We start from the raw sequence: 114,420 nt of genomic DNA, 5'->3' as shown, positions 1-114,420 counted from the left end.
GGTGCCGATTCGCTGAAAATCACGTGGGGAGACAGCTCAACGCTCACAGTGACCGAATACGACACACTCACCGAGTAACACGCCGATCAAAACTCCATCCCATGTCAGGCGATGCCGAGTCCACCGAGTAGGAGTCGAATCCCGATGATCGTCAGTAGGCCAAACACCAGTCGACGACGAAGCCGACTGCTTACTCGATTCCGAAGTCGACTCCCCACTGCGACACCCCCGATTGCGGGCACCGTCGCCGCGACTGAGAGTCCGAGGACGGTCAGCGACGGATAGAGTCCCAAGAGGCCCGCCGCCCCGACGCGGAGGGCGTTGATGCCGACGAACACCATCGCCACCACGCCGACAAACAGCCCGTGGGAGAGATCCTGACTCCGGAGATAGGCAACCAGTTGGACCCCGACGTTGGTCGCACCGAACAGCAGTCCCGACACGCCGCCGATTGTGATCATCGCTGGAGCGCTCCCGAGCGTCGACCCACCCTCGATCCCGAGCGACGGGATCGCCACCGCCTGCTGTTGGCTGGCCACAAAGCCAAGTGTGATCAGGCCGAGGCCGACGCGCAGTGGCCCACCCGGCAGCGCGTCCAGCACGATCATGCCGATGATCGTGCCGAGAAGCGCTGAAACTACGAGCGGGCCGAACCGCTTGCCACAGCTCCGGAGTTCATCGGTCGACAGCTCACTGACGAGCGTCACGTTGGCCGCCAACATGGGGATGATCATCACCACGACTGCTGTGGCAGGGTCGACGACCGTCGCCAGCGCCATCGTCCCCACGACCGCAAACCCGAACCCGGCCAGTCCGTTGACCATCCCGGAAACAATGACGATCACGAACAGAACCCCGACGAATGCGGGCGTGAGTGCGACGACCATCCTACGACAGAATACCCGCCATTATTGATAAAAGACGCCCAGTAATGCGTGTCGACCGCACATCGCTTATAAACTCAGAAACTGCCAGCAGCGAGGAGCACCAGCGCGCCGAGCCACCACTGCCACCGCGTCCGTGGCGGGGACTGGGTGTCGGTGTGGCGTCGACCGCGTGCGATCAGCAGGCCTTCGTGGACGAACAGCCCGCCGAGGGCGAGGACTCCCCCGGCGAGAACGAGCGTGCCACCGGTGAGGACGGTCGACTCGCTGGCCAGCGTTTGAACCACTGACCAGACGACGAGACCACCACAGACGCTCATCGGAACCCCAAGCGCAGCGTGACGGAAGCGAACTGTGGCGGCTCCGACGAGGACCAGCCCACACAGTCCAGCAAAGATCACCGTATCGCTGACTGATCCGACAAACGGGCTGTAGGCAGGTCTGGTCGTCGACACCAACAGTAATCCAAGTGCGACGAACCAGACACCGTGCAGATAACCCGCGTCTCGATCACTGTACTGAAGATCCACCACGAACCGACAGTCGACCGCTCAGGGCCTAAAGCTCCGGAAAGACAGTGTTTCGGACCAATCAGCAACAATAGCAGTCCGTTCGCAGTGGACTACTCCCAGAAGGGGTATAGCTGATCGTCGCTGGCTTCGGTGATTCGCTCGCCATCCAAGACGAGCGCAGCTGAGACATCAGTGGCTGCTGACGATTCGACAGTCCCGATCACGGCGCTTGCGATGCCAGCTTCACCAAGTCTCGTTTCGGCCGCGTCGACCCCGTCGGCGGGCACTGTCGCAAGCAGGGCTCCCGAGCCGAAGATACGGAGCGGGTCGACTCCCATCGCCGTACAGACGGCCTCGGTTTCCGGGCGGATCGGCACCGCCTCACGGTCGACGACCATGTCGACATTCGCGGCCGTAGCGAGTTCGACAAGGCCGGTGATGACACCGCCCTCGGTTGGATCATGCATCGCGGTGGCCACATCTCGAAGCGCGCGGGAGTCTTCGAGGACGCTGATTTCGTCGAAATACGTCGCCGCCCGGTCGATAACCGCTTCGTCGACGCCCTCGTCGCGGAGTTTGTCGACGAAATCCGTCGCAATGATACCGGTGGCCTCGATGGCCGCCCCCTTGGTGAGCAGAATCTTGTCACCCGGCTCTGCGCCACCGGTCGGGATATGGCGGTCGGTGCGACCGAAGGCAGTCAGACTCAGCAGTGGGCGAGAAAGCGTCGGGACGTACTCCGTGTGGCCGCCGACGATTGTGACACCGATCTCGGTGGCGGCGGTATCCAACTGGCTCGTCAGCGTGGCGATTGTATCCGGATCGTCATCCGGGAGAAAAATCACGTTCGTCAGGAACTCGGGGTCAGCGCCGGCGGCCGCGATGTCGTTGCAGGCGACGTGGACGCCCAGCGTGCCGGCGGCTTCGGCGGCCAGCGAGATCGGATCGGAGCTCACGACCAGCGTTTCGCCATCGCCGAGGTCGATTGCCGCCGCATCCTCGCCGTAGGCTGCGCCGGTCAGCAGTGCCGGATTCGACGCGCCAGTCCGGTCGAGAACGGTTCGGAGGGTCTCGGGATCCAGCTTTCCGATCATTCGTCGACACCTCGGGCATGGCTGCCTTTGTACCTGCCGAGTCGGTGACTACTCGTCGACCAGCGTCACATCGAGTTCGTCTTCGAGCTCACGGATTACCGAGCCGCCGACGCCTGCACGGGCGGCCCGACCCTGCTCGACTGCGAGATACTCTTCATCGTCGATGTCCAGCTTGTCGGCCAGTTCCTCGACAGTGAGTCCGGCCTCTTGGCGGGCGTTTTCGACGCGCTCGTCGTAGTCCGAAACGAGGTACGGGAGTCGGTCGCGCTCGTAGTTCGTCCCCTCCTTTTCCCAGTGGGAGGAATCGCCCGTGTTGGCGTCGTAGATCTCGGCCTGCTTCTGGGCGGCGCGTTTCTTTCGGTCGGCTGGGCTGTCACTGCTACTGCTCCCGCTGCCACTGCCACTGCTGCCGCCCTGACTCGACTGGCCGCTGTGGCCGGAGTCACGTCGACTGTCGTCGTGGGGCGAGCAGTCGGCACAGACGAGCAGTTTGGCCCCGGCGACGTTGGCCGTGCTCAGTCTGCTAGAGGCTTTGCCGCAGAGTTCACAGGCATCGCCGTCGCCACCACCGCCACCGTCGCCCGTCGAATACTTTGCCATGTACCCACCTTGGGCCGAGGGGTGTTTAATATTGGCCGCTCAAACGTGGTCGCCAGCACCGACGCGGCGGGGCGTCGCTGCTGGAAACACAAACGGAATCGGTATGGCCGATGTCGGAGAGTTACGGCGACGGTCTGGGCTACGACACTACGACAGATCTTGTTCTTTGATCCGGGTTCGGATGTTCTCGGCGCGGTCTTGGACACGGGAGGCATACCGGATCACCTTCCCCGGCTGGACGCCCATGAACGAGCCGACCCACTGCTCGTCGACCGTCGACTGGGTGAGAAAGTACGCTGCAAGCGTATCGCGTCCGGCCTGAATAATCACCGGTGGGACACCCCGCTGGCCCGTTCCGACCTCATCGAACCCGTTAACGTCGAAGTAGATATCGGCGTACAGCTCTGCGGTCTCCGGATCGTCGAACGTACACCCCTCGTGGGTCGGTGCCTCGAACCGGTAAGTTGTCGACTCGTCGTCGGCCGATTCGACGATTCTGACATCCATGACGTATTCTCTGTGAACTGGGCTGCCGGGGACCGTTTCGGACTCTGTCATACAGTCGACGTCGCCGGTGAGTTATTTGAGTGTCAATATTGGTACTATATGGGGCTATTCCGGATATGTACCCATATATACAATTGAGTAGGCAACTCCCTACGAACATACCACTACATGACGGTATTGCGGGGTCGAAACTCTCCGTGGACGGATACTTATCTATTATAAGCGCTTTTTATCTAATATCGTGTCGAAATGTATACATGGATTTCCACAGACGAACCCTGATGAGAGCCTCAGTCGCGGCCGCCGTCGGTGCCGGTATCCCCGGTGTCGCCTCCGCACAGAAAGACCGCGATAGCCGGTCGACAGCAGTCGACGATACGGATACCGATGGTGCACCCAGTGTCGTCGGGGATCTCAAACGGTTCTCGACGACGGCGTTTGGGGCAGAGATGACGGGTCCGTTTGTATTTGATGACGGAACGTTGTTGCACAGTATCCAACACCCGAGCCGTGACAATTCGGCCCCGTGGAACAAAGCCGGCGTCGGCTACTACAGTGAGTTCGGGTTCGAGTTCGACGGCACCAACGACGATTTCGAGGAGCCCTCACCGCCGGAGGGAAGCGAACAGGACTACGCACGGGCGGCCGACACCGAGTTCACGTATCTGATTCAGGAAGGCGATGACATCAACGATGGCACCGAGCAGTGGGGAGTTACCCAAACACCCGACGGAGAACCCGTGACGACCGACAATTTCGCGGGGACTACCTACGGCGATGCCGGCTACAACCCCGACTGCAACCAGTTCGTCGCAACCACCGACGACGGAACCGAGGGATACCTGTTTACGAACGACGAAAACAGCCCTGGCAACGTGATGCGAACGCCGATCAGCCGGACCGACGATGGGGAGTGGGAAGCCGACCCCGACAACGCGATCAACACGGTCAACACCGAACAGTTCCGCGATATCGGCGGCACTCGCATCAACTGCTACGGCGACCTCTCGCCGTGGAACACGCCGATCTCCTCGGAGGAGAACTACGCCCATCCGCGAGTGAGTCTCGCTGCCACCGTCAGCGACGCCTCGGCGGCCGAAAGCGGCGAGGGAATCTACGGGGCAGCCCACTTCTGGAACAGACCCAACCCCGTAGAAATCAATACGGCAGTCAACGAGCAGTACGACGAGGTCGACGGCTGGTCCATTCAGGGCTACTGGAACATGACCGGGGTCGAACATCTCGCCTACTATCTGGGTGCCGACCCGGTCGAGGCCGATGGCGATGAGAATCCACTCGAACCCATCGCAGACGTGTATCCGAACCCCTATCGCTACGGCTACCACGTCGAGATCCGGGACCCAGCGGCCGAGCCCGACGAGATCACACCGGTCAAACATTACGTCATGGGCCGGGCCGCTTGGGAAGCGCCGGACCTTCTGCCCGACGAACGAACTGTCTACGGCTGTTCCGACGGCGATAGTAAGGGAATCTACAAGTTCGTCGCCGACGAGCCGATTCCGGAGTACGACGACCCGATGGCCATCGAAGGGACCCTGTATGCGCCCAAGATCACCAATGACGAGGCTGCATCCGGCGACTCTCCCGCAGACGTACCGCTGGAAATCGAGTGGCTAGAGCTTGGTCATGCAAGCAACGGGGAGGTCGACTCGTGGATCGCCGACTACGACGAGATTACGCAGGTCGACTATCTAGAGAGCCATGCTGACTGGGACGAGGGCGATGAGGTCACCGAAGGCGTCCTCAAAGAGGCCGATCTCGAAGTGATCGAGGCGGGCAATCAGGACTACATTTCCGACGCGGACATCCTTGCGTGGGCCGACCAGTACGAAGAACACGGTCCCGATGGCGTCGACGAGGAGCTTCGACGGATTCCGTTCTTAGAGACACGCGCGGCGGCCAAGGAGATCGGTGCCTCAATCGAGTTCAACAAGGCCGAAGGCGTCGACAGCGTCGACAACGCCCAGCCGGGCGACTACATCTACATCGGCGTCTCGGAGTTCAACGACGCGCTGGACAACCAGCCCACCAACGACGGCGGCGACATCGCCCTCGACCGAGTTGATGGCGGCGTCGTCTACCGTGCGGAACTCGGGTCCGACTACAACGTCTCACGGCTTGAACCGGTCATCATCGGCCCCGACTTCACCGAGGAGGAAGCAATGGCGGACGTCGACGACGCGCTCCGAAACGTCGACAACGTGTATGCAATGGGCGACGGTCGCGTGCTCTGTTGTGAGGACGGCTGGCGCGGCGGCAACCGGAGCTATCCGAACGACGGGCTCTACGTCTATCAGCCGCCGGAAAACGATTCGGCAGCCACCGAGCAGTCGAACAGTTCTGACGGGAGTGATCAACAGGGCGAAAACGGGAGTGAGAACGGCGAAAGCACCAACAGCGAAACCCCCGGATTCGGCATCGGAGCCGGTGCCGCAGGGCTTGCCGGTGCTGGCTATCTACTGAAACGCCAGTTCGAGCGTCCCGAACAGTAAGATCCATCCGACCGTAATCGAGCCGTTAGTCGAGCGTCTCAGTAATCACCGCACGCAGTTCGGTCACCGTCTCCGAATCGTAGTCGACCGTCTCGCCGTCGACTGTCAGCGAGAGCGTTCCATCGTCGGTCGCCGAGCCGAGTGAGTCGACCGGCGCGACACCGTCGAACGCCTCACGGACCGCTGCTGGGTCAGTCGTCTCAATGACGACCCGACCGGGCGTCTCGTCGAAAAGGTCGACAACGCCGTCGACCGAGACCTCGGCACCCGCATCCGCAGTAATCAGTTCCGCCAGCGCGACCGCGAGGCCGCCGTGGCTCACGTCGTGGCTGGCGAGCGTCGACTCTTGATTTGCGACCGTCGCAATCGTCTCGATGATCTCGCTGGCGTTTGCCGGAAGCGCCGGGAAGCCATCCGAGCCACCGACCTGCGCGAGATACTCGGAGCCACCGAGCGCGCCGCCCGCCGACCCGACGACGAGCAGTTCGCCCTCGCCGGAGAGCGCGGCTGGTGGCGCGTCGTAGCCCGCCTTCGAGCCGACCATCGCCAGCGTCGGCGTCGGTGGAATCGGCCCGGTTGTGGAGTCATTATATAAGGAAACGTTACCACCGACAACTGGTGTCGACAGATCCGAACACATCTCGGCGAGTCCGTCGACAATCGCTTTGAATCCACCGTACACATCAGGCTTCTCGGGGTTGCCGCCGTTGAGACAGTTGACTGCCGTCAGTGGCAGTGCGCCCTTGGCGGCGATGTTGGTCGCGTTTTCGAGGGCGACTGCTTGGGCTCCCTCGTACGGTGCGTTGGTCGTCCAGTTGGGGTTCGAGCCCGACGAGAAGGCGAGGCCGGTGCCCGCGCCGGTCGTGTCGTTGGCGTCGCCGCTGGTCTCGCGGATCGCCATGATCGCGGTGTCGTCGCCCGGTTTGAGGGCGGTTCGGACGCCGACCTCGTGGTCGTACTGGCGGTAGACCCAGCGTTTCGAGGCCGTGTTTGGTGCCGAGACGACCGCGTTGATCGCGTCTTCGAGGTCGACGTCGGGGAGCTCCCGACCGGGCTGTTCGGGCTCGATGGCCTCCAGATCGTTCATCGGTGCGCCCTCGGCGAGGAACTCGGGGTCGACGTCGACGACCGTTTCGCCGTCGAACGTACAGACGTAGTTGCCCTCCCGAACCTCGCCGATCACCGAACAGCCGAGATCGAACCGCTCGGCGATTTCGGCGACGCGGTCGGTGTCCTCCGGAGCGACCTCGTAACACATGCGCTCTTGGGACTCGGCGAGCAGAATTTCCAGCGCGTTCATGTTCGGCTCGCGCTGGTGGACCTTGTTAAGGTCGATCTCCGCGCCGAATCCGCCCTTGGCGACGAGTTCGGACGAGGCCCCCCCGAGACCGGCTGCGCCGAGGTCCCGTGCCGAAAGCAGGAGGTTCTCGTCGACCAGCATCTCGTTGGCCTCGATGAGGAGCTTTTCAGTGTATGGATCGCCCACTTGGACGGCGGGTCGGTCCTCGGTTTCGGCGTCCTCGGCGAGGTCTTCGCTGGCAAAGGAAGCCCCACCGAGCCCGTCGCGGCCAGTGCCGTTGCCGACCAACACGAGTTTGTTGCCCGCCGTCTGGGCTTCGGCGGTCACCAGTCGCTCCTCGTTGGTCAGGCCCACGCAGGCGACGTTGACGAGGGGATTGCCGACATAGCCTTCGTGGAAGTCGACGCTTCCCGTAACGGTGGGAACACCAATCGAGTTGCCGTAGTTCGAGATTCCTTCGACGACGCCTTCAAAGAGATACTGAGAGTGTTCGCGGTCGAAGGTGCCGAAATAGAGGCTGTCGGCCAGCGCGATTGGATACGCGCCCATCGACATCGTATCGCGGACAATGCCGCCGACGCCGGTGGCCGCGCCGTCGTAGGGATCGACGTAGCTCGGGTGGTTGTGGCTCTCGATGCCGAGGGTGATGTAGGTATCCGAGTAGTCGCTCGCCTCGCGGTCGTCGGCGGGCGTGTCGGCCGCGTCGGGTTCGGGGACGGCGACGACTGCGGCGTCGTCGCCCGGACCGATGACGACCCCCTCGCCCTCGCTGTCGAACGCCGACAGCAGCGGTCGGGATGATCGGTACGCACAGTGCTCGCTCCAGAGGTTTTCGAACAGTACCGCCTCGGCAGCCGTCGGCTCACGACCGAGTTCGTCGACAACCAGCTGGTGGTCGGAATCCGGGAGACTCATTCACTCTCCTGTTCAAAATCACCGGCTTAATCTCTTTCCATGTCCACGAACGTGCATCGGTTACGGTGACAGAGCGGCTGGCTGGATCAACTGGCTGGATCAACTGGTTGGAAACTGATGTCGAACCAGTGTGATCCGATAGCTCTTTGAAATACACCCAACATACCTCCGGGTATGAACGAGTATATCAAATGGGGCGGCGCAGGTATCGTCCTTGCGCTGGTCGGCGCAGTCGCAATCGCATCCGAGATTCAACACGGACTCGAAGTTGGTGATCCACTCCCGGTCATCTACGGCGGTGCAGTCGTCTTCGCCGCACTCGTGACGATCCTCATTGTCGCGCCGAGTTTCCGCACGTCGCCCGACCCTGACCACGACTGAGAGCCTTTATTAGGAACCTCTCATAGAAGTCGACAGTGCTAACGGTCGAGCTTCATTCCCACTCGGCGCTGTCTCACGACGGCCGCGATCCAGTCGAGCTACTGCTGGAACAGGCCGCAGCCGTGGGACTCGATGCGCTCGCAGTCACCGACCACGACGAGATCGACGCCTCCATCGCGGCCGCCGAACAGGCCGCAGACCACGGCCTGATCGGCATCGTCGGCATGGAGATCTCCAGCGCCGCGGGCCACATTCTCGCCTTCGGTATCAAGGAACTGATCCCGCCCGGCCTCTCCTACGACGAGACGCTCGAACGCATCCACGAACAGGGCGGGATTGCGGTCATCCCGCACCCCTTCCAGAAGTCGCGGCACGGCGTTGCGCCCCACATAACTGACGACCAGTTGGCGAGCGCCGACGGCCTCGAAGTGTACAACTCGCGGCTGTTCACCGGGCGGTCGAACCGCCAAGCCGAGCGGTTCGCCATCGAGCGCGGACTGCCGATGACCGCCGGCAGCGACGCCCACATCTCCGAGATGGTCGGCCAAGCGGTCACCGAGGTCGGGGCCAGCGACCGGTCGGCCGACGCGATCCTCGAAGCGATCCGCCACGGCCGCACCAGCGTCATCGGCCACCGAACGCCGTGGCATATCAGTCTCCGGCAGTTCGGCGGCGGTGCGAAACGACGAATCCAGCGCGCATTCAGCGATCTCTTTTAATTATGACTGACACACTCCGCGGGGCGACAGCCGATATCATCCAAGACGTACTCGACAACGTCGACCCACTCCCGGGCGCACACGGCCGCGGGCCGAGCGATATGGGTGGGTTCGGCGGCTGCGTCGACGGACAGGTCGTCCGCGACGTGCTGGGTCGACAGCCCGTCTACACCGAGGCCGAGGCTGTCGACCCGGCCGCTGACGAGGCGTGGGCGTTCGAGCCGACCACGCTCGGCGATCCGGCGGTCGTTCCACCCGGAGCCGTCCGAACTGTCGACGGCGACAGCCAGCGGCTCGACCTCCCGGAGCCACCGGTCGACGATCCCGAAACCGCCCAACAAGTGGTGAACGAGGCACTGGCGGCGGCGCTCGGACTCGACGACCGCGAAGCGAGCCAGCCGACCGATGTCGCGGTCGCCTTTTCAGGGGGCGTCGACTCCGCGCTCGTCGCTGCCGGACTCCTCGAGGCTCCACTGTACGTGATTGGGTTCGAAGGAAGCCACGATATCGCCGCCGCCCGCGAGGCCGCCGCCGCGATGGATCGTACTGCTGATCTCCAAGTGATCGAACTGGACCACGAGACGCTGCGGGAGGCGGTCCCGCGGGTAACGGAGGCTATCGGTCGAACGAACCCGATGGACGTCTCGATTGCGCTGCCGCTGTTGTTAGTCGCTGAGCGGGCCAGCGAAGACGGATATGACCGCCTCGCGCTGGGACAGGGGGCCGACGAGCTGTTCGGAGGGTATTCGAAAGTCGTCGACCCAGCCGAAGACCACCGTGTCGAGGCAGAGACGGTTCGCGGCGCGGTCCGAGAGACGATCACCACACTGCCCGAACAGCTCGAACGCGACGTCTGTGGGCTTCAGGCGGTCGGCATTGAGCCGGTGACTCCCTTCCTGCAGGATCGGGTTGTCGACGCCGCGCTCCGACTGCCCGGCGAACTGTTGGCGACCGGCGACCGCCGAAAGGTCGCGCTTCGGGAGTTCGCTCTGCGGGAGGGTGTACTGCCCGAGTCGGTGGCGTCGACCGATAAGAAGGCCGTCCAGTACGGGAGCTACGTAAGTCGTGAACTCGACCGACTCGCCCGGCAGGCCGGCTATAAACGGCGGATGGACGACCACGTCGGGCAGTATATTCGGTCCCTGTTGGCGTCCGATTCCGAAACAGCATAGCCACGTCTCGACCGATCCGGGCGAACCGCACCCTTATCCGTATCTGGCTCTTAAAAAGCGAGAATGAGTCCCTCTACTCTGCGTTCTCAGCAGCGTTCTCAGAAGGCGATGCTCTACTGTCCGAACTGCAACTACGCTAGCCGAATCAACGGCGACTGGGTCCTCCATCTCAACGCGACCTCGGTCGACTACGAATGCCCGAACTGTGAGACGACAATCGATTCTCGCCGCGACGGGTCGACACTAACAGCCCGAAGCGGCGGTGGACTGCAGTTCAGAAGCGCTGATTAACACTGGGCGGCATCGAGCGACGGCATGTCATTGGCTACGGTATCGGAGACGGACTGGTTCGATACACATACAGTACACGAAACCGTATCAACCCTCTATAGATAGGGGTGGAACTTTTCACTCTCAACCGCTTATGATTGAGTAGAGATACCGAACACGGCCCAACTTCCCCCTTGAGGCTGTGTGCCCCCTCTCGGCTACTGCGATGGCGTCTCCCCCCGCCGACCAGAGAGCCGAACTGTATCGGTATCTCGGATACTCTACATGCGGCTCCGGTCTTTTCGTGGCGACAGTGTGCATCCACTTTTGAGCCCTTACTGCCGGAGACGCCACCTACGCAGTCCACTCGTCGACTGCTTCGATTGCCTCACAGCCGATTGCGACCGTATCGGCGTCGATCTCACTGGCCCGCAGTTCCTCGGCAGTGTACCACTCCCAGACCGCAGCGTCGGCCTCGCCGTCGCCAGGGTCGATGGCACGGCTGTCGACCGCCGCAAAATAGACGTGGTCGATGTGTTGGTGGCCCACCGATCCATCGGGGTAGACATCGATATCGTACAGCATCATGTGAGCAGGCTGCGGGAGGACTTCGCCAGCCGGGGCGTCGATGGCTGCGGTCTCCCGAAGTAAGCGCGGTTCGAGGCCGGTCTCCTCGCGGACTTCGCGGCTGCCTGCCTCGTGTGGGAGTTCGTCGCGGTCGACGTGGCCGCCGGGCGGAATCCGAATCCCGAGTTTGTCGTGGTGGTGGAGCGCCGTCGCTCCATCGTTGACGATATAGACGGTCGAGGTAAAATGGCGGGTCGTCTCCATATGAGGGGCAAACGACCGGTCGGTATTCAAACCTGTTTGTCGGCACTGTTAGGCGCGCAGGTGGTCGGCAGCGAACTCCTCGCGGAGTTTGTCCTCGTCTTCGGACGAGAGGTTCGTCTCCAGAAGTCGGGGGTTGTACGGTTCGAGGTCCTCGATGACACGATCAGTCTGGACGTCGCTCACGAGCATGAACAGCGCGGACTCGCCGGGGTCGATCTCCTCGCCGACCTCCTTAATAAACGAGTCGTCGATCCCGATGTCGGCGAACTTCCCGCCGAGGGCTCCCGAGACGGCGCCGACGGCCATCCCCAGTACGGGAGCGAGGAAGATCAGGCCGATCAGCATTCCCCAGAACGCTCCACCGAGGGCACCCGACCCGACCAAGCTCTGGGCCTGTTTGACGTCGGTTTTGCCCTGCTCGTTGCGGACCACCACCGCAGCGTCTTCCATCGTGATCAGTTCCTGTTTCTGTAGCTCGAAGAGCTTGTCACGGACTTCGAGCGCGCCGGTTTCGTTGTCGAATGCGAGGACGATGAGTTTCTTCATATCGTAATTCTCCACCGCCATCTTCCACGGGTGTCACGAAGTGGTTTTTCGCGGGTGGCTGTGAGTGTCTACCGAGGTGTTCTGTCCAAACCGGATCACGGCCCTGACAAAGGTTTACCACGTGCTACGTGCAGTGTCTGTCTATCGCTCCAAGCCTGCTCGAAGTCCTGCCGCTGGTGGTCGTGATGGTCGCCGGGCCACAGATCCTGAGTGCGATCTTCCTGTCGACAAGCGACGAGTGGCGGCGCAACTCCGCGGCATTCGTCGCCGGGGCGGCCCTGTCGATCACGCTTATTATCAGCGTTACCTACGTCCTCGGCATCGGTGCGGTCGGACAGGGTACCTCGAATACGACCTTCAGCGCGATCATCCTCGTCGTGCTGCTGGTTGCGATGATCTACACCTACCGAACGAGAGCGACCGCAGAGCCGCCCACGTGGATGGGCAAACTCGGCACTGCCACTCCGCAGTTTTCGTTCCGGCTCGGCTTTCTCCTCCTCGGCTTTTTTCCGACCAACCTCCTCACCTCGGTCGCCGTCGGCTCCTACCTCGCCGCCACCGGGGCACGGTGGGTCGACGCCCTTCCCTTCGTCTTCGCCACGCTGCTGGTGCTCGGCACACCGGCGCTCGTCCTGCTGGCCTTCGGCGAGCGTGCGGAGGCGGCGCTCCCCAAAGCCCGCAACTGGATGGAAACGAACTCGTGGGTCGTCAACGAGGTCGTGATCGTCTTTTTTATTGGCCTCTCGCTCAGTAATCTGCTGGGCTGAGTTCCGTTCTCGGGACTCTCCGTCGACCGTGAGACGACAGTTAATACCGCTGACACCGTAGTACACTATTGATCATGAAGATTAACTGGTCGGCTGTCTTCACTGGCTTCGTAGTAACGCTCGCCCTCGGGCTCATTAGTGGCCTCATTTACGCAGGGTCGGAAACCGTTGGTATCCTCGGCTCCTGGGGTGTAATCGGAATCCTCGGTGGTCTCACCGCCGGATACGTTGTCGGTGGCAGGATCGGTTCGGGCGCGATCCACGGCGGTCTCGCGACCGTCCTCGGGTCGCTCGTCCTACTGGTCATCGCCGCGGTCACGACCCTGCTGTTCGGCGGGGTCGTCCTGTCGCTCGGCGTGCTTGGCTTCGGCGCCCTCATACTCGCGTTCCACGCCATCCCCGGCGCGCTCGGTGGTGCCCTCGGCTCGTGGCTGAAGGATCGCCGGACTGCCCCCGAACCGGTTGGCACGCAGGCGTAGATCTCAGCCTGTGGTCCCGTTTTTGTTCCTTCGGATAACTGTCGACACAGTCGCCAACTACCCACTTGTCGCTCCACACGCAATGTCGTCACATGATTGTCTTGTGTCGACCGCCGGGACGTATTGCCGCCGACGCAGTGGGTGCATTCGCTTTATCCAATAATGACCACTGACGCGACGCGTTCGCGGCGGTTCCTGCTTGTCGTCGGCCTGCTCGCAGGAGTGGTCTCGGCACTGATCGTCCTCCCGTTTCTCAACTGGATTCTCGTTGCGATGGTTCTCGCCTACGTGCTTGCGCCGCTGGATCGTCGACTGTCGCGGCGACTCCCACCCAGCCTCGCGGCAGGGATTTCGATCACCATTGGGCTGTTCGCTATCGTCCTCCCGGTGCTCGTGGTGCTCGGTGTCGCCGCCAACCAGACACGCCAGCTGGTCTCGGCGTTCGATCCCTCGATCATCACGGAGGTAGACGACATACTCGCCGCCCGGTTCGGGATAACGGTCGACGTAACAGCGCTTCAGGAGACGCTTACGGGAGCGATTACGTCGGGGGCACAAAGCGTGGTTGGCAACGTCTTCAGCATCGTCGGTGGGCTTCCCGAACTCTTCATCGGGATCACGGTCATGTTCTTCGTCGTCTACTATCTGCTCAAGGATAGCGACCGGGCGCTGGCGTGGCTCCGTACTGTGCTGCCGCTCGATCCCGAGATCCGCGAGGAACTGTTCGACGAGACCAGTCTGTTGCTCTACAACTCGCTTGTCGGGACGGTGGCTGTCGCCGGAGTGCAGGCGGTCCTGCTCGGGGTCGCGTTCATGATCCTCGGGATTCAGAACGTCGTCTTCTGGACGGTCGTGACGTTCGTCGCGGCCTTGTTGCCGCTCGTCGGGGCCTCGATCATCTGGCTTCCGGCCACGATCTATTTCCTCATCGTCGGTCAACCAGTCGCCGCGGTCGCATTGGCCGTTTTCGGCGCAGTCGTCATCAGTACGGTCGACAACATCCTCCGGCCGATGGTGATGCGACGCGGCGCACAACTCAGCCCCGTGTTGACGATCCTCGGTATCTTCGGCGGGATCGCGCTGTTTGGCTTTGTCGGCCTTTTTGTCGGACCCATCATCCTCGGCGTGACCAAACTCATTATCGAGATCTTCGTCCAAGAGTATTCTGGGTCGACTGGTGTCGATGAACGGCCACGGAAGGACAGCGACACGACGGACTCACAGGAAAATCGCCCGGTCGATGACGGCAGTGACGAGACCGATTCCACAGGTGTCTCTGGGTAGTGAGTTAGTCGGAAATAAAAAAGGGATCAGGCGACCGACTGGGTGCCTTGGTCGGCTTCGAGTAGTTCGTGGTAGCGGTTGCGGATCGTCACCTCGGAGATGTTGGCCACGTCGCTGACTTCGCTTTGGGTCACCTTCTGGTTGGTGAGCAACGAAGCGGCGTAGACGCCTGCGGCCGCGAGGCCGACCGGCGATTTGCCGCTGTGGACGCCCTGTGCTTTGGCCGTCGACAGGAGTTCACGGGCGCGGCGCTCGGCTTCGTCGGAGAGGCCGAGTTCGGAGGCAAACCGCGGGACGTACTGCTCGGGGTCGGCTGGCTTGATCTCCAAGGAGAGCTCGCGAGCGACATAACGGTAGGTGCGGGCGATTTCGTCCTTTTCGACCCGCGAGACACTCGTCACCTCGTCGAGACTTCGCGGGGTGCCTGCCTGCCGGGCCGCCGCGTACAGCGATGCCGTCGAGACACCCTCAATTGAACGACCCGGCAGGAGATCCTCGCTCAGTGCCCGACGATAGATGACCGAGGCGGTTTCCCTCACGTTGTCCGGCAGCCCCAGCGCACTGGCCATCCGGTCGACCTCGCCGAGTGCCTGTTTGAGGTTCCGCTCTTTGCTGTCGCGGGTTCGGAACCGCTCGTTCCACGTCCGAAGCCGCTGCATCTTTTGTCGCTGGCGTGAGGACAGCGACTTGCCGTAGGCGTCGCGGTCCTGCCAGCCGATATTCGTACTCAGGCCCTTGTCGTGCATCATGTTCGTCGTCGGCGCGCCGACACGCGATTTGTTGTCCTTCTCGTTACTGTCGAAGGCACGCCATTCGGGGCCGTGATCTATCTCGTCCTCCTCGACGACGAGCCCACAGTCTGCACATACCGTCTCACCGTGTTCGGTGTCGGTCGTAAGGTGACCCTCACATTCCGGACAGCGAACCGTCTCTTCGGACCCAGTCGACTCCGTGGTCGACTCGTCTCGCCGGCGGGTGCGCTCGTCGGTAAACGTACGGACGTTGTCAGTCATGATTTGATGAACTGTGGGACAGATGCGTCTCCCCCACTGTCGTTCGACATCTATACTCACACACGGAGTTTACTTAAATTCAGCCCATGAAATCAGCGTCTTAAGGTGAGAAAAATACATGACTGCGTCGGGGTAAAGATCGTTAACAATACCCCCCGACCTCTGCGTGCGGTTTTACGTTCGGACAAGGCAGTCAGCATATGATTGTTGTGTCATATTCATTGATAGATGGGTGATCTCCTCGTCGCCTGTCTGTCCCGCTGAATGGATCGAAACCCTTACTCAGGGGCCGCGGTTGGGGGTAGATATGAGCGATTCGCCCGTCGACCCCGAGGAGGTGCGGCACGTCGCCGACCTCGCACGGGTCGACCTCGCCGCCGAGGAAGTAGCGGAGTTCACCGAGCAGTTCGCCGACATTCTGGACTACTTCGAGGCCCTCGATGAGGTACCCGAAGTCGAGTCCGAACCGGAACTCGTCAACGTGATGCGTCCCGACGACGTCGAGGACGGACTCACACAGGACGAGGCCCTTCGTAACGCCCCCGAAACCGAGGACGGCTTTTTCAAAGGACCCAGCGTCTCATGAGCAGCGACGAGTTCAACGCCTTCATTACTGAGACGACCGCCGAAGGCGATACTGACGATGAGAGCGAGGGTCGACTCGCGGACAAAACCATCGCGATCAAGGACAACATCTCGACAAAGGATATCCGAACGACCTGCGGCTCTGCGATGCTTGCGGACTACGTCCCACCGTACAATGCAACCGTCGTCGACCGCGTGTTCGACGCTGGTGCAACTCTCGTGGGCAAAACCAACATGGACGAGTTCGGGATGGGTGGCACCACCGAAACCTCGGCGTTCGGCCCCACGAAGAACCCCGTCGACCCCGACCGCGCCCCCGGTGGCTCCTCGGGTGGCTCGGCCGCAGCCGTCGCCGCCGGAGACGCCGACATCGCCCTCGGCACCGACACCGGTGGCTCAGTGCGGAACCCCGCCGCGTTCTGTGGCGTCGTCGGCATCAAGCCGACCTACGGACTCGTCTCGCGGTACGGCATCGTCGCCTACGCCAACAGTCTCGAACAGGTTGGCCCGCTGGCCACCACGGTCGAAGATGCTGCACTCCTGCTTGATGTGATCTCGGGTCCCGACAGTCAGGATGCGACGACCAACGACGGCGGCGAAGGGTCGGACTACGCGGCCGCCGCGGATGGCAACGTCGACGGCCTCACAGTCGGTGTCATCACCGATCTGATCGAGGGAGCCGACGACGAGGTCGTCGACGCGTTCGAGGATTCCCTCGACGAACTCGAAGCCCAGGGCGCAGAAATTACTGAAATCTCGCTCGAATCGCTGGAACACGCGGTCCAAGCCTACTACGTGATCGCCATGTCGGAGGCTTCCTCGAACCTCGCGCGGTTCGACGGCGTTCGCTACGGTCCTGATACCGACACCGCAGATGGCAACTGGAACGATGACTTCGCGGCAGTCCGTGAGGACGGGTTTGGCCCGGAGGTCAAACGCCGCATCCTGCTGGGAACGTACGCGCTGTCTGCAGGGTACCACGACAAATACTACAAAAAGGCTCAGGACGCCCGGGCGTGGGTCAAACAGGACTTTGATGCCGCCTTCGAGGACGTCGACGTGCTGGCCTCGCCAACGATGCCGGTCGTCCCGCCACAACTTGGTGAGAGTCTGGATGATCCGCTCCAACTGTATCTGATGGATGCCAATACGGTCCCAGTCAACCTCGCCAATCTGCCAGCGATTTCGGTTCCGGCGGGCGAGGTCGACGGGCTGCCGGTCGGCCTCCAACTCATCGGCCCAAAGTTCGGCGAAGAAACGATCATTCGGGCCGCGAGTGCGGTCGAACAGTAGGTAGAAGCGATTACAGTTTTTTGGTGGTTTCGTCGATAGCCGCGGCGTCGACGAAGACGACGACGTGATCGCCGGGATGGATCTCGGTGTCACCACGCGGGGTGACGAACTCGCGGTCGCGTGTGATCGCACCGATGACAACGCCATCAGGGAGATCAGCGGTCGACTCGAGGATCGTTCGGTTGGCCAAAATGCTGTCTTCGGTGACTTCGATTTCGATGACTTCGGCCTTGTCAGTCTCGATGAGCGCAACGTTTTCGGTGACGCCGGACTGAGTTAGCTGGGTGATCTCCTCGGCGACGACCACACGTGGGTTGATGGCGACATCGATGCCGACCGTTTCGAACAGTTCGACGTAGGCCGGGGTATCAATGACTGCCACCGTGCGGTCGGTGCCGAGTCGTTCGGCCAACAACGAGACAAGCAAGTTCTTTTCGTCGCTTTCGAGCGCCGCAACGACGATATCCGCATCGCCGATATGTTCGCGTTCCAAGAATTCAATGTCAGTGGCGTCGGACTCCATTACCGTGGTCTGTGGTAACCCTTCGGCCAGCTCGCGGGCCCGCTCGGGGTCCTGTTCGATCAGCCGCGGTTTGAAGCCACGCTCACCCAGCAGTCGGGCGAGATGGTAGCCAATCTCGCTACCGCCGATGATCGCGACCTCCTCGTCGCTGCCGGTCGAATGGTCCGGCGACAGCGCATCGGCAAAGGTGGTGACACTGTCGGAACTCCCGATCACGACGACCCGATCTCCAGCCTCGATCAGGGTCGACCCGTCAGGGATAATCACATCGCCTGCACGGATCAGCGCCGCGAACGTCAGCGAGTCGTAACGGTCGGCCTCCTGAACGGTCTGGTCGGCAACCGGACACTCGTCGCTGATCTCGAATTCGGCCATCTGGACTTGGCCACCCGCGAAGGGGTCGACGTCGACGGCGGCAGGAAGCCCGACCACACGAACGATGGATTCGGCGGTCAACAGGTTCGTACACACCATATCGTCGATGCCGAACGCGCCGCTGGAGAGCTCCCAGGTGTTGAGATATTTGGTCTGTTTGATCCGCGCGATGGTGAACGCATCACCGAGTGCATCAGCGGTCGAACAGGCGACGATGTTGGTTTCGTCGTTGTCGGTGCTTGCGATCACCATATCGGCGGACTCGATGCCAGCCTCGGTGAGCGTCTCGGCTTCGGTCCCGTCGCCAGTGACAGTCAGTACATCGTAGGAAAACGCGAGTTCTTCGGCTCGGTCTGGGGACTGTTCGACAACCGTAACATCGTGGCTGTTATCCAGATCTCCCGCGATACTTTCGCCGACCTGACCGGCACCGATAATCAGGACCTTCATACCGCCATCCCTCTCATGGAAGTGGATAGCTGACCCCTCGGTATAGGGTTTCTCATCAGTTGTTTGGAACGCCGCGTGTGGCTACAGATAGTCGGATTCGGATTGCACGGTGAACTCGACGTCCCGCTGTCGACCCTCGACATCGGTTACGGCGCGCTGAATGACCTGTTCGGCCTCGCCTTTGATCAGTGGGATCACCTTCTTGAGAACCCACCCCATCGAGACGAGTCGCGGAAGGCTCACGGCATCGGAATCCGCCGAGTTGGGGTCGAAATCGATCCGCAGGGAGACATCACAGGCGACCGTGGCATCGTCGGGTGCGTTCGCCGGGAGCGACTCACGTCGGTCGACCCGCCACTGACCGTTGGCGTTGATATCCTTGATTACTCGCCAGTCGATTTGAGTGGGTGGCTCAACGTCGACGACCTCCGAGTGGGCCGTATAGTTCAACTTCCACCACGCGAAGTTGAGCGCGTACTGGGTGCCGACCGAGCCGTCGCCGCGAAGGGTGTCGACGCCGGTCAGATAGTCTGAATAGTTCGCATACCGAGGGAAATCGATCAGCACCTCGTAGATCGCCTCCGGCTCCTCGTAGACCACCGTACTGACGACGATTGTATCCACAGGCGGCTTTCGGACGGGGGGATCTTATAAGTTAGTTGAGGAGGGTGAGTGCGGTCGCGATTCCACAGTCACTTATGGCTGTGTGGCAAGCGAGAGGTATGGTCGACACAGAAACCTACACCATCGAAGGACCGAGCGGCGACACAGACAGCGTTGAACTCCCAGCCGGATTGGTCGACACACTCGCCGAGCAGGGCGAGGAGCCGACACAGGTCATCAGCGATATCGTCGTGCAGGCACTCGCCCAGCACTCACACGCGCTGGTCCACCACTCACAGGGCGAGACGCCACAGGATCTCGTCGACATCAACGAGACAATGGAAGAGCTCTTCGAGGACCGCTTCGGCATGCCGCTGGCGGATGCGATGGGCCACGACCACTAACGACATCGTATAAAATCAGCTGGACCCTCAGCGGGTCGACATCGCGGTCACGCCGTTTTTCGAGACCGTAATCGCAATCAAATAGATCCCGATTGCGGCCATTACAATCGAGCCGCCGGCGGGCAGGCTCATATAAATAGAGAACACGAAGCCGGCCAGCACTGCGGTCTCGCCGAACAGCACCGAGAGATACATCGTCTCCCGGAAGGAGACCGCGACCTGCGAGGCCGCCGCTACCGGAACGACGAGCATCGCGGCGACTAAAATCACGCCAAGCACCTGCATCGCACCGACGACGACAACCGCCGTCATCACGACCAACAGCGTGTTGTAGCGGTCGACCGGCAGTTGGGCGACACGGGCGGCCTGCTCGTCAAACGTGATGAACAGCAACTGCTTGTAGTTGAAGACCACTGCGCCGATGACACAGACACTTAAAAGCGCCATGAGCCGCGTCCCGTCGGGTGTCACAACTGCGATACTGCCGTACAGCAGGCTCTCGATACTGAAACTCGTCTGTCCGGGACCGTAGCTGATCAGCAGCGTCCCGAGGGCGAAACTGCCGCTGAGCATGATCGCAATCGGTACGTCGCCGTACGTCTGGGTCCGGTCGGCGAGCCACTGGACGATCAGTGCGCCGATGACGCCGACGATCAGCGCGCCGACCAGCAGCGAGCCATCCCAGCCCGTGAACGAATTAAACAGCAGGCTGATGGCGACACCCGCGAAAGCCGCGTGGGCCAGCGTTTCACCGATCAGTGCCATCTCACGGTGGACGAGAAACGCCCCGACGAGTGGGGCGACGATTCCGATCAGCACCCCGGTCGACAGCGACTGCCACATGAAGGGATGTTTGAAGATGTTCGTCCCGAGATACAGATCCAGCAGTCGACCGGCGATCCGGAACTGTTCGTAGGCTGTCGACAGCAGGGGGAGATCACGAAGCCAGTAGAGACCGACAAACGCGAGCATGAGCGTCGCGAGCAGGCCGACGATGCCGATGCCGACGAGTTCGACCGTCTCGCGGGTCGTCTGTCGGGTTCGGAGTCGACCGAGCGGCCCGGATGCGGTGCTGTCTGTGGGGTCGATGTCAGTACTCATTCAGTGATCGTGGTGGACGACGCGGCCCGAAACGCCGTAGGCTTCGGTGAGGGCGTTGCTTTCGACGAACGATTCGGTATCGCCGTGGTGGAACAGTTCAGTGTTGATACAGGCGATGCGGTTGGCCCGGTCGGTGACGACGCCGATATCGTGCTCGATGAGGATTATCGTGATCCCGTCGGCGTTGAGATCGTCGAGTAATTTATAAAAGGCGTCGCGGGATTCGGCGTCGACGCCCACTGTCGGCTCGTCGAGGGCCAGCAGGTCGGCCTCCGAAGCGAGCGCGCGGGCGATGTAGGCTCGCTGACGTTGACCACCCGAAAGCTCGTTCATCCGTCGCTCGGCGAGGTCGGTGATGCCAACGGTTTCGAGGGCCTCTTGGACCGTTTTGCGGTCGTGGTCGGTGAGCCGCGAGTGGCCGACGTGGGCAAAGCGACCCATGGTGACGTTTTCACGGACTGTGACCGGCATCGACCCCGACTGGCTCGTCGACTGCTGGGAGACGTAGCCGATGCGTTGGCCGTCGTCGAACTCACCCACTGGCTCGCCGAATAGCTCGACGTGCCCGCTGTCGGGTTCGTGAAGCCCCAACATGAGATGGAGGAGCGTCGTTTTGCCCGAGCCGTTTGGGCCGATCAGGCCCAGAAACTCCCCGGCTTCGACATCGAGAGTAATGTCTCTGACGGCGACCTTCTCGCCGTAGGTAAACGTTACATTGTCGAGACTAATGACCGGACTCACGGTTTGTTGTATAGACGGTGGTTGAGGGATGCGTTTAGTAGTTCCTTATTCCGCGCCGAGTGCCCGGCGGAACGCCGGAATCGTGACCTGTTCTAGCTGGTCGATGTAGCCCCAGCCGTCGTCGCTCCACTCTTGGGTCGTTCCGGCGGCCGCAGTGACCGGCATCGTCTCGGTTGCGGTGCTGTTTTCGACGATTGTGTTGGCGAGTCGGTCGGATTCGAACCGGTCGTACAGAATCACATCGATACCATTGCTGTCGACGAGCTCTACTGTCTCGGCAATCTGTGAGGAATCCGGCGTCGCATCCGGCGAGACCCCCGTCACGGTGTGGATATCGAAGCCGTACCGCGCTTCGACGTAGCCGAACGAGGAGTGGCTGGCGAGGACGACAGTCGACTGGTCGCCCTCTGTGACGACCTGCTGGAACTGCGAATCGAGGTCGGCCAGTCGCTCGTTGTAGGCGACCGCGTTGGCCTCGTAGGTTTCGGTGTTGTCCGGATCGATCTCGACGAATCCGTCACAGATCGTCGTCACGATCTCTTGGGCGAGCACCGGGTCGACCCAGACGTGGGGATCGAGTTGGCCGCGGTCTGTCTCTTCGTTGTGTTCGTCCTCGTGGTGTTCGCCATCCTCCTCGTGGTGGTCTTCTGTAGTTTCGTTGTGTTCGTCCTCGTGGTGTTCGCCATCCTCCTCGTGATAATCTTCTGTGGTTTCGTTGTGTTCGTCGTGAGTGTCCTCTGTAGTGGTCTCGTTGTGTTCGTCGTGATGCTCATCCTCGTGCTCTCCTTCTTCGCCGCCGTGGTCGTGATTGCTTTCGAGCATCTGCGATTCGAGTCCGGCGAGGCCGTCAATGGCCGCGACGGTCCCGTAGTCCGATTCGAGTGTCGCAGCGAGGTCTTGAGCCCACGAGAACTCCGGCGTGTCGAAATAGACGAAAGCACTCGTCGAGGCGACCTCCCGCGGCAGATCGCCATCCGGTTCCCAGCCGTGACCCAACTGGCCGAACTCGACGGGGTTCTCGATTGTCGCCTCCTCTCCGGCGACCGCTTGGGACCAGTCCCACAGCGCAAAAAAGGCCGCATACGCCGAGTCGAACTCCCCTTGGCTGGCGTCGACGTCGTCGAGACAGCCAGCCAGTCCACCGACTGTGAGTACTCCAGCACCACTCTTGAGCGCGTTCCGTCGAGTCAGGTTCATATCCACTGAAATAGCACCCGTACATAAAAATACTATTATCTTAATAAACTAAGTTATTAATTCGACCCAAATAGAGTGGTTCGATTATTAGAATAGTTCTCGGAACTCCGTGAATGACGGCTTTCGACGAGTTATTAAAAGTAGTATATTAGATCATAGCTTTTATTATAAACTTGGTATTGAGTAATAACTGTGAGAGGCCAAATCAGTCGACGAACGATTATCCGCGGGCTTGGTACAGCCGCAGTCGCGACTGCAGGCGTTGCTGGTTGTCTAGATCGGAGCAGTGGCTCGGTCGACTCGCTCACCATCGCTTATGTCCCGATCTTCCCGAACATGCAACACTACGTGATGGAACAACGAGGCTACTACGACGAACTCCCAGTGGAGGTCAGCGTTGAGCGGTTCAACGCCGGCCCAAGCGTCGTCAAAGCGTTTGCTAGCGGCGATGTCGACGTGGCGCTGTTCGGAATCACGCCCGCGATGGTGCTCATTGATAAAGGGACTGCGGCGGGCGTGTTGGCGGCCAACTCCCGTAACGGGTTCAAAATCATGGCGTCGACCGAGGTTGTCGACCGATTCGAGCAAGAAGGCCGGGGAGCCTTCGACTCCTTCGAGCGCGACACCGGCCGCAAACTCCGGGTCGGTGCCCCACCCGACGGGAGCGTCCCCGATATCGTGCTTCGGTACTGGATCGAACAGGATCTCGGTGTAGGCGAACTGGAGTCCGCGATCACGAAGTCGTCGGTACCACCCGCGAAGGCAGTCCAGACGATCCAGTCGGGCGACATCGACGCAACGATCATCCAAGAGCCGTTTGCGACGATCATCGACCACCAAGAGGGGTTCAGCGAGATCACGTGGTCCGGCAATATCCTCAAAAACCACCCGGTGACGGTACTGTTTGCCACCCAGCGAGTCATCGAGCACAGCGAGGTTTCACAGGCGCTTGTCGACCAACACGTGCGGGCGACCGAGTTCATTGCTGCGTCACCGGAGGCTGCTTCCGTTGAGGCTGCGTCGGTCATCGGCTCCGGCGTGAGCGAGAGCCTTGCCAGCGAGGCGATGGGTTCGCGTGCGTCGGATTTCGTCTCCGATCCGCATTCGATCACCGACCAAGCCTCGACGATGACCGACTTTGTCGCCGAGGTTGGCAACATCGCCGCGCCAGTGTCGACAGCTGACCTCTTTGCCTTCGACGCCTACGACGCCACGCAACAATGAGCGTTCAGACCGACACTGGAAACAGTACGGATTCCGTGTGGGCCAGTGACGCTCGGCGGTATCTCCGCGGCCTCGGAGGACTGGCCGTCTTCCTCGTCGTCTGGTGGGTTGGTGCCTTGCTCACCCAGCCGTCGTATCTAATTCCGACCCCGACCGAGTCGGCGGTGGCGTTCAGTGAGTTGTTCACAACGTCGACCGAAATCGTCGTCCCAGTTGTCGACACGAATCTTGTATTGCCAACTGGTGTGGCACATCTCACCGAAACACTGTTTCACTACGTTCCGGGGCTGCTCATCGGTGCGGTCTGTGGGATCGGCCTCGGATTGACCATGGGGTGGAGCGGCAGGCTCGACGACTGGCTACGACCGCTGATTCGGCTGCTCCGTCCGATTCCACCGCTTGCGTGGATCGTCTTCGCCATCGTCTGGTTCGGCATCCACCACACTGGCGCGGCATTTATCGTTTTCGTCGGTGCCTTCTGGATCAATTTCTATGGGGCCTACGGTGGCGTTGAGGGTGTGTCCAGTGAATTAACGGACGCCGCCTCGACGCTTGGCGTCGACAGAGATCTCTCGATGCTGAAACTCGTCGCCCTGCCGAGTGCAGCTCCACAGATCCTGACTGGGTTCCGGACTTCGATCGGTCGGTGTTGGATGATCGTGGTCGGCGCGGAGCTGTTCGGCGCGCCAGGCGTAGGGTACGAGATCATTAACGCCTCGAACAACCTCGCGATGGACACCAGCGTCGCGTATATGCTGCTGATCAGTCTCGCGTTTCTCTGTATGGACGTTGGGTTCCGGCTGTTCGAACGGAGGCTGCTGACGTGGCGCTGAACGACAGTCCATCTGCGGAATCGGATTCCACGGCGAAAATCACGGTCAAAAAAGTAAGCACTGCCTACGGCTCGGGCCAAGAGGCGGTACAGGCGCTTTCGGAGGTCTCCGTTTCGGTCGACGACGGCGAGTTCTGCTGTGTCGTCGGCCCCTCGGGCTGTGGCAAGACCACTCTCCTGCGAACAATCGCTGGATTGGAGACACCGGACTCCGGCTCAGTGCTGGTCGACGGTGAGCCAGTGACTGGCCCCGGGCTGGATCGCGGGATGGTGTTTCAGGAGTACGCCCTTTTTCCGTGGCGAACGGTCCGCGGCAACATTCGGTTCGGACTCGACCGCCCCGCCTGTGGCTGTTCGGACTGCGAGCGCCGGGTCCGGAAGCTAATCGATCTCGTCGGCCTCGATGGGTTTGCAGACAGCTACGAGGGTGTCATAGAAAGCGTCACACACGAAGACGCAGGATGTTGGAACTGTGTCTACGAGCGCCAGCATCCTGCAAGAGGAGACTTCTATCGACGAGTTCTTCAATGTAATGGCGACCGAGACGCTCGCGTTGTTCGAGCATCTTGAGTTCGACTTTCTCGAAGAATTCGATGTGTTCGCCCCCGCTCGCCGGGGGCGAACACGAGATCATCACCCACCAGCACTCTTCCGAGCGTTCCTGCACTGCTACTACAAGAACGTCTACGGCATCCGTCCAGTCACGCGAGAACTCCAGAACACGGTCGTCTGGCTCAGCTGTGGCTTCGATCGACCGCCGTCGAGAGACGCGGTCGATCGCTTCCTCACCGACCTCGAACACGTCGTCGACGAGGTCTTCGACCGCCTCGTCGAGCAGGCCGCCTGCCGCGGCCTGCTCGACTTGACCTACTCCATCGATTCCACCGACGTGAGGACGATGCCCGCCGACCAAGACGCGTCGAAAGGCTACGATCCAACCGCCGAAGAGTACTACCACGGCTACGGCTGTACGATCGTCTCGACCGGGCAAAAGATCCCGATTGCCGCGGAGTTCACCGAGAGCAAGCAAGCGCCAGAGGAGACGGCGATGCGCGTCACGTGTGACGCGCTCGCCGTCGAGAAACCGATCTGGATGCTTGGAGACAGCGCCTACGACACGCTCGGCTGGCACGACCACCTGCTGGCCGCAGGGGTCGTGCCAGTCGCTCCGTACAACGCACGAAACACCGACGATCCGAAAGACATCGAGTACAGGGTCGAAGCCCGCATCGACGAACACAGCGAGGACGTTCAGCTGAAGCAATCGACGCTAGACGAGACGTACAACCGCCGGAGTGGAGTCGAACGAACCAACGACGCCGTCAAGGACTGCGGCCTCGGGCACGTTCGCGCCCGAGGCCGCGTCCACGCACGAGCACAAGTGTTCCTCGCGCTGTGCCTTCGTCTCGTTATTGCGATCACCAACGACGAACGCGGAGACAATCCAGGAAGCACCGTCATCACGCTATGAGAACTATTCTATGACACCCTCGATCAGTGGGTTGGCGTCCTGCTGTCGCTGGGTGTGGTCGGCTTTGCGATCACCTTCGCACTCCAACAGCCACTGCTGTCGTTGCTTGGCTGGCTCTATATCATGGCCAAACGACCCTACGCAGTCGGCGACCGGGTCCGCATTGGCGAGACCAAAGGCGACGTGATCAAAGTCGACTTCCTCGTGACGACGATCTGGGAGGTCGGCGGCGAACTGGTGTCGACCAACCAACCCTCCGGGCGCGTGGTCACGGTCCCCAACAGCATGGTACTGGCCTCGGAGGTCACCAATTTCGGCGGCGGCGGCTCGGAGTACGTCTGGAACGAACTGGCGATCCAGGTCTCCTACGAGACCGATCTCGATGTGGCCTCAACGGTGATGATCGAGGAAGCCGAGGAGGTGATCGGCGAAGAGATGGTCGACCGCATCGCCGACTTCCGCGAGCGACTCGCCGAGACACCGGTCGAACTCGAAGTCACCGACCGCCCGACGGTGAACATCACGCAGGGCGAGTCGTGGGTCGAACTCCGGCTCCGGTACGTCGTTCACCCCCGACGCGGGACGCGTGTCAGAAACGAACTGTACGAGCGAATCCTCGACCGATTCAACGAGAACCCCACAGTGACGAGTTTCCCGGTGAGTCGGAACCGCTGAAAACAGGTTTAAATATCGGCTCGCTGAAACCAGAGCAGAGATGCGAGAGTACGCCGGGTCGATGCCACGGAGTCGGACAGCGCTCTACGAGCAGGTCGACACCCACTGGTTTCGGATACTGTTGCTCGGCTCGATGCTGCTGGTATCTGTGGCGACCATACTCAGGTTTGCGGACAACCCCTTTTATGTGAACAAGGATTCGGCGCTGTTCCAGCACGCGGGGTGGTCGATCCTCAACGGGGCTGATCTCTACATCGACATCTGGGACCTCAAACCGCCGTTGATCTACTTCGTGACGGTCGGTCTGGCGGCGCTCTCGTTCGGCAATATGGCGGTGCTGCACGTCCTCAGCGTTATCGTCGCGGTCGGAACAATTGTCGCCGGAATCACGCTCGTCGGCGTGTTGACCCACCGGCTGACCAACGATGGCTTTGCCAGCGTCGTTGCCGGCCTGACCATGTTTATACTGACCTCTGTGTACTCGTTTCCGTACGCCGGAATCCGGCCGAAGTATTTCGTCTTCCTCTGTGGCGTCGGGGCGCTCCTATTGGCGGTCGACGACCGACCGTTTCTCGCCGGTGCGGCGGGCGCGGCGGCCGCCGGCTTCTGGCAACTCGGCGCGCCCATCGCGCTGCTCGTCGTCGGGATGAGCCTTCAGCGCAACGGCCGGGACGGGATGTGGAGAGCAATCGGTGGCGGGCTGACCGTGACGGTGCTTACTGTCGCTCCATTCGTGCTACAGGGCCACACGACCGCATTGTTCGTCGAGGCCGTCCTCGCACCGATCTATGGCGTCGAGGGGTACACCGTAGTCGGTCGACTGCTCATGTTCGTGATTCAGATCGGTTACGGCGTGTTGATTGTCCCGTTTGCGATCTATGGCTGGGGACAAGCCATTGTCGACGACTACACCGAGTACTGGTGGGTGGCTGCTGGCGGCGTGATCTACAGCTACCAACTGTTCTTGGAGTTCCAGGGCGCTATCGAACTCATTTTGCTGTTCATGTTCCTTGCGTTGGGTGTCGGGCTGCTCGTCTCCTACAGCTCGACGCCCTCTCGCCGGTCGGTGATCGCCGGCTGTGTCGTCCTGCTGGTCGTGACAAGCGGCTACTGGAACCTCGCGTGGGCGATCTCGGGTTCCCCCGAACCACCGCTGCAGAACGCGGTCGAAGACGAACACGACCGGTGGGACGTACCGAAATACGACTCGCTGCCAGAGGACCCCGAGGGGTGGCCGTCGATGGAGACGATCTACTGGGAGAAACTCCAGCCCGACCAGTGTCACTACCGGTTAGGACTCAAACAGCAGTACTTCGAGCAGGAGACAGGGGGTACTCTTTATAAGTCGACCTGTGGACAGTGGCCCTTCGAGGAGCCACCCGCAGAGTGGCTCCTCGGCAGCCTCTCGCCGTTCTGACGCAGCACGTCTCCGTCCCACAGTCAGCCGTGTTTTTATTACTTCCTTTCACCAGAATTAAGACCCGGACCCGCGTCAAACGTGTATATGGATAGTCATTATTCTGTGTTTTTGAAACAACTGACCCGGCGATGCCTCACAAGACACCATGAGTGAGTCACTCGGCATCGTAGTTCCCGCCTACGATCCGGATATTGAGGCTCTTTTGGCGTATATCGAGGATATTCGAGCAATACTCGATCCGTCGACGGTTCGGGTTGAGCTCGACACCCCAAGCGACGCCGTCGCCTCTCGGATCGAGCCAGTCGTCGACGAGCTAAACGTCGCAACGCAGCGGCGTGGCAAGGGCGGCGCGGTCATGGACGGCTTCGACGGTCTTTCGACGGATATTCTTGCGTTCGCCGACGCCGATGGATCGGTGCCCGCCTCGTCGCTGGCCACCATCGTCGACCACGTCCGCGGGGAAACCGCCGACGTGAGTATCGGGTCGCGCCGCCATCCCGACTCGGAGATCGTCGACCACCAGACGGTCGGCCGGCGGTTCCTCGGCGACGTCTTCGCTTTCACCGCACGGCAACTGCTCCCGACGAAATGCTACGACTACCAGTGTGGCGCGAAGGCACTGCGGGCCGAGGCCTGGGACGAAATCGGCCACCACTGCTACGAGTCTGGGTTCGCCTGGGATCTGGAGTTCGTCTCGGTGGCGGGCTCGCTGGGCTACGGGATCACTGAAGTCCCCGTCGAGTGGGAAGACCACCCCGACTCGACGGTCGACCCGGTGTGGACCACAGTCGAACTCGGACGGGCGCTCCTAGACGTTCGGCGGCGGGCAAACGCCATTTCGGACAGCCCCCGGTATCGGGACATCCAGCCGACCCCCCGGTCGAAGCTCACCTACACCGGGAACAATGGCGACTGAGTCGCCGCTGGCGGCGCTGGCCCATCGCGCCCGGATCGGGAAGTTCGTCTCGGTTGGCGCCCTCGGGGCGACCATCGAGACCGCTATCGTCGCCCTGCTGACCACGACCGCGGGCTTCGGACCGCTGGCCGCGAAAGCCGTCGGCGCGGAGGTCTCGATCTCGACGATGTTCGTCGTCAACGACCAGTGGACCTTTGCCGAGAGCGGCAAACTCGGAGTGGGTGCGTTCGCTCGACGCTGGGTGAGATCTCACCTCGTTCGGGCGGTTGGGCTCGGCGTCGGCTTCGCCGTCCTCTACGTGCTGACGAGCGTCGTCGAGTTCTCGCTGCCGGTGGCTGGCCTCGAACTGTGGCCGACAGTCGCGAACGTGATCGGGATCGGCGTCGGAATGGTGTTCAACTACGTCGCCGAGAGCCTCTTTACGTGGCGCGTCGACTGACGGTCACACCGAAACGGAAAAACAGCCACACGCCTGAAAAACGGTAATGGAACAGGGCGTTATTCGGCTCGACGATCTCGATGGGAGGTTCGATCTGCAGTCGACGGTCGAAAGTGGCCAGAGCTATCTGTGGGACCGCGCCGACGGCGAGATGTACGAGACGACGGCCGCCTACGGTGGGTCGGCGTGGTACGAGACGGTCGTCGCCCCGATACCAGGCGTCTCCGACGAACAGGCCGTCGTTCGCGTTCGACAGGACGGCGAGGAACTTCAGTGGGAGTCGACCACGGATGCCGTCCCGATTCTCACACACCTGCTGCGACTTGACGACGACCTCGATGCCATCGAAGACGCCACACCCGACGACCCACTGCTTGACCGGGCGTTTGAACAGTATTCGGGGATGCGACTCGTGCGTGATCCCGTCTTTCCCTGTCTGATCTCGTTTATCTGTTCGGCCCAGATGCGGGTGGCACGGATTCACGGGATGCAGCGTCGACTGGCTCGGGAGTACGGCGACGAGATCGAGTTCGACGGCCGAACGTACCACGCGTTTCCGACCCCGGCCCAACTGGCCGAGCGAACCGAAGCCGAACTCCGGGAGCTGAGTCTCGGCTACCGCGCGCCATACGTCCAGCGCACCGCCGAGATGATCGCCACCGGCGAGGTCGACCCACTCGATGCGATTGATCTCGACTACGAGGATGCCCGCGACCACATGAGTCAGTTCGTGGGTGTCGGTAACAAGGTCGCCGACTGCGTGTTGCTGTTTTCGCTTGGGTTCACCGAGGCAGTGCCACTGGACACGTGGATTCAGACAGCGATTGCAGATCACTATCCCGACTGCGACCGTGGGGGGTATGTGTCGACCTCACGGGCCATCCGCGAGCAGTTCGGCGGGCAGTATGCGGGCTATGCCCAAACCTACGTTTTTCATTATCTCCGTAACGGCGGAAACTGACAGAGGGCATGGCGGTGACACTCCTTATTTTGAGAATGTAGGCGAAGTTTCATACCCTCCGCGAGGCTAAATAGAAACACTATGGACTGCCGAGTCGTCGTCGAGGCTGCGGTGCCCGTGTACGATGTCGAGACCGTGGACGAGGCTGTCCGGATCGCGATCTCGAAGACCGGAGAGATGCTGAATCCGGATCTCAACTACGTCGAGATCGAGATGGGAACGCGCACCTCGCCCGCCGGAGAGGAGCTACCGCCCGCCTTCCTCGCGGCTGACGAAGCACTGGTTGCCCTCGAACTCGAACTGATCGTCTTCAACGTCGAACAGGAAGAACACGCCAGCCGAATCGCCCGCAAGGAGATCGGCCAACAGTTGCACAACATTCCACTCAAGGTGTTGTCGACCGAAATCATGCCCGAAGACGAAGACAGCGAATCGGATGAATAGGGCCCGTGTTGAGCGGAGACCGCTCCAACCGACTTTTTGAGGTTATATATACCGTCCGACGCAACGCAGTGTATGGAGACACACATCGTTCCGGTCGGGTTCGACTACGACCGTCTTATTGCGCCACTTATCCGCGATCAGTTCGATGTGGACCACGTCATTCTGCTTGAGGGCGCGGTCGGCAGCGAGGCCAACGTCGAATACTCCCGTCGACTCGCAACCAAACTCGAAACGGATTTCCGGAACCTACTGGGTGCCGAAACCGAACGCATCCGCCTCGAAGACGTCTACGATTACGACGCCGCCTTCGAGGGGGCGTTCGAACTGATAAACGAACAGCTCGACAGCGGCGCGGAGGTCTGGGTCAACGTCTGCTCGATGCCCCGCCCGGTGAGTTTCGCCTTCGCTACAGCCGCCCACTCGGTGATGGTCGAGCGTCAAGAGGACAGAGACCGGATTCACACCTACTACACGGCCCCAGAGAAGTATCTCGAAACCGAACTCGCCGAGGAGCTTCGGGCCGAACACGACCTGCTGACCGATCTCTTGGAGGCGGGCGACCTCGACCGCGGCCGGATGGAGACCAGACTCGATAGCATCAGCGAACTGCTCTCGGAGTTCGACGAACGCGGCGTCACCATCGGGGCAAAAAAGATCGGCGACAGCCACATCGTCGAACTCCCCGTGGCCTCGTTTTCGAGCGTCAAACCGTTCGAGGAACTCGTCCTATTTACCCTCGGCGAACACGGCGAGTTCGAGTCAGTCAGCGAGTTGGCCTCGACGCTGGCGCGGGACCTCAACGAGGAGTACACCGACAGTTTCCGGTCGAAGGTGATCTACAACGTCGACCGACTCGGTCCCGGCGGGAAGGGGTATATCGAACAGGAGGAGGTCGGCAAATCCTACCGCACGAAACTCTCCCGGATCGGCGAACTCTGGGTTCGCTCCCACGCCGACAACAACCGAGAGTGAGCCTCGTCAGTTCGACGAGCGGTCGATAGCTTTGAACGCCGACTCGAAATCGTTCAGCTCGGTCATCAACGACTCGGCCTCGGTGCGCATCTCGGTCGTCATTGTTTTGAGCCGTTGATACTCCGCGGAGCTACTGAGTTCCTCGTTGCTCATCTCGGACTCTAACACAGTGAGTTTCGAGGTTGCCCGGAACAGCTCGCTCACGGTCTCGTCGTACTCTTTGGCTGTAAGCTGTTGTTCGATTGCTTCATACAGTGTCTCTTTGTCGACTGGTTTGCAGAGATAATCGTCGAACGGCATTTCGATGATATCGAACTTGGGGTCGACGGCAGTCACCATGATCACCCGACAGTCGTAGCCGTCGGCCCGAACCTGCTCCAAAACCTTGTTGCCCGAGAGATCCGGCATCCGACGGTCGAGCAACATCACATCGACCGTCTCGTCGACTGCGTCGATAGCCGCTCGACCGCCGTACACCGTCTCGACAGTGTAGCGCTCGTTGAGTTGGAGCGTATAAATGTCGGCGACATCCTGTTCGTCGTCGACAACCAGAACTGTTGGAGGATCTGAAACCGTTGTAGACATAGATTGTGCCCGTGTCATTTCTCAAATAGTACTCGTAGAAAATATAATTTTTGGTCATTTATTACATGTATGTATCCTATATATACATTCTGGCTGATTTCCTCGTTTGCAACTAGCAACTGTATACTGTGGTATCGCCAGCTAGTGACACACTGTTGCTGGAGAGACAACAGACGGCCCGAAACGGGCGGTTCTCCGATCTGGATAGGTCGTCTACAGCATCAATCCGAGTAGCTGATAACCGAAGCCGACTGCGAACGCCGCGATGAGCAGGAGTGTTGTGATGACGACAATCGGTGAGAGCTCGGTCTTGCCGTTGAGAAAGTACTGATCCATACAGACGAGTCAACAGTAGAGTGGCTTAACAGTTTAGGAGTCGCCATCGAGACGACCGAATCGACGGTGGTCTCGGATCTTCTCGGGACGTAGCGAGTCGACGGTGGTCTCGGAAATCGCCGAGGCGCACGACCGGGAGATATCGGTTGACCACACCACACGCTTCGATATAACGGCCGAATAGGGAGTACCTACTCTCGGCTTCTGGGCGTCTCGTGTTCTTCGGACTGGTCACGTCGGTCCTGTCGACCGTCGAGCTGGTCGGAGGCCTGCCGAAACACACCCAACAGCGTGTGGACCTCCCTATCAGTCGGATGGGCACGGCCGATCAGTCGCCGAAACAGTCGCTCGGTCTTGTCCTGTTTTCGGTCGTTGTACGCTTGCGCGTCGAGGAAATCCGCAAAGTAGTCGTACAGTCGTTCGATGTCGGGTTCGTCAGCCCGCAGGTGGTCGACGTCCGGAAGCTGTGTCTCGTCGACAGTCAGCTCGCGGAGTTCGTAGAACAGGATAGTGGCTGCCTGACCGAGGTTAAGCACAGGATACTCGCCGCTGGCGGGGATCGAACACACCTCGTCGAGCCGTTCGATCTCGCTGTTGTGGAGGCCTCTCCCTTCGCGGCCGAACACCAGCGCGGTTTGGGTTTCGACGGTCGCCAGCGATTCGCGGAGTTCAACCGGCGTTTTGAACGGAAACCGGACGTGTCGACGGCTGTCTTCGCCCGTGATCGCGGTACAGCCCACCGTGTGGTAGTTGTCGACGATCTCATCGAACGTCACCTCATCGGCGTTCGGCAACACGTCTTCGCGGGCGTGGCCAGCGAAACCATAGGCCTCGCCGTCGGGGTCGAGTTCGGGTGGGTCGACGAGTTTGAGATCCGTGAGACCGAAGTTCTTCATTGCGCGGGCGATGGTGCCGACGTTTCCGGGTGTCTCAGGTTCGACGACGACGACGACGGGCTTCTGCTGGCGGGGGCTCATTCGTCGGTCGGGTAGCTCGTGTCGAGATCAAGCTCCCCGAGTTCTTCGTCGGAGATCGCCTCGGTGTCAGGCTCGGTCGGCTCGTCGAGGTACTCCCGGAGATCGATCTCGCTTCGCTCGTAGTCGGCTTCGAGCCGCTGTTGGAGTTCCTCCGGACTTGGGGGGTCGGGGAGTGCCTCCGGATCGGTTTCGACGTGGTCGACGCCGCCGAACCCCTCGGGTGCCCGGTTGCCGTCGGCGAACCACTGGTGAAAGGCGTCGGCGAACTCCGGTTTGCCGCGGAGGTCGCTGCCACCGGCGTTCTGATACCAGTAGACGAACGCCGGCTCGTGGTCCGTACAGACCACGACTTCATCCATCGGCTCGCCGTAGACGAACGCCGACTGATTGCATCGCTGTTTGTCGGCCTCGCCGTGAATCAGATAACAGGCGTCACACGGCTGTTCGATCAGCCGAGAGAGCCGAAGCAGCCGCTGGCGTGGATCCTCGGGAATCTCTTCGAGCGGTTTGAACTCCTCGCTGTCGGTGAAGATCTCGCTTTCCTCGAACCGCCAGCCACGAAGTCCGACGCTGACTTTTCCCATAGGTCAGCTAGCGGGTCAGTCGATAAAAATAGACTGACTCCCGTAGCGGATCGCACTGCCTTTGTCGGCGGCGTCCCGAATGACCGTATGCGAACTGTCGACGCCGCCGGGTTGCCGATTGGTGACGATCATCCCCCTCGAATCATGGGTGTGTTGAACGTCAGCTCCGAATCGCCCTACAAACCGAGCGTGTTCAACTCACCGAGCGAAGCCGCCGCCTACGTCGACGAGGACCTCATCAGCGAGGGTGCAGACATCGTCGACGTCGGGCTGGAATCGGCCAACAAGAAATTCGAGGTCCTCAGCGCCGCCGAGGAACTCGACCGCCTCGATACCGCTCTCGAAACCATCGAGAGCGTCTCCGGGGATGCCGTGTTCTCGATTGAAACGCGCTACCACGAGGTCGCCGAAGCCGCCCTCAAGGGTGGGTTCGACATGGTCAACGACATCTGTGGCTTTGCCGATCCGAAGATGCCCGAGATCTGCGAGGACTACGATGTCGCAGTCGCCAAAATGGCTTCGCCGCCGGATCTCGAACGCCCCGGCGCAGTCGAGGACGTGGATGATATCTACGACGCACTTGAACTCAATGGACTGACGGACAAAACGATAATCGACCCCGCATTCGGTGGTTGGAGCGAGGACAAGACCATCGAGGACGACCGCGAGACGTTTCATCGACTCCGCGAGTTCCGTGGCTACGGCCAGCCCATGTTGGTCTCGATCAACCGCAAAAACTTCCTCCGGTCGGTTGCCGGTCGAGACACTGAGGAGGCGCTGGCTGTGTCGCTGGCGGCGACGTCAATGGCGGTCGAACGCGGGGCGCACGTGATCCGTACCCACGACGTTGCCGAAACGCGGGACGCGGCACTCATCGGCCACGAGTTCTCCCGACCGCGGCTCCACGAGACCGTCGACGGCATTGCGGTCGAAGAACTTGACATCACGACCCCCCGCGAGGCGCGTCGACATTTCGACCGATTCGATCTCGTGGATGAGACCGACAACACCGCAGACCGAGCTGTTACACACGTCTTCAAGCTATCAGGCGTCGACACTACCATCCAAAACCAACTTTCGGAGGCGGCTGAACCAGTAGGCGTCGACTGCGTCAGACGACCGTCTGACAGAACCATGGTACTAGTTGGCACAAAAATGGGTTATACGCAGCTTACTGAGCGTTTGAGTGGGGTTTCAAGCGATATTTCGGCCATTCTGGAACGTATCAGAAAGGCGTGCTGTTAAGAGAAAACTTATGCCGGATCATGTAAAAGCAGACAATGGACGCCGGAGGGGCATTCGGGTAGGGGTACTCTGTGCCAATCCGGCCCATACAATATTACAGCCACCGAGCCACAGGCTCGTTTGGCCTTTTATCAGAACCAAATGAGGAGTAGCGTGAGCTTTCCAGCGTGGGAACCGATCTACGAGGCGATTTGTTCGGATCTCGGCTTCGACCGCTCGGCCGACGAAACTGCGCGAGACGTGGCTGGCGAACTGGCCCAGCCGTTCGACCACAGTCGACTCTCTCATCTCGATGGAGCCACCGTCGCCGTCGTCGGTGCTGCACCCTCACTGTCGACCGACCTCGCGGGGTTCGATCCGACGGCTGTCGACGCTATCGTTGCCGCCTCGACGGCGGCCGATGTGTTGGCCGACCACGGTATCGAGGTCGACCTGATGGTGACCGATCTGGACAAAAACGTCGACACGGCCCGCAGGTTGACTCACGGTGAGACGCCAGTCGCGGCCCACGCCCACGGGGACAATATTCCCACCCTCCGCGAGTGGCTGCCGGAGTTCGATTCCGAGTGGACGCTCGTGACCACGCAGGCCGAGCCACGCGGCCCTGTCGAGAACTTCGGCGGGTTCACTGATGGCGACCGGGCAGCGTTTATCGCCGATGCGTTCGGCGCGGCCGACCTCGAATTTCTCGGCTGGGCGTTCGACGATCCCTCGGTCGACCCACTGAAGGCACGCAAACTCCGGTGGGCCGAACAACTGCTCTACTGGCTCGAACGCCGACGTGGCGAGCGGTTCGGCCTCTTGGATGGTCGACGCGACTCGCTGGCCGAAGACCCGTCGATGTTTTCGACAAATAAACCGAAATGAATCGTCTCTCGACAGTTACTGCGCGGCAGCGGCCTGTTTTAAAACGAGTGGCGTAATGACGGCATCAAACAGTGCGATAAGATAGCCGACTAGCTGTGTGATCCCTGTAAGAAACAGGAACGAAATCACAGCAATCATCAGTCCACCGGAGATGCCGATTCCCCATCGCACAGCAGGATTACGAAGGACCATGTCGGATACTCTTCAGAGATGATAAAAAGACTGACTATTTGTTCTGCCCGGTCGTTTCGCGGACTCCACAAGTTTCCTTATCAGTGCGTCCGTTGTGGGAGTATGCAACTCCACTGGCACCGACGGGACCTACGTGGCGCGGACAATCGGGCACTGGCGGCCGCGGCTAGGGCGGTCGCTGCGGCCGACGGGACCGCTGCCAATGTGGACGGTGGTGTCATCTCGCTTTTCGTCTTCGATGAGTCGGTGCTTGCACATGCCGGAGCTCCGCGCGTCGACTATCTCTTGGACGCACTAGCCGAACTCCGTGAATGGTACCGCGAGCGCGGCGGCGAACTCCTGATTCGTCACGGCGATCCGCGAGAGGTCGTCCCCGAGGTTGCCCAAGCGATTGAGGCCGACCGCGTCGTCTGGAACCGCGACTACTCCGGGCTCACTCGCCAGCGTGATTCGGCGGTCCGACAGGCTCTCAACGAAGTCGACATCCCCCGCGACTCGTTCCACGACGCCATCTGCCATGAACCCGGATCAATCACAACCAACCAAGGCGACCCCTACTCGGTGTTTACGTACTTCGGTCGCAAGTGGCAGGGCCGCGAGAAAGACGATCCCTATCCAGATCCTGACACCGATCTGCTCGTCGACAGCGACACCGCAGGCGTCGAGGCTGGCTCGCTTCCGACGCTCGACGAGCTGGGATTCGAGAAGCCGGAGGCCGATCTGTTGACTGCTGGCAGCGAGGCAGCCCAGAAGCGACTCGAAGCGTTCTGTGAGGACGGCATCTATCGCTACGAGGAAGACCGGGACTACCCGACGCAGGAGTCGACCTCGCGGCTCTCGGCGGACCTCAAATACGGCACCATCGGCATCCGCGAAGTCTACTGGACGACAGAGAATGCACGCGAGGACGCCAGCGAAGCTGAAATCGAATCTATCGAGGAGTTCCAGTCCCAACTCGCGTGGCGCGAGTTCTACACTCACGTGCTGTGGTTCCACCCCAATGTCGTCTCGGAGAATTACAAGGAGTACGACAACGAAATCGAGTGGGAAACCAATGAGGAGCATCTGCAGGCGTGGAAAGACGGGAAGACGGGGTATCCAATCGTCGACGCCGGAATGCGCCAACTCCGCGCTGAGGGATTTATGCACAACCGAGTCAGAATGATCGTCGCCGCCTTTCTGACGAAGGACCTGCTGATCGACTGGCGTGAGGGCTATGACTGGTTCAGAGAGAAACTGGTCGACCACGACACCGCCAACGACAACGGTGGCTGGCAGTGGGCCGCCTCAACCGGCACCGACGCCCAGCCCTACTTCCGGATTTTTAATCCTATGACACAGGGTGAACGCTACGATGCCGACGCCGAGTATATAAAAGAGTACGTCGACGAACTGGAAGATACCGACCCACAGATCATCCACGACTGGCACGAGGCATCACTGACCCAGCGGCGCAACGCGGCTCCGGAGTATCCCGATCCGATTGTCGACCACAGCGAGCGACGCGAGGAAGCGATAGCGATGTTCGAGGCCGCCCGCGGCGACTGAGTCGGCCGTTCTCTCAAGGTCCCACACAGTCGCCTAAAGTGTTAACACACCGAAACTTTAGGTCGGATTCGACCGTTGTCTGAAAGGCATGACGTACGAACTACCAGACCTCCCGTATGACTACGACGCACTCGAACCGCACATCGATTCGCGGATCATGGAACTCCACCACGACAAACACCATCAGGGCTATGTCGACGGCGCGAACGCCGCCAGAGACGCCCTCGAAGGGATGCGGGACAGCGAGGACTTCGGCGACATCAAGAGCGTCAAACGAGCCCTCGCGTTCCATCTGTCGGGCCACGTCAACCACACCATCTTCTGGGAGAACATGCATCCCGACGGTGGCGGCGAACCCGGGGGCGAGCTCGCCGACCATATCGAGGCGGACTTCGGCTCCTTCGAGGCGTTCAAATCTGAATTCGCAGCCGCCGCCGGTGGCGTCGAAGGCTCGGGCTGGGGGCTGTTGTGCCACGACGCTGCCAGCGACGAACTGATTATTGCGGCGGCCGAAAACCACCAGAACCAGACCCCGCAGGCGACCACGCCGATTCTCGTTTGTGACGTCTGGGAACACGCCTACTACCTCCAGTACGAGAACAACCGCGGCGAGTACGTCGACAACTTCTTCGAGGTCATCGACTGGGATGACGTCGCCCAGCGGTTCGAGCAGTGTCACGGGAACACGATCTAATCGGATCACTGTTCTACTTTGACATTATTTCGGAATCTATTTCCCTTACGTAGTCATCCGTTTGTTATCACAATACATTATTTGCCGGTATCTGTATGTGATACGTTATCAAACTACTCCTCAAGGTTTAACAGTATCCCAGACAATATAGAAATAGAGGTATTACACATGAGCTACGAATTAGATCCACTTCCATACGACTACGACGCCCTTGAGCCGCACATCGACGAACAGATCCTGACCTGGCACCACGACACCCACCATCAGGGCTACGTCAACGGCTGGAACTCGGCCGAAGAGACGCTGGCCGAGAACCGTGACAACGGCGACTTCAGCTCCAGTGGTGGAGCCATCCGGAACGTGACCCACAACTCCTCAGGACACATTCTCCACGACCTGTTCTGGCAGAACATGTCTCCAGAGGGCGGCGACGAGCCATCCGGTGCGCTCGCCGAGAGAATTGAAGAGGACTTCGGTTCGTACGATGCCTGGAAAGGCGAGTTCGAAGCCGCAGCCAAAAACGCCAGTGGCTGGGCGCTTCTCGTTTACGACTCGTTCTCGAACCAGCTTCGTAACGTCGTGGTCGACAAACACGACCAGGGCGCGATCTGGGGCGGCCACCCGATTCTCGCACTCGACGTCTGGGAGCACTCCTACTACTACCAGTTCGGACCCGACCGCGGTGGGTTCATCGACGCCTTCTTCGAAGTCGTCGACTGGGACGAATCCGACGAGCGCTACGCACAGGCTGTCGAGGCTTTCGAGTAATCCGGGCAGTTCATCCATTTTTTGCGACGCCACCCACTGAGCGACAGCTATACTGCCGCTGTCGACGCCAAATCCCTACTGTTTTCCCCACCAGCGGCCGTACCACTGCCCATGCCACGACCGAAAGACGATTTCGAGGAGCTGTATCCCTGTGATTTCTACACGCCACAGGAACTCCTCGATGAAGAACTGATGTACTCCGTCTACGAGATCGCCCGCCTACTGCAAGGACTGGAAGTCGACGCCGAAATCGACGAGGGCGTCGAAGACATCCTGCTGGACTGGGCGATCCCGTGGATCATGCGCAACTCCGAGGAACTCGTCATCGCCGAACCGCCGAGCGACGAGGAACCGGGCTACTACGGGCTCGCACCCGAGACTGTCGACGAGGAGTAGTCGGTTCCTAACTGGATACACAACTTATAAATGAAACTGTTAGTCGCAGGTGACGCCCGTGTCGACGCTGGAAAAACGACGTTCGCCGCCGGCCTGCTCGCTTCGCTGTCGGATGCTGTTGGGTTTAAACCCCGTGCAGGCAACGACTACTGGTTTGACCACGACGACGTGGTCTCGGCAGTCAATGGGGGTCGACTCTACGGCAAGGATATTGCCACGCTCACGGCGGCGGCCGTCGACAGCAGCGACCGTGAACTCAACGAAGAACAACTCAATCCTGTCCACCGCCTCTGGCGGCCGACTCCCGACCGAACAGGGCTCCTCGGTGAGCAGGGTCGGACCTTTCTGGTCGACCGTGTAACGACACCTGAGGGGCCGTGGTTCGTTGTGAACGGCACCGCCGAGGACGCTGGACTACTCCCCGACCACCTAATTGAAGCTCTCCCACTGGATGGTGCCCCACGAGTCCGGAGCGTCGACGGCTTCAACGAACTCATGACCAACCGGTATCTCCCGGCTTTCGAGCGTGTTACCGACCGCATAACCGAGACTGAGCCTGCAGTAGTCGAATCCTACAGCGATATCGCGCTCCCCGTCGACGGCATCGAGTTCGATGCTGTTGCGGTCGTCGGGCCAACACGGGCGAAGATCTACGATGGTCAGCGGTATCTAAAAGCCTGTGCGGTCGCCAGTGGGAGTGCCCGCGAGGGACAGTTAGAGGAGCGCGTCGACCGCGTCGTCGAAATGATCGAGCCGCTGTCGACACACGACCTGCAGCCACTCACCGGCGCGGAACGCGCCGATCCCAAACGAGTTGCCAGCCAGTATGAGCCAGTCTATGAGGCTCTGCTGGAGGTGGCTCTCAAGTAACTGTCAGTCCAGCGTTTTCGATACCCGATTTCCAAAATGACTTGTAGACCGGGTTGTTTGCTACTGATAACAGCCGCGCTCTCAGCGCAGATAACCCACATATGCAGCAATATCTCGATCTCGTCGACAGCACGCTTGCGGGCGGCAACTACAAGCCGAACCGAACCGGCGTAGACACGATCTCGTCGTTCAGCCAACAGTACACCGTCGACCTCCAAGAGGGGTTCCCACTGTTGACCACCAAGGATCTCTCGGGGTTCCGGTGGAACTCCCTCATCCACGAGTTCAAATGGTATCTCTCCGGCGAGGAACACATCCGTAACCTTCGCGAGGAGACTGGGATCTGGGATGCGTGGGCCGACGACGAGGGTCGGTTAGACACTGCCTACGGTCGATTCTGGCGGCGGTTTCCGGTGCCCGAAGAGGGTCTCGACGGCGAGGCATGGCCCGAGGATGACCACCGGTGGCGGAACGACGACGGCACCTTCGATCAGATTCAGTACGTGATTGATACGCTTCAGGAGTCGCCGAACTCCCGTCGACTCGTCGTCTCGGCGTGGCATCCCGCCAACGCCGCGGTCAGCACGCTGCCGCCCTGCCACTACACCTTTGTGTTCAACGTTCAGGGCGACCGACTCAACTGCCATCTCACCCAGCGCTCGGGCGACATTGCCCTCGGCGTCCCGTTCAATATTGCCGCCTACTCGCTTTTGACCCATGCCGTTGCCCAAGAAACCGGGTTCAAGCCGGGGAAGTTCGGCCATACAGTCGTCGACGCCCACGTCTACTGTGGCAAAGGCGACCGCGGGGCATGGTACGACGACAATCTCGCCGAATTACAGTCGCGACTTGGCGAGGTCGACACCAAGGCCGAGTATCTCGATGTTCGCGAGTGGCTCACCGAGACAGCCCCCACAGAATCCGACGAAAGCGATGGCTACGACCACGTTCCCGGATTGCTAACACAACTCTCGCGGGAGCCACGGTCACGGCCAGCCATCGAGATTGCGGACAAGCCGTTGGACGAACTGACGTTCGAGGACATCCAGCTCACCGACTACGACCCCGCCGACGGGATTCAGTTCTCGGTTGCAGAGTAACCATGTCGACTGACGACCACCACCCCACAATCGCGCTCATCGCAGCGGTCGCCGAAAACGGTGTCATCGGTGTCGACGGCGAGATGCCGTGGCATCTGCCTGCTGATCTCAAGCATTTCAAGGAGACGACGATGGGGCATCCCGTCATTATGGGTCGACGAACGTACGAGAGTATCGCCGCTGACATCGATGGCCCGCTACCGAGCCGGACGAACATCGTGCTGAGTCGCGGCTCGCCAGAGGTGCCCGACAGTGTCGTTGTCGCGGATTCAGTCGACGCAGCCGTTGAGGCTGCCCGGCAGGCCGCTGGTGACACCGAAACGGTGTACGTGATCGGCGGGGCAACGGTTTATAAACAGTTTCTCCCGCAGGCCGACCGACTGGTGCTTACCGAGATCGAGTCGACCTACGCGGGCGACACATCGTTCCCCGACTGGGAGCGCAATGATTGGCAGGAAGTGAGTCGAGACGAGCGAGATGGGTTTGCGTTCGTCAAATATCGCCGATAGTAGTCGGTGACTAACGCCAAGGGATAGCTTCACAGTCACTGCCCACGAACAACAGCCAATGACACTCCGGCTGAATCGAGGGCCATCCAGAACGGTACTCCTCGATGTCGACGGGACGCTGTGTGACAACACGCCGAGACTCATCGAGTACGTCAAAGCCGAATGTGGGGTCGCACTCACTCGCGAGCAGATCACCGAGTGGTCGTTTTCGATTCCCGGAACCGAGCTGGATATCGGTGATCTGCTCCACCGCGCAATCGACGAGCGGCCCGAATGGTTTCTACTGGGAATGGAGCCAATCGATGGCGCGGCTGAGGCTGCCCGATGGTTGAGCCAACAGGGCCACACCGTCCGGATCGCCACCCATCGCCCCGCCGAGAGCCACCCGATCACCGCTCAATGGCTCGACGAACACGACGTGCCACACGACGAAATCATCGACGACGTACCCCGGAACAAGGGTCGACTGGCTGGTGACATTTTAATCGATGACTACCATGTCAACGTGAAAAACGCGCTCGCGGCTGGGAAGGCGGCTGGACTGTTCGTTCAGCCCTACAGCGATCCAGCAGTCTGTGGCGAGGCGGTCGTCGCCGAAACGTGGTCCACAATGCTCGCGGAGTTAGGCCGTATACACCCGGTTACAAACGGCGATTAATCAGGAATTACGGGCCAACAGCTATCTGTCATACTCGGATGATGACACCCTGATTTGCTCGGTAGCAAGGGTTTTTCCTGTCTGGACCCATAGATTCGACCAGATGAATCAGTACGGACGTCGGTTCACACGCGGAGGGGCGCAATGAGAGGTAACGACCAGCAGGCCTACGACCGAGGGACCTCGCTGTTTTCGCCGGACGGGCGGATCTATCAGGTTGAGTACGCACGCGAGGCCGTCTCGCGGGGTGCACCGAGTGTCGGTCTCCGAACCACCGAGGGCGTCATCCTCGCAGCCCAGAGCCGGGCCGGATCGCCGCTGATGGAGTCCGAAAGTATCGAGAAGCTCCACAAGCTCGACGACCACGTCGGCGCGGCCAGCGCTGGCCACGTGGCCGACGCCCGCCAGCTGGTCGACTTCGCTCGCCAACAGGGCCAAGTCAACCGGCTCCGCTACGGCGAGCCAATCGATGTCGAGGCACTCACCAAGGAACTCACCGACCACATTCAGGAAAACACTCAGCGCGGTGGCACCCGACCGTACGGGGCAGCCCTCCTCGTTGGTGGCATCCAGAACGGCACACCGCGGCTGTTCGCAGCCGATCCCTCCGGCACACCCAACGAGTGGAAAGCGACCGTCATCGGCGGCTCCGGCCGTGAGATTCAGGAGTTCCTCGAAGACGAATGGACCGACGAGGTCGACCTCCAGACCGGGCTCGGGCTCGCCGCACAGGCACTGCGCGTCGCCAACGACGAACTCGGACCGAGCGAAGTCAGCATCTCGACGGTCACTGTCGACGATGGCTACCAGTCGCTGTCAGTCGACGAGATCGAAGACGTCTTCGCCGAGGCAGAGATCGACCTCTCCGAGGACGAAGCCGACGAGTAACGCGTCTTTCTGACGGGACGTTTTTCAAACTGCCGTCGAATGAGTAGGTATGACAGATATCAGTCCGACAGTCGACCGACTAACGATCTATCCGATCAAATCGTTGGACGGATGGTCGGTGGAGTCGGTCCCGATTGTCGACAATGGCGGACTGGCTGGCGACCGGGAGTTTGCGCTGTTTGATGCCGAGGACACCTACGTCAACGGGAAGCGAGAACAGCAGATCCATCAGATTCGTGCTACTTACCAGGGCGATGGAGCCAACATCGATGCCGTACAACTCTCGACAGTCGAGACGGAGCCACGTCGGTTCACGGTCGACGAACTTGCAGACGGCCACGCTGTCGACTGGCTCAGTGATCACGTAGGCTACCCGGTCTCGATAGCTCGCGATCAGGCCGGTGGCTATCCCGATGACACTACTGCCTCGGGACCGACGATCATCAGTACCGCAACAATCGAGACAGTGGCCTTGTGGTTTGATGGGATCAGCACGGACGGAATGCGTCGACGCCTGCGGCCGAATATCGAACTCGGTGGGGTGCCTGCGTTCTGGGAGGATCACCTGTTCGACGACCGGAACCACCACGTGATGTTTTCAATTGGCGACGTGTCGTTCCGGGGCATTAACCCCTGTCAGCGGTGTGTGGTTCCATCACGTAATCCCGATACCGGCGCAGAGTACGATGGCTTTCAGTCGACCTTCGTCGAGAAACGGGAGGAGACACTCCCCGACTGGAGCGGCGGCGACTGGTTCGATCATCATTTCCGGCTGATGCTCAATACGATGGTTCCAGAATCTGAGTGGGGCAAGAAAATCAGTGTCGGTGATTCGGTCGAGGTGGATCAGGCAGTCCCTGCCGACGAGTAGGCACTGGCTACCCGGTCGTTAGTTTGTTCGAAACGAGTAGTCGAGCGTCTCTGCAGAGTGGGTTAGCGATCCCATCGAGATGATGTCGACGCCGGTCGCCGCGTAGTCCGTAACTGTGTCGACTGTAATGCCACCACTGGCTTCGATGAGGACCTTCCGGTCGGCGTTGTCGATTGATCCAGATAGGCTGTCGACGACATCACTCAGTTCGGTTGGTGGGAAGTTGTCGAGGAGAACGATGTCGGCTCCAGCGTCGACTGCTCGTTTAGCCTGAACGGCTGACTCGGCTTCGACCTCGATTTTGGTGGCAAAAGAGACGCGCTCACGGAACTGCGAGACAGCCGTTTCGAGCCCGAGTTCGGCGATGTGGTTGTCCTTGATCATCACCATATGTGAGAGATCGAGGCGATGGGTGTCACCGCCGCCAGCGACTACTGCGCGCTTTTCGATTCCCCGAAGTCCGGGGGTCGTCTTGCGTGTGCCCGCAATTCTGACATCGGAGCCGACCTCCTCGGCACGGTCGACTGCCTGCCGTGTTTTCGTTGCGATGCCGGAGGCATGACCGGCGAGGTTAACCGCCACGCGTTCGGCTCGGAGCGTCTCACGGGCCGTGCCTGTGGTTCGGAGAAGGATATCGCCTGCCTCAATTCGGTCGCCATCCGAAACCGGTGTCTCAGTGGTCACGTCGAGATACTCGAAGACGGCTGCGGCGGCCTCGATTCCGGCTGCAACGCCGCTTTCTTTGGCGACGAGTCGACCCGTCGTCTCGCCGGGAACGTCGTTGGTTACGTCGTGGTGGCCGACGTCCTCGCGGAGCCAGCCCTCGATCTGGTCGCTCGTGAGCATTACTCTGGTCCTGCCTCGGCTGGCGGGCTGGTAGCCTCCTCTTGTGGGGGTTCAAGGTAGTGACACCCCACGCTTTCGTCGTTTTCGGCAGCTGCAGTCGCAATGAGGATGGCCACGACAGTGGCGTTTCGGAGTTCGTAGAGTCCCCGCGAGGTTCGGGTCCGCGTATAGGCGTCGACCTCACCTTTGAGTCGACGGAGAACTCCACGCGCACTGGCAATGCCGTCAGTTGTTCGCCGTAAGCCGAGTTCTCCACTCATGATCGTCGTCAGCCGGTGGAACTTCTCACCCGCGAACCGTTCCGGAAGCGCTGGATCGCTGTTCTGGAGCCGCTGGACCTCGATACTCTCGGGGTCGTATCCGGTTGCATCCTCGCCAGCGCGGAGGCCCCAGACGAGGCCCTCCAAGAGGCTCGTGGAGGCCAGCCGGTTGGCCCCGTGGACGCCGGTGTGGGCACATTCGCCGACCGCATACAGGCGGTCGAGACTAGCTCGACCGTGGCCGTCGACGTCGATCCCACCACAGAGGAAGTGTTCACAGGGCGCAATCGGAATCCCGGCGCGCCAGTCGATTCCGTGCTCTTGGCAGGTGGCCGCGAGGTTCGGAAACGCCTCGTCGAACGGTTCGGCCAGCGGCGAGACATCGAGGTGGACCGAGCCGGTGGCATCGATCTCGTCTAGCACTGCGCGAGCGACGACATCGCGGGGTGCGAGTTCAGCGTCTTCGTGGTAGTCGGGCATGAACCGCTCGCCCTCGGCATTGCGGAGCACGCCGCCCTCACCGCGGACGGCTTCGCTGAGGAGGAACGGGTCGTCGACTGCGGCGGCGGTCGGATGGAACTGGACGTACTCCATATCCTCGACGTCGGCTCCGGCGAGAAACGCCATCCCAATTCCGTCGCCCGTCGAACCGGGGGGATTGGTCGACTGCTCGAAGCAGTCGCCGATCCCGCCCGTTGCGAGGATCGTTGCGCCAGCGAACACCGGTTCGCCGTCCGGTTCGGTATCGAGCAGTGCGCCGTGGACCCGTCCCTCGTGGCGGATCAGTTCGAGCGCAGTCGTGTCTTCGAGGATCGTGACGTTGTCGACCTCGCTTAAGTAGGATAAAAAGGGCCTGAGGATGTGTTGGCCCGTCGAGGCGTCGACGTGGAGAATTCGATCCTCCGAATGGGCTGCCTCGCGGGCGAAGTCGTACTCCGCTTCTTGGCCGAGGGTATCGAAATCAATACCGAGGGTGTCGAGTAGTACGTCGCGGATCGCGGGGGCCGCGTTGTCGACGAGGACGTCGACTGCGGCCGGATCGGCCGTGTCAGCACTGGCTTCGATGATATCGGTTTTAAGCGATTCCGGGTCGCCACGAGTGGTAGCGATACCACCCTGTGCCCAGTCTGAAGAGGCGTCTTCGGGCTCGCTGGCTTTGGTGACGAGCAGTATCTCCTCGCCCTCGCGGGCGGCGGCGAGTGCTGCCGCGCAGCCAGCGATTCCCGAGCCGACGACGAGCACGTCAACTGTGCGCGGCTCCGGCTCCTTGGACGTCGGCTGGTTCGGGGTCGACTCACCGGCCATCTTATAGCTCCAGCATGCGGTCGAGGGCGACCCCAGCGAGTTCCTTCTCCTCGGGGGCGACCTCGATGACGTTGTGTTCGCGGCCCGCTGCCAGTTCTTCGAGTACCCACGTCAGATAGTTGGGGTCGATCTGTCTCATCGCATCACAGTCCATACAGGCGTCGCCACAGAGCGGGAAGACGTTCACGTCGTCGTGCCAGCGGTCGAGGTGTTTGGCGAGATGGATTTCGGTCCCGATGGCCCACGTCTCGCCGGGGTCGGCCTCTTCGACGACCTCCGTGATCGTCGCGGTGCTGCCGACGACATCGGCGGCCTCGACGACCTCGCGTCGACACTCGGGGTGGACGACGACGTTTGCGTCTGGGTATTCGGTGCGGACCTCGGCGATATGTTCGGCCGTAAAGCGTTCGTGGACCTGACAGTAGCCGTCCCAGAGGACGATTTCGCTTTCTTCGAGTTCGTCGGCGTCCTTGGCTTCGGGGTCCCACGGGTTCCACTCGGCAATGGACTCGGCCATCCCGAGTCGGTGGGCGGTGTTCTCGCCGAGGTGTTTGTCGGGCAAGAAGAGAATCTTGTCGCCGCGTTCCAGCGCCCACTCGAAGGCTTTGTGGGCGTTCGAGGAGGTACAGACGAGGCCTCCCTGTTCGGCGCAGAACGCCTTCAGGTCGGCGTAGGAGTTCATATACGTAATTGGGATGATCTCGCTGTCGGGGTCCGCAGCGGTGATCTGCTCCCAAGCAGCGTCGACCTGCAGAGCTTCGGCCATGCCTGCCATCGGACAGGAGGCTTCCATACAGGGGAGGACGACCGTCTGGTCGTCGTCGGTGATGATGTCGGCGGATTCGGCCATGAACGTCACCCCGCCGAAGACGACGTACTCGGCGTCGGCCTCTGCGGCGTGCTTGCTTAGCGCGTAGGAGTCGCCGATGAAGTCGGCGTGGTCGACGATCTCGCGGCGCTGGTAGTTGTGGCCCAGAATGACCACATCGTCGCCGAGTTCATCGAGTGCGGCCTCGATCCGCGGCGTTCGGTCGGCTTCGGTCAACTCCCGGTAGCTGGCGGGCAACTGCTCCAAATTGTCGTACTTGAACAGACTCAGTTCAGTCTCGAACGTCGCTGTTTCCATGTTTGGCATTCGGTCGACACCTAGATGGTATAACCACGGTTGGCCTTATTGAAGGATTTTTCTATTCGATAGCTAACTCCGATCAGTATTCCTCGTGAATCAACGACTCAGATACCCCCACCGTTTATTTCACCTAGTGCGTCAGTATATTATATACAATAATGTTGGTTGTGATCAATCAACATACAGTAGCAGCATGGGGACAATCAGGAATGAATGTGGTTTCGTAGCGATGAGACGGGTCGCTGGCGTCCCGTGTTTTTGTGGGTCGACAGCCCAACACACGGGGGCGTCCAAAGCGCAACTGTTTTGTTCACCAGCGGGATACTATGCAATGCGTTCAGCAGAACGCGACAGCACGCTCTGATGGTGTAGTCCGGCCAATCATATTACCCTCTCACGGTAATGACCGGGGTTCGAATCCCCGTCGGAGCATTGTAGCGAGCGTCACTCTGTGACGCGCGCAACGGAGTGAGCACGTCTCGGCAAGCTCGAATCTCCGTAAGCATGACACTTACGGACAAATCACTCATTTTCTTCACATTCGCTAACATTTTCAGTCTCGCGTCCCAGCACAGCAGCAGTCAGTATGCCTTGACTAACTGGATTCGAGGACCGAAACAATCTCTCCCAACGCAACGAACTGGAGATTATCACGCTCTGTTGCAGCTTCTTCGACTGAATTCTTGAATCTGGAGTGACTGAATAGAGCGTATTCGTACTCCGGAGTCCCACCAGTGTTCGTCTTCCAGTCAATGTGGTCTGTCGTGTTCTCAAGCTTGGCGAGCACATCGTATCCGAGCGGGGAATTCGTGAACTTTGCTTCCCCGACAATCAACGTACTCTGATCAGTTGTCGCGACAACATCGATTTCGTGGTGTTTGTACCACCACTGTGCAGGCAGCTGTGTCAGTCTGTATTCTGGGTAGAGCGTGGGAAGTACCTCGTGACAGAGCAATTCGAACGTCTCTCTCACAAAATCTGGAAGTTCCGGTTCGATTAGATCCGCATACGCGTCGGCCCCGCACAGTTCGTACTGTTTTGCAGTTAGAGTTTAGACTATTATAGTTTAGTCTATAATGGTTGGAACTATAATATGTGGGATTGGAGACCCTCACTGATATAGAATCCTGGGTTTGCCTGTTGGTTTCCAATGGTGTTTATACAATTAGCAATAGTTCTTTACCAAGTAGAATGGCTGTTTAGACGACTTCTCCGGGTTCGAGTTCGAAGACGTAATCGAGGATGTATTCCGTAATCTTGGCTACGAGAACGTTCGACAGGCCGACCGTCGGGCTGACGAAGGCCGAGATGTCCTGATAGAGGAAGTCGTCGACGGAACCCGCCAAGCAGTCATCGTCGAATCCAAACACACCGACACCGTTGGTCGACCAGTCGTTCAGAAGCTCCATTCAGCGATCGCCACGTTCGACTTCGACGGCCCCCAGCGAGGGATGGTTGTTACAATGGGGCGATTCACGGGACCAGCCGAAGAGTATGCCGTCCGCCTCCGACAAAACGCCGATCTCCATCTGATCGACCTGATCGCCGAGCTTCAACCTCACGAGAGTTCGTCTGAAACCCGGACCGCGACCGACTTCGATTTCGAGCGGTCGCCGCTTCAACCTCACGAGAGTTCGTCTGAAACGCCATTATCATCTCCGACAACGGCTGTCCCGGAGTCGCTTCAACCTCACGAGAGTTCGTCTGAAACTGTCGACAATGCGTTTGGCGATATCTCGGTTCAATCGCTTCAACCTCACGAGAGTTCGTCTGAAACTCGTATCAATCGCTGAACTCGCCCGGCCGGTCCACCACGCGCTTCAACCTCACGAGAGTTCGTCTGAAACTATGATTCAGTATCTGTGACATTCACCGCTCCGAAACGCTTCAACCTCACGAGAGTTCGTCTGAAACCTTTCGGGACTGTCTCAGCTTCGGTGACGTGCCCACGGCTTCAACCTCACGAGAGTTCGTCTGAAACTTCGTCGAACAGCACCGACGTGTAGATCGAGGGGCCGCTTCAACCTCACGAGAGTTCGTCTGAAACCGGGACCGACGGGAGCGACCCGACGATTGAGAGGCTTCAACCTCACGAGAGTTCGTCTGAAACTACTCGGCGTGGGTGTACTGCATCAGCTTACTGTAGCTTCAACCTCACGAGAGTTCGTCTGAAACCGTACAGAAGCCACTTAGGAGGTGCTACTATCTCCGCTTCAACCTCACGAGAGTTCGTCTGAAACGGGATGCCACACCCCGAGGAGCAGACGAGCAATCGGCTTCAACCTCACGAGAGTTCGTCTGAAACTCTCCTCGCTCTCGGCCTCGACCGGGATCACGTCGGCTTCAACCTCACGAGAGTTCGTCTGAAACCCACCGACACCATGCAGAGGGATAGATGACTGATCGCTTCAACCTCACGAGAGTTCGTCTGAAACAGACTGTAGATTTGCAAATCTCCGAGTTAGAGTTTGCTTCAACCTCACGAGAGTTCGTCTGAAACCCCAGTGCGTCGGTGACCGTGTCTCGGACTCCGTAGCTTCAACCTCACGAGAGTTCGTCTGAAACTGCCTCTTTACGGAGCGCCCAGGATACTGCCCCCAGCTTCAACCTCACGAGAGTTCGTCTGAAACCCGGTTCGAACGCCACGTACGCGACGACCACGCGACGCTTCAACCTCACGAGAGTTCGTCTGAAACCATCGGCGCATCGCTCCCCGCCAACGGCGCAGTCACGCTTCAACCTCACGAGAGTTCGTCTGAAACCCTCGCTCGTTTCAGCCGTTTCGCCGGACTGATTGCTTCAACCTCACGAGAGTTCGTCTGAAACCGACGTCGCGAACGCCGCGGCGGGGTACCGGCAGCTTCAACCTCACGAGAGTTCGTCTGAAACCCTGGCCGAAGACGTCGAGCCCTCCGTGCGCTCGGGGCTTCAACCTCACGAGAGTTCGTCTGAAACGCCAGCGTGACGTCCTCCTGGTCGGTCGTGAGCTGCTTCAACCTCACGAGAGTTCGTCTGAAACTCGAAGGCAGTCAAGTCGCCATCATCCTTTGCGATGCTTCAACCTCACGAGAGTTCGTCTGAAACAAGATGACGAAGCCCTACGGTGGAGCGACCGCTTGCTTCAACCTCACGAGAGTTCGTCTGAAACCATGCCGGATATACCGGCTACAGATGCTATAATGCGGGGTTTGCACAAAGATGTTCTGTCGACCTCCAATACCCCTCTCACCCCGGGGAGGTCGACCGAAACCAGAGACACCGTCGAGATTCTTGGCCCAAAGGCCCTACCTCTCGGTCCACGACCGGATCTCAAGTGATGAGTTGTAAACCGTGAGTAGGGAACCGAGGGGTCTGTTAAACGAGGAGCGGTCGACCGTTGTCCAAGAGTGGATCGGTCTCCCAGACGATGTTGCCGCGTTCCAGTTCATCGAACACCGTCACTGCACGGGCTCCATCTCGTCGTTTTGGAGCTCCTCAAGATGTTCCTCGCCGTACTGCTCGTCTGCAGCCTCGTGATACTGATGCACCGATAGGCAGCTTGGAGTCGTTCCGTACCGTCCGTGACCGCCCAGTATGGGCGTTTATGCCGGACGAGGCCGCGCCTTTCAGTCGCAAGAGGATCGCACTAACGGCGTCCGTATCTACCCCGAGTTGCTCGGCAATCGTCGCTGCCTTCCACGCACGGTCGTCCTTCTCGTCGAGGTGTCCGAACCCGTCGTCGAGGCGGGCTACTTCGAGCGGTCACGCCACACCACACTGGGGAACTCGTCGACGCCCTCAATATCTCGCGGGCAACATTCACCCAACACCTGCGGGCCGCACAGCGGAAGCCGTTCGACTCCGAAATTCACAAACGGTGACATCTCACACTTACGGATAGGCATCGATGCCGTCAGGAGCCTCGCTCGGATTACAGCCCCGCTGGTCCGGGACATGGCCTTGGCCGGCGAGTGACCACATGCCGAGTTCCCAATCCTCCAATATATCCGTTCTGCGTGCCATGCGCAATTATGGTGGAAGACATACCCGGCGACACCGTCTCGAAGACTGACGCCAATTCCAACAAAGCTGCGATGATTGCTGCAGGGATCGCAGGCGCCGCCGCGACCCTCGCTGGAAAACAGCTTGTTGGTCGACTCACAGGCGGCCGGTTCGGCGGTCCCGAAGATTACAATGTAGCGAAAGTCACAGTCTCGGGTCCGATTCAGCGCACTCGGAGCCGATCCTCACCAGTTGCGGGACGAAACGCGTCCACTGCCGACGAAATCGTCGAGCAGATCGAGGCGGCTGACGACGACGAGGCTGTCGAAGCTCTCATAGTTGAACTCAATACGCCCGGTGGAGAGGTCCTTCCGAGTGACGATATTCGCCGTGCAGCCGTCGACTTCGACGGTCCGACACTCGCATATGCAACCGATACGTGTGCGTCTGGCGGCTACTGGATCGCAACTGGCTGTGACGAGCTGTGGGCCAGAGATGCCAGCCTTGTCGGGTCGATTGGTGTCGTCGGTTCACGACCCAACGCGGCTGGATTGGCCGAAAAACTTGGGCTCACGTACGAGCAGTTTACAGCAGGTGAGTTCAAAGACGCCGGCGTTCCCCTTCGCGAAATCGAGGACGACGAGCGGGAGTATCTCCAGAGTATCATCGACGGCTACTACGACCAGTTCGTCGAGACAGTCAGCGAGGGCCGGGATATGGACCCCCAAGATATTCGGGATACGGAAGCCCGCATCTATCTCGGGAGCGACGCTCTAAAGATCGGACTCGTCGACGAACTCGGAACCGAGTCGGATGTCGAAGATAGAATTAGCGATCTCATCGGAGCCGATGTTGAAACGCATGCGTTCGAACCGTCTCGAAGCATTGCCGAGCGACTGAGCCTCGGTGCCGAACGGGTTGCCTTCGCCGCTGGCAACGGTGTCGCAAATGTCGCAGTGAGTGACGGTCGCGATCTCGAAGTTGAACTGAAGTAATTGCCGTTTGTACTCTTGTGCCTCCACGTCGACCCACAGGATGGAGATCTCTCACGGCTGTTCGGCGTCGACGATCAGCAAACGGACTCCGTCGACAATATTGTTCGATATATGATCTGTCGACCGAACGGTGACTTCGATGTCCGGACTGTCGAGGGTGTCGACATCATCCCAGAGCACAACATGCTGTCGGATATGGCAGAGTACCTCCAGCGAGAGAAAAATCAGGCCGAGGCAATGGGCGAGGCCTTCGGTATGCATGCCCAACTCCTCCAGTATATTTCTGTATCGCAGTATATGGTTTATACCCGGCTGTATCACTGATAGATCGTCCTCAAAACCGTCCTCAGATGGATCATCGAGTTCGGGTCGTGACCCACCATCACTGACGCCGTACCGAGGCGGTAGACACCATCGCAATGCAGTCGACTGTTGCAGATTACGGCGGTGGGATAGCTGATTGCTTCGGAATCGCCTGTAGCAAATCAAAACACACCGGATTGCAATACATGATAGATTTACTAGGTTACTAGGGCCGTTCCTATAGTCGGCGGTGGCACAAATCGCTACAAACACCGGCGATTCAGTGGTGTTTCACTGGTTATCTCAACGGCGTGCGGCGTGTCTGTCGACCACACTGAACCCGGAGCGTCTGTGCGGTCTTCTCCCATGTGGTCAGCATAGCCTGTTCTGCCCAGCCTGGTTCCGGCGAGTCGACGGCGTTATCGACGCTGCTAGTGTACAACTCCTCGCCTTCGAGCGAGAAAGCGACGGATTTTATCACAGTCGTGCCGGCATCAATGCCTATCAGCGCCACAATCATAATGATTAATTGTGTAATAATCTACTTATAAAGGAAAGGGTAGGAGAATTATTTACTTGTGAACGATTCTTCTTATATAATACTTGCGCACTTTTCAATGTGGATATGCGCCGCGTGACCCTCGGGAGTGGTCACGCCTCCACAGCGGAAGCCAGTCCGACGGCCCGCTGGTCTTTCGTCGCAACCGGGCCGTCATCATCAATCATGAAGATACTTGTCACAGCGAACCTGTCCTCGGCGGCATTGTCCCGTCTGGAGGACGACTACGGCTTTGACGTAGAGTATGTCCCCATTGGGGACCGAGAGAGCCGGCTCCCTGAATCGGAATTCATCGACCACCTTGAGGGCGTGGAGATTCTCATCGTCGGCTACGAGGGCGTCTCCGAAAACGTTCTCACCCAGGCCGAGGACTTGGAAATCATCGCTTGCGCTCGGGGCGGCCCGGATGCCAACGTCGATATCGCCGCGGCCACCGAGCGGGGGATTCCCGTTCTCTATGCCCCTGGTCGCAACGCGGTCAGCGTGGCCGACTTCACATGGGGGCTAATTTTGGCCGCCGGTCGACAGATTGCTCGCGCACACCACCTCCTGCATACGGGGACCTATACCGGCGACCCCATCTCCGACGCGGCCGGCGGCGGTGAACGCGAGGACGTGACTTGGGGCGTCGCGAAGGACTCGCCCTTCGCAAACCTGAAAGGGCCGGAACTGACGGGCAAGACAGTCGGTATCGTCGGTATGGGCGCCATCGGGCAAGCGGTCGCCGCCCGCGCTCAGGGCTTTGGCGTGGACCTGCTAGGCTATGACCCCTACATTGACGCCGACGAGATGGCTGACCACGACGTGACGAAAGGAGATCTCGACGAACTACTCGAAAAGAGTGACGTCGTTACCGTCCATGCCCCAGTGACCGACAGCACGCGAGGCCTGTTCGGCACCGAGGAGTTCGCCGCGATGAAAGACAGCGCCTTCTTCATCAATACGGCCCGCGGGGCTCTCATCGACCAAGACGCGTTGGTCAAGGCTCTGCAAAACGACGAACTCCAAGGAGCCGCCCTTGACGTGTACGATAAGGAACCGCTACCCGATGACCACCCACTGCTCGACCTTGACCGAGTCGTCACAACGCCGCATCTGGCCGGGGCCGCAAACGAGGTGGTCGACCGCCATTCGAAGATGATCGTCGACGATATCGATGCGTTGCTCAACGGTCGTGAACCGACCCACGTTGCCGACAAAAGCGTTGTCGACGACTTTGGACTTACAGCCGACAACTGAGATCCACCATGACTTCACAGAACCAACCCGACCTACCGAACCGCGACGCAAGAGAGACCGTCTGTACCTACGGCCGAGAGATGCTCGAGAAGGGGTTGACAAAGAGCACCGGCGGCAACGTCAGCAGCCGGACCGCGGAGGGCAACATCGCCATCAGTCCCTCGGGGATGCCATATCCAGAGATCGACCCCGAAGAGGTGCCGATCATCGACCTCGACGGCAACGTCGTCCACGAGGGCGAGAAGCCGTCCAACGAGGATACGATGCACCGACTCGTCTACGAGGCCCGCGACGACGTCGGCGGGATGGTCCACACCCACTCACCATACGCCAGCACGTTCGCTAGTCTCAACGAACCGGTTGAGGCCTCCCATTACCTCATCGCCTTTATCGGCGACAAGATCCCCGTCGCCGGTTACGAAACCTACGGGACCGAAGCGCTCGGTCAGCGAGCAGTCGAAGCACTTGGCGACGAGTATAACGCCTGCCTGCTTGCAAACCACGGTGTCCTCGCGCTTGGTGACTCGCTTTCGGACGCCCTAGAGACGGCCGAGATGGTTGAGTACTGCGCCCGCATCCATTATCAGGCACGGTCCATCGGCGAACCGGACCTGCTACCTAACGAGGAAGTCGACCATCTTCAAGAGAAGTTCAAGGGCTACGGCCAAAACAGCTGATTTCTGACTCGTCGGGTTTGTTGTCTCTCGGTTCTTTCTCTGATTTTCCGTGACACGACGAGGCGAATTCTATTGATTCACAGAGGCCTATTGTTCGACTCTAAATTAGAGGGAATACCTATATGATAGAACAAACACCGGATGATATGGAAATCACAGATTACGAACTGTACTTGGTCCCCCCACGGTGGGTATTTTTAAAACTCGTCACTGAGGACGGTACTGAAGGCTGGGGTGAGCCGATTATAGAAAACCATGCCCAGACCACGATGAGTGCCGTCAGAGAGATTCTCGATAACTATCTTGTCGGTCAAGATGCCACCGAAATCGAACGTCACTGGCAGGCCATGTATCGTGCTCGCCACGTCCGGGGCGGCCCCATTCTTATGAGCGCTATTGCCGGTATCGATCAGGCCCTGTGGGATATCAAAGGCAAGCAGTACGATGCGCCAGTCTACGAACTGCTCGGCGGACGTGCTCGGGACAGAATTCCGGTTTACCAATGGGTGGGTGGCGACACACCCGAAGAAGTCGCCGCAGCAGCACAGATAGCAGTCGACCACGGATACAGGGCACTCAAAATGGCTGCTGTGTCGTCTCTGCGAAGACTTGATTCTCCGTCTACCATCATGGAAGCCAAACGCCGTGTCGGGGCTGTTCGTGATGTCATTGGCGAGGATATCGATCTTGGTGTCGACTTCCGTGGTCGAGTTTCCAAAGCGATGGTCCGATGGCTGGCAGCGGAACTCGACGAGTACGGTGCAATGTTCTACGAAGAACCTGTCCTCCCAGACAATATCGAACTGCTCTCAGAAGTGCGTCCTCACACTCGTACGCCACTCGCATCGGGTGAACGACTCTATTCACGCTGGGATTTCGAGGAAATCCTCTCGGAAGGCCTCGTCGACGTTATTCAACCAAACCCGTCACACGCTGGCGGTATCAGCGAAGTCCGAAAGATTGCAGCCCACGCCGAAACCCAGGACGTGGCATTGGTACCGCACTGCCCAGTGGGGCCGATTGCCCTTGCAGCGTGCGTCCAGCTTGATACTGTTATCCCCAACGCCATCCTCCAAGCACAGTATCACGAGATTCATGCCCCAGAGAACAACGAACATTTGGCTTATCTCAAGGATCAAGATGTCTTCCAGTACAGTGATGGGTTCATTCGTCCCCCCGACGCACCGGGTCTCGGTATTGAAATCGATGAGGAGTACGTTACAAATCGACAAGAGCCTACACTCGATTGGGAGAATCCAGTCTGGTACCATAATGACGGGAGCGTTGCTGAATGGTGAGAGGAGTCTCTCGTTCGGAAACAGTGAACAGCTTTTAAACGTGAGTTGGTCTGACTCCCTGCCAGTTCCACTCAATCCCTATCGAGTTATCCGTGATCGGATTCTTTGAGCGGCTATCGTCGTTCAGTCACTCCGAACAAGAGTTAATTAGGGGGCTACCTTTGACAGTGATATGCCTACTCTGATACACCCATTAAGTCGACGGCTACCAGTTTCCGTGTTCTCGAAGGTCTTGTCGAACGTGACGGAGCTGGGGTCTCCGAACTATCATCACATCTCGATATGGCCAAGAGTTCCGTACACAATCATTTGAAGACACTCGAACAGCTCGGATACGTTGTCCGTGACGAGTCTGGGTCGCGAGTCAGTATGCAGCTCTTTCAGTTGGGAACGTGTCTCCGTTCACGCAAGGAACTATACAAATGTGCTCGCAGCGAAGTAGATCGTCTCTCATCTTCTACCGGTCTCAATGCTGGACTTGTTGTCGAAGAACATGGTCTCGGATACTGTCTCTACAGTCGGGCTGGAAAAGACCTTGATTCGGTTGTAATTGAAGAAGGCGAAGAGATACCTCTGCATGCAACCGCTGTTGGCAAAGCCATGTTGGCAGAAATCCCACGCAAGGAGACGGAACAAATTCTTGATCAACACGGCACAGACTTGTTCACCGAAAAGACAATAACAAATCGAGAAGAGTTGATTGATACGCTCGAAACAATCAAAAATCACCGTGTAGCCTTTGAGGAGAATGAATTTCACGATAATGTTCGTGCTATCGGTATAGCCATTACGGGCAAGAACGATCGACTTATTGGTGGACTCTTTGTTGCAGGAGATAGCGAGTCGTTGACTGGAAAACAACTTCATCAAAACAATCCTGGCCTTCTTATCAGTGCGAAAAACCGATTAGGAAATCCAGCGCAACCACCGACGAAAGAGTAGGTACGTGTAGTGTTCATTGGTGATGAACGGCTTCTTTACCGATATTAACATCGATAATATGGGTATTGTAAGGAGTAGTCTCTGCCAGATCTACTCTCGAAGGTTTCTGTTCAGCACAGCTGAACGTGTTCTCTTCGAAGAACATTCGACGAATTAAGTATTACAGACATATGATTGTAACGTAAAGTCGACAACCTAGGCCTCGTTTGTAGTGGATAACGTTCCCTTCGTCGACCAAATCAGAGTTCTGTATTTCCCTATAATGAACGAGGGGCACTAACAGAGCCCGAAGAGTGAGGCTACGGGATGACCGTTGAGTAACTGTGTATTGATTCCCACAAGATCTCTCACAACCAGTTATGAGGGTATGTACTCTCCAAAGCCGATCTCGCCGAGACCAAAATAGATTTAGTTCGTTTTAATTCATCCTGATCGAAGACACTCATCACTATGACATACACATCTATGTCATAGATAAGACCGGGCAGACAAAGTCGACCTCTCGGCGAACGATGAGTCGACATGTTACCGGGTAACATCGAAACAACAGTAGACTCCGAACAGGTTGATAGTTCGCCACAGTTGTTCGGTAATACCGAACAGAAGAACGCAGTAACCTACGTTTCAGAATCCTAGTTATGCTATTGATGGCCCGCTATCCGGAATCATCTCTAGTGGATGACCATCCAAAAGAGGTCTGTTGGTGACGAATCGAATCCTCGAATAGACATCCATTCGGTTATTGCGAACAACCCGTCAGACGTGACGCTACTCGAGAGAGTCGACTGCCACGTTGTCGTTCGAGACAGTTCGGTCCGTCTGTGGGACTGCCCAGCGGACAGCGTTGTCGATCACATCGAGCACCACGGGTTCGTGGTAGACCGGATACGTCTCGTGGCCCGGTCGGAAGTAGAAGATCCGACCAGTGCCGCGCTGGTAACAGCAACCCGACCGGAACACTTCACCACCCTCAAACCACGAGACAAACACGAGTTGGTCGGGTTCGGGAACGGAGAACGGCTCGCCGTACATCTCGGTTTCGGGGATCACGAACGACTCCTCAAGCCCCGCCGTAATCGGATGGCTCGGGTCGACGGTCCACACTCGCTCGCGCTCTCTGGATTCGCGGTAAGTCAACGAGCAGGGCGTCCCCATCAGTCGCTTGAAAACCTTCGAGAAATGCGCCGAGTGAAGCGGGACGAACCCCATTCCGTCGTAGATACGGTCGCAGACGCGTTCAACGATTTCGTCGTCGACGTCCTCGTGGGCGCGGTGTTCCCACCAGACCAGAACATCGGTGTCGTCGAGAACCTCCTCTGTCAGTCCGTGGTCCGGTTCGTCGAGGGTCGCTGTCCGCACGTCGTGGCCGCGCTCGCGGAGTCCAGATGCAAGAGTCTCGTGAATCCCATCCGGATACACAGATGCAACCTCGTCGTTCGTTCGCTCTTCGAGATACTCGTTCCAGACGGTAACGGATACCATACACCTACATTCTCGGCCCGTTGCCTAAACCTACCGCCTGTCTCAGCCTCGTTGGTCGGCATGCTGGCTGTCGACTGCGCCTTCGGTGTCGTGGATGATCGTTCATGGGGTTAATTTACACTATTTTGCATGTGCAAAATATTTATTTATACCCGGCTCAAAGCTGTAGTTGAGTATGTTCGTCAACCTACCCAAACTCGACGCAGCAGCATCGATTGATGATTGGACACAGGCAGTCGCCGAACAGAACGACGTCGACGAGGCGGTCGTCGAAGCCATCGTGAACGAGGTTCAGGGCCGAGAGGACACCCAGACCCCGACCGAGACGCCGTGGGACTCCGAGAGTTCGGGCATGACCTACATGTGGCCGGCCAACGAGCACGGCGACTTCTAAGTCGTGCGCTATACCGGGCACTGTGCTAAACCGGGCGCAGACCTGAACCGGGCACTTTGACATCCTCCCCGCCGTGAACGGCGAGGCTTTCTCCTTGATTCTCCGTAAAAAATAGTCGACACGGGAGGAGTTCCGGGTTCAGTCCTGTTGGACGTCGACAGCACCGTCTTCGACAAGCTGGTTCCATTTGTCGACGCCAGCCTCGGCGACTTCCTGATCTTGGGAGACTGCGCCGCCGGAGACCCCAATAGTGCCGACAATCTCACCGTCGGCTTCGAGCGGATAGCCGCCGCCGAAGACGACCATTCGGCCCTCGTCGCGGGTATCGAGACCGTACAGTGAGTTGCCGGGCTCGCTCGGTTCGGCGAGTTCGTGAGTTGGCATATCCAGCGCGGCCGAGGTGTAGGCCTTGTTTTTCGAGATGTTGACCGACGCGAGCCACGCGCCGTCCATTCGATGTTGAGCGATGAGGTTGCCCTCGCTGTTGGCTACTGCGATAACCATCGGGTTGTCGATCTCCTCAGCCTTCGCTTGGGTTGCTTCGATGAGTTGCGTTGCTGTCGCCAGCGGGATAGATTCTACCATGCAAGTTGTAGATTATTTCAATGTAGTATAAGTGTTCGTATTTTCTCTATAATCAGAACATAAAAGTTGTCAGTCGACTCGATACTCGTCCGTCGACAGCTGTCGTCGCTACTGAGAGGTCGGCGTTTCTGTGCTTGGATCGGCAGCCATCCGCCCGGCGACGACAGCGGTAGCCAGCGAGACACCGCTAGCGGATTTCTCGCGGGCGATATCCGCACCGCCGACGACCGACCCAGCCGCATAGAGGTTCGCAAACTCCGGCTCGCCATTGGCATCAAGGGGTTGCATCGACGGGTTGGGTCGCACGCCGAACCGCGCGTAGGCGTGATCGCCGAAGGCGTCGTCGACGAACCAGTCATACCGATTGTCCGGCTGTGGAATATGGCAGTCGAACACCGGCTCACGAACCCGGTTTCGGTCGGAGTCGAGTCCCTTACCGACCAAGCCGCCGGTCGCCAACACGAACTGCTCGGCGCTGTAGGGTACCTCTCGTCCCTTGTGGTCGACCCAGACCGACTCGATGCAGTTGGGATCATCCGCCCGCGTCTCGTAGCCGACCACTGGGTTACCCGTGACGAACCGGACGCCTTCGGCGTCGAGTGCATCGTACAGTTGATCTTCGAGCCGGAGTCCGAGCAGGCTCGGCGGTCCCATCGGGATCTCAAAGACGTCGACGCCCAATCGGTCGCCGAGATCAGCCCGCACCTCGGCGGTGTGATCGTCGCCGAGCAGCGCGGGAAAGCCGACGCGCTCGGCATCACCGATATGCGGCTCGACGGCCTCAACGAGTGCCTGTCGAGCCGGTATCCCATCGATCCGCTCGTCGTGATCCAGAGCCTTGGCGAGTCGAGTTACCTTGGCGTCGGCGGGGAACGACTCAGCGAAGGCGATCTCAGCGCCAGTCACCTCGAAAGGAACGTCGGCCCGTTCGAGGCTGTCGGCAACCATCCCGGCGTCGAAATCAGTGAGCGAGCGAAAGCCAACGATAGCCATCGGTCGACTATCGCTGGCCAGCCCGGCTTCGACCGCGCGGGGATAGCGGGCAGTGGGTTTGATCGTCCCGCCGAAGGTCGGAACGAGCGCGTTTCGCTCGGTGTGGTCTCCGAGATACATGTCGCCGGTCATCTCGTCGAACAGCGCCAGCCCATCGCGGAGTGCCTCGGGGCCGAGAATCGAGTAGGGGTGGGACTCCGGAAGCTCGTCGAAACCATCAAACGGGCTGACGAGTGGCCCCGTATACTCGCCGCGAGTCGACCGCACGGTTCGGAAATCCTTCCGTCGTTGGGTGATCGCGTCGGCCTCGCGTGGCTCGCTGCGGGCGGGCACGTAGCCCAGTCCGTCGACCAGCCCCGAGGCCTGTCGGAGCGAGGTTCGCTTGTGACAGACCAGCCGTACGTCGGCTCCCTCGCGGGCGGCCGCAATCGCGCTCGTGATCCCGGCGAGGCCACCACCGACGACCAGCACCTCGCTTTCAATGGCCATGGCTCTCCTCCCTGATCGGTTCGGTGCGACCACTGTCGAAGGCGTCGTAGTCGACGCTCGGGCCACCGACCGCGGGGTCGGCGTCGTGGTTCATCGTCGTTGCGTGTAACAGATGATTGAGCATCGCTTGAGAGAGTTGTCGACCCCACAGCGTGTGGCGCTGGCCTTTCCAGCGCTCTTGATACAGTTCGTCGAGGGCGTCGCGGGCGTCGACCGCGTCGTGTTTCGGATAGATCTCCGCACTGATCCGGTGCGAACAGAGCCCGCCCTGACAGTTACCCATCGAGGCGCGGGTCCGAAGCCGAATCCCGTTGGGGTCCGCGCCCACGCCGTCGATGGCGTCCTGGATCTCCGCGCGGGTGACGGCTTCGCACTCGCAAACGGTGGGGTTCGGTCCATCGGTATCGAGGACTTCCTCTGCACGGTCGCCGAGACGCTGTTTGCTTCGGCGGGCAATCGGTGACCGAAGCCCGAAATCGTCCATCTGGTCTTCGAGCACCGAGATATCGCTACTTCCCGGGAGTGGTTCTTCGTGGGTTCGACACTCGGCGTCGACACCCAACACCTCACAGACGTGGTCAGTCGCGGATTCGGCCATCTCCCGGTAGGTCGTGAGTTTGCCGCCAACAATCGAGCTGAATCCCTCGATACCGTCGCGGTCGGCGTGATCGAGGACGAAGTAGTTCCGGGTTACGTCGCCGGATTCTTTGGTCGACTCGGGATCGGGGTCGTACAGCGGTCTGACGCCCCAGTAGGCCCGGATCATGCGGGCCTCGGCGGTGATCGGCACCATCTCGCTTGCGAGGTCGATCATCAGGTCGACCTCCCACTGTTCTTCGGGATAGTCATCGGGATCGTCGACCGGGTCGTCGTTCGCCCCGAGCAGGACGGTGGTTTCGTGCGGGATGATCGTATCGCCCTCTCCCTTGGGCAGACAGCGGTTGATCACGGTGTCGATCTGCCGGACGTTGGTGACGACCATCGCGCCCTTCGAGATCGCCATTTCGAGGTCGACATCCGCCATTTCGGCGATCTGGCTCGCCCACGCGCCGGTCGCGCTGAGGACGTAGTCGGCCGCGATGGTCTCTCGCTGGCCCTCGCTGCCCTCCCCGAGGTAGTTCGGACCCTGCCGCTCAATTTCGACGCCGGTGACCCGGCCGTCTTCGACGACGAGGTCGACCACTTCGGCGTGGGTTTCGACCCGTGCGCCGTGGTCGACGGCGTCGGCGGCGTTGGCCACACAGAGACGGAAAGGGTCGATGGCTCCGTCGGGCACGCGGATGGCACGCTTGACACGTTTTGTGAGGTGTGGCTCCTGTCTGCGGGCTTCCTCACCCGAAATAACCTCGGTCGGAATGTCGCACTCCGCACAGCCCTCCAGTTTCTGCTGGAAATACTCGTCGGAGTCGCCTTCGAGTTGGACAAAGAGACCACCGGTGTCTTCGATACAGTGGCCGGCGATCCGGTGGAGAACCCTATTTTCTTCCATACAGTCGACCGCGCTTTCCTGATCGCTGACGGCGTAGCGACCCCCGCTGTGGAGGTGGCCGTGGGTGCGACCGGTGGTGCCCTCGGTGAGGTTCCCGCGCTCGACGAGCGTTACGTCGAACCCCCGCATCGCAAGGTCGCGGGCGGTGCCCGTACCGGTCGCTCCGCCGCCGATAACGACGACTGAGTGAGTCATGTACATTCGAGGTTAGAGAGTGTCATCATAATTGTTGCGGCACTGCAACAGGATCGGTGTCGACTCGCGACGAGAGCCGCGGCTGAGAGGAACCCACAGATTGCCGGTCAACGCGTTGTTGCGATGGGTGTGTGGTTCGTTCAGTGGTCTTGCCCGTAGTCCGCGAAGCGGTCGAGCAGCGTGTCGATCTCCTCATTGGGCAGGAGGTTCGGTTCGCCGATGTTGCGGGCCTGATAGTGGATGCGGGCGCAGTATTCGACCATCAGCGCGACCTCGAAGGCTTCGTCGACAGTCTCGCCGGTCGCGAGGACGCCGTGGTTTTCGAGGAGGCAGGCGTTGTACTCGTCGCCGAGGGTTTCGAGGGCGACTTCGGCGAGTTCGGCCGTCCCATAGGTCTCGTAGGGTGCGACCGGGATCTGATCGCCCGCGAAGGCAATCAGGTAGTGGGAGGCCTCGATGGGTTCGTTGAGACTGGCGAAGGCGCTGGCGTACGGCGAGTGGTTGTGGACCACTGCGCCGACATCGTCGCGCTCCCGGAGGATGTCGGTGTGCATCCGAAACTCGCTGGATGGCTTGCGCTTGCCAGCGATGTGCTCGCCATGGAGGTCGACGACCGAGACGTCCTCGGCGGTGATCTCGTCGTATGGCATCCCCGATGGGGTGATCGCCACGAGATCACCGTTCTGGGAGCTGATGTTGCCGCCAGTGCCCTCGGTCAGGCCTTGGTGGAGCATCTTTCGACCGAACTCGCTGACGGCCTCGCGGTTGGATTGTAGGTCGGTGAGTCGGTCGGTCGACACGCTCACACCGGTATCCGGCTCGGCTCCCTCGTCGTCAGTCGACTGGCTCTGTCCGTAGTTCGCAAACCGGTCAAGCAAGGTGTCGATCTCCGCATCGTCGAGCAAACTTGGCACGCCGATAGAGAGTGCGTAGTAGTGGACGCGGGCACAGTACTCGACCATCAGCGCGACTTCGTAGGCCGCCTCCGCGGTGGGTCCCGTCGCAAGCACGCCGTGGTTTTCGAGGAGGCAGGCGTTGTACTCGTCGCCCAATGTTTCGAGGGCAACTTCGGCGAGTTCGGCAGTCCCATAGGTTTCGTACGGTGCGACCGGGATCTCGTCGCCGATGAAGGCGATGAGGTAGTGGGAGGGGCCGACCGCCTCACCGATGCTGGCGAAGGTGCTGGCGTACGGCGAGTGGTTGTGGACGACCGCACCGACGTCCTCGCGCTCCCGAAGGATGTCGGTGTGCATCCGGAACTCGCTGGAGGGTTTCCGGTCGCCCGAGATTTGGGTGCCGTCGACGTCGACGATTGGGACGTCGTCGGGTTCGATCTCGTCGTAGGCCATTCCCGAAGGACTGATCGCGACGTTACCGTCGTCGGTTTTGACGCTCACGTTGCCGCCGGTACCTTTCGTGAGTCCGTCCGCAAGCATTCGTTGGCCAAACTCACTGACTACCCGCTGGGCAGATTGGTCTGTCATGGTCCGTACATGCCCATTTGAGGAGGGGGATGATTAATCTATGCAGTCTTTATCTGTCATGATCGCTGCGAGAGCAGTCGACTACCTACTGAACGAATAACAATTCAAAAATTGATGTCCAGTAGACAGTAACCACATATAATTATATATCAGGGTTGTTCATTGCTAGTTGCGCATGAGCCGAGTACTCATCGGTGTCGACGCAGGCACCTCTAACCTGAAAGCCGCAGCATTCAATCTCGATGGCGAGCAGATCGAGATCGCAACAATCGAAAACCCAGTGGAAACGCCCCAGTCCGGGTGGCAAGTACAGAACATGACCACCAACTGGAAGAAGACGGCCACCGTCATCAGCGAGGTCGTCGAGGATATCGAGGACGACCACGAGATCCTCGGCATCGGGATCACCGGCCAAGGTGACGGCTGTTGGCTCATCGACGAGGAGGGCGATCCAGTTCGGGATGCAATCCTCTGGTCGGACGGTCGCGCCTCCGAAATCGTCGACGACTGGGTCGACAACGGGAAGGCCGACGTGATCCGGGAGGCCACCGGCACCGACATCTTCCCCGGTGTGACCCTGCCGATCATGCAGTGGCTGGTCGAAAACGAGCCCGAAACCCTTGAGGAAGCCGAGACGGTCTTTTACTGCAAGGACTGGCTAAAGTTCAAACTCACCGGCGAGCGAACGATGGACTATAGCGACGCGACGTTGCCGTTTCTCGACATCGAAACGCGGGAGTACTCCGAGGAGGTGCAAGAGTTGATCGACTTCGATGGTGTCGACGACCTGCTGCCGCGGCTCGCGCCGCCGACCGAGATCATCGGCGATGTGACTGGCGATGCCGCAGTCGAGACCGGGCTCCCCGAGGGGACCCCCGTGATTTCGGGCGTCTTCGACATCCCGGCCAACGCCATCGGCAGCGGCGCGGTCCAGCCCGGCGAGAGTTCCTCCATTGTGGGGACGACCTCGCTGAACCAGACCGTGCTGACCGAGCCACCCGAAGAGCTACTGGGTCGGGGCTTTACGCTCGCGGTCGACGAAGAGTTTTATCTCCGGTCGATGGCATCGATGGCGGGCACACCCAACATCGACTGGTCCTACGAGAACATCGCCAACAACCGGGAGTTCGCTGACGTCGAGAGCGAGATTGAGGAGCTCCCGGTCGGCTCCGAGGGACTGCTGTACCATCCGTATCTCAGCTCCTCGGGAGAGCGAAACCCGTTCCTCAAGACGAGTGCCCGCGCCCAGTTCATCGGGCTGTCGCCGGAACACGGCCAGAAACACATGATGCGGGCGATCTACGAGGGCGTCGCCTTGGCGATGCGTGATTCGTTCGAACACATCCAAGTAGAGTCCGACCGGATCATGATCGCTGGCGGCGGCTCCCGCTCCGACTTTTGGTGTCAGATGTTCTCCGATTGCCTTGACGCGCCCATTGTCCTCCCGGAGGGCGACGAACTCGGTGCGAAAGGTGCGGCTCTGCTGACCGGCGTCGCCCTCGGCGAGTACGACGACCTCGAAGCGGCGGTCGACCGGACCGTTCGGACCACGGATCGGTTCGAACCTGACCCGGAGAAAGTACCCAAATACGACGAGTGGTACGAGTTCTACCACGACGCCTATCAGGCGATGTTCGATGTCTGGGACGACCGCGTCGAGACGCTCAACCGCCTCCGCGACAAATAGACCAAGACCACGACGCCAGTCGACCTGTGATCCAGACAGAGGCACCCCCATCACACGAACCCCTGTAGGCCTCACTTGACGGATCCCTGTAGGTCTCACTTGACGGATCCCTGTAGGTCTCACTTGACGGATCCCTGTAGGCCTCACTTGACGGATCCCTGTAGGCCTCACTTGACGGATCCCTGTAGGCCTCACTTGACGGATCCCTGTAGGCCTCACCTGACCGCCACACACCCGACGTGATCGCTCGCTGTCGGCGGGCAACCGACAGTAGTCGACTCTCGGTCAGCACAACCTATTTCGTCGATAGCTTCGTTGTCGGCGTATGGAAATCACAGGCTACGAACTGTTTGCCGTGCCCCCACGGTGGCTGTTTCTCAAACTGGAGACAGACACGGGACTCTGCGGCTGGGGCGAACCCATCGTTGAGGGCCATGCCAAGACCACTCGCGCTGCTGTCGAGGAGATCCTCGACAACTATCTAATCGGCAACAACCCCATGGAGATCGAACGCCACTGGCAGGCGATGTACCGGGGGCGACATTTCCGTGGCGGGCCGGTTTTGATGAGCGCAATCGGCGGCATCGATCAGGCACTCTGGGATATCAAGGGCAAACGGTACGACGCGCCGGTGTACGAACTGCTCGGCGGGCGGGCCCGCGACCGGATTCGGGTCTATCAGTGGATCGGCGGCGACACGCCAGAAGAGATCGCCGACGCGGCCGAAGCCGCGGTCGACAACGGCTACCGAACGCTGAAGCTCTCGGCGGTCTCGCAGTTCCGGCGGATCGACTCACCGGCGGCAGTCCACCACGCCCGTGACCGACTGGCAGCAGTCCGACAGCGAGTTGGCGACGAGATCGATATCGGCGTCGACTTCCGCGGCCGAGTAACGAAAGCGATGGCCGACTGGGTGGCCGCCGAACTCGATCAGTACGATCCAATGTTCTATGAGGAGCCCGTGCTGCCGGAGCACGCAGACGCCCTCGGTGACATTGCCTCCAGCACGAAGGTTCCGCTGGCTATCGGCCAGCGGCTCTACTCGCGGTGGGATTTCGCACCCCTGATCGAGGACGGCGTGGTCGACATCATCCAGCCGTCGCCCTCACATGCGGGCGGCATCTCTGAGGTCCGGAAGATCGCGAGCAGTGCCGAGAGTGCTGATATCCTGCTGTCACTGCACTGTCCGCTCGGACCGATCTCCTTTGCAGCCTGTATCCAACTGGATATGGTGACACCGAACAGCATCGTTCAGGCCCAGAGCCTCGATATCGACCAGCCAGCCGACAACGAGCTACTGGACTATCTCGACGAACCTGGGGTTTTCGAGTTCGCCGATGGCTACGTCACTCCCCCGGAGGGCCCCGGTCTGGGAATCGAAGTCGACGAAGCAGTTGTCCGGGAGCAGGCCCAGTCCCAAATCAACTGGCAGAACCCGATCTGGTACCACGACGACGGGAGTATCGCCGAGTGGTAGGCTCTCGATAGCTCCTGATTCGCTATTAGTGAACAAATTTATATGCAGTTGTCGGGACCTCTTTGTATGGTAGACGGCTCAGATCTCCCGGTGGCGGCGACACAGACGAGTGTTCGGATACTCGAGACGCTCATCGACCTCGATGGCGGTGGTGTCACTGCGGTTGCCGAGGCGCTCGGTCGGTCGAAAAGCTCGGTCCACAACCATCTGGAGACGCTGACCGGCCTCGGCTTCGTCGTCAAAGACGACCACGAGTACCGTGTCAGTCTTCGGTTCCTGCACATTGGATCATATGCACGCCAGCAGTACCCGATTTATACTGCTGGGATCGACGAGGTCGTACAGCTGTCGACTGCCGCAAACTGTTCGGCCGGGATCGTCGTGCTTGAAGCCGACAGCGTCATCTGTCTCCATCATCGCCTCGGTCCGAACACCGGGACACCGCGAGTCGGTGCTGGCGACCAGTTGCCGCTCCACACAGCCGCCGGGAAGGCGATTCTCGCGGCGCTGCCGGAGGCCCGCCGTGAGGACCTGCTTGCGGACCACGCGTTCGACGCCGGAACCGAACAGTCCTATTCGAGCCGGGCAGAACTGGATGCCGAGCTACAAACCGTCACCGCACGTGGTCTCGCAGTCGACCGCGAGGAGTGGTATCCCGATATGCGAGGGATCGCGGCAGCCGTTGAAGCTCCCGATGGCTCCGTTCGAGGCGCAATCTATGTGCTAACTGACACGGAGAGTCTCTCGGGCAAACGATTTCAGCAAGACCTTCCCGGACTTGTCATCAGTTCGGCAACCCAGATCCAGAACACGCTCCGAGAGTCCGAAAACTGAAAATCGGCAGCGCCTCGAAACTGTGTTCGGTATTTGCGAACCGAAACAATCCATACCGGACGCCTCTCTCTGCACGTTTAAATAAAGCTCGAATCTCACATTATTAATACTGCTATATTATTCGGCAATACCGAATTTGGTTTGGCGGGGTCACCGCCGACCCCGAATAGGAACTTGTCGTTCTATCGCCGACAGTACCGAGTAGTGGTGTTAGATCGATTCGATTCGGGGGTAGCTGTCGTCGAGCGCTCGTGCGTCTTCTTCCAGCAGTGCAACGACGAGGTAGTCGGAGTAGCCACCGAGGTAGTCGACGAGCCGTGCGATACGGTCGGCGTCGATGGCCTCCACGGAGTCCAGCAGCATGAACGGAACGTGGTCGTACACCTCGTGAACGAGATAGCCAGCTAACGCGAACACGAGGCCGGTGAGTTCCCGCTCACTTTCGCTGAGATGGTCGACCACGTCCTCGTAGACCGTCCCCGAGTCAGTGCTGCGGACCACGTGTAGCTCGAACTGGTCTTTGCTGATCTTGCGTCGACCCTCTCGTACTTCCTTTTCGGTGCGTTCGATCCAGATCCGTTCGAGGTTGTCGTAGCCGAGTCGATCCAAGAGGGAATCCATATGGGAGTTGAACTCGTCGACGGCGTCGGTTTGAAGATCCTCGATCTTCGTTCTGAGCCCTGCAAGCTCCGAACTGAGCTGCTCTCGCTGGGCTTCGAGATGGTCGCGGTCGTCGAGTTGCGATTCGATGTCGGAAATTTCGGCCTCGATGCTCTCGAGATCAGCCGTAAGCTGCTCGATTTCGACTTCGATCCGACTCGTCTCCTTTTGAAGGTCGAGTATCTCGCTTTGTTCGACGTTCTCGAAAGCGTCGACCTCGGATTCGAGTGTGTCAATCCGCGTCTGTATGTCGGCTTGCTGTGCTTCGAGGCCGTCTAGTTTCGCTGTGCGATCATCGATTTCTCTCTCGACGTCTGCAAGTTGCTGCTGAAGTCGATCATGGGTCTGTTGTGCCTGTTCAAGTGATGATTTCTCGGCTTCCAACTCGTCGACTTGGTCTTGGAACGTCTGTCGCTGGTCCATCTTGTCGTTCCGTATCGCCCGGAGTTCGTCGAGCGTCGAGTCGATCTGTGTCGTCTCAACGTTACTGCCGCAGGTCCAGCAGGTGACCTCGGTCGAATCACTCACCAGTTGCTCGGTGATCTCACTCCCAGACGATTCAGGATCATCATCCAAGGTCTGGAGAGATGACGGCTGGTCTTCCGCAAGGAACTCCTCGTTGAACTGGATAACGGACTGCAGATCACTGACAGTCGAATTGATCTGCTGAATCTGTCCGCGGAGATGCTGAACTTCCCCGTCGATCTCCGAGATCCGTGACTCAGGGACTGCGTCGTACTCGGCTACCTGTTCGGCGATCTCATTTCGATCAGTTCGGAGACTCTCGATACTCTCCCGTTCGGAGTCGATCCGCCTCTCGATCCGCTGGCGCTCCTGCCGTGCCTGACTCAGTGCATCGAGCTTCGATTCGTATGCGTCCTTCTGTTCGCGGGTCTCGTCGACGGTGGTATCCAGCGATTCGATTTGACTGTTCTTTGCAGCCAACTCGGATTTCTTCTCGGCGATCTCGTCTTCGAGTGCGTCCCGGTCGGCCTCCAGCGTCGGGAGCTGTTCTTCGAGCGAATCGAGCCGCTGTAGCTGTGTGTCGATCTCTTCACGCTCGGACTGGCGCTCCTCGATCTCCCGCTCGATTGCCGCCGTGTCGACCGGTCGCATCAGTATTTCGCGGAGGTTATCCCCGCGTGCGACCGCCTGACGAGCCTCGTTGTCCTCAAGCAGGAAGGCAAACAGGTCGGCGAGAATCGGATCGTCGAGATACGGCTCTCCGTCGTACGAAACCACACCGTTTCGTCGGCTGATCGTGCGTGTGTACTGCTGGTCTCCGCTCGAAAGTGTGACCTGTCCCTGATCGGCATCCGCCTTGAGTGTCGCCTGCTCGCTTCCGCAGACGGCCATGAGCGCCTGCAGAAACGAAGTCCGGTTCGTCGCGTTTTTGCCAGCGAGAACGTTCACACCGGAGTGCAGAGTCAGCGATGACTGATCGATCCCACCGATGTTGGTGATCTCGATCTGAGTAGCCTGTTGATCGGGACGTGTGTGACTCATTCTTCAACACCTACAGGATGAATTTATTAAAAGGTTGGTTTACTGTCCGCTATTATGACGTCTCTATGGCTGTCATACCTATTTCATACTCTACTCGTGAGACTCACAGCTACGTTTTCAGACAGCTGTTGTGTGTCTCAGGAGGTGTCGCACTGACAGCGACCACGGTCGACCAAGGTTGGCAGATCGAACTGTCGACCACAGTCAGTACACTGGATCTGAACCGAAGACAGCACCTGAAACTCTCCCAGATCGAGACGGTCCCTGTTTTGGAGTGTCGACACCGTCTGTTCGGTTACGGCTTGCTGTCGACTGTTGAGTCGTTGGAGTTCTTCGAGCCGCCGGTCGACGATCTCATCGGGATCGGGTTCGTCGTAGCTCTCCTGGCGGTGTTTCGTTAGATAGGTGTGGATCGCCTGTCGACTGACGAAATCCGACTCCAGAGTCTCGGTATCGACCCCATATTCACCCAGTCGGTTTTTCACTTGAATCCGCGTTCCGCTGGTCACCTCGTCGTCAGTAAGCAAGCGATACATGTTCTCGATTTCTCCGGGAAGCACGTCGATTCGCTGCTGGTCGAGCCGTGCTTCGAGCAACTGCCTGTTGAAGTAGTCCGCGAGGTCGCGGAGACTCATACGGTTGGCTTCGGCTGTCCACCGCTCTACTAACTCATCCCCGACCTCTGCAATGGTATCGTCGCTGAGAAGACGTGCTACTTTTCCGGTTCGACCGGACGCAGCGTTCGGTGTCGTATCCATTGTCTATGGGTTGGACTAGGTGTTTAAAAATGATTGTGACGTGGTGGGGACAGTGTCCGGTAGCTTCCGACGTAGATTGCCGACAACAGGTCGACGGAGAGTGTTGGGTGGAAGTCGAAGACGACTCATCGCACGGTATCTATGACAACTCTAATATCGTCATAGGAAGGGTCGACAAATCGGTACTCGGAATCCGTGTCCAAGATGGTCACGCTGAATTGGACTCATCCTCACACAGGTGCCAGTACGTTTATTTTCCTTCCATCTCTACAGCGGATATGTTGAACGAAAACACGCTTCGGCGGTCGCAGTTGGGGATCCCGGGCAACGAGTCCCGACTTGTCGGGGAGGCCATGGGGAGTGCGGCCGACGAAATATTCCTCGATCTCGAAGATTCGCTGGCACCCGGCGAAAAGCAGTCGGCACGGTCGGAACTCATCGACATCGTCGAGGCCCATTCGTGGACCGACAACGTTCTCAGCTATCGGATCAACGGGACCGACACGCGCTGGTGGTACAACGACATTATCGAGGTCGTCGAAGCTGTCGGCGAGACCATCGATACGCTCATCGTACCAAAAGTAAGCGGGCCAGCGGACATCCAGACGGTTGCGACACTGCTCTCATCAGTCGAGACCAACATGGGGGCTGACAGTGGCCCAATCGGACTCAGCGCCCAGATCGAAACGGCCGAGGGGATGGACTCGATTACGGAGATCGCCCATGCGTCCGAGCGACTCCAAGCGCTCATCTTTGGCCCGGCTGATTATGCGGCCTCTATCGGTGCGTCTCACGGTGCCGCGGAGTATCCGGGACACTACTGGCACTACCCGCTGTCGCGGGTCTCACAGGCGGCCGCAAGCGCCGGGTTGCTTGCTATCGGCGGTCCACATACGGACCCACACGATTCACAAGGGTTTCAGGAGGCCTGTACTGCTGAGAGCGCCCTCGGCTATGACGGCAAAATCGTCATCCATCCGGACCAAATCGAGACTGTCAACCGCGTGTTCTCGCCAACCCCCGAGGAGGCCGACCGGGCCCGCCGAATCGTCGACAACTACGAGTCGACGGCCTCAAACGATGTCGCCGCCATCGATGGCAAAATAATCGATCAAGAGATGTATCAGATGGCCAAACGAATTGTGTCGAAAGCAGAGCAGTCGAATCAACTGTAATCCGCGTTGGAATTATCGTAGTGTTCTATCCTCGCAAACACATTTGTCAAACAGACTGCTGTTCGAAACTGGTTTCTGCCAGCCCACACGGTTCGTTTCAAGAGTTGATTGGGTGAATCAACCATCAGCTCCTGTTTTTCTGGACGAACCGCGGAATAGTTGCGTCGCGCAGTTCACAGGGTTCGTGGGTGTGGTGCTACTGTTCTACTGTGTAGAACACAGATGTGAGGAGAGACCCACAATAATTATACCAATCACCGTGCGAAGAGATACCATGACCTACGAAGCGAACCGGCCCGTGAAAACGAGTCTCAAGACGTTTGCAATAATAGAACAGTTGAGCCGAACGGACAGGGTACGTGTCTCCGATCTCGCAGCGGACCTGGAGACGAGCAAGGGCATCATCCACAACCACCTAAGTACACTCCGGGAACTCGGCTACGTTCGGAAAGCCGATGACGGCTACCAGCTCTCGCCGAAACTACTACGCGTTGGGTTTCGGACCCGGTCTAACTCTCGGCTCTACACGTTTGCTCATGACTTCCTTGCAGCCTTCGCCAATCAGTTCGAGACGAGCGTTCTATTGGTTGAAACCGCCGGCTCCGACTGTGTCGTTGTCGACACCCACGATATTCCGGATACCACAGTCGACGTCGGCACAGCGATCCCGAGGTCGACGTCGCTTCCGGGGCAGGCGATCTCGGCGCAGAACGAGACCATCGACCACGGTGAGTCAGTCTCCAACGACACGGGTGCGATGGGCGACTCCCTCGACGAGCAGGGGTACATCGTCGGCCCACTCTCCGATGAGATCACACACCGCTGTGTCGCCGCCCCGATAGTCGACGATGCGGACGATTGCTATGGCTGTCTCGCGGTACTGCTCCCTACGGAGCTGTCGGACCAACAGCGACAACGGATTACTGAGGCAACCGTTCGCCTCCGAGAACGGATCGAAACCCGATTTCGCTCGGGGTGGGACGACACCAGATCCTTTGCCACCGAGAAACACTCCTGGATCGAGTAGCTCTGGTCGAACGATAGCCCAAAAATATTAAATACTGCGGGTTGATCTCCAACTGTATCCAACAAGATGAACGATAACTCCCGCTCGGTAGTCTTATTCACCGGAATATCCCATGCAATCGTCCATACCTACGAGCTCTCGATACCAATTTTGGTCGTTATTTGGCTCATGGAGTTTCCAGTGTCGACGGCGATACTGGGCGGCGTGGTGTCGATAGGCTACGCGCTGTTCGGCATCGGCGCGCTTCCCGGTGGCATCCTCGCTGATCGGTTCGGATCGCGAACGCTCATCTTGACCTGTCTCGGTGGAATGGGACTTTCTTTCGCTCTGCTGAGCTTCGCCGACGGGATCGTGACCATCGCCATTGCGCTGGCTGCGTGGGGGATCGCCGCAAGTGTGTATCACCCCTCCGGGCTCGCACTCATCTCAACCAGTGTCGAAAACCGGGGCTCCGCATTTGCCTACCACGGCATGGCAGGGAACATCGGCATCGCCTTCGGCCCACTGATTACGGCACTGCTGTTGATCACCTTCGACTGGCGGATCGTTACCAGACTGTTGGTGATCCCTGCAGTGATCGCTATCGGCTACGCCATGACTACCGAGTTCGACGAGACCGCAGCCGTCAGCGTCGACGGTGGGACCGAGGAGTCGAAATCGATGTCGCTGTCGGAGTTCATCGGGAGTAGCCGCGCGCTGTTTACCGCAGGGTTCGCCCTGGCGATGGTCATCGTGATGATGAACGGGCTGTTCTACCGGGGGATGTTGACGTTCCTCCCCGAAGTGTTCGACCAGTTCCTTCCGCCAGTCACCGACTTCGTTCAGCTGTTCGAACCCGGGAGTCCGATGGCCGAGGAGTTCACGCTCTCGTCGTATCTCTACGTCGCCCTGTTGACTATCGGGATCGCTGGCCAGTACGTCGGCGGCAAACTGTCGGATCGGATCCCGTCGACGACCGGGCTGGCAGTCGTCTTCGGAAGCCTCGTGGCTGTTACCATCGCCTTCGTGCCAGCAGCGAGAGGCGGCGTCACGACGCTGCTCATCGTGAGCGCGTTGTTGGGATTCCTGTTGTTCGCCCTGCAACCGTTGTATCAGGCGACTATTGCCGATCACAGCCCACCGGACGGACGAGGGCTCTCCTACGGCTACACGTACCTCACGTCGTTCGGGGTGGGTGCGACGGGAGCAGCCATCGCGGGCTACCTGCTGTCGGTGACCTCCGTCGACGGCACCTTCCTCGCGCTGGCAGCGTTCCCCGCTCTTGGGTGTGTGTTTGCCCTCGTTCTGAGTCGACGCGGGAGTCCGAAACAGGCAGTCGACGCATGATGGATGGTGTTGCGACCAAGGCCACTCCGTACCGGGCGGACGATTGTATAGCCGAAGAGACCATGACCTAACAGTACCAGAGACAATTCATGTATGATCAAACGCGAACCGGGCGCCCCCCGACGAGAGCACAGCACGGACTCGTGACGAGTCCCCACTACCTTGCGAGCAGTACGGGCACCGACATCCTTCGGAACGGTGGCTCGGCAGTCGACGCGGCCATCGCGACCAACGCGACGCTCTGTGTGGTCTACCCACACATGGCTGGATTGGGCGGCGACGGCTTCTGGCTGATCGCTGACGGTGACGATGACGTCGAGGGGATCAACGCCAGTGGCCCCGCTGGCCAACAAGCAACCCGCAGCTACTACGAGGAGCTGGGGTACGACGAGATTCCCGAGCGTGGTAGCGCCTCGGCACTGACCGTACCCGGGGCCGTCGACGGCTGGCGACTTGCCCACGAGAAACACGGCAATCTCCCGTGGGAGCGGCTGTTCGAGGACGCTATTACGCATGCCCGCGATGGATTCGCGATGACCGCCGATTTCACTCGCTGGATCAGTCTTGACGTCGATGTCCTCAGCGAGCAGTCGACCACAGCCGAGACGTTTCTCACGGACGAATCGGCTCCCGAGACTGGGACCCTGCTCCGCCAGCCAGCGCTCGCTGACTCGCTCGAACTGATCGCCCAACAGGGACCCCGTGAGGGATTCTACGAGGGACCGCTTGCCGAGGCGTTCTGCGAGGGAATCGGCGAGGAGTCGCCGTTGATGGCGACGGATTTGAGCCAGTACCATGCCGAGTGGGTCGAGCCACTCAGTGTCGACTACCGGAATGTCACTATCCACTCGTTCCCGCCGAACACACAGGGAATCGCTGCACTCCAGATCCTCGGCCTGCTCGATGGCTTCGATGTCGACTCGTGGGGCGACGGCACCGCCGACTACTACCATCATATGGCCGAAGCCGTCAAGATCGCGTTTGCGGACCGCGATGCGTGGGTAACCGATCCCGAGACGGTTGACATGCCAGTCGAACAGTTGCTCTCGGCGTCGTATCTCGACGAGCGCCGGACGCTAATCGAACCCGACAGCTCGCTTCCGGCTGCCGTCGAACCGGGGCTGACACCCGATGGAGTGACGCCACAGACACAGGACCCCGGCGGTGACACCTGCTATCTCTCGGTGGTCGACAGCGACGGGCTGGCGGTCTCGATGATCCAGTCGATTTATTTCGACTTCGGCAGTGGCATGATCGCTGGCGACACCGGGATCATCCCCCAAAACCGCGGCTCGTTCTTCTCGCTCGATGCGGATCATATCAACAGCCTCGAACCCGGCAAGCGAACGTTCCACACGTTGATTCCCTCGATGCTAACGCGGGACGGCAAACCGTGGCTCGTCTACGGAACGATGGGTGGGGAGGGCCAGCCCCAGACGCAGGCCGCGCTCGTCTCCCGTATCGTCGACTTCGGTTACGACGTCCAGCAGGCCATCGAAGCCCCACGCTGGCTCTTTGGCCGGACGTGGGGCGATGAATCCCGGTCGCTCTCGCTGGAAGGACGGATCCCGGACGGCGTGGTCACTGAACTCCAGCGACGGGGCCAGCCGGTAGCGATGGCTCGCCGCTTCGACGACACGATGGGCCATGCTGCGGCGATCCGGCTCCACGAGGACGGCACACTTGAAGGCGGCGCTGATCCACGGGGTGACGGCGCGGCAATCGGCTACTGAGGTCGACTGCCGGGAGTCTCCGTTATATCCGATTGTTAACTTGGTGTCTGGCAAACTGTGACCGGGATCGTTCACGTTTAGAAACCGACCCATGCGAGTAACAAGTGGAACCGATGTGACACCAGAGATACAGTTAGGATTAATAAAACACATAATACGATTTTTATCCCTACATATCAAAACTTTATGTGCGCTTCCTCCAACATACAAAAAATTTTATGTATATCTTTGCAATACTTGCGATATAACTCATATGTTTATAGGTGTATTGTCTAAAAAAGGATGGATATGAAGTCCAATTCGGTTAATAGACGTACGTTTGTAAAAACAGCGGGCGCAGCAGGCATCACAGTATCAATTGCTGGCTGTTCAGGGGGAGGAAGCGATGATTCCGATACAATCAAAATTGGGATACTAGAAGATCAATCCGGTAACTTTTCCATCAACGGCCTTCCCAAGTACAGGTCGAGCGTTCTCGCAATCGAGGAGATTAATGAGGCAGGCGGAATCCTCGGCCGAGAGGTCGAATACGTGGCTCCCGACCCGCAGTCCAACGTCCAGCGGTACAGAGAGTTAGCAGAACAACTCATACTTCAGGACGACGTTGATATGCTCACTGGAGCGTTCGCCAGTAATACGCGTGAAGCGATCCGGCCGACGGTAAATGAAGAGGAGCAACTCTATTTCTATTCGAATGAGTACGAGGGTGGGCTCTGTGACAACACCACGTTTGCGATCGGATCTATTCCTGAACAACAGTACGGAACACTGATTCCGTACATGATCGACGAATTCGGTCCTGAGGCGTACATCATCGCGGCCGATTACAACTTCGGACAGCTCTCTGCGGACTGGATCAGGGCGTACGTCGAGGAAAACGGTGGGGAAGTAGTTGGCGAGGAGTTCCCTCCGCTTTCCGTTTCCCAGTACGGATCGAGTATCAACAGAATCCAAGATGCGGATCCGGATTTCTTGGCGACTGTGCTGGTTGGTTCGAACCAATCTGCCTTCTTTACCCAAGCCGAAAACCTCGGTCTCGACGTTCCGATGGCAAGCTCGGTGAACCTCTCACAGAGCTACGAGCACGTTCGGTTCGATCCACCGACGATGGAGGGAATGCACTCGGCAGTTTACTACATGGAAGAGATACCGACCGACCGGAACCAGGACTTCGTCGACCGGTTCTACGATCGCTGGCCCGACAACGAGTATATCGCCCAGATGGCTATGAGTCCATACGTGACTCTCCAGCTATACAAACAGGCCGTCGAAGAAGCCGGAACGGTCGACCAACAGGAGGTCATTTCGGTTCTCGAAGAGGGGATGGATGTCGAGGCACCGTCCGGCGATCTCAGCCTGAAAGGCTCGACACACCACATGAGCCACAACATGCGGCTGGCGAGGGTCGAAGAGGATCACTCTATCTCGTTCATCGAGAGCGATATCGTCGAACCGTCCTTCCTCGAAGAGGCGATCGGATGTGACCTCACCGAGCAGTCGGACACGACCCAGTACAGTCTCGAAGACGCGGACGACTTCCGTAGCTACATCGGCAACAACAGCTTCTGATGAGTTCGAATACCCCAACACGAAGCCCACGTCGCGCCGTCGACGCTGAAAAACACGAGATCAAAGCCACCCCGGAGACAGTCAACTGGGGGTTCTTTGATAACTCCCAAGAACCGGTTGCACGCGTTGAATCGGGTGATATCGTGCGGATCGAAACCGTCTCCCACCACGCCGGAGACGCCCCCGACCTGATGATGGATGAGGGAGTACGGGAGATTTACGACGAGATCGATCAGGAAGACCGAGGCCCCGGCGTTCACGTCGTGACCGGCCCGATTCACATCGAGGGTGCAGAACCCGGTGACGTACTCGAGTGTCGGATCCTCAATCTCGAACCACGACTGCCGTACGGCAGTAACGTGAGTGCGAACTGGGGGCTGTTGTACGACGAGTTCGATGAAACGGAGTACGTGACGGTCTATGAGGTTGATCAGGAAACCCACACGGCACGAGCGTGTTTCCAATACGAGTATCCGGATCTCTACGATACCCCCGGTCGCGTCGTCGACCCCGAGTCGGTCGACCGGCACCCTGTCTTGGAGGACGTTCGGATCCCCGTGCGGTACCACTTCGGAACGGCTGGCGTTGCACCGGCCGAGGATGGCTGTATCGACTCCGTTCCGCCGGGCGTATTCGGCGGCAACGTCGACAACCGACATTTCACTGTCGGGACCTCGATGTATTATCCCGTCCAAGTTGAGGGAGGATTGTTCACCGCTGGCGACTCCCACATTGCCGAGGGTGACGGTGAAATATCTGGGACCGCAATCGAAGCACATGTCGATGCTGTCGTCCAATTCTTCGTCAGGGATGACCTCGATATCACGACACCAGTGTTGGAAACAAACGACCACTGGATGATACATGGGTTCGATGAAGACCTAGACGAAGCGACACGGAACGCCGCAATCGAAACGGTCGACTTCCTGCAAAACAACAAAGGGCTATCCGAAACCGAGTCGTACTCCCTCCTGAGCGTCGCCGGGGATTTCCAGTCCACGCAGGTCGTCAACGGGGTCAAAGGAATGCACTGTAAAGTACCGAAGGATATCTTCCCACGTGATACATGATTTGTGGTAATACTGTCTGGTTGAGGACTACTCCGGTCGGTGCTCGATTATGTGACGATTGCGGTCGTCGCTGGCGGGCATAATAGTGTGAACTGAGAATAACTGTGGCGAACGGTCGACCGACTGCCTACCGACGAACGATGGCAGCAGTCGATCCGAGCTTCGAGTGGTTGAATCCGTGTTTCGATCGGATTTCGGTCCGGATATCTACGTCGACCACTGACTGAATCGAGCGACAGCAATCTGGTAGTTGAGACTATCGGCGAGAAATACGGCCTCGGAGCGGTCGTGGTTTTCGGGGAGTCGACGCAGACACACGGTCGCAGATCGGTTCGGTATGTTCCGACCTGATCGATGCCCAGAGTCAACTCGATGGCGGGGTTTATTGCAGTATCTAATCAAGACTGTTCGCTATTGATTTTGACAGCGGTTTCGTCTACAGCGACCCGCTTCGGCTACACCTCAGGTGGGTCGGGACCGCTGTTAGAACGGTAGTGTTCAGATAAGCTGATTCCATGCAAAGCTGAGCGAGCTGATCCAGTTGTCGGCAGTATCTGTTGAGGCGTTACTGAAACAATTCGAGAAACAGATAGTTCGGCGTTTTATTTCTCTGAAGACACGTTCGACGGCATTCTGATTTCCATGTTTTTCATATCTAAAATCGTAGCCCCTCGGTGACACGCTGCTTGTAACGAGTGTGGGCCATCAACGAGAAATATCGCCTCAGAAACATCGTGTTTCTCCTTAATCTCAGCGAGAGATGTTTGAGCGATAACCGTATTAGTGGTTGGTTTAAGGCTTGTATACAGCAATTCATTTATCCCTGGATCGACTGTCGCGTGCGGCCAATACTATTCATTATTGAGCCGGATCACCGCCTCATCAACTGCAACGTGATCCGGATTTTCCGGATTCGGGCTGTAAATCAGCCTTATGAATCCAGTTATCAACGGTGGATCGAGCGCGTTAGACACCGAATATCTCAAGAACTCAAACAGTGTTCGAAAGTGAGAGGACAGAAAGATGCAGCTGAATACTGAGCTTCATCAGAAACTCCGGTGTCGCTTCTCGTTCCACAAAACCTAACTCGATTTGATCGATACTACCGTTTAGGCGTGTGTTTTTGAGCATAGGCACTCAGAAAACGTGATGCCTCGTTTTTTAATTCTTATTTGAACACCGCCCGTTAAATCCTGTTTAACTTTTTATCACTCTGTGGGACAATCAGTAAATATGATAAATCCAGTACTCGGCGGCAGTAGGATCATCGTAGAGGTACTCGACGAACCGCCCGAACACGACGAGCTGCTCAAGGACACCTACGACGCTATCGAAGCGACTGTCGAAGACAAAATCGAACTGCCGACTGACCACGGTGTCGGTGAAGAGGCCGATGATACGCTCTTGATCGACGGCACCGTACATGTACGGACACCCAGCGGCGTGGCTGAACTGCTGGATTGATCAGTTCGACCGACCGTCGACCACCACTGTTCACGAGCTATCTCCGTCCACCCTACATCCCGTGTTCAAAGTGTAAACCTCTCGAATACAACTGCTACAAGAACTAATGCAGGCTACTGGTGTTTCGCTAGTTGTGTTCGAAGTACTTGTGTGACCTCGCCGTGGCGTTCGTTTTTCTGTAGGAGATCCTCGACGACCGTCTTGACGTCGACGGCCAGCTCATAGCGGTTTTGCTTTCCTTGCCCACGACCCTGTGTTTTCGTAAGGATATTCGAATCCGAAAGGTCGTTGAGCCGATCTCGAAACCGGCGGTTCGACAGCGGTATTATGTCTTCGACCTCGCACATCTTGTTGTACTGGGTGTAGATCGGCGTTGTCGCTATCGACGACTCGCCTTTCGAGACATGCCATGTCGCACTCATCAACGCCAAGAGCTTCTGTTGTGGGGGCGTTCGAATCCCGCTTTCGACGGTCTTCTGTTCTAAAAACTCTCGTGCTTCTCGAATGTGGTCCTCAGTAATGGTCGACTCACCACGGTCGTCGACAAACCGAGCGGCTCGAAAGAACAGCCGGATCGCTTCGCGGGCATCCCGTCGGTCGGTTGGTGGGTTTGCTCGTTGGGATTCAACACGTCTATATTGTTGAAGAGTTTGTTAGCGTCGTCAGCACTCTCGCTTTCTATTTGGTTACGTTGTCGGAGCAGCCCCATCCGAGGGATGTAGATACAGTTGAACCGAGGTGCGGTAGTGACGTGTTACACCGGAACCGGGGTGTCTTACTTGACGCCGTCGACCGCGTCGTTGACTTCGTTCAATAAGTGGTGTTGGTTCTCCGTGAGTCCGTGCGTTCGACCTGCTGGGCTCCGTAAGTCTCTGGTTTGGCGTGTAACCACTTCGGATTTGATCCGGTAGGACGTGGGTCGACTCCACGGTATCGGCCCACGTGTTGGTTCAAGAGAGATCCTAATCGAGCCGTTCATCCGAAAAGAAGCGCTGGAATCCTCACAAATCGAAGGCACTAGGAAATCCAAGAAGTCGTCAACTAGGCAGTGCCTACATCTATCTTAACAGCATCTAATATATACGTTTATTAACATAATACTTCTCTATAATCGCATTCTTCCTGAGAACAGTATAAATGCGTGACGTGTGTAAAGAACATACCACTTGCGGCCATTTGAAGTTTTGACCCACACTCGGGACAAGCTATCATTATATGGTTTTATTACAGACTTAAACTTATACTTTCGGAGCCACATTGTAAAAAATAATTAACATCGACACATTGGCACAGGATAATTTTATACTACTGTTGTGAATATGCAGAAATAGAAAACAGATAATTCACAAATAACTCAGGGTCACCACAAAATACCTGAACAAACTAGTTTTAGCCTGTAGCATAGAGGCAATAAAGTTATATAACAATAACTAAATATTTGTCACATCTTGATGTGACTAATAAAATGTCTCTATAGTAAAAAACAATAAAATAAACTCAATAACTACGAAACTAATGATTACAAATCAAATCCGTTTTCGGTCGACAACTTCCCCAGCCGATGTACTGCTAACAGCAACCGATCTCTTCACAATAGAGCTAACACGATGACCGATATTGTCGTCTTAGACCACAAAATTCACGGGTTATCAGCTGCAGACTACGCCGACACATTGCAGGCACAACTTCCCGAGTATGAGGTGCAGCTTGCAAAAACATCTGCACAAAAGATGAAACTCCTACAAGAAGCAACGATTGCAACCGGATATACGATCGATCAAGCACTCGTTGAGAAATCCGAGACGTTGTCGCTGTTCGTCTGTACCTTTGCCGGGACTGGCCACCTCCCGCTTGATGCGCTCAAAGCGCACGATGTTGCGGTTCAAAACGCCTCCGGTGTTCACGGCCCGAACATCGCTGAACAGGTTTTAGGCTACATTCTCACGTTCGTACGCCAACTGGACAAAGCATGGCGACAGAAACAGCAGGCAGAGTGGAACCACTACCAAGCAGGTGAACTCAAAGGGTCGACAGCAACGGTCATTGGTCTCGGGCCGATCGGCCGAACGATCGTCGACCGACTCAATGCGTTCGGTGTGTCTACCATTGGGGTCCGATATACGCCTTCAAAGGGCGGACCGGCCGATGAAATAATCGGCTTCGATGAGGCAGATCTCGACGATGCGCTCGTCCAAACGGATCATCTCGTCTTAGCGTGCCCACTTACCGAGATAACTGAGGGATTGATTGACGAGGAGGCACTCCTGTTGTTACCAACCGACGCGACAGTGACCAACATCGCCCGTGGCGAAGTCATCGACACGGACGCACTCGTCGACGCGCTGCAAACCAACAAGCTACGTGGGGCTGCGCTTGATGTGACTGACCCCGAGCCACTACCGTCTGAGAGTCCATTGTGGGAGTTGCAGAACTGCCAGATCACCCCACACAATGCGGGTCACACACCGAACTACTGGGACCGCTGTGCGGACATCGTCTCGAAGGCGATCACGACTCATACCTAACAAGACCACACGGTTTCAGCGGGACGACGAAACCGTGTTGCAAAGCGTTCCGATCCCATCGTACGTGATTTCGATGGTGTCGCCGGGCGCGATCGTTCCTGGGTTCGCAGGGCTACCGAAAGCGACTACGTCGCCCGGCTGGAAGGTGACCCGCCCTGAAAGGAACGAGATGATCTCATACGGGTCGAACAACATCTGGTCAGTAGTCGCTGACTGACGTTGCTCTCCGTTGATGGTGGTTTCCATCTCGATATTGTACGGATCGATATCGGTCTCGATCCACGGTCCCAGTGGGCCCGACGTATCGAAGGCTTTCCGTGCCGTCCGTCCTGGTTGATCGAGGGCGTCGACATCGTTCAAAATTGTATACCCACGCACAACCGATGGAACGTCCTCCGGGTCGATTCTGTGACACTGTTGGTCGATAACCGCCGCGAGTTCGCCAGCGTATGTCAACTCCTCGGTCCAGTCGGGGTAGTGAATCGGCTGGTCGGGGCCCGTAAGCGCAGTCGGTGGTTTGATGAAGAAATCCGGTTCGTCGGGGCGATCATACTCCATCTGAGAGAGCGTCTCGGCGTAGTTCCGTCCGATGCAGTATACCGCTGAGGGCGAACACGGGTGCGTGAGGTGGCCATCATCGCCAACGACTGCTTCTCCATCGGAGGTCGTGACAACGCCGTCCTCATAGCGACCTGTGAGTACGCCATCCGGTGTGCGCAATCGTGCAATCTGCATAGGATAGTGAGGAACTGTCTCGAATAAATATATACCGAGACCACTTGGTGAGGAGAGAACGCTTGCTTGCCCACTCGTTCAGACCGTTTCGATATGAGATCGGCGACTGATCACGCGGTCTCAGTCATCGTCGACCGACTGTGTGACCGTCGACCGTGCGTGGATCGGTCCAGTCTGGTCTGTGAGGTGTTGTGGATCACGGCCATGGTGGATAGCTGTTATCTCTGTAACGATGCTCTGAGCGATGTGGAACGGAGTTCCGCCGCCGAGATCAAGGCCAGCCGGGGTATAGATGCGATCCCGTTCGGAGGCGCTGAACCGATGCCCCTCCGCAGCGAACGCGTCCTGCATCTCTCTGAACCGTTCTCGTGAGCCCACCATCCCGACGTACTCGACAGGCGTCGCAAGCAACTCCTCTAGGGTGAGCCGATCGTCGACGAAGTTGTGTGACATCACGACGGCGTAGGTGTTGGTATCGAACGCAAGGCTCTCGTGAAGCTCCGCGGGAGATGTCGTGATGACACGATCAGCTGCGGAGAACCGCTTGTTGTCGGCCGCTCCCCGGAACGTGACGACAGTGACACTGAAGCCGACCTGTTTTGCCAGTTCCACGACCGGGACAACGTCGTGTCCGCTCCCGAAGACGACCAGTTCGGGCGGCGCGTGTATGCTGTCGACGAAAATCTCGGCTGTCTTGCCTTCCCAGTTAACGGTAATACTGTCAGAGGCATCGGCTGCCAGCATTTCAGCGGTCGGCTTGGTCAGTGTTGAGATCAGCTCGTCGGGCCAGTCAGTTGTCGGTGTTTCGAACGAGAGCCCTCGGTAATCGGCTGCTCCGGTCGGATGAGCGAAGGCATGGTCGCCCTGTTCGACATCCGACCGCTCCCCGTCGAGCACAGTGAGAACGGCTATGTCTTCGGCAACTTCGTGTGCGTGGGCGACCGGTCGGTACTCTACAGTTAGTGGTTCGAGCAGGATGTCGACCACACCATTGCAACCAACACCGAGGCCCCAGACATCGTTGGTACCGGTAAGATCGAACCGCTCGATATGTGCTCCGTCGGCCAGCACTTGCTCAGTGAGTGCGAGCACCTCGTCTTCCAGACAGCCAGCGGTGACCGCACCAATGCCGGTGTCGTCGGCAATGACCATCTTCGCACCCGGACGCCGGTAGGCACTCCCCTCAACGGCAACGACCGTTGCGAGGACGGCTTGCTGATTAGTGATACCCGAGACGATGGCATCCAACACTTCCGTTTCGGGGGCGCTCCAGTCTCCAGTTGTCATTCGTCAGTCCTCGGTGTCGACTGTCTAACAGTGATCATCCGTTGGTCTCCGTGTCGACTGTGCCATAGCAATCCTTCGGTGGGTGAATACGTGCGGTATCATGCCGGAATGGTGAGCCCGGTACGCTCGGCCGTCCGTTCGAGTGCCTGTTGTGTATACACCTCAAGAAGTTGCATACGGAACGTCGCCGACGCTTGGCTGTCGTCTATCATCTGTGACTCGTCGATGCCAGCTGTTGCCTGTGTCGTTGCGGCCGCTATTGTTTCGGTATCAAGTGGATTCCCTGTGAGAGCGTCTTCGACCCCGCCGAGGCGAATGCCGTGATTCATCACCCCGTTGGCAGCCACGCGGGCCGTCGACACCAACCCGTCGTCGACCGACATACGGGCCGCAACACCCAGCAATGTGTACCTCGCAGACGGGCTTTGGGTTTTGCTGTAGGCACCGCTGGCGGCCCCGCCCACGAGTGGAATTTCGATTCGAGTGAGCAGTTCGTCCTCTTCGAGGGCTGTCGTACGCTTCGGGAGAAAGAACTCGTCGGCGTCGATCCGGCGCTCGCCGCGGCGACTCGTTGCGATGAGCGTTGCGTCGCTAGCGATGATTGCGGCCGAGAGGTCCGATGTCGGTTCCGGACGGACGAGGTTTCCCCCAACAGTCGCCCGGTTCCGAATCTGGGTGTCGCCGATTTCGCGGATTGCCTCCGTCAGCACGGTTGCGCCGTCCCAGAGTTCGTCCGTGTCGATGATCTTGCTGTAGGTCGTCAACGCACCGATGTTCATTACATCGCCATCGCGATCGATACCCTGCATAGCATCGATGCCGCCAATGTCGACGACTGTATCCGGGCCGATCAAGCCAATTTCCATGTTCGGCAGTAGCGTATGGCCCCCGGCCAGCACCTCTGCATCAGGATGCTCCTCCAACAGAGCTATGGCGTCTGCAATGGTTTCGGCCTCTCGGTACTCAAACGCGTCGGCGTCCATCACACACGACCTCCGTTTGCAGTGAGCCTACCCCGAAGCCGCTCGTCTATTAATAACATATTAACACGGTCGAGATCAACCGATTTTAAAACGTCGCCAGCCACATTAGCAACGGTGTGTGTCACGGTTCAACGTGGCTATGTGGTATATTTGCCACGTCTGCGACCCGATTGCTTATTATTTTGTGTTACCAGAGAACTCTGCAATGGCGGTCAAGGAGTTCCCAGTCGTCGAACCGCCGTTCGAGGAGCTCGACGGCGGCGTGGCTGGCGGCCAGTCGACAGTTGTCGGTGTCGTCCTTGCAGCTGGCACTAGCTCCCGATTCGGAGCGACAAACAAACTGCTCGCCGAGTGGGCGGACGCGCCGCTCGTGTCTCACGTGGTCGACACGCTGTTACGGTCGACCGTAGATAAGGTCGTGGTGGTCGTCGGCGACGACGCCGGACGTGTACGAAGGGCCGTCAGTGATTTCGAGGTTACCATTGTGCACAACGACCGGTACGCGTCCGGACAGTCCACCTCGGTGCGTCGGGGCATCACGGCAGCTCGGAATCACGGAGCTGATGCTGTTGTTTTCGCACTCGGGGATATGCCGACCGTTGAGGCCGAGAGCTTCGACCTACTCGTCGCTGCATATCGTACTGGCGTTAGTGAGGCCTTGGCAGCCGCCTGCAACGGGGCTCGCGGGAACCCGGTGTTGTTCGGTCGTCGCCATTTCGAGGCGTTAGCGGATGCAACTGGTGACACCGGTGGTCGTGAGATCTTACTCGACGACGACAGAGCCGTGCTCGTCGAAACCGGCGACCGTGGCGTGCTTGTCGACGTCGACTCTCCCGATGATATGTCGACACTGCGACTGTCCTCCTAATATGTCGATATTGACTCTCCCGACGGTACGTCGACGCTGCGACGATTTCGATCATCTGTTGACGCTGTAACCCACATCTCTCAGTTGTTGTGTTGGTGCTCGATTGCCGATGTCGGCTAGCTCTCCAGTAGCAGGCTTCGCGTCGCAATGAGGTCGACGATGGTACTGCTGTCCATGATTTCTGTGTCGACATCGGAGGGGTCGCTATCAGCGGTGTACCGCTTGACCTCGAACGAATCGAGGGAGTTCCTGTTTTCGGTGACTTGTTCGATGACTTCGATCCATTCGTCGGTGGTCGAGTTCCGGTAGGTGTTCCCACCCTCAAATCCGACCACGGGAACGTCTTCCGGCCACTCCCAAGCGAACTCCCGTGCGTACTCGCCGAGTTGCCAGACAAGTCGTTCGATACCTGCTGCCTCGTCTGTGGCACTCTCTGTCTGTTGTCTGAGGATTCGATCCCAGTAGTCGATGACACACGCTCTGAGATCCGCTTCGAGATCGTCTTCAGTGAGCTTCTGCTCGATCGGGTAGCCGATTTCGATAGCAACGATTGCATGATGGTCGAGATTGGTGAGACAATGTCGGCACTCCATTTCGAACGCGGAAACGCTCATCTGACCCTCAACAGTCAGATGGGCTATTTCAGTCGCACAGTTCGGACACCAGAGAAACACGACTCCATTATCGGGGGCTGACAGTTCATCGATAACAGTTAGATCGTCGAAAGGCTTGTCAAGCGGTGGGGCGGTCTCTGTTACGGACGCTCTGTCGGTTGTTTCGACGCGCTCGCCTGCGAACTTGGCGAGTTCGCGATCTTTCAGCAACGACTTAATAACGGAATCGTTGGAGGAATGTGATTCGGTTTCCCTAATCCGTTCGATTTGCTTTTTTGTCCATTCACGAATCCGAATTGTTGCCATTGTACTGATTATCGTCCGTATTACTGATACCTCTTTCCCACACTCGACTGTCTGGGTGGGTTATATCGAGTATTTGGGCGGCAATATGCTCTTTTCACTGGCCAGCGGCGTTAATTCGTCTGACAACCTCGTTCGGTGAGACGGTAATTTGATCAGCAGCGAGGCGATGAGAGACGAAGTCGATGAGACCGAACTCTTGGAGGAACTGTTTAGCAGCACTCCGGTTCATGCCGATGTGTTGGGTTACCCCGTGGACTGTCTGTGACTGGTTGATCGCGTCTGCGAGTTCGGCGACAGTGAGCGTCTCGGGAAGATCGATATCGCTCCTCATAGTCGGGTCGCCACACTGCTGTGTAGATGATTCGGTTACCACGTCTCGTACCTGCGCGGTAGCGAATGGTGACTGCTTGTTAAGACTGTCTACTGTTATGTTTCCGCCGTCAGTAACTGCACTCGTTGCCTCTTGGGTTGCGACGTCATCATCGACTCCTGAGGACGTGTTAGTCTGTTCATCCGTCGTCAATACACTGGTTTCAGGGTCCGTATCTGCTGGTGGCTCGGTTTCGGTACTGGCTGTGGCAGGTGTAGAAGAGCTACCAGTGTCCGTGTCGTCATCCGTTTCTTTGGGTGCCCTAGCATCGATGTACGACTTCGGTCTGGTATCATCCGGATCATGGATATCATACTCGATCATGTGTCGACGGACGGTCTCCGAGGTAACGTCGACCCCGAGTGCCTCCGTCATTTTCGGGAAGGAACTGTACTGCTCGTAGACCGCCTGCAGTGCATCCGGGTTTTTATATGCGGGGACTGTCTCCACGTTGGATTGACTACTTGTGGTAGCGAGGGTTTCACGCGGTGTGCCAGCATTTTCCGTGTGTTTCGATCCATCGGCCGACACCGTGACTGTCAGGTCGACTGCGACGTCTCCGTCTTCGATGGTGGCGTCCTTGGCATTTATTGAGACGACCTCTCCCATCTCTTCGTCCGTCAAAATTGGCACAGTGACGGCTAATTCGGCTGTGACTTCGCCGTCTGTGTTCAACAGGTCCTGGTCCATTTCGGCATGCTGGACTGTGGTCCCTGATGATTCTAAACGCGCGAGTACCTCTGAAAGCTCTTTGAAACTGTTACTGGCAACCATACTTGCGATCTCCGGTTGAATACTTCTCCTTCCTACTATCACATAAATATTGCCCCATACGTCCACAGTAATTCGATTACTTGTTACAGATGTCGCGTTTTATCGAATAGAACCGGACAAACGAACTCATACTATGGCGGCCGAGTGCCACCGGTGAACTGAACGTTGTTTATACTGGCCCATCCGACCCCCCCATGGCAGGAAGTGCTAGTTGGTTTTGATCGTTCCTTCGTTTGCGACGGTCCAAACAGTGGGATCGATTCGATGACCGTCGAAATCAGTGTACTCCGGATAGGCAGTGAAGACGAGGTACTCTGTCCGATCCCGGAGATACTCGACGAGCGTATGCAGATTCTCATCGTCAAGGCCACCAACGCTGTCGACGACTATCAGCGGGACGGACTCTCCCACGTCGAACGCCTGCCAGCCAGCCAGCGCCGCTACGAACCCGATGAGTTCCAGTTCGCCCTCGCTGAGCGCCGTAAGACTGGCTTCGCGCCCATCGCGGGCGACGACAATGTCGAAATCGGCGGTGAGCCGGGCAGACTCGAACCCCGTTTCGAACCGAGAGACGATATCGTCAATTGCCTGATCGAAGGCGGTCCGCGCCTCGCGTTTGACTCGATCTTTCCGGCTTCTGAGATCCTCGATTTCGGTTCGCATCGACTCCAGTTCCGTCTCGAGTCTGTCGATTTTGTCGGCTCTCGCGTCGAGTTCGTCGAGTTCGGCCGTCGCATCGTCAAGTTCGGCCTCGCGATACTTGATTTCGCTCTCGATGTCGGAGCGCTCCGACATCGTCTCGTCGACCGTCTCGGCCAGTTCGTCGGCGCGTGTGCTCGCGGCGTCCAGTCGCTCCTGTGTGTCCGCCAGACTCTGTTGTCTGTCGGCGAGTTGCTCTTCGAGTTCGAGTATGTCGGCTTTGAGTTCTTCCTCGCGGTGCTGTATCTGCTTTTGCTGTTCACGGCGGGCTTCGAGTTCTTCGGCCCTGTCGCGGTGCTGTTCGGCCGCTGCTCTGTGTTCTGTCAGTTGGTTTCCGAGTGCGTCAAGTTGTGACTCGATGCCTTCTCGCGTGGTATCGTTCCCACAGGTCCAACAGGTGACCGTGTCGCCAGCGATGTCGCGCTGGACATCCGTAATCAGGTCAAGCCTGCTTTCGTCGAGAACCATCTCGGTGGCAGAATACAGCGATTGGAGGATCTCCGCGTCCCGCTTGACATCATCCAGTTCCGCTCGGACACGTTCGAGCTGTTCGTCGACGTTCTCGTGATCCGGGACATCGAGTTCGTCGAGTTCCGTACGGTGTTCCGAGAGCCGGTTTCGTGTGCGTTCGATGCTCTGTTCGAGCTGGTCGACCCGGGTTTCTGCTTGCCGCTTGTCGGACCGGGCTTGGTTCAGCTGTTGCTGTGTCGAGTCCTCACCCTCTTCGCCCGGCTCGATAGCCTCGCGCTGCTCACGTAGCTCCTCGATTTCTCTGTTGAGTCTCGTGACTTTCTCCTGGACGCTCGGCAGTCGTTTGCTTGCCTCGGTGGCCTGCGAAAGCTCGGACTCGACACGCTCGCATTCGCGTTTCAGCTCGGCGATCTGCTCGTCGATGTTCTGGAAGTCCAACGGCTCCAAGAGGACTTCTTCGAGGTTGTCGCCCCGTCGAACGGCTCTCCTGATCTCGTTGTGTTCGTCCAGACAGGCGAACAGCTCAGCCCGGATAACGTCGTATTCGTCGTCGAGATACGGCGTTCCCTCACGGCTAACAGTCGACCCGTTGCGAACGAGCCGCACCGTGGTATCCCCGGCTGGTGTCTGCAGGTCGACGTGACCCGAGTCCGCTCCTTCTGTCAGCTCGGTCGAGGTCCCGAGGGCCGTTTTGACCGCCTCGACGAAGCTCGATTTGCCCTGCCAGTTTGCGGCCTGTACAGCATTCAAACCTGGTTGGATGGTTGCACTCCCGTGGAGGATTCCGGCGATCCGCTCGATATCGATTGTCCAAACCATGGTTAGTTCCGAGAGACTTGCTGTGTGTTGTGGTCTTCACAGATGTACCCGCGTTCCAGCGCGACATCGAAAGGGACTCGCGTTGGACACGACTGACAACTGAGTTGGATTTGAACGTCGACATCAGCGGTCTCACCACCAGCGAGCGTTCCTTTGTTTGCGAGTGCCGAAAGCGCCGACTCCGTTTTCTCCTCTGCGATCTCGGTTGCTTTCCGGATACTTTCTTGTTCCCAGTTCGTACTTGCCGTCTGCGGTTCCTTGTGGCCGTCTAGACACTCTTTTAGATGTGTTCGCATTGTCCCCCACGAGACCAGATCTCGTTCAAGCCGATCACTGTCGATCCCGTCGACACGCAAGCTTTCGGTTACTTCCTCACCGACGAGGTCGTCGTCGCTTGTGAGGATCTCATAGTCGCTATCGAGTCTTGCACCGAGTGTTTCACGGCCGTGTTTGTCATACACAACCTGCAATAATCGTTTGTTGAACCACTCAGTGAGTGATCGATACCCCATCGCCGTTCGCTTGCCAGCGCCTGTCCAGCGGGCAAGAAGCCCCTCATTGATCGAGTCGTAGATGGGGTCGGCTGATTCGAGATCGTACCGCTCGATCACACCATCTATCTTACAACTGGTGTCCGAAGTCATTGTAGCTACAAACAGTGGCTACGTCTTATATATTGTTACGCAGTGTGTACAAAGCGTGTACAACATAGCAGATCTGCCACTCTCGGTGCACAGTTCCACAAAATTTACACACTTAGGGTGTTAATTACTATTGGATAAAAGTAACTTCTGCTTCGGATTAGCAGATTCTAGGCGGTAAGCCCCCTTCCTCAAGGAGCAACGCAGGCCGGAGGCTGAGTAGCATAGTAGGGAGGGGATACACCGCCGTCATTGTCTCTCCTACACTATTCAATCACTATCCCACAGGCCCACGTACCGACACATTTTTGTTGAAACAATGTATAAATGCCAGTGATGGATAAACACGAAATCGAAGGCCATGAAGTTATCCAGGGCAAGAGGGTGTCATAGAAAGCGTCACACACGAAGACGCAGGATGTTGGAACTGTGTCTACGAGCGCCAGCATCCTGCAAGAGGAGACTTCTATCGACGAGTTCTTCAATGTAATGGCGACCGAGACGCTCGCGTTGTTCGAGCATCTTGAGTTCGACTTTCTCGAAGAATTCGATGTGTTCGCCCCCGCTCGCCGGGGGCGAACACGAGATCATCACCCACCAGCACTCTTCCGAGCGTTCCTGCACTGCTACTACAAGAACGTCTACGGCATCCGTCCAGTCACGCGAGAACTCCAGAACACGGTCGTCTGGCTCAGCTGTGGCTTCGATCGACCGCCGTCGAGAGACGCGGTCGATCGCTTCCTCACCGACCTCGAACACGTCGTCGACGAGGTCTTCGACCGCCTCGTCGAGCAGGCCGCCTGCCGCGGCCTGCTCGACTTGACCTACTCCATCGATTCCACCGACGTGAGGACGATGCCCGCCGACCAAGACGCGTCGAAAGGCTACGATCCAACCGCCGAAGAGTACTACCACGGCTACGGCTGTACGATCGTCTCGACCGGGCAAAAGATCCCGATTGCCGCGGAGTTCACCGAGAGCAAGCAAGCGCCAGAGGAGACGGCGATGCGCGTCACGTGTGACGCGCTCGCCGTCGAGAAACCGATCTGGATGCTTGGAGACAGCGCCTACGACACGCTCGGCTGGCACGACCACCTGCTGGCCGCAGGGGTCGTGCCAGTCGCTCCGTACAACGCACGAAACACCGACGATCCGAAAGACATCGAGTACAGGGTCGAAGCCCGCATCGACGAACACAGCGAGGACGTTCAGCTGAAGCAATCGACGCTAGACGAGACGTACAACCGCCGGAGTGGAGTCGAACGAACCAACGACGCCGTCAAGGACTGCGGCCTCGGGCACGTTCGCGCCCGAGGCCGCGTCCACGCACGAGCACAAGTGTTCCTCGCGCTGTGCCTTCGTCTCGTTATTGCGATCACCAACGACGAACGCGGAGACAATCCAGGAAGCACCGTCATCACGCTATGAGAACTATTCTATGACACCCTCAGGGCAAGGTAAAACCAACCGGCAACGGCGCACACGTCCTCGTCCCAAAACAGTGGCGTGGCGCAGATGTGAAAATCGTCCGAACGTCTGACCCCGACGAATAGCTACGATCAATGCACTACGCCTACAGGTTCCGGCTCAACCCCACAGCAAAACAGCGTGAGCTACTGGATTATCACCGTGACACCTGTAGGCAACTCTACAACCACGCACTCGGTGAATTTGAGCAAATCCCCGACTCGGCGGGGACGCTCAATCAGCGTGTCCGACAGGTTCGTGACCAACTCACCGATCTCAAAGAGTGGTGGGATGAACTGAACGACCTGTATTCGACGGTTGCACAAGCCGCTGTCATGCGAATCGAAGACAGCATCAAAGCACTCTCTGAGTTGAAACAGAACAGCTACAACGTCGGCAGCCTCAACTGGAAAGCACCACAGGAGTTCCGCAGTTTCACCTACGTTCAGTCTGGTTTCGAGTTTGATAGTAAGAACGGCCAGCCTGTGCTTTCGCTATCGAAACTTGCGGATATTCCTATCGTGAAACACCGGGAGATACCCGACGACATGACGGTAAAAGAGGTCACGATCAAGAAGGAACCAACCGGTGAGTGGTTCGCTTCATTCGTCGTCGACGGCAAACAGACGCCGGAAAAACCAGCTGATCCCGAGCGGTGTGTCGGGATCGACGTTGGCATACTGAAATACGCCCACGATACGGATGGAACCGCTGTGGAGTCGCTTGATCTGTCGGATGAACGCGAGCGGTTGGAACGCGCCCAGCGCGATCTCTCACGCAAAGAACACGGGTCGAACAATTGGGAGCGGCAGCGAAAGGTCGTCGCCCGGCGGCACGCAGACCTGAAACGGAAGCGACGAGATTTCTTGCACAAGCTCTCGGCGTACTACGCCACCGAATACGACCTCGTAGCCGTTGAGGACCTAGACGCGAAGGGATTGGTCGAACTACCGGGCAACTCTCGGAACCGAGCGTCGGCGGCGTGGGGAACATTCAAGCGGATGCTTGAATACAAGTGTGAACGCGAAGGGGCGCATTTCGTGGCAGTTGATCCGAAGGACACGACCAAAGAGTGCGCCAGTTGTGGCGCGAAAACAGACAAACCACTATGGGTGCGGGAACACTCCTGCCCCTCATGCGGATTTGAAGCCGACAGAGACGCAAACGCGGCGATCAACATCCTTTCTCGCGGCCTGAAACAGCTAGGAGTGGGACACTCCGAATCAACGCCTGTGGAGACTGAGCTCCCTGTGGATACGCCTATATCTGCAAAGCGCGTCATCGAAGCAGGAAGCCCCATCCTCAAGGAGCGAACCGCGTCAGCGGTTAGCGAGTAGGGTGAGGTAGTTCACTGGACGGTCTGTCGACGCTGCGTATCACGGTGTGACACATCGCTCGCAAAAAGTAGCACCCACTGACGCTCTGTGGGACCTCACCAGTGGAGAAGATGTGTCGCAAATGTGTCGCGTGTGTCGTCAGGTCCCAAACGTCCATCCACTCGGTCGACAGGGCTTTGTGAACAACACTCCAACGGACACTCTCCCGGTGACTGACCAAGCAATTTCTTTGGAATCAAAAAGCTATTCCGACTAAAATAGCCACAAAAAGAATATTGTAGCGTTGTATCTGCCATTGTGTGGGGTAATTGATGCAAAGATTGAAAACTGTTCTCACTAAACTGATATCCATGAGAGGGATATGCACAGCGCGGTTCGATAGCAGGCCGACTGACGACTTTCGTACTCGGAGCTTAATATGAAAATCGACCTCACACTGAACGGCGAAGCGGTAACGCTTCAGGCTGCACGCTCGGATTCGTTGCTTGATCTTCTCCGCCAGTCCGGCTACACCGGCGCAAAGCGGGGCTGTAACACCGGTGACTGCGGGTTCTGCACTGTCATCGTCGACGGTGAGCCGATCAAGTCGTGTATCGAACCGGCCATCCGGATCGATGGTTCGGATGTCGAGACAATCGAGAGTTTGGGTACCCAAGACGACCTCCATCCTATTCAAGCAGCCTTCGTCGACAACGCGGCTCTCCAGTGTGGCTTCTGTATTCCCGGTATGATCATGCGGACGAAAGGACTGCTCGAAACGAATCCCGACCCGGACGAAGCGGAGATCAGGGACGCACTCTCGGGGAACCTCTGTCGATGTACCGGCTACGAGAAGATACTTGATGCCGTCGCTGACGCCGCGGACCGAGTGGCGGGCGAGACGGATGTGGCAGCCGACGGCGGTCGGATACCCAATGGGCAGTCGTGTACCGGGTGTGACTGCTACCCCGGTGGTGAGGACCAATGAGCAGACCCAACACGCCGAACGAGAACGGCCGGCCGGATGAGTCGACGTCGGCGGACACCGCCCCTCACGGCGCGGGAGACGAACAGCCGAGGGGTAGAAAACCGAAAGACGAGCGTGAGTCAGTATCGAGTCGGACAGAGAAAAGCGACGCTCGCAAGATAGTCACCGGCGAGGCGACATATACGGCCGATCACGCGGCGGCCTTCCCAAACCTCGCAGAAGCAGCCGTCGTCCGCTCGGAGATCGCACACGGCGTTGTCACCGATATCGAGACGAGCGCCGCAGCAGAGATGGATGGCGTTTACGCGGTTATCACACCAGACTCGCCGTCGGTGCCCGATAAACCGTACACATCGGCCGGACAGTCGTACCCCGAGCCTTCACCACTGGATCTCCACGTCCTCCGGAAACGGGTGCGCTATGTCGGTGACCCTATCGCTGCGGTCGCTGCCGAGGACGCTGCCACTGCGAGGGCTGCCGCGCGCCAGATAACAGTTACCTACGACGAGTACGACGCTGTCTTCGATACCGAGACGGCAACGGACGAGGCTGCTCCACAAATCCACGACCGGGACGATATCGAAAACCCACAGCCCGGCGCGGCGTACGAACGAAACATCGAAGCCCACGCTTTGGGCGAAATCGGCGACGTCGACGACGCTTTCGAGGCGGCAGCCACGAGGGATGATCGGACCGTCGTCGAAACCGAATGGGAGACACCCTACCAGTCCCACTGTGTCCCCGAACCACACACAACGATTGCACACCGCGACGAGGACAACCGGTATCACCTCGTGACCAGCACGCAGGTTCCGTACCACGTGCGCCGCCAGTTGGCACATCTGTTCGATGTCCCGATCCGGGACGTCCGGGTGACGAAACCACAGGTCGGAGCCGGATTTGGCGGCAAACAGTCCATGGTGATCGAGCCGATCACGCTCGCGCTGTCGCTGGCGGCCGACCGGCCGGTCAAACTGGAGGCGACGCGGCGCGAGGAGTTCCACGCGATGCGACTGCGTCGACCCTCTCGCATCGAGGTCCGGAGCGTCGTGACCGACGACGGCGAACTCGACGCCCTCGATATGTCGGTAGTGACCAATTCCGGTGCCTACGGCCCCCACGGCCTGACCGCGGCCGGTGCCATCGGGAAGAAACCGCTGCCGCTGTACACCCACACGCCGAACATTCGCTTCGAGATGGATGCCGTCCATACGAACCTGCCGATCGCGGGCGCAATGCGTGGCTACGGTGCGCCACAGGGACATTTCGCTGTCGAGGGGCATATGGACGAGGTTGCCCGCGAACTGGAGATCGACCCCATTGAGTTCCGCGCGCGGAATTACATCGGTGAGGGTGATCTCGACATCGCCTCGGGGATTCTCAAAGACGGGGAGTACGGCCGGAAAATCCGCTCTTGTGGTCTGGAAGAATGTATCGAACGGGGGAAAACTGCTATCGGCTGGGACGAGGTCGACCAACCCGATGCGGAGCATCTTCATCGGGGCTGTGGCATGGCGCTGGCGACACAGGGTAGCGGCATCCCCGGCGACGAGCTTGGGGCCGCACACATCAAAATGAACGAAGACGGCTCGTTTATTCTTCAGACGGGGGCCGTCGACATCGGGACAGGAGCCGATACAGCGATGTCGCAGATCGCCGCCGAGGTGCTCGGTACCTCACCCGAGGATATCGTCGTCCAACCATCGGATACGGACATCTCACCGTTCGATTACGGTGCCTACGCCTCGTCGACGACGTACGTGACCGGACAGGCGGTTCAAAAGGCCGCACTGGACGCCCGGGAGCAACTCTTCGAGTTCGCCGCTCAACTGCTTGATGAATCGGTTGAGAAGCTTGTAGCCCGTGACGGAGCAGTCTCCTCTAAGCGGACTGGCGAATCGGTCACACTCGAAGAAATCGGCTATGCATCCATCTACGGCGACGAAGTGCGTGCACAAATAATGGGCGAGGCGAGTCATAGCACCGACGAGTCCCCGCCTCCGTTCGGCGCGCAGTTCGCGGATATCACTGTCGACGAACGAACCGGCGAGTTCGAGGTTCACGAGCTCGCGTTCGCCGTCGACTGCGGGGTTGCGATCAACCCTGATCTCGCAGAGGGACAGGTGACTGGGGCAATGCATATGAGCTACGAACTGGCGACCGGTGCCGACCTCTCGTTCGATGACGACGGCACACCCGAGACACTTGGATTCCGCCACTACGGAATGCCTCGAACGTCCGACCAGCCCCCGCTGACACCGATTTTAGTCGAAACCCACGAACCGACGGGACCGTTCGGTGCGAAGTCGATCGCCGAAATCCCGACCAATGCTGTCCCACCGGCGTTGAGCAACGCGATCCGACGCGCCGTCGACGTCCGAATCAGCGACCTACCGATCACGGCGGGGAAAATCAAAACCGAACTTGACAAGCAATGAGACAGCCATCGATTGGTAGCTGTTGGCAGACGCCCCACAGTAGTATCACAGACGATAACACAGCGAAACGATTGGGTGGCGGATTACGGTGATCGACCCAGTCGACCTGCTGGTCAAGGGCACAGTCGTCGATGTCACTACGGGCTCCTTCGAAGATCGGGCAATCGCCGTCGACGATGGCGAGATCGTCGGCTTCGGGGAGCATCCGGCGTCCCGCGTACTTGAAGCAGCCTACGTGACGCCCGGGCTCATCGACGCCCACACTCACATCGAGGCATCGATGGTCACCATCCCCCAGTACGGCGAAGCAGTCGTGCCACACGGGGTGACAAGCGTCATCCACGACCCTCACGAAATAGCGAACGTACTTGGACCAGCGGGCGTGCGTAACTTCGGTGCTGACGCCGACAGCACGCCGCTGAAACCGCGGATGACAGTCCCGTCTTCAGTGCCAGCAACGCCGCTACAGGACGCCGGGGGATCGGTTGATGCGGCGGCGGTCGACGATCTCCTTGCGGTGGACCAAGCAGTCGCCCTCGGAGAGGTGATGGATCTGCCAGCCGTGCTCAATGGAGACGAGGAGATCCACACGAAGATTACCGCTGCACGCGACCACGGCCTGACAGTCGACGGCCACATCCCCGGCGTGACAGACGCATCGCTCCAGGACCTCGCCCGGTATCTCGACACTGACCACGAGAGTGTGACCCTCGATGAGGCACGAGCCAAAGCCGACGCTGGCTTCCGGGTCTACCTGCGCGAGGGGTCGACAAGTAAGAACCTTGAGGCCCTTGTCGACATTGTCGAGGAGGTGGACACTCGTCGGCTCTCGCTGTGTACCGACGACCGGAGCGTGGTCGATATACTCGAAAACGGTGGGATCAATGAGGCCGTCCAGAAAGCGATGGAACTGGGTGTCGCCCCGGTCACTGCCGTGCAGATGGCGACGCTGAACACTGCCGAGGCCTACGATCTTCCGTTCGGACGGATCGAACCCGGCGCACCCGCCGATTTGGTGCTGCTCTCGGAGCTCGAATCTTGGTCCGTTGAGCACGTCATCATCGATGGTGTCGTCGACCCAACAGCTGATTCGACTCCACCGAACCGGTCAGCGGTAGCTACTGATACCGTCACCTTTGACCCCGTCGACCCGTCGGATCTGGCTATCGAACACACGGGATCGGGGCCGGTCGAGGTTCGTGTTGAGTCGGCAATAGGGAGCTTCCGTACCGAACGCAGGATCGCAACAGTTCCCGTCGACACTTCGGACCCGCCTGCAGGAACCGATGGCGTACTCGTGAGCAATTGCGAGGCGGACGTGCTCCCGATGGCCGTCATCGAACGTCATGGCGGGCCCGGTAATGTGGGCTGTGGATTCGTCCACAACCTTGGGCTTGAGCGTGGTGCAATCGGCACGACGGTCGCACACGACGCACACAACTGCATCGTGGCCGGTGTGTCCCACACTGCGATAGTAACCGTCGCAAATCATCTCCGCGAGGTCGATGGTGGTATCGCCGTGTTCGATCCGGTAAGCGACGCGCTCACGACGCTTCCGCTGCCGGTCGCTGGACTCATATCGGATGCACCGATCGACGAGACTGCCAACTCGTTTGAGGCCGTTGTCGAGGCAGCGGCCGATATCGGCCTGTCAGTGCCGGGCGGTATCCTCGAACTGACCTATCTCGCACTCGAAGTCATCCCAACTGATCGACTGACGAACAACGGTCTCGTCGATGTCGAGGCAGGCGAGTACGTCGACGTTGTCGTCGAGTGAGCGTCGAAAGACGTATTAGCTGTCTGTACACAGATTACTCATGGAGACGATCCAATTCGACGCGCTAGAACTCGACGCAGTCGAACAGGACGACCCAAACGCTCATTGGCTTGCTGGATTCCCGTTCAGTTCAGATCGTCCCGGTGAGACGACGATGGAGTCGACAGACTACACCGTGGTGTACAACGAGCTCGATCCCGGCGCTCACATTGGCACTCACCGAGACGGATCTGATGAACTCCTGATCGTGCTAGCTGGGACCGTCGAAGCCGTCGTTGGCTCGGAAACGGCCACTGTTGATGCGGGAACGCTCACCGTGATTCCTGCCGATACCGACCACACTGTTCGAAACATCGGCTCGGAAACGGCTCGAATGGTCGGTCTCTTCGGTGCGGCACCGGTCGACTCAACGTTCGAATCGGAACCGACCCTCTCAGACGGGGACTGAGTGGCCGTAGTGATCCTCAGTCTCCCCAGCTCCGTTCCTCGAAGGCAGCGCGAGCGCGCCGGTAGACGTCCGCTTCGGAAACGGTGGTCACCGAGCCGTCCTCGACGATGACTTGGCCGTCGACCATGCTGAACTCGACGTCGTCCCCGGTAGCCGCATAGACGAGATACGAGTAGACGTCGTGCAACGGGACGCCACGACTGGTGTCGGTTCGAATCCCCACGACATCGGCTTTCCATCCCTCATAGAGTGCTCCGACCTGCTCGAATCCGGCTGCTCTCGCACCGTTTCGCGTTGCCATCCGGAACACCATCTCGGCAGGAAGTGTCCGTGGATCTTCGTGGGCGACTTTCTGGAGCAGTGTCGCCTGCCGCATCTCGGCTATCGGATCAAGTGTGTTGTTCGCTGGTGCGCCGTCGTTTCCCAGCGCGACATTGATTCCCCGATCGATATAGTCGACGATGGGCGCAATTCCCGCACCCACTTTCATATTCGACGACGGACAGTAGGTGACGTGTGTGCCGGTCTCTGCGAGGATTTCTCGTTCGTGCTCGTTCGTGAGAATCACGTGGGCCAAGACCACGTCTTCTCCGGTCAGTCCGACTTCGTGGAGCCATTCGATATCGCCCATCCCACGCTCGGCGGTCACGTCGTCGATGACAGACTGGTGTTCGCTGGCGTGGGTATGAATTCGGACGCCCTCGTAGTCGTCTGCAATCTCTCGTGCACCACGGAGACAGGCTTCCGAACAGGTCGGAGTGAACCGCGGTGTCACCGCGTAGCGGATCCGGTCGTCGTGGGAGCGGTGGTACCGGTCGATAAGCGATCGCGTCGTAGACAATCCAGTGGCAGTCTCCTCACAGAGCCCATCCGGGGCGTTGCGGTCCATCAGTACCTTCCCGAGGACGCCGCGAATGCCAGTGTTGCCTGCTGCCTCGAAGGCGCGTTCGGCGTGGTCAACCGTCAGATGGTCGACACAGCACGTGGTACCGTGGCCAAGCAGTTCGACGTAACTCAGTGTCGAGGCAAGTTCCAGTTCGTCGGCAGTCAGTTCGGCCTCGATGGGGAGAATATGGTCTTCGAGCCACTCGAAGAGGTCGGTGTCGTCTGCGAGCCCGCGGCCGGGGCTCTGGACGGAATGTACGTGGGTCTGTACGAATCCCGGAGAGATGATATCGAACGCCCGCCGGTGGTGGTCTGGGTACTGATCGACGAGATCCAATGCCGGGCCGACCGCTTCGATCTTGTCGCCGACGGTAACGACTGCACCATCCTCGATGACTGTCGTCTCGTCGACGACGACGGTTCCCGAGAGCAACATCGGTCTACAGTGGTCCCTCGACCGGGGTATCCTCGGGACCAAACGGGGTCTCGAACCAGATTGAGAACACGTAGGTATCCTCGACAGCAGCGAGCTCCCGCAACGACTGCACCCCGAGTGTGATCGTACTCCCCCGGCCCGGCGTCGTCACAACGAGTGCATCCCCGTCGGATGTCGTGATGTCGCCCACGAGGACGTGTGAGTACTCGCTGGAGATCGAGATGGGAGCTGCGACCTCAGCCGCTGTCATCGTATTGTCGCCCTCGTCAGTCGTCGCAGCCGGGTCTGTCGTGATAGCGGTCTCGGCTTCCAGCAGTTCGTCGACCGCCGCTCGGTCGGGTTGCCACGAGAGGCCTTCGAGCAGGAGGGCATCGAGTTTGACGCTGGTGTCGCCGGTGTCGATTTCCAGTCGTTCCCCTTTCGAGACGCGTTTCGTGATCGTGACTGCGTTCTCGCCGTCAGTAAGCCGTCGACGCTCGGTTTTACGCGTGTTTCCGACTGTATGGTCGTCGTACATTGTTAGAGCAGTGGGAGGGTCAGGTTCTTTGTGTTCAGGATAGTGTGATCGAGGTAGACCGTTCGGTGGCCAATAGAGAACCCATCGCCGTCCTCGTCGGGCCGTCGGAGAACCGTGTGTCGCTGTGCGGACAACAGATCATGGTCGGCCGTGTCGCCGTAACTTCGGAACACATGCTGGTTGTTGGCGACCGTTAGCTCTGTGTCGGTCGACTCGATAACCCGCACGTTGCCGATGACGTGCCGGATCCGCGAGCGAGGGTTCTCCGACCAAGCGTACTCTTTTTCGAGCCGCCCGACTCGTTCACGGAGCATCTCGTAGTCTTCTTTCAGATAATTCGTCGTTTCGCTGAACTCGGGTCGTTCAGAGCCGGGGTGACGAGCAACACGGATCGGGACTTCGAGCTGGATATCCTCATCGAGCAGCGTGAGCCACTCTTCGAGTTCGAACCCGTCGAGTAGATCCGCTTCGCGGTAGAGGAACTGCTCGATGCTGTGTTGTGTCTCCGGGTCGACGGGCGTCGCCGTCTCAGTGACCGAGAGCGAACTCATGGCTCGGCCTCCATCTCCGGGTCATTGTCGCTTTTTGAGGTCTCGCTCATCATCTCGTACCACGATTGCAGGATGGTTCGGGAGTTGCGCTCGTCGAAGTACAACCCCTTGGAGGTGACGTCCGCAGGCCCGTGGAGTGGGTCTTCGATGGTGTCGACTTCGTCGGTCATTTCGCCCATGCCCTGCTGCATATTCCCTCGTGTATCGCGCAGTTCGTGTGTCACGGCCCCACTGCTGTTGGAAATTCCCTCCCAGATGGTGAGATCGTCGGATTCGAACGCGCCGCCGGGGCTGAGACTCTCCCAGCCTCGGTGGGAATCCGAGAGAAATGACTCGTCGTCGGCGAACTCTTTTGGGACGAGCCACCAACTCGTCGTCTCGGTCGTCCCCGGACCGCGTGGGTTCCACTTCCGAATACAGGCCCACGGCCCGCCCCAACCGCCGGATTGGATGCCGTGTATGAGCGACATATTCGGGAAGACGCTCCCGAAGTGAAACACCGACCTGCCGAACAGTTCCCGCTGCTCAGCGGAAAGCTCTGGATTTAGATAGTCGGTGATCTCTTCGGGATAGCCCATGAACGTTTCTCCGTCCTCGGAGAGGTAGTACCCTATCGAGTGTCGATCCGTGCAGGCGAGATACGATGCCGCCGGGAAGTCGTCAAGTTCCTCCCACGGGTCTTTCGAGAAGGTCTCGGTTTCGAGACCAGCCTGATGGGTTGTGAGGACGTGATACGAATCTCCGGAGAAGTTGTCGGCAGACGTTTTCCAGTCGTGGCTGGACTCCCAACGGTGTGGCTCGCCGACGACCGTCATGCCCGCCTCGGTCGCCCCGAAGAGTACGTCGAGATACCACGTGAAGTCGCCAAGATACGCTTCGAGCGAGGGTCCCTCCTCGGCGATCCGACCGAATATCAACCCCCGATAGGTTTCCAGACAGGCTTCTTCGAGCGTGATCTCCTCGTCATCGAGATCTTGATAGGCTTCGCTCATATGTGGCATTCCTTGGAGCGTGCCGTCGTTCTTGTAGGTCCACCCGTGGTACGGACACCGGAAGTGAGAGGTGTTCCCGTTTTCAGCAGTACAGAACTGCGCGCCGCGATGCATACAACTGTCCAGGAACGCATGTAGTTCTCCGTTTTCGTCCCGTGTCAGAATAAACGGATCTTCGCCGATGTATCGTCGAGCATAGTCCCCTGGCTCCTCAAACTCGGAGACATGCCCCATGTAGACCCACGCTTGACCGAAGATACGCCGCAGTTCCAGCGGGTAGAGATCCGAGTTGTTCATGATTTCTAGCGGATACCGTCCACCGTTTATTGCTGAACCAGTTTTTTCAATAATCTCGTTTATTCTGCCGTGTTTATTGTCTGAACTCGATCTATTCATTGATTCTGAGTTCATCACCATCTCATAATAATGGTTGTGTCCAAAAATAATTCTTGCAGTCAGCCAGCTCGGAGGTGGACCAACGCCGGTGTGTGATCTCTGATGAGTTCGGTGTCGACACAGTGTGTCTGTGGCACACGAACTACTCGTGTGTGGCGACTGCTTCGATCTCGATGGCAGCCCCGTCAGCGAGACGTTGGACTTCGAATGCCGTCCGTGCTGGCGGCTCCGAATCGAAAAACGATCGGTAAACCTCGTTCATCCGGTTGAAGTCACCGATATCGGTCATATACACTGTCGTCTTGAGGACGTGAGCCATCGTTAGATCCGCGGCGACGAGAATCTGCTCGATGTTCGAGAGTGCTTGCTCGGTCTGGACAGTGATCGGCTCGTCGTCAAGCACCTCTCCCGTCGGCGTTATCGGGATCTGTCCGGCTGTAAACAGCAGGTCTCCGTTCGTCGTGCCGTGGCTGTAGGGGCCAAGTACGTCCGCGTTCTCTGGGACGTCGACAACTCGCTTCATACGGATGCCAACACGGAGTACAAAATAAAGTCTCGCTGCGACAACCGCCGTGTGTGGTGGGCGGTGGTTTCAGCTGTTGACACACCACGCCGGTCAGCGGCGCTACGAGCTGGGGACGCTTCCGTTGATGCCTTCGACGTAGCTTCCCATCTCGCCGAAGAGGAACGAGTCGGACTCGCCAGCGAACTGTGTGTCTTGCCAGACCGTCCGGTCGCCGTTGATGAGTTCGTCCTGTTTCGTTTCGACTTCGCTCACGACGCTATCGGGCACCTGCGGCCCCCAGTCTCCGAGGCCGACGACGCCAGCATCGAGCCCCTCCCAGTAGGCGTCCGACTCCCAGTTGTCGTCGTTAATCGCCTGAAGCGTCGGCGCGTAGAACTCCTCCCAATTGAATACGGCTGAGTTACCGTAGTAGTCGCCGCCCGCCTCGGCCATCGAGGTCGTGTAGGTGAAGGCCCACGCTTCGTTGCTGGCAGCGGTCTGGGTGGCTGCAGTGGTCGTCTGGTGGTTGTTGATTACGTCGGCTCCACTGTCGGTTAAGGCATTGACTGCCTGAGTCACCGCTGGCGGGTCGACCCATGCATTGGTCCACCTGACATCGGCTGTAACGTCGGGATTGACAGTCCGTGCTCCTTGCACGAACGCGTTGATCTGGCGGATCAGCTCCGGAATCGGAAACGCCGCGACGTATCCGATTTGATTCGTCTCGGTGAGGAGGCCCGCAGCGACGCCACACAGGAACCGGGCTTGGTAGAGCCGCCCGTAGTACCGCCCCATGTTGTCTTGGGTCTTGAAGCCCGAACAGTGTTCGAAGGTCGTCTCCGGGTAGTCCGGTGCCATACTGTGCAGCGGATCCATGTAGCCGAACGTAGTTCCGAAGATTGCGTCCATCCCGCTGGAAACGTACTGTTCGGCCACTCGCTGGACATCGCCGGGGGCAACCGCCTCGGAAAACTCCGTTTCGAGCCAGTCGAAGCGTTCGGTGACTTCCTGCCGGGCGTCCTCGTGTGCTCGGTCCCAGCCAACATCGCCGACTTCGGCTTGGTAAATGAACGCGGCGTTCACGCCATCTCCGCCTGATGGTTCCGAACTACCTGAACACCCAGCTAGTCCGATAAGTCCGGCCGTCCCGGCGGCTGTTTTCAGTGCATCTCGTCGTGATATATGAGTTCTTGTCATTGTATGTCTCGAATATTATATGCGTAGTCTCTCAACTAGTGTCCACTTTTTTCTCATTTTGGGTGGTACATACTCACGTAATCCCATGTAATGATAAAGTTTGGTAATAAATATCTATTTGCGGTAGCTACCTAGTGAATTTGCCGGAATTACCGGTGCTTGGGTGATTATAGTCGTCGACCAGTCTCGGTCAGTGGTAGTGTGCCACATCTCCAATACGTGTGTGGCTCACTCAGATGAGTGTAGACCGCTCAGTCGGCTTCACGGGTGTACGACTGGACCAGCGCCGACGGCTGGGCGAGTTCACTGTTCTCGGCTCGAACAACAGTGATGACCAAGACGAGCAGCGTCACGATATACGGGTATGTCGACATGATCGTCGGATTCATGACGAAATCGATAATGGGGTTAGCGATGCCAGCGACGGGCGATCCGGGACCCAGTGTGAGGTCGAACGCTTGGGAGTACAACTGAAGTGCGTTGAACAGCCCAAACAGGTAAGCACCCAAAAGAATCCGCCCGGGACGCCAGCGGGCGAAAATGACAAGGGCCACTGCAACCCACCCGCGGCCAGCGGTCATCCCTGTCGACCATATCTGGTTGAACGACAGTGATAGGTGCGCACCTGCAGCACCGGCCAGTACTCCGCCGATTACCACGGCGAGGTACCGCATCTTGTAAACGTCGACGCCCATCGTATCGGCCGTCTCCGGATCCTCACCGACAGAGATGAGTTCCAGTCCTATGTTCGTCCGGTAGAGGAACAGCCAGACCAGCGGAACGAGGAGGAGCGCGATATAATCTGTGGCCGTGCTCTGGAAGACGGCGGGTCCGATAATCGGGATCTCGACGAGGAAATCGCCGATGATTGGAATCGTCCGTTCGGGGAACCCCGAGATCGAGTTTCCGGTGTAGCTGTTCCCGAAGTACGTCGTCAGCCCGGTTCCGAGAAGCGTCAGCATAATCCCGCTGACCGCCTGATCGGAGTTGAGCGAGATACAGAGGAAGCCGTGGATCAGTGCCATGAGACCGCCAGCAAAGACGGCAACGCCGAGACCGAGCCAGTAGCTCCCAGTTACTACGGTCGTCACGAACCCAGTCAGGGCACCGACTAACATCATCCCCTCGACACCGAGGTTGAGCACTCCGGCCCGTTCACTAATGAGTTCACCGAGTCCAGCGAGGATGAGGACCGTACTGGCGTTGACCGTCGCGTTTGCCAGCCCCGCAAGCAGTCCAGTCATCAGATCTCACCATCCGGCTGCGTGACACCACGTGACTCCCGATCCCGGTTCAACGAGAGGTCGACACTGTACTGTTTGAAGAACTCTGCGGTGAGCAAAAACAGGATAATCAGCGCTTGGATGATGTCGACGATCGCAGCGGGCACACTCAGTAGCGTCTCGATGCTTGACCCACCGACGAAAATCACGGCGAAAAACAGTGCGGCAAGCATGACTTGGAACGCACCGTTGCGGCCGAGCAACGCGATGGGGATCGCCGTGAAGCCGTATCCTGGAGCGAAAAACGCACGCAAACGCGTTTGGACGCCGGAGATCTCGCTGATGCCAGCGAAGCCAGCGAAAGCACCACCAGCCATGAGGACGAACAGGTAGATCTTGTACTTGCTCATCCCGGCCTGTTCGGCTGCCCGGTCGTTCGCACCGATGAATGTGATCTCAAAGCCCAGTCGCGTGTGATTCACGAGTATGTAAGTCAGCGCGACGAACACAATCGCGAGGAGAATCCCAATCGGAAACCCGAGTCCAGGAATATCCGGCAGTTGGGCTGCCAGCGGGAGCTGTGCGGTCTGTGGGAAGTTCGCGCCGGGAGCTTGCATCGGGCCACGGACAACGTAGTTTTTGACATCCGCAGCAATGAACGTAAACAGCAGCGTAGTGATGATCTCGTTGATCCCCCACTTAGCTCGGAGTACTGCGGGGATCGCTACCCAGAGAGCACCCGCGATACCCGCCCCGACGAACATCAGCGGGAGGAGCGCGATCATCGGCAGCGACACGTTTAGCCCAATCCACGTGCCAGCTATTGCACCGATGAACAGTTGACCTTCCGCACCGATGTTCCAAAGCTGCGCTTTTAATGGCACGTACACGGCCAGCCCAGCGAATATCAACGGCACGGCCTTGGCCACCGTCTCCGTGAGCCCGAACTCCGTCGTGAGCGTCTGGAAGAACATGACCTCGTATGCGACAATTGGATTCACCCCCAATGCGAACAGCGCAATACCGCTTACTGCGAGTGCTGCTAGAATCGTGAACACCGGCGTCCCGTACTCCATCCACTGCGGCACGTCTTCACGTGCGTCCAACTCGACGTTGAATTCCATCAGGACTCACTCCGACCGCCGTCGGCGGCAGCGACTGGCTGTGACTGCTGGCCGACATCGCCGCCGTTCATTTCGAGTCCGATCCGCCGCCGGTCCGCTGCGTCGGGTGTTGTTTCGTAAACGAACTCCCCTTCGTAGATGACGAGAATCCGATCGCTGAGATCGAGTATCTCGTCGAGGTCCTCCGAGAGCAGCAGGATACCGGTGCCACTGTCGCGCTGTTCGAGGAGTCGCTCGCGGATGAATTCGATCGCGCCGACGTCGACGCCGCGTGTCGGCTGGTTTGCGACGAGAAGGTCCGGATTGCGGTCGATCTCTCGTGCGAGGATGAGTTTCTGTAGGTTCCCACCCGACAGTTCCCCAGCTGTGATCTCCGAGACATCCGTGATGCCACGGATGTCGAACTCGTCGACGAGTGAGCCCGTGTACGACGCCGTCGACTCGTAGTCGAGCCGCAACCCAGCTCCGAACTCGTTGCTCGTGTACCCCTTCATAATTGCGTTGTGCATGACCGACAGGGGCTCCGCACAGCCGTCCCGATGGCGGTCCTCGGGGACGAACGACACGCCGTTATCGATGAACGAGCGGGGCGGTTTATTCGTAAGCTCCTCACCGTTGATCGAAACCGATCCGCCAGTGGCCTCACGGACACCAACCAGTGTTTCGGCCAGTTCCATCTGTCCGTTCCCGCTGACGCCCGCGATACCGATGATCTCGCCTTCGTGGAGCGTCATGTCGACTCCGGAGAGCGCCTCGATCCCTCTCTCGTCGTCTGCACGCAGGTTTGAGGCTTCGAGCACGGGGGTACCGATTGAGACGGACTCCTTTTCGATTTCGAACAGCACGTCGCGGCCAACCATCATCTTGGCCAGTTCCTCTCGACTGACGTCGGCCGTCTCGACCGTTCCGACGTTTTCGCCGTCCCGAAGGACGGTCACGCGGTCTGTGATCGACTGGACCTCCTTGAGCTTGTGCGTGATGATGATGATCGACAGGCCCTGATCGGTGAGTTTCCGCAGCGTCTCGAAGAGCCGCTCGGCCTCCGTCGGCGAGAGGACCGCCGTCGGCTCGTCGAGAATTAACAGGTCGACATCCCGGTACAGGGCCTTGAGAATCTCGACCCGCTGACGCTCGCCAACATCGAGCTCCCAGACCGGTGCCGAGACATCGATATCGAACCCGTAATCGTCTGCCAGCGACTGGATTTTTTTCACCGGTTCGTCGAGTCCGAGCGTGAATCTGGCTGCGAGCCACTGCAGAACGTTGCTGGAGGCCACCGATGAGACCGGGCCGCTGTCGTCTGCTCCACTGCCGTTGCGGAACGCGGCTGCCGGTTCACGCCTACCGAGAATAATGTTCTTTGCGACAGACAGCCGCGGGATGAGTTTGAAATGCTGGTGAACCATCCCGATGCCAGCGTCGATAGCATCCTGCGGGGACGATAGTTCGAGCCGCTCGTTATTTAAATAGACCTCCCCACTGTCTGCCGAATACAGCCCGTACAACACCTTCATTAGTGTGCTCTTTCCAGCACCGTTCTCTCCGAGGAGGCCGTGAATCTCTCCTTCACGGACAGTTATCGAGACGTCGTCGTTCGCGATTACGCCTGGAAACGTCTTCGTGATGTTATCCATCCGGACGAAAGGGTCTCCGCTCATATTCTTTGATCGTCAGATACACACCCTCCAACAGCATATAAAGCCTACTTTATTGGGCCTTTTATTGTATGATTTTGTACTAACACACAATATAACGAAACGATTGTCAAAAGATAAGTGGTGATAAACCGGTTGGATAGGGATCTTGTGACGGTCGACAGCGTGAGCCGGACTTGCCACACGAATGAGCCGATACGAATCATTAAGTGTCGGTTCGAAGATGTCCGCTTCAATGACTGCAGCAACTGACTACCTGAGCCAGTATTCGGTACGGCCGATCGAGTCGATTGTGCGGGCCCTGCGTGGTGTGGAGTAACCCGATGACGGACTTACTCGTGACAAACGGACGTGTCATTACTCAAGATACTAATCGGACCGTAATTGAGGGCGGTGCCGTGGCTATCGAGGGCGATGAAATCACCGCAGTCGGAACCACCGACGAACTTGGCAGCGTTCACGCCGCCGATCGTGTTATCGACGCCGAAGGGGGCGCTGTCATCCCTGGGCTAGTCAATCCTCACACCCACGTCTCGGACATTTTGCTTCGCGGCTCGTTTGCCGAGGACCGCGGCCTGCTGGATTGGCTCTACAACGTCAAACGCCCGGGGACACTCGCAATGGACCCCGACGAGCACGCGCTCGCAGCGACGTTGTATTGCATCGAGGCGATCCAGTCGGGCGTGACGGCGTTCGTCGAAAACGACACCGAGGTTCTCTGGGACGACTGGTCGACCATCGAGGCAAAACTCGGTGTCTACGACGAAGCAGGCATCCGCAACGTCTACGGCGCGGGTATGGTCGACCGCGGTGCCGACGCGGTGTTTCAGGAGCTCGTCACCGATATTCAAGCTCGGGAAGACGACGTCGACCACCCACCGCTAGAGACGTTTGTCGAGGAGACTGATGACGTCATCGCCGAAGTCGACTCACTGATCGAAACCTACGACGGGACCGCCAACGGTCGACAGTCGATCTGGCCAGCGCCGGTCGTCGTCGAGACCACGACGAACCGCTGTTTTCGGGAGGCCTACGCACTCGCAGAGAAACACGACGTGATGACGACGGCTCATGTCGCCGAAGCCGAGGCCCAAGAGCAGCGCGATCTCTCCAGCATCGAGTACCTCCGCAACGTCGGCTACCTCGGTGAGCGCACACTGTTGGGTCACTGCGTCCAGATCGACGCGAGCGACATTCGTACTCTTGCGGAAACCGGGACGGCGGTCGCGCACAACTTCATGGCGAATATGCGGCTTGCAACCGGGTTTGCCCCGGTTGTGAAGATGCTCGATACGGGTGTCACCGTCGGTCTCGGAACCGACAACTCGATTTTGAGCGATACGGTCAATCCCCTCAGCGACGTTCGCGCTATGGCTGGTGGCCACAAGGGGTACCACCGCGATGCTGGCGTTGTCGACGCACAGACGGCCTTCGATATGATCACGCGGGATGCCGCTACCGCTATCGGGCGCGCCGAGAGCCTCGGCTCGCTCGAAGCGGGAACACAGGCGGACCTCGCAATCGTCGACCTTGACCACCCGCATCTAACCCCCAGCAAGGACCCGGTGTTTACACTCGTCCACGCTGCTCAGGGCTTCGAGGTCGACACCGTGGTCTGTGCTGGCGATGTCATCATGGAGAACCGCGAGATACAGACGTTCGACGAACCCCTCGATAGTATCCTCTCTCGCGCCTCGGAGGCGGCGACAGATATCGCCGACCGAACCGGCTACAAGTGACCTTTGGGACCGAGTCGAACAATAACGAGATCGTAGCCCAGTCAGCGCCCGATTCAAACCCTCGAACAGGAGAATTAGGGCCTCTGTTCGTGTGCGGCTTTCCGCTCGGTTTCGAGATCCATCCCGAGGCCGATCTCGCTACCGCGTCGACGGATTTCGTCGGCGTCGACGACGGTCACCTCGCCGTCTTCCATGAGGACATTCCCGTCGACCATAGTAAACTGGACGTCGTCGCCATGGGCGGCGAAAACGAGGTGCGAAAAGATGTCGTGCATCGGGACCGACCGAGTCTGGTCCGTGGTGAGACCGATGATATCGGCTCGCCATCCCTCCCGGAGTTCTCCGAGGTCATCGAACCCGGCGGCCTTTGCACCGTTTCGAGTCGCCATCTCGAAGATCGTCCGTGCCGGGGTAGCAGTCGGCTCCAGCTGGTCGACTTTCTGTAAGAGGCTTGCCTGTCGCATCTCGGTCAGCGGATCGAGCGTGTTGTTACACGGCGCGCCGTCGTTGCCCAGCGCGACGTTGATGCCGCGGTCGAGGTAGTCCTCGATGGGTGCGACACCGCTTGCGAGTTTCATATTCGACGACGGACAGTGAGTAACGTGGGTACCAGTCTCCGCGAGAACCTCACGTTCGCTGTCGTCGGTCCACACGCAGTGTGCCAAGACGACGTCTTCGCCGGTGAGGCCGACCTCGTCGAGCCAGTGGATGTTCCGCAGTCCGGTGTCGGATTCGACCGTTTCGATCTCGCTTCGGTTCTCGCTGGCGTGGGTGTGAATCCGGACGCCGTCGTAGGTGTCGGCTAACTCGCGGGCACCACGGAGACACTGTTCACTACAGGAGACCGCAAACCGTGGGGTCACTGCGTACCGAATTCGGTCGTCGAACGCCCCATGGTAGGCCTCGATCAGCCGTTCAGACTCCGCAAGCGCCCGGTCGGTGTCCTCTTCGAGGGCGTCGGGCGACCGTTGGTCCATTAGCACCTTCCCAAGGACGCCGCGGATACCCAACTCGCCTGCGGCCTCGAAGGCACGATCGGCGTGTGCGACCGAGAGGTGATCGATACATGTCGTCGTGCCGTTCTCGATCAGTTCGAGATAGCCGAGTTTGGCGGCGACCTCCATCTCGTCGGCCGACAGCGATGCCTCCATCGGGAGTACGTAATCGAACAACCAGTCCAGTAGTTCGGTATCGTCGGCGATGCCGCGGCCCAAACTCTGGACCGAGTGGATATGTCCGCCG

At 58.8% G+C, this 114,420-nt stretch carries 108 protein-coding genes, 1 tRNA gene, 9 pseudogenes and 1 CRISPR repeat array (2 of these 119 cut by a window edge); of the genes and pseudogenes, 66 read left to right on the top strand and 52 right to left on the bottom strand.

The window, feature by feature from the left end; genetic code table 11:
• A protein-coding gene (locus tag HALTADL_RS13360) for a multicopper oxidase domain-containing protein (protein WP_089672614.1) crosses the window boundary here: on the top strand, positions 1-78 show its end. It extends 4,725 nt beyond the left edge of the window; 78 of the gene's 4,803 nt are visible here — the last part of the coding sequence; its start codon lies off the left edge, out of view; it ends in the stop codon at positions 76-78.
• A 26-nt stretch (positions 79-104) separates the two neighbouring features.
• Here the strand turns inward: HALTADL_RS13360 and HALTADL_RS13355 are convergent, their stop codons facing one another.
• The 5 genes from HALTADL_RS13355 to HALTADL_RS13335 form a co-directional block, all read right to left on the bottom strand.
• Positions 105-887 carry a sulfite exporter TauE/SafE family protein gene (locus HALTADL_RS13355; RefSeq protein WP_089672613.1) on the bottom strand — a complete coding sequence of 261 codons (783 nt, stop codon included), beginning with the start codon at positions 885-887 and terminating at the stop codon, positions 105-107.
• Positions 888-961: 74 nt separating this feature from the next.
• Complete coding sequence (locus HALTADL_RS13350; protein WP_143054140.1) at positions 962-1,417, bottom strand: hypothetical protein; 456 nt, start codon at positions 1,415-1,417, stop codon at positions 962-964.
• A gap of 89 nt (positions 1,418-1,506) precedes the next feature.
• On the bottom strand, positions 1,507-2,490 hold the full coding sequence (locus tag HALTADL_RS13345) for an AIR synthase family protein (protein WP_089672611.1): 984 nt from the start codon (positions 2,488-2,490) through the stop codon (positions 1,507-1,509).
• A 48-nt stretch (positions 2,491-2,538) separates the two neighbouring features.
• On the bottom strand, positions 2,539-3,090 hold the full coding sequence (locus HALTADL_RS13340) for a helix-turn-helix domain-containing protein (protein ID WP_089672610.1): 552 nt from the start codon (positions 3,088-3,090) through the stop codon (positions 2,539-2,541).
• Between the two features lie 147 nt (positions 3,091-3,237).
• Positions 3,238-3,648 carry a hypothetical protein gene (locus HALTADL_RS13335; protein WP_089672609.1) on the bottom strand — a complete coding sequence of 137 codons (411 nt, stop codon included), beginning with the start codon at positions 3,646-3,648 and terminating at the stop codon, positions 3,238-3,240.
• A gap of 230 nt (positions 3,649-3,878) precedes the next feature.
• On the opposite strand from HALTADL_RS13335, the gene HALTADL_RS13330 reads away from it, so the two are divergent.
• Positions 3,879-6,110, top strand: a complete 2,232-nt coding sequence (locus tag HALTADL_RS13330; protein ID WP_089672608.1) for an alkaline phosphatase PhoX — start codon at positions 3,879-3,881, stop codon at positions 6,108-6,110.
• A 25-nt stretch (positions 6,111-6,135) separates the two neighbouring features.
• On the opposite strand, the gene purL is transcribed toward HALTADL_RS13330, so the two are convergent.
• Entirely contained in the window at positions 6,136-8,325 is a 2,190-nt protein-coding gene (purL, locus tag HALTADL_RS13325) for a phosphoribosylformylglycinamidine synthase subunit PurL (RefSeq protein WP_089672607.1), read from the bottom strand.
• 174 nt (positions 8,326-8,499) lie between these two features.
• On the opposite strand from purL, the gene HALTADL_RS13320 reads away from it, so the two are divergent.
• The 4 genes from HALTADL_RS13320 (at position 8,500) to HALTADL_RS13305 (ending at position 10,888) form a co-directional block, all read left to right on the top strand.
• Positions 8,500-8,706: a hypothetical protein gene (locus HALTADL_RS13320; RefSeq protein ID WP_089672606.1), complete on the top strand. Its 207-nt coding sequence runs from the start codon at positions 8,500-8,502 to the stop codon at positions 8,704-8,706.
• 35 nt (positions 8,707-8,741) lie between these two features.
• Positions 8,742-9,425, top strand: a complete 684-nt coding sequence (locus HALTADL_RS13315; RefSeq protein ID WP_089672605.1) for a PHP domain-containing protein — start codon at positions 8,742-8,744, stop codon at positions 9,423-9,425.
• A 2-nt stretch (positions 9,426-9,427) separates the two neighbouring features.
• Positions 9,428-10,597 (top strand): asparagine synthase C-terminal domain-containing protein, encoded by a 1,170-nt coding sequence (locus tag HALTADL_RS13310; protein ID WP_089672604.1) that lies wholly within the window; start codon positions 9,428-9,430, stop codon positions 10,595-10,597.
• Positions 10,598-10,660: 63 nt separating this feature from the next.
• Positions 10,661-10,888: a hypothetical protein gene (locus HALTADL_RS13305; protein ID WP_143054139.1), complete on the top strand. Its 228-nt coding sequence runs from the start codon at positions 10,661-10,663 to the stop codon at positions 10,886-10,888.
• A gap of 333 nt (positions 10,889-11,221) precedes the next feature.
• Here HALTADL_RS13305 and HALTADL_RS13300 read toward each other — a convergent pair whose 3' ends face one another.
• Both HALTADL_RS13300 and HALTADL_RS13295 read right to left on the bottom strand, forming a co-directional pair.
• On the bottom strand, positions 11,222-11,698 hold the full coding sequence (locus tag HALTADL_RS13300) for an NUDIX hydrolase (protein WP_089672602.1): 477 nt from the start codon (positions 11,696-11,698) through the stop codon (positions 11,222-11,224).
• A gap of 48 nt (positions 11,699-11,746) precedes the next feature.
• Positions 11,747-12,244: a DUF1269 domain-containing protein gene (locus HALTADL_RS13295; RefSeq protein ID WP_089672669.1), complete on the bottom strand. Its 498-nt coding sequence runs from the start codon at positions 12,242-12,244 to the stop codon at positions 11,747-11,749.
• Between the two features lie 128 nt (positions 12,245-12,372).
• Here HALTADL_RS13295 and HALTADL_RS13290 point away from each other — a divergent pair, with 128 nt between their 5' ends.
• The 3 genes from HALTADL_RS13290 (at position 12,373) to HALTADL_RS13280 (ending at position 14,774) form a co-directional block, all read left to right on the top strand.
• Positions 12,373-13,011: a GAP family protein gene (locus HALTADL_RS13290; protein ID WP_218143667.1), complete on the top strand. Its 639-nt coding sequence runs from the start codon at positions 12,373-12,375 to the stop codon at positions 13,009-13,011.
• Between the two features lie 74 nt (positions 13,012-13,085).
• The gene (locus tag HALTADL_RS13285; protein ID WP_089672601.1) at positions 13,086-13,490 is read left to right on the top strand and encodes a DUF5518 domain-containing protein; all 405 of its coding nucleotides are present in this window, start codon (positions 13,086-13,088) and stop codon (positions 13,488-13,490) included.
• Between the two features lie 162 nt (positions 13,491-13,652).
• On the top strand, positions 13,653-14,774 hold the full coding sequence (locus tag HALTADL_RS13280) for an AI-2E family transporter (RefSeq protein WP_089672600.1): 1,122 nt from the start codon (positions 13,653-13,655) through the stop codon (positions 14,772-14,774).
• Positions 14,775-14,800: 26 nt separating this feature from the next.
• Here the strand turns inward: HALTADL_RS13280 and HALTADL_RS13275 are convergent, their stop codons facing one another.
• Positions 14,801-15,787 carry a transcription initiation factor IIB gene (locus HALTADL_RS13275; protein ID WP_089672599.1) on the bottom strand — a complete coding sequence of 329 codons (987 nt, stop codon included), beginning with the start codon at positions 15,785-15,787 and terminating at the stop codon, positions 14,801-14,803.
• A 307-nt stretch (positions 15,788-16,094) separates the two neighbouring features.
• On the opposite strand from HALTADL_RS13275, the gene gatC reads away from it, so the two are divergent.
• Together gatC and gatA are read left to right on the top strand one after the other, a co-directional pair.
• Positions 16,095-16,373: an Asp-tRNA(Asn)/Glu-tRNA(Gln) amidotransferase subunit GatC gene (gene gatC, locus HALTADL_RS13270; protein ID WP_089672598.1), complete on the top strand. Its 279-nt coding sequence runs from the start codon at positions 16,095-16,097 to the stop codon at positions 16,371-16,373.
• Positions 16,370-17,665: an Asp-tRNA(Asn)/Glu-tRNA(Gln) amidotransferase subunit GatA gene (gene gatA, locus HALTADL_RS13265; RefSeq protein WP_089672597.1), complete on the top strand. Its 1,296-nt coding sequence runs from the start codon at positions 16,370-16,372 to the stop codon at positions 17,663-17,665. Before gatC ends, gatA begins: the two co-directional genes overlap by 4 nt.
• A 10-nt stretch (positions 17,666-17,675) precedes the next feature.
• Here gatA and trkA read toward each other — a convergent pair whose 3' ends face one another.
• Positions 17,676-19,013, bottom strand: coding sequence for a Trk system potassium transporter TrkA (trkA, locus tag HALTADL_RS13260; protein ID WP_089672596.1), 1,338 nt, complete (start codon positions 19,011-19,013; stop codon positions 17,676-17,678).
• An 81-nt stretch (positions 19,014-19,094) separates the two neighbouring features.
• Entirely contained in the window at positions 19,095-19,637 is a 543-nt protein-coding gene (locus HALTADL_RS13255) for an SRPBCC family protein (RefSeq protein WP_089672595.1), read from the bottom strand.
• Between the two features lie 98 nt (positions 19,638-19,735).
• Here HALTADL_RS13255 and HALTADL_RS13250 point away from each other — a divergent pair, with 98 nt between their 5' ends.
• Positions 19,736-20,020 carry a DUF7545 family protein gene (locus tag HALTADL_RS13250; RefSeq protein WP_089672594.1) on the top strand — a complete coding sequence of 95 codons (285 nt, stop codon included), beginning with the start codon at positions 19,736-19,738 and terminating at the stop codon, positions 20,018-20,020.
• A gap of 27 nt (positions 20,021-20,047) precedes the next feature.
• On the opposite strand, the gene HALTADL_RS13245 is transcribed toward HALTADL_RS13250, so the two are convergent.
• From HALTADL_RS13245 to HALTADL_RS13235, 3 genes are read right to left on the bottom strand one after another with little or no spacing between them, the layout of a single operon-like run.
• Complete coding sequence (locus tag HALTADL_RS13245; protein ID WP_089672593.1) at positions 20,048-21,121, bottom strand: metal ABC transporter permease; 1,074 nt, start codon at positions 21,119-21,121, stop codon at positions 20,048-20,050.
• Complete coding sequence (locus tag HALTADL_RS13240) at positions 21,122-21,862, bottom strand: metal ABC transporter ATP-binding protein (protein WP_089672592.1); 741 nt, start codon at positions 21,860-21,862, stop codon at positions 21,122-21,124.
• Positions 21,863-21,907: 45 nt separating this feature from the next.
• Positions 21,908-23,059, bottom strand: a complete 1,152-nt coding sequence (locus HALTADL_RS13235) for a metal ABC transporter substrate-binding protein (RefSeq protein ID WP_089672591.1) — start codon at positions 23,057-23,059, stop codon at positions 21,908-21,910.
• Between the two features lie 192 nt (positions 23,060-23,251).
• On the opposite strand from HALTADL_RS13235, the gene HALTADL_RS13230 reads away from it, so the two are divergent.
• The 11 genes and pseudogenes from HALTADL_RS13230 to HALTADL_RS13180 all read left to right on the top strand — a co-directional run bounded on the left by HALTADL_RS13230 (position 23,252) and on the right by HALTADL_RS13180 (position 32,413).
• A complete protein-coding gene (locus HALTADL_RS13230; RefSeq protein WP_089672590.1) occupies positions 23,252-24,283 on the top strand; it encodes a CmpA/NrtA family ABC transporter substrate-binding protein in 1,032 nt (343 codons plus the stop codon).
• Positions 24,280-25,116 (top strand): ABC transporter permease, encoded by an 837-nt coding sequence (locus tag HALTADL_RS13225; RefSeq protein WP_089672589.1) that lies wholly within the window; start codon positions 24,280-24,282, stop codon positions 25,114-25,116. The genes HALTADL_RS13230 and HALTADL_RS13225 overlap by 4 nt, the downstream gene beginning before the upstream one ends.
• Positions 25,107-25,538 (top strand): annotated as a pseudogene (locus HALTADL_RS13220) (ABC transporter ATP-binding protein); the annotation flags it as partial. The gene HALTADL_RS13225 and the pseudogene HALTADL_RS13220, both read left to right, overlap by 10 nt.
• 109 nt (positions 25,539-25,647) lie before the next feature.
• Positions 25,648-26,586 (top strand): transposase, encoded by a 939-nt coding sequence (locus tag HALTADL_RS13215; RefSeq protein WP_015911568.1) that lies wholly within the window; start codon positions 25,648-25,650, stop codon positions 26,584-26,586.
• 21 nt (positions 26,587-26,607) lie between these two features.
• Positions 26,608-27,261, top strand: a pseudogene (locus HALTADL_RS13210) (mechanosensitive ion channel family protein); the annotation flags it as partial.
• A 40-nt stretch (positions 27,262-27,301) separates the two neighbouring features.
• The gene (locus HALTADL_RS13205; RefSeq protein ID WP_089672990.1) at positions 27,302-28,678 is read left to right on the top strand and encodes a DolP-mannose mannosyltransferase; all 1,377 of its coding nucleotides are present in this window, start codon (positions 27,302-27,304) and stop codon (positions 28,676-28,678) included.
• Positions 28,679-28,826: 148 nt separating this feature from the next.
• Positions 28,827-29,597, top strand: a complete 771-nt coding sequence (locus HALTADL_RS13200) for a glycosyltransferase (protein WP_089672991.1) — start codon at positions 28,827-28,829, stop codon at positions 29,595-29,597.
• Positions 29,587-30,036: a GtrA family protein gene (locus tag HALTADL_RS13195; RefSeq protein ID WP_089672992.1), complete on the top strand. Its 450-nt coding sequence runs from the start codon at positions 29,587-29,589 to the stop codon at positions 30,034-30,036. Before HALTADL_RS13200 ends, HALTADL_RS13195 begins: the two co-directional genes overlap by 11 nt.
• A 46-nt stretch (positions 30,037-30,082) precedes the next feature.
• Positions 30,083-30,997: a DNA-3-methyladenine glycosylase family protein gene (locus HALTADL_RS13190; protein WP_089672993.1), complete on the top strand. Its 915-nt coding sequence runs from the start codon at positions 30,083-30,085 to the stop codon at positions 30,995-30,997.
• A gap of 81 nt (positions 30,998-31,078) precedes the next feature.
• Positions 31,079-31,441: a DUF555 domain-containing protein gene (locus HALTADL_RS13185; RefSeq protein WP_089672994.1), complete on the top strand. Its 363-nt coding sequence runs from the start codon at positions 31,079-31,081 to the stop codon at positions 31,439-31,441.
• A gap of 72 nt (positions 31,442-31,513) precedes the next feature.
• Entirely contained in the window at positions 31,514-32,413 is a 900-nt protein-coding gene (locus tag HALTADL_RS13180) for an HFX_2341 family transcriptional regulator (RefSeq protein WP_089672995.1), read from the top strand.
• A gap of 6 nt (positions 32,414-32,419) precedes the next feature.
• Here HALTADL_RS13180 and HALTADL_RS13175 read toward each other — a convergent pair whose 3' ends face one another.
• From HALTADL_RS13175 to HALTADL_RS13165, 4 genes are all read right to left on the bottom strand, one after another.
• Positions 32,420-32,998, bottom strand: a complete 579-nt coding sequence (locus HALTADL_RS13175) for a response regulator (RefSeq protein WP_089672996.1) — start codon at positions 32,996-32,998, stop codon at positions 32,420-32,422.
• Positions 32,999-33,211: 213 nt separating this feature from the next.
• The gene (locus HALTADL_RS17855; protein ID WP_265472932.1) at positions 33,212-33,334 is read right to left on the bottom strand and encodes a hypothetical protein; all 123 of its coding nucleotides are present in this window, start codon (positions 33,332-33,334) and stop codon (positions 33,212-33,214) included.
• A 191-nt stretch (positions 33,335-33,525) separates the two neighbouring features.
• Positions 33,526-34,311, bottom strand: coding sequence for an RNA methyltransferase (locus HALTADL_RS13170; protein ID WP_089672997.1), 786 nt, complete (start codon positions 34,309-34,311; stop codon positions 33,526-33,528).
• Entirely contained in the window at positions 34,308-34,895 is a 588-nt protein-coding gene (locus tag HALTADL_RS13165; RefSeq protein ID WP_089672998.1) for a hypothetical protein, read from the bottom strand. The genes HALTADL_RS13170 and HALTADL_RS13165 overlap by 4 nt, the downstream gene beginning before the upstream one ends.
• 87 nt (positions 34,896-34,982) lie before the next feature.
• Here HALTADL_RS13165 and HALTADL_RS13160 point away from each other — a divergent pair, with 87 nt between their 5' ends.
• Both HALTADL_RS13160 and HALTADL_RS13155 read left to right on the top strand, forming a co-directional pair.
• Positions 34,983-36,140 carry a dihydropteroate synthase gene (locus HALTADL_RS13160; RefSeq protein WP_089672999.1) on the top strand — a complete coding sequence of 386 codons (1,158 nt, stop codon included), beginning with the start codon at positions 34,983-34,985 and terminating at the stop codon, positions 36,138-36,140.
• Positions 36,141-36,293: 153 nt separating this feature from the next.
• Positions 36,294-37,007 (top strand): 6-hydroxymethylpterin diphosphokinase MptE-like protein, encoded by a 714-nt coding sequence (locus HALTADL_RS13155; protein WP_089673000.1) that lies wholly within the window; start codon positions 36,294-36,296, stop codon positions 37,005-37,007.
• 15 nt (positions 37,008-37,022) lie between these two features.
• Here HALTADL_RS13155 and HALTADL_RS17850 read toward each other — a convergent pair whose 3' ends face one another.
• Positions 37,023-37,199: a hypothetical protein gene (locus HALTADL_RS17850; protein ID WP_177171938.1), complete on the bottom strand. Its 177-nt coding sequence runs from the start codon at positions 37,197-37,199 to the stop codon at positions 37,023-37,025.
• A gap of 102 nt (positions 37,200-37,301) precedes the next feature.
• On the opposite strand from HALTADL_RS17850, the gene HALTADL_RS13150 reads away from it, so the two are divergent.
• The 10 genes from HALTADL_RS13150 to HALTADL_RS13105 all read left to right on the top strand — a co-directional run bounded on the left by HALTADL_RS13150 (position 37,302) and on the right by HALTADL_RS13105 (position 45,501).
• The gene (locus HALTADL_RS13150) at positions 37,302-38,747 is read left to right on the top strand and encodes a cryptochrome/photolyase family protein (protein WP_089673001.1); all 1,446 of its coding nucleotides are present in this window, start codon (positions 37,302-37,304) and stop codon (positions 38,745-38,747) included.
• A gap of 88 nt (positions 38,748-38,835) precedes the next feature.
• Positions 38,836-39,441: a superoxide dismutase gene (locus HALTADL_RS13145; RefSeq protein ID WP_089673002.1), complete on the top strand. Its 606-nt coding sequence runs from the start codon at positions 38,836-38,838 to the stop codon at positions 39,439-39,441.
• 168 nt (positions 39,442-39,609) lie between these two features.
• Complete coding sequence (gene sod, locus HALTADL_RS13140; RefSeq protein WP_089673003.1) at positions 39,610-40,209, top strand: superoxide dismutase; 600 nt, start codon at positions 39,610-39,612, stop codon at positions 40,207-40,209.
• A gap of 111 nt (positions 40,210-40,320) precedes the next feature.
• Positions 40,321-40,605, top strand: a complete 285-nt coding sequence (locus tag HALTADL_RS13135) for a DUF5827 family protein (protein ID WP_089673004.1) — start codon at positions 40,321-40,323, stop codon at positions 40,603-40,605.
• 30 nt (positions 40,606-40,635) lie between these two features.
• A complete protein-coding gene (locus HALTADL_RS13130; protein WP_089673005.1) occupies positions 40,636-41,475 on the top strand; it encodes an ATPase in 840 nt (279 codons plus the stop codon).
• Between the two features lie 101 nt (positions 41,476-41,576).
• Positions 41,577-42,575 (top strand): thymidylate synthase, encoded by a 999-nt coding sequence (gene thyA / locus HALTADL_RS13125; RefSeq protein ID WP_089673006.1) that lies wholly within the window; start codon positions 41,577-41,579, stop codon positions 42,573-42,575.
• 2 nt (positions 42,576-42,577) lie between these two features.
• On the top strand, positions 42,578-43,084 hold the full coding sequence (locus HALTADL_RS13120; RefSeq protein WP_089673007.1) for a dihydrofolate reductase: 507 nt from the start codon (positions 42,578-42,580) through the stop codon (positions 43,082-43,084).
• Positions 43,085-43,142: 58 nt separating this feature from the next.
• Positions 43,143-43,742, top strand: a complete 600-nt coding sequence (locus HALTADL_RS13115; RefSeq protein ID WP_089673008.1) for a 5' nucleotidase, NT5C type — start codon at positions 43,143-43,145, stop codon at positions 43,740-43,742.
• 144 nt (positions 43,743-43,886) lie between these two features.
• Positions 43,887-44,630 (top strand): archaeal proteasome endopeptidase complex subunit alpha, encoded by a 744-nt coding sequence (locus HALTADL_RS13110; protein WP_089673009.1) that lies wholly within the window; start codon positions 43,887-43,889, stop codon positions 44,628-44,630.
• Between the two features lie 49 nt (positions 44,631-44,679).
• Positions 44,680-45,501, top strand: a complete 822-nt coding sequence (locus HALTADL_RS13105; protein WP_089673010.1) for an MOSC domain-containing protein — start codon at positions 44,680-44,682, stop codon at positions 45,499-45,501.
• Between the two features lie 18 nt (positions 45,502-45,519).
• On the opposite strand, the gene nadC is transcribed toward HALTADL_RS13105, so the two are convergent.
• From nadC to nadA, 3 genes are read right to left on the bottom strand one after another with little or no spacing between them, the layout of a single operon-like run.
• Positions 45,520-46,347 (bottom strand): carboxylating nicotinate-nucleotide diphosphorylase, encoded by an 828-nt coding sequence (nadC, locus tag HALTADL_RS13100; RefSeq protein WP_089673011.1) that lies wholly within the window; start codon positions 46,345-46,347, stop codon positions 45,520-45,522.
• Positions 46,347-47,912: an L-aspartate oxidase gene (locus HALTADL_RS13095; protein WP_089673012.1), complete on the bottom strand. Its 1,566-nt coding sequence runs from the start codon at positions 47,910-47,912 to the stop codon at positions 46,347-46,349. Before HALTADL_RS13095 ends, nadC begins: the two co-directional genes overlap by 1 nt.
• 1 nt (position 47,913) lies before the next feature.
• Entirely contained in the window at positions 47,914-49,047 is a 1,134-nt protein-coding gene (nadA, locus tag HALTADL_RS13090; protein WP_089673013.1) for a quinolinate synthase NadA, read from the bottom strand.
• Between the two features lie 351 nt (positions 49,048-49,398).
• On the opposite strand from nadA, the gene HALTADL_RS13085 reads away from it, so the two are divergent.
• Positions 49,399-49,473 (top strand) — tRNA-Glu (locus HALTADL_RS13085).
• 163 nt (positions 49,474-49,636) lie between these two features.
• Here the strand turns inward: HALTADL_RS13085 and HALTADL_RS13080 are convergent.
• Positions 49,637-50,068 (bottom strand): DUF234 domain-containing protein, encoded by a 432-nt coding sequence (locus HALTADL_RS13080; protein ID WP_089673014.1) that lies wholly within the window; start codon positions 50,066-50,068, stop codon positions 49,637-49,639.
• 208 nt (positions 50,069-50,276) lie between these two features.
• Between HALTADL_RS13080 and HALTADL_RS13075 the strand changes: the two are divergent.
• Positions 50,277-50,585: pseudogene (locus HALTADL_RS13075) on the top strand (restriction endonuclease); the annotation flags it as partial.
• A gap of 5 nt (positions 50,586-50,590) precedes the next feature.
• Positions 50,591-52,189: a CRISPR direct-repeat array (repeat unit 30 nt; unit sequence GCTTCAACCTCACGAGAGTTCGTCTGAAAC).
• Between the two features lie 209 nt (positions 52,190-52,398).
• Here the strand turns inward: HALTADL_RS13075 and HALTADL_RS18070 are convergent.
• Positions 52,399-52,482 (bottom strand): annotated as a pseudogene (locus HALTADL_RS18070) (PemK-like protein); the annotation flags it as partial.
• Positions 52,479-52,743, bottom strand: a pseudogene (locus HALTADL_RS13065) (MarR family transcriptional regulator); the annotation flags it as partial. The pseudogenes HALTADL_RS18070 and HALTADL_RS13065, both read right to left, overlap by 4 nt.
• A gap of 308 nt (positions 52,744-53,051) precedes the next feature.
• On the opposite strand from HALTADL_RS13065, the gene sppA reads away from it, so the two are divergent.
• Positions 53,052-54,017 carry a signal peptide peptidase SppA gene (sppA, locus tag HALTADL_RS13060; protein ID WP_089673015.1) on the top strand — a complete coding sequence of 322 codons (966 nt, stop codon included), beginning with the start codon at positions 53,052-53,054 and terminating at the stop codon, positions 54,015-54,017.
• A gap of 15 nt (positions 54,018-54,032) precedes the next feature.
• Positions 54,033-54,299, top strand: a pseudogene (locus tag HALTADL_RS13055) (ParA family protein); the annotation flags it as partial.
• A gap of 319 nt (positions 54,300-54,618) precedes the next feature.
• On the opposite strand, the gene HALTADL_RS13050 reads toward HALTADL_RS13055, so the two are convergent.
• Positions 54,619-54,840 carry an FGGY family carbohydrate kinase gene (locus HALTADL_RS13050; RefSeq protein WP_089673016.1) on the bottom strand — a complete coding sequence of 74 codons (222 nt, stop codon included), beginning with the start codon at positions 54,838-54,840 and terminating at the stop codon, positions 54,619-54,621.
• A 105-nt stretch (positions 54,841-54,945) separates the two neighbouring features.
• Between HALTADL_RS13050 and HALTADL_RS13045 the strand changes: the two genes are divergently transcribed.
• The 5 genes and pseudogenes from HALTADL_RS13045 (at position 54,946) to HALTADL_RS13030 (ending at position 59,035) form a co-directional block, all read left to right on the top strand.
• Positions 54,946-56,118, top strand: a complete 1,173-nt coding sequence (locus HALTADL_RS13045) for a 2-hydroxyacid dehydrogenase (RefSeq protein ID WP_245708440.1) — start codon at positions 54,946-54,948, stop codon at positions 56,116-56,118.
• Positions 56,119-56,126: 8 nt separating this feature from the next.
• A complete protein-coding gene (locus tag HALTADL_RS13040; protein WP_089673018.1) occupies positions 56,127-56,795 on the top strand; it encodes a class II aldolase/adducin family protein in 669 nt (222 codons plus the stop codon).
• Between the two features lie 146 nt (positions 56,796-56,941).
• Positions 56,942-58,093 carry a galactonate dehydratase gene (dgoD, locus tag HALTADL_RS13035; RefSeq protein ID WP_089673019.1) on the top strand — a complete coding sequence of 384 codons (1,152 nt, stop codon included), beginning with the start codon at positions 56,942-56,944 and terminating at the stop codon, positions 58,091-58,093.
• A 192-nt stretch (positions 58,094-58,285) separates the two neighbouring features.
• A pseudogene (locus HALTADL_RS18065) lies at positions 58,286-58,435 on the top strand (helix-turn-helix domain-containing protein); the annotation flags it as partial.
• Between the two features lie 27 nt (positions 58,436-58,462).
• Positions 58,463-59,035: an IclR family transcriptional regulator gene (locus HALTADL_RS13030; RefSeq protein ID WP_162551732.1), complete on the top strand. Its 573-nt coding sequence runs from the start codon at positions 58,463-58,465 to the stop codon at positions 59,033-59,035.
• A 768-nt stretch (positions 59,036-59,803) separates the two neighbouring features.
• Here the strand turns inward: HALTADL_RS13030 and HALTADL_RS13025 are convergent.
• Positions 59,804-60,517 carry a ThuA domain-containing protein gene (locus HALTADL_RS13025; RefSeq protein WP_089673020.1) on the bottom strand — a complete coding sequence of 238 codons (714 nt, stop codon included), beginning with the start codon at positions 60,515-60,517 and terminating at the stop codon, positions 59,804-59,806.
• 175 nt (positions 60,518-60,692) lie between these two features.
• Here HALTADL_RS13025 and HALTADL_RS13020 point away from each other — a divergent pair, with 175 nt between their 5' ends.
• Positions 60,693-60,911 carry a hypothetical protein gene (locus HALTADL_RS13020; RefSeq protein WP_089673021.1) on the top strand — a complete coding sequence of 73 codons (219 nt, stop codon included), beginning with the start codon at positions 60,693-60,695 and terminating at the stop codon, positions 60,909-60,911.
• A gap of 138 nt (positions 60,912-61,049) precedes the next feature.
• Here the strand turns inward: HALTADL_RS13020 and HALTADL_RS13015 are convergent, their stop codons facing one another.
• The 4 genes from HALTADL_RS13015 to HALTADL_RS13000 all read right to left on the bottom strand — a co-directional run bounded on the left by HALTADL_RS13015 (position 61,050) and on the right by HALTADL_RS13000 (position 66,146).
• Entirely contained in the window at positions 61,050-61,496 is a 447-nt protein-coding gene (locus HALTADL_RS13015) for a GlcG/HbpS family heme-binding protein (RefSeq protein ID WP_089673022.1), read from the bottom strand.
• Between the two features lie 108 nt (positions 61,497-61,604).
• Complete coding sequence (gene glpB / locus HALTADL_RS13010) at positions 61,605-62,978, bottom strand: glycerol-3-phosphate dehydrogenase subunit GlpB (protein ID WP_089673023.1); 1,374 nt, start codon at positions 62,976-62,978, stop codon at positions 61,605-61,607.
• Positions 62,968-64,668, bottom strand: coding sequence for an anaerobic glycerol-3-phosphate dehydrogenase subunit GlpA (gene glpA / locus HALTADL_RS13005; RefSeq protein ID WP_089673024.1), 1,701 nt, complete (start codon positions 64,666-64,668; stop codon positions 62,968-62,970). Before glpA ends, glpB begins: the two co-directional genes overlap by 11 nt.
• 134 nt (positions 64,669-64,802) lie before the next feature.
• Positions 64,803-66,146 (bottom strand): class II aldolase/adducin family protein, encoded by a 1,344-nt coding sequence (locus tag HALTADL_RS13000; protein ID WP_245708441.1) that lies wholly within the window; start codon positions 66,144-66,146, stop codon positions 64,803-64,805.
• 175 nt (positions 66,147-66,321) lie between these two features.
• Here HALTADL_RS13000 and HALTADL_RS12995 point away from each other — a divergent pair, with 175 nt between their 5' ends.
• The 3 genes from HALTADL_RS12995 to HALTADL_RS12980 all read left to right on the top strand — a co-directional run bounded on the left by HALTADL_RS12995 (position 66,322) and on the right by HALTADL_RS12980 (position 70,144).
• A complete protein-coding gene (locus tag HALTADL_RS12995) occupies positions 66,322-67,833 on the top strand; it encodes an FGGY-family carbohydrate kinase (RefSeq protein WP_089673025.1) in 1,512 nt (503 codons plus the stop codon).
• 325 nt (positions 67,834-68,158) lie between these two features.
• On the top strand, positions 68,159-69,310 hold the full coding sequence (gene dgoD, locus HALTADL_RS12985) for a galactonate dehydratase (RefSeq protein ID WP_089673027.1): 1,152 nt from the start codon (positions 68,159-68,161) through the stop codon (positions 69,308-69,310).
• 66 nt (positions 69,311-69,376) lie between these two features.
• Positions 69,377-70,144: an IclR family transcriptional regulator gene (locus HALTADL_RS12980; RefSeq protein WP_162551731.1), complete on the top strand. Its 768-nt coding sequence runs from the start codon at positions 69,377-69,379 to the stop codon at positions 70,142-70,144.
• Positions 70,145-70,354: 210 nt separating this feature from the next.
• Here the strand turns inward: HALTADL_RS12980 and HALTADL_RS12975 are convergent, their stop codons facing one another.
• Together HALTADL_RS12975 and rdfA (HALTADL_RS12970) are read right to left on the bottom strand one after the other, a co-directional pair.
• Entirely contained in the window at positions 70,355-72,310 is a 1,956-nt protein-coding gene (locus tag HALTADL_RS12975) for an archaea-specific SMC-related protein (RefSeq protein ID WP_089673029.1), read from the bottom strand.
• A gap of 137 nt (positions 72,311-72,447) precedes the next feature.
• Positions 72,448-73,068 (bottom strand): rod-determining factor RdfA, encoded by a 621-nt coding sequence (gene rdfA / locus HALTADL_RS12970; protein WP_089673030.1) that lies wholly within the window; start codon positions 73,066-73,068, stop codon positions 72,448-72,450.
• A 278-nt stretch (positions 73,069-73,346) separates the two neighbouring features.
• On the opposite strand from rdfA (HALTADL_RS12970), the gene HALTADL_RS12965 reads away from it, so the two are divergent.
• The 6 genes from HALTADL_RS12965 to HALTADL_RS12940 all read left to right on the top strand — a co-directional run bounded on the left by HALTADL_RS12965 (position 73,347) and on the right by HALTADL_RS12940 (position 80,968).
• Positions 73,347-74,243, top strand: coding sequence for an HpcH/HpaI aldolase/citrate lyase family protein (locus HALTADL_RS12965; RefSeq protein WP_089673031.1), 897 nt, complete (start codon positions 73,347-73,349; stop codon positions 74,241-74,243).
• 274 nt (positions 74,244-74,517) lie between these two features.
• Positions 74,518-75,270, top strand: coding sequence for a helix-turn-helix domain-containing protein (locus HALTADL_RS12960; protein ID WP_089673032.1), 753 nt, complete (start codon positions 74,518-74,520; stop codon positions 75,268-75,270).
• Positions 75,271-75,336: 66 nt separating this feature from the next.
• On the top strand, positions 75,337-76,596 hold the full coding sequence (locus tag HALTADL_RS12955) for an MFS transporter (RefSeq protein ID WP_089673033.1): 1,260 nt from the start codon (positions 75,337-75,339) through the stop codon (positions 76,594-76,596).
• Positions 76,597-76,739: 143 nt separating this feature from the next.
• The gene (ggt, locus tag HALTADL_RS12950; RefSeq protein WP_218143679.1) at positions 76,740-78,329 is read left to right on the top strand and encodes a gamma-glutamyltransferase; all 1,590 of its coding nucleotides are present in this window, start codon (positions 76,740-76,742) and stop codon (positions 78,327-78,329) included.
• A 288-nt stretch (positions 78,330-78,617) separates the two neighbouring features.
• Positions 78,618-79,898 (top strand): urea ABC transporter substrate-binding protein, encoded by a 1,281-nt coding sequence (locus tag HALTADL_RS12945; protein ID WP_089673050.1) that lies wholly within the window; start codon positions 78,618-78,620, stop codon positions 79,896-79,898.
• Positions 79,898-80,968, top strand: a complete 1,071-nt coding sequence (locus HALTADL_RS12940) for an acetamidase/formamidase family protein (RefSeq protein ID WP_089673035.1) — start codon at positions 79,898-79,900, stop codon at positions 80,966-80,968. Before HALTADL_RS12945 ends, HALTADL_RS12940 begins: the two co-directional genes overlap by 1 nt.
• Positions 80,969-81,466: 498 nt before the next feature.
• On the opposite strand, the pseudogene HALTADL_RS12935 reads toward HALTADL_RS12940, so the two are convergent.
• Positions 81,467-82,099: pseudogene (locus HALTADL_RS12935) on the bottom strand (IS6 family transposase).
• Positions 82,100-82,201: 102 nt separating this feature from the next.
• Between HALTADL_RS12935 and HALTADL_RS12930 the strand changes: the two are divergent.
• On the top strand, positions 82,202-82,432 hold the full coding sequence (locus tag HALTADL_RS12930; protein ID WP_089673036.1) for a hypothetical protein: 231 nt from the start codon (positions 82,202-82,204) through the stop codon (positions 82,430-82,432).
• A 113-nt stretch (positions 82,433-82,545) separates the two neighbouring features.
• Here HALTADL_RS12930 and HALTADL_RS12925 read toward each other — a convergent pair whose 3' ends face one another.
• Complete coding sequence (locus tag HALTADL_RS12925) at positions 82,546-82,890, bottom strand: Cdc6/Cdc18 family protein (protein ID WP_394338410.1); 345 nt, start codon at positions 82,888-82,890, stop codon at positions 82,546-82,548.
• Between the two features lie 456 nt (positions 82,891-83,346).
• On the opposite strand from HALTADL_RS12925, the gene HALTADL_RS18060 reads away from it, so the two are divergent.
• On the top strand, positions 83,347-83,499 hold the full coding sequence (locus HALTADL_RS18060; protein WP_245708443.1) for a Fic/DOC family N-terminal domain-containing protein: 153 nt from the start codon (positions 83,347-83,349) through the stop codon (positions 83,497-83,499).
• Positions 83,500-84,039: 540 nt separating this feature from the next.
• A complete protein-coding gene (locus HALTADL_RS12910; RefSeq protein ID WP_089673039.1) occupies positions 84,040-84,957 on the top strand; it encodes a D-2-hydroxyacid dehydrogenase in 918 nt (305 codons plus the stop codon).
• 15 nt (positions 84,958-84,972) lie between these two features.
• On the opposite strand, the gene HALTADL_RS12905 is transcribed toward HALTADL_RS12910, so the two are convergent.
• From HALTADL_RS12905 to HALTADL_RS12895, 3 genes are all read right to left on the bottom strand, one after another.
• Complete coding sequence (locus HALTADL_RS12905; protein WP_089673040.1) at positions 84,973-85,692, bottom strand: fumarylacetoacetate hydrolase family protein; 720 nt, start codon at positions 85,690-85,692, stop codon at positions 84,973-84,975.
• Between the two features lie 120 nt (positions 85,693-85,812).
• Positions 85,813-86,979 (bottom strand): XdhC family protein, encoded by a 1,167-nt coding sequence (locus HALTADL_RS12900; RefSeq protein WP_089673041.1) that lies wholly within the window; start codon positions 86,977-86,979, stop codon positions 85,813-85,815.
• Positions 86,980-87,077: 98 nt separating this feature from the next.
• Entirely contained in the window at positions 87,078-87,962 is an 885-nt protein-coding gene (locus HALTADL_RS12895; RefSeq protein WP_089673042.1) for an FAD binding domain-containing protein, read from the bottom strand.
• A gap of 205 nt (positions 87,963-88,167) precedes the next feature.
• Here HALTADL_RS12895 and HALTADL_RS12890 point away from each other — a divergent pair, with 205 nt between their 5' ends.
• Positions 88,168-88,830 (top strand): nucleotidyltransferase family protein, encoded by a 663-nt coding sequence (locus HALTADL_RS12890; RefSeq protein WP_089673043.1) that lies wholly within the window; start codon positions 88,168-88,170, stop codon positions 88,828-88,830.
• A gap of 116 nt (positions 88,831-88,946) precedes the next feature.
• Here the strand turns inward: HALTADL_RS12890 and HALTADL_RS12885 are convergent, their stop codons facing one another.
• From HALTADL_RS12885 to rdfA (HALTADL_RS12870), 4 genes are all read right to left on the bottom strand, one after another.
• Positions 88,947-89,750, bottom strand: coding sequence for a hypothetical protein (locus HALTADL_RS12885; protein ID WP_089673044.1), 804 nt, complete (start codon positions 89,748-89,750; stop codon positions 88,947-88,949).
• A gap of 94 nt (positions 89,751-89,844) precedes the next feature.
• Positions 89,845-90,894 carry a hypothetical protein gene (locus HALTADL_RS12880; RefSeq protein ID WP_143054158.1) on the bottom strand — a complete coding sequence of 350 codons (1,050 nt, stop codon included), beginning with the start codon at positions 90,892-90,894 and terminating at the stop codon, positions 89,845-89,847.
• Between the two features lie 207 nt (positions 90,895-91,101).
• A complete protein-coding gene (locus HALTADL_RS12875) occupies positions 91,102-92,883 on the bottom strand; it encodes an archaea-specific SMC-related protein (protein WP_089673046.1) in 1,782 nt (593 codons plus the stop codon).
• A 2-nt stretch (positions 92,884-92,885) separates the two neighbouring features.
• The gene (gene rdfA / locus HALTADL_RS12870; protein ID WP_089673047.1) at positions 92,886-93,527 is read right to left on the bottom strand and encodes a rod-determining factor RdfA; all 642 of its coding nucleotides are present in this window, start codon (positions 93,525-93,527) and stop codon (positions 92,886-92,888) included.
• 486 nt (positions 93,528-94,013) lie between these two features.
• Between rdfA (HALTADL_RS12870) and HALTADL_RS12865 the strand changes: the two genes are divergently transcribed.
• From HALTADL_RS12865 to HALTADL_RS12840, 7 genes and pseudogenes are all read left to right on the top strand, one after another.
• On the top strand, positions 94,014-94,952 hold the full coding sequence (locus HALTADL_RS12865) for a transposase (protein ID WP_015911568.1): 939 nt from the start codon (positions 94,014-94,016) through the stop codon (positions 94,950-94,952).
• 23 nt (positions 94,953-94,975) lie between these two features.
• A pseudogene (locus HALTADL_RS17050) lies at positions 94,976-95,077 on the top strand (DUF2080 family transposase-associated protein); the annotation flags it as partial.
• Between the two features lie 9 nt (positions 95,078-95,086).
• Entirely contained in the window at positions 95,087-96,328 is a 1,242-nt protein-coding gene (locus tag HALTADL_RS12860; RefSeq protein WP_089671137.1) for an RNA-guided endonuclease InsQ/TnpB family protein, read from the top strand.
• Between the two features lie 418 nt (positions 96,329-96,746).
• Positions 96,747-97,295, top strand: coding sequence for a (2Fe-2S)-binding protein (locus tag HALTADL_RS12855; protein WP_089671136.1), 549 nt, complete (start codon positions 96,747-96,749; stop codon positions 97,293-97,295).
• Entirely contained in the window at positions 97,292-99,733 is a 2,442-nt protein-coding gene (locus HALTADL_RS12850; RefSeq protein ID WP_089671135.1) for a xanthine dehydrogenase family protein molybdopterin-binding subunit, read from the top strand. Before HALTADL_RS12855 ends, HALTADL_RS12850 begins: the two co-directional genes overlap by 4 nt.
• An 88-nt stretch (positions 99,734-99,821) precedes the next feature.
• On the top strand, positions 99,822-101,510 hold the full coding sequence (locus HALTADL_RS12845; RefSeq protein ID WP_089671134.1) for an adenine deaminase: 1,689 nt from the start codon (positions 99,822-99,824) through the stop codon (positions 101,508-101,510).
• 40 nt (positions 101,511-101,550) lie between these two features.
• The gene (locus tag HALTADL_RS12840; RefSeq protein ID WP_089671133.1) at positions 101,551-101,958 is read left to right on the top strand and encodes a cupin domain-containing protein; all 408 of its coding nucleotides are present in this window, start codon (positions 101,551-101,553) and stop codon (positions 101,956-101,958) included.
• 16 nt (positions 101,959-101,974) lie between these two features.
• Here HALTADL_RS12840 and HALTADL_RS12835 read toward each other — a convergent pair whose 3' ends face one another.
• From HALTADL_RS12835 to HALTADL_RS12795, 9 genes are all read right to left on the bottom strand, one after another.
• Positions 101,975-103,279, bottom strand: a complete 1,305-nt coding sequence (locus HALTADL_RS12835) for a 5'-deoxyadenosine deaminase (protein WP_089671132.1) — start codon at positions 103,277-103,279, stop codon at positions 101,975-101,977.
• A 4-nt stretch (positions 103,280-103,283) separates the two neighbouring features.
• Positions 103,284-103,796: a hypothetical protein gene (locus tag HALTADL_RS12830; protein WP_089671131.1), complete on the bottom strand. Its 513-nt coding sequence runs from the start codon at positions 103,794-103,796 to the stop codon at positions 103,284-103,286.
• Between the two features lie 2 nt (positions 103,797-103,798).
• Positions 103,799-104,347, bottom strand: coding sequence for an aromatic-ring-hydroxylating dioxygenase subunit beta (locus tag HALTADL_RS12825; protein WP_089671130.1), 549 nt, complete (start codon positions 104,345-104,347; stop codon positions 103,799-103,801).
• On the bottom strand, positions 104,344-105,636 hold the full coding sequence (locus tag HALTADL_RS12820) for an aromatic ring-hydroxylating oxygenase subunit alpha (RefSeq protein ID WP_162551730.1): 1,293 nt from the start codon (positions 105,634-105,636) through the stop codon (positions 104,344-104,346). The genes HALTADL_RS12825 and HALTADL_RS12820 overlap by 4 nt, the downstream gene beginning before the upstream one ends.
• Positions 105,637-105,877: 241 nt before the next feature.
• Complete coding sequence (locus HALTADL_RS12815) at positions 105,878-106,258, bottom strand: RidA family protein (protein WP_089671128.1); 381 nt, start codon at positions 106,256-106,258, stop codon at positions 105,878-105,880.
• Positions 106,259-106,360: 102 nt separating this feature from the next.
• Positions 106,361-107,437, bottom strand: coding sequence for a BMP family ABC transporter substrate-binding protein (locus HALTADL_RS12810; protein ID WP_089671127.1), 1,077 nt, complete (start codon positions 107,435-107,437; stop codon positions 106,361-106,363).
• Between the two features lie 251 nt (positions 107,438-107,688).
• Positions 107,689-108,681 carry an ABC transporter permease gene (locus HALTADL_RS12805; RefSeq protein WP_089671126.1) on the bottom strand — a complete coding sequence of 331 codons (993 nt, stop codon included), beginning with the start codon at positions 108,679-108,681 and terminating at the stop codon, positions 107,689-107,691.
• Complete coding sequence (locus HALTADL_RS12800; RefSeq protein ID WP_089671125.1) at positions 108,681-109,784, bottom strand: ABC transporter permease; 1,104 nt, start codon at positions 109,782-109,784, stop codon at positions 108,681-108,683. The genes HALTADL_RS12805 and HALTADL_RS12800 overlap by 1 nt, the downstream gene beginning before the upstream one ends.
• A complete protein-coding gene (locus tag HALTADL_RS12795) occupies positions 109,784-111,442 on the bottom strand; it encodes an ABC transporter ATP-binding protein (protein WP_089671124.1) in 1,659 nt (552 codons plus the stop codon). The genes HALTADL_RS12800 and HALTADL_RS12795 overlap by 1 nt, the downstream gene beginning before the upstream one ends.
• Before the next feature lie 320 nt (positions 111,443-111,762).
• On the opposite strand from HALTADL_RS12795, the gene HALTADL_RS12790 reads away from it, so the two are divergent.
• Positions 111,763-113,178 (top strand): amidohydrolase family protein, encoded by a 1,416-nt coding sequence (locus tag HALTADL_RS12790; protein WP_089671123.1) that lies wholly within the window; start codon positions 111,763-111,765, stop codon positions 113,176-113,178.
• A 74-nt stretch (positions 113,179-113,252) separates the two neighbouring features.
• On the opposite strand, the gene HALTADL_RS12785 is transcribed toward HALTADL_RS12790, so the two are convergent.
• Positions 113,253-114,420: the 3' portion of a 5'-deoxyadenosine deaminase gene (locus tag HALTADL_RS12785; protein ID WP_089671122.1), read on the bottom strand. The gene runs 167 nt beyond the window's last position; only the last 1,168 of its 1,335 coding nucleotides appear in the window; its start codon lies beyond the right edge, outside the window; it ends in the stop codon at positions 113,253-113,255.

The organism is Halohasta litchfieldiae (genome assembly GCF_002788215.1).
GTDB lineage: Archaea > Halobacteriota > Halobacteria > Halobacteriales > Haloferacaceae > Halohasta > Halohasta litchfieldiae.
The sequence above is the reverse complement of the archived record's forward strand: the minus strand, read 5'-3'. Positions and strand labels throughout refer to the sequence as shown.

Bases quoted from the DNA above. Each gene is read 5' to 3' on its own strand.
- HALTADL_RS13355 (WP_089672613.1), bottom strand. From the start codon at position 887: ATGGTCGTCGCACTCACGCCCGCATTCGTCGGGGTTCTGTTCGTGATC.
- HALTADL_RS13345 (WP_089672611.1), bottom strand. From the start codon at position 2,490: ATGATCGGAAAGCTGGATCCCGAGACCCTCCGAACCGTTCTCGACCGG.
- HALTADL_RS13340 (WP_089672610.1), bottom strand. From the start codon at position 3,090: ATGGCAAAGTATTCGACGGGCGACGGTGGCGGTGGTGGCGACGGCGAT.
- HALTADL_RS13335 (WP_089672609.1), bottom strand. From the start codon at position 3,648: ATGACAGAGTCCGAAACGGTCCCCGGCAGCCCAGTTCACAGAGAATAC.
- HALTADL_RS13330 (WP_089672608.1), top strand. From the start codon at position 3,879: ATGAGAGCCTCAGTCGCGGCCGCCGTCGGTGCCGGTATCCCCGGTGTC.
- purL (WP_089672607.1), bottom strand. From the start codon at position 8,325: ATGAGTCTCCCGGATTCCGACCACCAGCTGGTTGTCGACGAACTCGGT.
- HALTADL_RS13320 (WP_089672606.1), top strand. From the start codon at position 8,500: ATGAACGAGTATATCAAATGGGGCGGCGCAGGTATCGTCCTTGCGCTG.
- HALTADL_RS13310 (WP_089672604.1), top strand. From the start codon at position 9,428: ATGACTGACACACTCCGCGGGGCGACAGCCGATATCATCCAAGACGTA.
- HALTADL_RS13305 (WP_143054139.1), top strand. From the start codon at position 10,661: ATGAGTCCCTCTACTCTGCGTTCTCAGCAGCGTTCTCAGAAGGCGATG.
- HALTADL_RS13300 (WP_089672602.1), bottom strand. From the start codon at position 11,698: ATGGAGACGACCCGCCATTTTACCTCGACCGTCTATATCGTCAACGAT.
- HALTADL_RS13295 (WP_089672669.1), bottom strand. From the start codon at position 12,244: ATGAAGAAACTCATCGTCCTCGCATTCGACAACGAAACCGGCGCGCTC.
- HALTADL_RS13285 (WP_089672601.1), top strand. From the start codon at position 13,086: ATGAAGATTAACTGGTCGGCTGTCTTCACTGGCTTCGTAGTAACGCTC.
- HALTADL_RS13280 (WP_089672600.1), top strand. From the start codon at position 13,653: ATGACCACTGACGCGACGCGTTCGCGGCGGTTCCTGCTTGTCGTCGGC.
- HALTADL_RS13275 (WP_089672599.1), bottom strand. From the start codon at position 15,787: ATGACTGACAACGTCCGTACGTTTACCGACGAGCGCACCCGCCGGCGA.
- gatC (WP_089672598.1), top strand. From the start codon at position 16,095: ATGAGCGATTCGCCCGTCGACCCCGAGGAGGTGCGGCACGTCGCCGAC.
- gatA (WP_089672597.1), top strand. From the start codon at position 16,370: ATGAGCAGCGACGAGTTCAACGCCTTCATTACTGAGACGACCGCCGAA.
- trkA (WP_089672596.1), bottom strand. From the start codon at position 19,013: ATGAAGGTCCTGATTATCGGTGCCGGTCAGGTCGGCGAAAGTATCGCG.
- HALTADL_RS13250 (WP_089672594.1), top strand. From the start codon at position 19,736: ATGGTCGACACAGAAACCTACACCATCGAAGGACCGAGCGGCGACACA.
- HALTADL_RS13245 (WP_089672593.1), bottom strand. From the start codon at position 21,121: ATGAGTACTGACATCGACCCCACAGACAGCACCGCATCCGGGCCGCTC.
- HALTADL_RS13235 (WP_089672591.1), bottom strand. From the start codon at position 23,059: ATGAACCTGACTCGACGGAACGCGCTCAAGAGTGGTGCTGGAGTACTC.
- HALTADL_RS13225 (WP_089672589.1), top strand. From the start codon at position 24,280: ATGAGCGTTCAGACCGACACTGGAAACAGTACGGATTCCGTGTGGGCC.
- HALTADL_RS13215 (WP_015911568.1), top strand. From the start codon at position 25,648: ATGGCGACCGAGACGCTCGCGTTGTTCGAGCATCTTGAGTTCGACTTT.
- HALTADL_RS13205 (WP_089672990.1), top strand. From the start codon at position 27,302: ATGCGAGAGTACGCCGGGTCGATGCCACGGAGTCGGACAGCGCTCTAC.
- HALTADL_RS13200 (WP_089672991.1), top strand. From the start codon at position 28,827: ATGAGTGAGTCACTCGGCATCGTAGTTCCCGCCTACGATCCGGATATT.
- HALTADL_RS13195 (WP_089672992.1), top strand. From the start codon at position 29,587: ATGGCGACTGAGTCGCCGCTGGCGGCGCTGGCCCATCGCGCCCGGATC.
- HALTADL_RS13190 (WP_089672993.1), top strand. From the start codon at position 30,083: ATGGAACAGGGCGTTATTCGGCTCGACGATCTCGATGGGAGGTTCGAT.
- HALTADL_RS13185 (WP_089672994.1), top strand. From the start codon at position 31,079: ATGGACTGCCGAGTCGTCGTCGAGGCTGCGGTGCCCGTGTACGATGTC.
- HALTADL_RS13180 (WP_089672995.1), top strand. From the start codon at position 31,514: ATGGAGACACACATCGTTCCGGTCGGGTTCGACTACGACCGTCTTATT.
- HALTADL_RS13175 (WP_089672996.1), bottom strand. From the start codon at position 32,998: ATGTCTACAACGGTTTCAGATCCTCCAACAGTTCTGGTTGTCGACGAC.
- HALTADL_RS17855 (WP_265472932.1), bottom strand. From the start codon at position 33,334: ATGGATCAGTACTTTCTCAACGGCAAGACCGAGCTCTCACCGATTGTC.
- HALTADL_RS13170 (WP_089672997.1), bottom strand. From the start codon at position 34,311: ATGAGCCCCCGCCAGCAGAAGCCCGTCGTCGTCGTCGTCGAACCTGAG.
- HALTADL_RS13165 (WP_089672998.1), bottom strand. From the start codon at position 34,895: ATGGGAAAAGTCAGCGTCGGACTTCGTGGCTGGCGGTTCGAGGAAAGC.
- HALTADL_RS13160 (WP_089672999.1), top strand. From the start codon at position 34,983: ATGCGAACTGTCGACGCCGCCGGGTTGCCGATTGGTGACGATCATCCC.
- HALTADL_RS17850 (WP_177171938.1), bottom strand. From the start codon at position 37,199: ATGGTCCTTCGTAATCCTGCTGTGCGATGGGGAATCGGCATCTCCGGT.
- HALTADL_RS13150 (WP_089673001.1), top strand. From the start codon at position 37,302: ATGCAACTCCACTGGCACCGACGGGACCTACGTGGCGCGGACAATCGG.
- HALTADL_RS13145 (WP_089673002.1), top strand. From the start codon at position 38,836: ATGACGTACGAACTACCAGACCTCCCGTATGACTACGACGCACTCGAA.
- sod (WP_089673003.1), top strand. From the start codon at position 39,610: ATGAGCTACGAATTAGATCCACTTCCATACGACTACGACGCCCTTGAG.
- HALTADL_RS13135 (WP_089673004.1), top strand. From the start codon at position 40,321: ATGCCACGACCGAAAGACGATTTCGAGGAGCTGTATCCCTGTGATTTC.
- HALTADL_RS13130 (WP_089673005.1), top strand. From the start codon at position 40,636: ATGAAACTGTTAGTCGCAGGTGACGCCCGTGTCGACGCTGGAAAAACG.
- thyA (WP_089673006.1), top strand. From the start codon at position 41,577: ATGCAGCAATATCTCGATCTCGTCGACAGCACGCTTGCGGGCGGCAAC.
- HALTADL_RS13120 (WP_089673007.1), top strand. From the start codon at position 42,578: ATGTCGACTGACGACCACCACCCCACAATCGCGCTCATCGCAGCGGTC.
- HALTADL_RS13115 (WP_089673008.1), top strand. From the start codon at position 43,143: ATGACACTCCGGCTGAATCGAGGGCCATCCAGAACGGTACTCCTCGAT.
- HALTADL_RS13110 (WP_089673009.1), top strand. From the start codon at position 43,887: ATGAGAGGTAACGACCAGCAGGCCTACGACCGAGGGACCTCGCTGTTT.
- HALTADL_RS13105 (WP_089673010.1), top strand. From the start codon at position 44,680: ATGACAGATATCAGTCCGACAGTCGACCGACTAACGATCTATCCGATC.
- nadC (WP_089673011.1), bottom strand. From the start codon at position 46,347: ATGCTCACGAGCGACCAGATCGAGGGCTGGCTCCGCGAGGACGTCGGC.
- HALTADL_RS13095 (WP_089673012.1), bottom strand. From the start codon at position 47,912: ATGGCCGGTGAGTCGACCCCGAACCAGCCGACGTCCAAGGAGCCGGAG.
- nadA (WP_089673013.1), bottom strand. From the start codon at position 49,047: ATGCCAAACATGGAAACAGCGACGTTCGAGACTGAACTGAGTCTGTTC.
- sppA (WP_089673015.1), top strand. From the start codon at position 53,052: ATGGTGGAAGACATACCCGGCGACACCGTCTCGAAGACTGACGCCAAT.
- HALTADL_RS13050 (WP_089673016.1), bottom strand. From the start codon at position 54,840: ATGATTGTGGCGCTGATAGGCATTGATGCCGGCACGACTGTGATAAAA.
- HALTADL_RS13045 (WP_245708440.1), top strand. From the start codon at position 54,946: ATGCGCCGCGTGACCCTCGGGAGTGGTCACGCCTCCACAGCGGAAGCC.
- HALTADL_RS13040 (WP_089673018.1), top strand. From the start codon at position 56,127: ATGACTTCACAGAACCAACCCGACCTACCGAACCGCGACGCAAGAGAG.
- dgoD (WP_089673019.1), top strand. From the start codon at position 56,942: ATGGAAATCACAGATTACGAACTGTACTTGGTCCCCCCACGGTGGGTA.
- HALTADL_RS13030 (WP_162551732.1), top strand. From the start codon at position 58,463: ATGCAGCTCTTTCAGTTGGGAACGTGTCTCCGTTCACGCAAGGAACTA.
- HALTADL_RS13025 (WP_089673020.1), bottom strand. From the start codon at position 60,517: ATGGTATCCGTTACCGTCTGGAACGAGTATCTCGAAGAGCGAACGAAC.
- HALTADL_RS13020 (WP_089673021.1), top strand. From the start codon at position 60,693: ATGTTCGTCAACCTACCCAAACTCGACGCAGCAGCATCGATTGATGAT.
- HALTADL_RS13015 (WP_089673022.1), bottom strand. From the start codon at position 61,496: ATGGTAGAATCTATCCCGCTGGCGACAGCAACGCAACTCATCGAAGCA.
- glpB (WP_089673023.1), bottom strand. From the start codon at position 62,978: ATGGCCATTGAAAGCGAGGTGCTGGTCGTCGGTGGTGGCCTCGCCGGG.
- glpA (WP_089673024.1), bottom strand. From the start codon at position 64,668: ATGTACATGACTCACTCAGTCGTCGTTATCGGCGGCGGAGCGACCGGT.
- HALTADL_RS13000 (WP_245708441.1), bottom strand. From the start codon at position 66,146: ATGACAGACCAATCTGCCCAGCGGGTAGTCAGTGAGTTTGGCCAACGA.
- HALTADL_RS12995 (WP_089673025.1), top strand. From the start codon at position 66,322: ATGAGCCGAGTACTCATCGGTGTCGACGCAGGCACCTCTAACCTGAAA.
- dgoD (WP_089673027.1), top strand. From the start codon at position 68,159: ATGGAAATCACAGGCTACGAACTGTTTGCCGTGCCCCCACGGTGGCTG.
- HALTADL_RS12980 (WP_162551731.1), top strand. From the start codon at position 69,377: ATGGTAGACGGCTCAGATCTCCCGGTGGCGGCGACACAGACGAGTGTT.
- HALTADL_RS12975 (WP_089673029.1), bottom strand. From the start codon at position 72,310: ATGAGTCACACACGTCCCGATCAACAGGCTACTCAGATCGAGATCACC.
- rdfA (WP_089673030.1), bottom strand. From the start codon at position 73,068: ATGGATACGACACCGAACGCTGCGTCCGGTCGAACCGGAAAAGTAGCA.
- HALTADL_RS12965 (WP_089673031.1), top strand. From the start codon at position 73,347: ATGTTGAACGAAAACACGCTTCGGCGGTCGCAGTTGGGGATCCCGGGC.
- HALTADL_RS12960 (WP_089673032.1), top strand. From the start codon at position 74,518: ATGACCTACGAAGCGAACCGGCCCGTGAAAACGAGTCTCAAGACGTTT.
- HALTADL_RS12955 (WP_089673033.1), top strand. From the start codon at position 75,337: ATGAACGATAACTCCCGCTCGGTAGTCTTATTCACCGGAATATCCCAT.
- HALTADL_RS12945 (WP_089673050.1), top strand. From the start codon at position 78,618: ATGAAGTCCAATTCGGTTAATAGACGTACGTTTGTAAAAACAGCGGGC.
- HALTADL_RS12940 (WP_089673035.1), top strand. From the start codon at position 79,898: ATGAGTTCGAATACCCCAACACGAAGCCCACGTCGCGCCGTCGACGCT.
- HALTADL_RS12930 (WP_089673036.1), top strand. From the start codon at position 82,202: ATGATAAATCCAGTACTCGGCGGCAGTAGGATCATCGTAGAGGTACTC.
- HALTADL_RS12910 (WP_089673039.1), top strand. From the start codon at position 84,040: ATGACCGATATTGTCGTCTTAGACCACAAAATTCACGGGTTATCAGCT.
- HALTADL_RS12905 (WP_089673040.1), bottom strand. From the start codon at position 85,692: ATGCAGATTGCACGATTGCGCACACCGGATGGCGTACTCACAGGTCGC.
- HALTADL_RS12900 (WP_089673041.1), bottom strand. From the start codon at position 86,979: ATGACAACTGGAGACTGGAGCGCCCCCGAAACGGAAGTGTTGGATGCC.
- HALTADL_RS12895 (WP_089673042.1), bottom strand. From the start codon at position 87,962: ATGGACGCCGACGCGTTTGAGTACCGAGAGGCCGAAACCATTGCAGAC.
- HALTADL_RS12890 (WP_089673043.1), top strand. From the start codon at position 88,168: ATGGCGGTCAAGGAGTTCCCAGTCGTCGAACCGCCGTTCGAGGAGCTC.
- HALTADL_RS12885 (WP_089673044.1), bottom strand. From the start codon at position 89,750: ATGGCAACAATTCGGATTCGTGAATGGACAAAAAAGCAAATCGAACGG.
- HALTADL_RS12880 (WP_143054158.1), bottom strand. From the start codon at position 90,894: ATGGTTGCCAGTAACAGTTTCAAAGAGCTTTCAGAGGTACTCGCGCGT.
- HALTADL_RS12875 (WP_089673046.1), bottom strand. From the start codon at position 92,883: ATGGTTTGGACAATCGATATCGAGCGGATCGCCGGAATCCTCCACGGG.
- rdfA (WP_089673047.1), bottom strand. From the start codon at position 93,527: ATGACTTCGGACACCAGTTGTAAGATAGATGGTGTGATCGAGCGGTAC.
- HALTADL_RS12865 (WP_015911568.1), top strand. From the start codon at position 94,014: ATGGCGACCGAGACGCTCGCGTTGTTCGAGCATCTTGAGTTCGACTTT.
- HALTADL_RS12860 (WP_089671137.1), top strand. From the start codon at position 95,087: ATGCACTACGCCTACAGGTTCCGGCTCAACCCCACAGCAAAACAGCGT.
- HALTADL_RS12855 (WP_089671136.1), top strand. From the start codon at position 96,747: ATGAAAATCGACCTCACACTGAACGGCGAAGCGGTAACGCTTCAGGCT.
- HALTADL_RS12850 (WP_089671135.1), top strand. From the start codon at position 97,292: ATGAGCAGACCCAACACGCCGAACGAGAACGGCCGGCCGGATGAGTCG.
- HALTADL_RS12840 (WP_089671133.1), top strand. From the start codon at position 101,551: ATGGAGACGATCCAATTCGACGCGCTAGAACTCGACGCAGTCGAACAG.
- HALTADL_RS12835 (WP_089671132.1), bottom strand. From the start codon at position 103,279: ATGTTGCTCTCGGGAACCGTCGTCGTCGACGAGACGACAGTCATCGAG.
- HALTADL_RS12830 (WP_089671131.1), bottom strand. From the start codon at position 103,796: ATGTACGACGACCATACAGTCGGAAACACGCGTAAAACCGAGCGTCGA.
- HALTADL_RS12825 (WP_089671130.1), bottom strand. From the start codon at position 104,347: ATGAGTTCGCTCTCGGTCACTGAGACGGCGACGCCCGTCGACCCGGAG.
- HALTADL_RS12820 (WP_162551730.1), bottom strand. From the start codon at position 105,636: ATGAACAACTCGGATCTCTACCCGCTGGAACTGCGGCGTATCTTCGGT.
- HALTADL_RS12815 (WP_089671128.1), bottom strand. From the start codon at position 106,258: ATGAAGCGAGTTGTCGACGTCCCAGAGAACGCGGACGTACTTGGCCCC.
- HALTADL_RS12810 (WP_089671127.1), bottom strand. From the start codon at position 107,437: ATGACAAGAACTCATATATCACGACGAGATGCACTGAAAACAGCCGCC.
- HALTADL_RS12805 (WP_089671126.1), bottom strand. From the start codon at position 108,681: ATGACTGGACTGCTTGCGGGGCTGGCAAACGCGACGGTCAACGCCAGT.
- HALTADL_RS12800 (WP_089671125.1), bottom strand. From the start codon at position 109,784: ATGGAATTCAACGTCGAGTTGGACGCACGTGAAGACGTGCCGCAGTGG.
- HALTADL_RS12795 (WP_089671124.1), bottom strand. From the start codon at position 111,442: ATGAGCGGAGACCCTTTCGTCCGGATGGATAACATCACGAAGACGTTT.
- HALTADL_RS12790 (WP_089671123.1), top strand. From the start codon at position 111,763: ATGACGGACTTACTCGTGACAAACGGACGTGTCATTACTCAAGATACT.